Genomic DNA, 115343 nt, shown 5'->3' with positions numbered 1-115343 from the left:
ATCGAAACTGCTGAAAAAAGCCGTCAGGAATCACAACAGATGCTTGATGAGCAACGCAGCCTTTTAAAGGATGCCCGCAACCAAGCACAGGAAATCGTTGAAAACGCCAAGAAACAAGGCGAAGTTTCTCGTGAGGAAATCATTACGACAGCGCGTGCTGAATCTGCTCGCATGAAAGAATCCGCAGTGGCAGAAATTGCCAACGAGCGTGAAAAAGCAATCGCAGCAGTTCGTGAAGAAGTTGTGGCTCTGACTTTGTTGGCAGCTACGAAAGTACTCGACAAGGAAATCTCTGAGGAAGACAACCGTCAGTTGATTAACGAAACGATTGCGAAGGCAGGCGAAGTGCAATGAGCCAAGTCGCTGAGCGCTACGCATCGGCATTATTCCAGGTTGCCAAAGAGCACAATGTGACTTTGGAAATCGAGAAGGATCTTCGTGAAGTACGTAAAGTATTCAAGATGACTCCTGAACTATACCAATTGATCGTTTCTCCGAAAGTTTCAGCGGATAAGCGCACAAACCTCATCAACGAAGTGTTCCAAGGAGCTAACCACTACTTGATCAATACACTACAGATGTTGGGTGAACGCAGACGCATGAACATAATCAGTGATATGGCTCAAAGCTATATCCAGCTTTCCAACGAAGAGCAAGGAATTGAAGATGCAGTCGTTTATTCGACTCGTCCGTTGACAGAAGAAGAAACAGCATCTCTTTCCACCGCTTTCGCGAAAAGCATCGGCAAAAATTCTTTACGGATTGAAAACGTAATCGACCCATCATTGATCGGGGGATTGCGCCTTCAAATCGGGAACCGCATCTACGACAGCAGCGTCAGCACGAAACTTGCTCGCCTGCAGCGTCAATTGATCGGCTAATTTATGAAATTATGAGAGGGTGAAATACATGAGCATCAAAGCTGAAGAAATCAGCAATCTGATTAAGCAACAGATTGAAAACTATCAATCAGAGATGAAAGTTGACGAAGTCGGTACAGTCATCACGATTGGTGACGGTATCGCTCGCGCTCATGGCCTCGACAACATCATGGCTGGAGAACTTGTAGAATTCTCAAATGGTGTAATGGGTATGGCACAAAACTTGGAAGCCAACAACGTTGGTATCATCATCCTTGGACCATTCGCAGACATCAAAGAAGGCGATGAAGTACGTCGAACTGGCCGTATTATGGAAGTACCGGTAGGACCAGAACTTATCGGACGCGTAGTCAATCCACTAGGACAACCGGTTGATGGTCTTGGACCGATCAACACAACGAAATCTCGTCCTATCGAAAGCCCAGCACAAGGCGTTATGGCACGTAAATCCGTGCACGAACCGCTTCAAACGGGTATTAAAGCAATCGATGCTCTTGTGCCAATCGGCCGTGGGCAGCGTGAATTGATCATCGGTGACCGTCAGACAGGTAAAACGTCTGTTGCAATCGATACAATCTTAAACCAAGGCGACCAAGACATGATCTGTATTTACGTAGCAATCGGCCAAAAAGAGTCGACTGTCCGTAACGTAGTTGAAACGTTCCGTAAAAACGGGGCGCTTGATTACACGATCGTTGTTACAGCGTCTGCTTCACAACCAGCTCCACTTCTATACCTAGCTCCTTATGCAGGTATCACAATGGCTGAAGACTTTATGTTCGATGGCAAGCACGTCTTGATCGTCTATGATGATTTGACAAAACAAGCGTCCGCTTACCGTGAACTTTCACTCTTGCTTCGTCGTCCTCCAGGCCGTGAAGCTTACCCAGGTGACGTTTTCTACCTTCACTCACGCCTTCTTGAGCGCGCAGCGAAGTTGAACGAATCACTCGGATCGGGATCAATCACTGCATTGCCGTTCGTTGAAACGCAAGCAGGCGATATCTCTTCTTATATCCCAACAAACGTAATTTCGATTACGGATGGCCAGATCTTCCTTCAATCGGATCTTTTCTTCGCCGGTGTTCGCCCAGCGATCAACGCAGGTCTTTCTGTATCCCGTGTAGGTGGTTCAGCACAGATCAAAGCGATGAAGAAAGTAGCCGGGACTTTGCGTCTTGACTTGGCTGCTTACCGTGAATTGGAGTCATTCTCCCAGTTCGGTTCCGACCTTGACCCAGCGACAGCTGCAAAGCTTGAGCGCGGTAAACGTACAGTTGAAGTTCTCAAGCAGGACTTGAACAGCCCAATTAAAGTTGAAAAACAAGTTGTTATCTTCTACGCATTGACTCGTGGATTCCTCGACGATATTCCTGTACAAGACATCACTCGTTTCGAAGCTGAATTGACTAGCTGGTTGGATATTAACCACACAAACGTTTTGGATACCATCCGCTCAACTAAAGGGTTGCCATCTGACGAAGAATTCGGTGCAGCAATCAACGAATTCAAGCACACATTCGCAAAATCAGAATAAGCTCCCTGGCAGGATCGGAAGAAAAAATAACAAGGTGGTGAAATACCAGTGGCATCTTTACGCGATATAAAAACACGAATTACGTCAACCAAGAAAACAAGCCAAATCACGAAAGCGATGCAGATGGTTTCCGCTTCTAAATTAAACAAAGCGGAAACGAGCGCAAAAGCTTTTGTTCCTTACATGGAAAAGATCCAGGATGTGGTCGCTTCGATCGCAGCCGGTTCTAGCGATGTGTCGAATCCTATGATGATGGCGCGTCCTGTAAAGAAAACGGCATATTTGGTCATTACTTCTGACCGTGGCCTTGTTGGCGGCTATAACAGTAACATCTTGCGTACTGTCATGGCGAAAATCAACGAGCGTCATACGTCAAGCGACGAATTTGTTATTCTCAGCGTTGGGCGGAAAGGCCGTGACTTCTTTGCGAAGAAAGGCTATAACATCATCGAAAGTTCAGTCGGGCTTCCAGACCACCCAGCGTTTGCGGATATCAAGGAAATAACGCGCAAAGCTGTTGGTATGTTCGCAGAAGGTACGTATGACGAAGTGTATATGTACTATAACCATTATGTTTCTGCCATCTCCCAGGAGGTTACCGAAAAGAAAGTGCTGCCGTTGACTGACATTCAGCCAACTGGATCGACTGCTTCTTACGAGTTCGACCCATCAGCAGAAGCGATTCTGGAAGTTCTTCTTCCACAATACGCGGAAAGCTTGATCTTTGGAGCCTTGCTGGACGGCAAAGCAAGTGAGCATGCTGCTTCCATGACAGCAATGAAGAGCGCAACCGACAACGCATCAGAATTGATCGGCGATCTGACGCTTGTCTACAACCGTGCACGCCAAGCTGCGATCACTCAGGAAATCACAGAAATCGTCGGCGGCGCTGCAGCTCTGGAATAGAAAAGCGAAGACGGCCGTATAGGCCCGACAAGCACAAGACGGTTTGCTGAAGCGGCGCTCTATGCCGCACAGGCAAAGTGGCTTGTGACCTCGAGGGGCTGGCCGTCGGAGACTAGACAATAAGAAAAGCGAAGACGGCCGTATAGGCCCGATAAGCTTTAAATAGGTTCAATAAAAGTAAGACAGGAGGGAACAGCATGAACACAGGACACGTTCTTCAGGTTATGGGTCCGGTTGTAGACGTTAAGTTTTCTAACGGACAGCTTCCAGCGATCTACAACGCCCTAACCGTTACAATCGATCGTCCCAACCAGGCGCCAACTACTTTGACTCTTGAAGTAGCTTTGCACCTTGGCGACGACACAGTTCGTACCATCGCAATGGAATCCACTGACGGATTGCAGCGCGGTTCAGCAGTAACCGACTTGGGCAGAGCAATTTCTGTTCCTGTCGGAGATGTTACACTTGGCCGAGTATTTAACGTACTTGGTGAAGTAATCGACTTGGGTGAGGAAATCCCGGCAACAGAACGCCGCGATCCGATTCACCGTTCTGCTCCTACGTTTGAGCACCTTTCCACTGAAGTTGAAATTCTTGAAACTGGTATCAAAGTTGTTGACTTGCTTGCCCCTTACATCAAAGGCGGTAAAATCGGCCTCTTCGGTGGTGCCGGTGTAGGTAAAACTGTTTTGATCCAGGAATTGATCAATAACATCGCACAAGAACACGGCGGTCTTTCTGTATTCGCCGGTGTTGGCGAGCGTACACGCGAAGGAAACGACTTGTTCCACGAGATGAGCGAATCCGGCGTTATCAAGAAAACTTCAATGGTCTTCGGCCAAATGAACGAGCCGCCTGGCGCACGTATGCGTGTTGCTTTGACAGGTTTGACAATGGCTGAATACTTCCGTGATGAGCAAGGCGCAGACGTTCTTTTGTTCATCGATAACATTTTCCGCTTCACGCAAGCTGGTTCTGAAGTATCCGCCCTTCTTGGCCGTATGCCATCAGCGGTTGGTTACCAGCCAACACTTGCAACGGAAATGGGTCAATTGCAAGAGCGTATCACGACAACTAGCGCTGGTTCTGTAACATCGATCCAGGCAATCTATGTTCCAGCCGATGACTACACGGATCCGGCTCCGGCAACAACATTTGCCCACCTTGATGCGACAACAAACCTTGAGCGTAAACTTTCTGAGATGGGTATCTACCCAGCGGTGGATCCACTTGCTTCGACTTCTCGCGCATTGTCTCCTGAAATCGTCGGCACGGAACACTACGGTGTTTCACGCCAGGTTCAAGAAACTTTGCAGCGTTACAGAGAGCTTCAGGATATCATTGCCATCCTTGGTATGGACGAATTGAGCGATGAGGACAAGCTGACGGTTAACCGTGCACGCCGCGTCCAAAACTTCTTGTCTCAAAACTTCCACGTTGCTGAACAGTTCACTGGCCAAAAAGGCTCGTATGTACCAGTTCAGGAAACGATCAAAGGCTTCCAGGAAATCCTTGCAGGCAAATACGATCACCTTCCGGAAGATGCTTTCCGCCTAGTCGGACGCATCGAAGAAGTTATCGAAAAAGCCAAAGGCATGGGCGTACAAGTCTAAAATCAGGGACCAGGAGGGAAAAAAATGAAGACCATTACAGTCAATATTGTCACTCCCGACGGCCCAGTATACGATTCAGAAGTTTCTATGGTGATTGCAGTTACAGCAACCGGTGAGATGGGCGTTTTGCCTGGTCACATCCCGACAGTAGCTCCTCTTGGAATCGGCGCAGTCCGATTAAAGAAAGAAAACTCGACGGAATTGGTCGCTGTAAGCGGTGGGTTCCTTGAAATCCGCCCTGAAAAAGTGACGATTCTTGCTCAATCAGCAGAAACTGCGACTGAGATCGACTTGGCACGTGCGCAGGAATCTGCAAAACGTGCTGAAGCACTTCTTCAGGCAAGAAAAGATGAGATCGACTACAAACGCGCGGAATTGGCGTTAAGACGTGCGACGAATCGTATCAACGTTTATGAGGGTAACATTTAATAAAGTCGGACGGGCGGAAGCGATTGCTTCTGTCCGTCTTTTTTATTGAAATGGGCAATATGATGAGAAATATGCATGAAGTTTTATGGCATGACAAATAATTTCAGCTATACTAACAATAGGAGTTTCAACTAGTAGAATATGAGACAGAAGGAGAGGGTAAAGTGGAGTTGTACATCGGTCAACAAGCATTGATTTCAATCATCAGCCACATTTTTTTCACAGGCGTTTCCTTTTACGCATTGCGGGCTGTGATGTTCGATAAATGGATAGCGAAGCATCATGTACTCCAGGCCCAAATTTTATATATCTTTTTGAGCATTGTGATCGGGACATCTGTCTCTAATTTCTTTTTGGAAATCTCGGCATGGTCTAGACAGTTGCCATACCTGTTTTAATTGCCGATTTGCCATGGTCATACGGATGCATGCCGTTTCTATGGCAAATCGGCAATGTTTTACTATTTCCCGGGAAATATTCACTGTCTGAGGGTTTATTTCTACTGAGTTGGGGAAACAATTAAGTGTAATCATTTTGTAATATTTCTTTTTTCGTTACGGACATAAAAATACCTATGCATACGAACAACTTTGGGGTATATTGACTTTTTGATAAGAAAGCCTTGTAATGCTTGTTTCTTATCAAAAAACAAGGTATTATAGATAAGGTTTTCAATTTGAAACTACTATAACTTATAAAGTCTATTAAATAGGGATATATACGTTAGAACTGTATAAATTAAGGATTATTAAACACATGGAGGGTTTTGCTTTGGATCATATCATCGTTAAAGGCGGAAAAAAATTAACAGGTAAAGTACGTGTAGAAGGCGCGAAGAACGCAGTATTGCCAGTATTGGCAGGCGCGCTCCTTGCAAGTGAAGGGAAAAGCATCATCACGGAAGTGCCGAATCTAGCTGATGTCTATACTATTCAAGAAGTATTGAGAAGCTTGAATGTCGACATCGAATATTTCCCGGAAAAAAATGAGATGCACATCGACGCATCTTCACAATTATCAAGCGAAGCACAGTTCGAATATGTCCGCAAAATGCGCGCATCGATTCTAGTCATGGGGCCGGTACTTGCACGTAACGGATTTGCTCGTGTAGCTTTGCCAGGCGGCTGTGCCATTGGATCACGCCCAATCGACCAGCATTTGAAAGGCTTTGAAGCTATGGGCGCGAGCATCACGTTCGGCAATGGTTTTGTAGAAGCGAAAACAGATGGCCGTTTGCGCGGAGCAAAAATTTACCTCGACTTTCCAAGTGTCGGAGCGACTGAGAACATCATGTCGGCAGCAGCGCTTGCAGACGGTGTCACCATCATTGAAAACGCAGCAAAAGAACCGGAAATTGTTGACCTTGCGAACTACATCAACGAAATGGGCGGAAACGTCAAAGGTGCTGGGACTGACACAATGCGCATCGAAGGTGTCGAAACGCTTCATGGCTCAAACCACTCAATCATTCCTGACCGTGTGGAAGCTGGAACATTCATGGTAGCAGCAGCTATTACTGAAGGTGATGTGATCATCGAGAACGCAGTGCCAGAACACATGGCAGCTTTGATTTCGAAAATGGGCGAAATGGGTGTCGATATTCAAGAAACGGATGAAGGCTTGCGAATCCGCTCGACACGTCCACTCCGTTCGATCGACATCAAGACGATGCCGCATCCTGGATTCCCAACAGACATGCAATCGCAGATGATGTCATTGATGCTGACAGCTAAAGGTAACGGCATCTTGACAGAGACGGTTTTTGAAAACCGCTTTATGCACGTAGAGGAATTCCGCCGCATGAACGCATCCGTTAAGATTGAAGGACGTTCAGTTATCATGGAAGGACCTTCTAAATTACAAGGCGCACAAGTATCAGCGACAGACCTTCGTGCAGCAGCTGCATTGATATTGGCTGGACTTGCTGCTGAAGGCATTACACGTGTACATGAACTCTATCATCTAGATCGCGGTTATGTAGATTTCCATTTGAAACTTGAAGCTCTAGGGGCTGACATTGAACGCGTATCGACAGAAACAATCGAAGTAAAAGAAGAGCAAATGGTTTAAATCATCAGGACTCATACTTCATAAGATCCAAGGCCTGCCGCACAATTGAGCGGTAGGCTTTTTTCGTAGAAACACAAAGTGAAAGTATTTTCGGAGAATTTTGTCAGTCATTGCAGGATTATGATAAAATTTTAACTAGATAAGCTGTATTGAAGGATTAGGAATATGGAAGATTTGCTACATGGAGTTGGTTGAGATAACTGTATTTCAATCAAGCTCGAAAAGTAAAGGAAGGGGACGGCGTCATGTTTTCGAAAGATATCGGCATCGATCTTGGAACAGCTAATGTGCTGATCTATGTAAAAGGCAAGGGCATCATTTTAAATGAGCCGTCCGTTGTAGCAGTAGACAAGAAGTCCAATGAACTTATAGCAGTTGGCACGGAAGCCCAAAAGATGATGGGACGGACACCCCAGCATATTGCAGTCATCCGGCCGTTAAAAGATGGCGTCATCCATGATTTTGACATTACAGAGCTCATGCTCAAGCATTTTATGCAAGTGTTGAAATTGAAAGGCTTTATGATGAAGCCGCGAATCCTCATTTGCTGTCCGGCGAATATCACGAGTATCGAACAAAAGGCCATTCGTGAAGTGGCCGAGAAAGCCGGCGCACGTAAAGTTTATGTGGAAGTGGAACCGAAAGTAGCGGCGATTGGAGCAGGGCTTGATATTTACCAGGCGGATGCGAGTCTCGTAATCGATATTGGCGGTGGCACTTCCGATATTGCCGTCTTATCGATGGGGGAGATTGTCAAAAGCGTCACATTGAAAACTGCAGGGGATCATTTTGATTTGGACATTCTTCATTACATCAAGAGAAAGTACAAACTATTGATTGGGGAACGCACTGCTGAAAAACTAAAAGTTGAGTTTGGCACAGTCAGTGGCGATCAACAAGCGACGATGGAGATTCGTGGACGGGATATGCTGACAGGCTATCCACGGACAATTACGCTTACAGCGCAGGAAATTACAGAAGCTTTGCGCGAGTCTGTTGAGTTGGTGGCAGAAGGCGTGCGCATGGTGCTCGAACAAACACCTCCTGAGCTGGCAGCGGATATTATCGACCGCGGTGGGGTTTTGACCGGTGGAGGCGCATTGCTTGGAGGTCTGGACCGGTTACTGGCAGAACGGCTAGAAATCCCGATTGGCATTGCGGAACATCCGAAAGAATGCGTGGCTCTTGGGACTGGAAAAATGCTTGAAGCGAAGCAGGATGTTTTCCGTGCAAGGAGATAATATTCAAATTATTGTCCCATAAGCTCTACTTTTTAGTATAATGGCAGATAGTGAAAGAACTTGATGAGCATGGGGCATTTAAAGAAGAAAGGTTGACATAGCAATGGCACAATCACCTAAAACTGGCGCCACACAGCCAGATAAACCGAATACACAAACTGATAGACCACAGAAAAAAACGCGCTGGGTCCAAATCCGCTTGTTTCCGATCTGGCTGCGAATCCTTTTGGTTATTGCGTTGCTCGTTGTGATGGCAGCACTCGGTGCGATGATCGGTTATGGCGTCATTGGAGACGGCAACGCTGGAGATGCACTTAAATGGGAAACTTGGCAGCATATTTTGGATATCATGCGCGGCGTCACTTAATCAGTGAGTGATAGCGCTTAAATGAGACAAGCAGAACGTGTAGAAGGGAATGGACTTAATATGTTGACGACAGAACAAGTACAGGCAATTTTGCCTCACCGGTACCCATTTTTGATGGTCGATCGGATTATTGAAATTGATGCAGGAAAGAAAGCGGTCGGATTAAAAAACGTAACCGCCAATGAAGATTTCTTTAACGGCCATTTTCCAGGTTATCCTGTTATGCCAGGTGTTTTGATAGTGGAAGCACTGGCGCAGGTGGGGGCAGCTGCTGTTCTTCAGATGGAAGAAAACAAAGGGCGCTTAGCCTTTTTCACAGGCATTGATAATTGCCGCTTTAAACGCCAAGTGACTCCAGGCGATCAATTGCGCCTAGAAGTGGAATTGACGCGTCTGCGCGGTTCTATGGGCAGAGGCCATGCGATTGCGACTGTAGACGGAGAAATCGCTTGTGAATGCGATATCCTCTTCGCACTTGGGCCAGTCCAAGAAAAATAACCAAAAAACGCCTCCCGCAGCCGCGGGAGGCGTTTTTTTTTTCATGAAGTGGATTTGCTTTCATCTTTGCGCAAAACGGGACGTTCCCTCATGTCCGTTTCAAAACGGTCGAGCAGATCTTGTCCTTCAAGACCGTCTTCTAACAGCTCAGACAATAAAGTCTCGGCGTATTTGCGGCGGGCGCGTTTTAAGGTCCCTTTCATCAAAACAGACACGTGGCCGCCGATTGGTTTGACGGCATGGATAATCACTTCGAACGTCGCTGGCTCGTTTCCAGGATAGGAAATAACGACTTTGACATCATAGACTTTGCCATTTTGCTTCATATCAAGAAAAACGCCTTCGTGTTTCTCGTCCACCAGCAGCTCAAGTACCCACGATCGCTGGGAATTTTCCTGATTGATGATCAGGCCGTCGTGGAGCGGGTAGTTGATGAGTTGTTCACCATCCACTACGGCGAGCGACAGCATTTTAAAGGTTTTCATGCAATTCCCTCCAGATAAAGCTTTGTTTCAGTATAGCATAGCACGAAATTGCCCGGTGAATGTCTAGAGAAAAAACCATATATCTTGAAAGATGTTTTTTTCATTATAGCCAGCGGATTAGGCAATACTTTATTTTTAGCTACAGAAAGGCTAAAAATTTTTTTTGCCTATTTTAGAATCCAGGAAATGATACCCAAAATTCCTGCAAATTCGCGATTTGCCACATTGCCAAGGAAATAGTGAAATGAGTATGCTTTCATTACCGGCAGGACAGTGTATCAACAGCTGAATCGGCCTTACCGGCAAGGAGGTGAAATCAATGAATCAAGTAGGCATTGTTGGGCGGTTAACGAAAGACCCGTCGATGCGGGTGCTGGGAGAAGGGCGTATACATACTACCTTCGTCGTGGCGATTTCCCGCAATTTCAGAAATCAGCGAGGGGAAATCGAAAGCGATTACGTCCTGTGCTCGACTTGGGGGCGGACTGCCCAAAACGTCGCCAAGTATTGCATGAAAGGATCGCAAGTGGCCATCACTGGGAGGATCCAATCCCGCCATTACGACAAGGAAGATGGCTCCCGAATCTATGTAACGGAAGTTATTGGCGACCAAGTACGTTTCCTCGATAAACGAAAGCCCTCAGATGACCTCACCCCCAAGCGGACGGATACGGATCCTAATGCAGAATTCGATTTCCAGCCGCCCGAAACTGAGCAGGTGAACAGTTGATGCATAAGGAGGCAAATGGAATGCCGAAAGAACTTCAGCTCCAGTTGGAAGTCCATATGGAGCAATTGATCAAACTGACCGCTTCGCTTCACCAGCGCATGATTGAAGCGGAGCGGGAGCTGTCAGAACTGAAACGGGTCTTCGCCACAGGCGAAAAAAACTGATAATCGCTGTCCAAAAAAAAATCCAGCCAGGTGGGGTCCTGGCCGGATTTTTTAAAAGCTATAAGTGAACAATTCTTTCAATTCATCATCGGATAGATCGGTCATCCACTGGCTGGATTGAATAAATTGGTCTGACATCGATTGCTTCTGCGTAAGCAATGAATCGATTTTTTCTTCGATTGTCCCGATTGTTACGAACTTATGGACGTGGACAAATTGCGTTTGGCCGATGCGGTATGCTCGGTCGGTCGCTTGATTCTCCACGGCCGGGTTCCACCAGCGGTCTGCATGCAAGACATGCGTAGCCGCCGTTAAATTAAGGCCGGTGCCGCCAGCTTTCAAGGAAAGGATGAATATCGGAAATTCGCCATTTTGGAAAGAAGCGACGAGTGAATCCCGTTGGTTTTTCGGCATATGGCCGGTTAAGAACGGCACTTCATGCCCGTATAATTCATTCAGCGCCTGCTGCAGCAAATGGCCCATTCCAATGTACTGTGTAAAGATCAAGCACTGTTCCCCACGTTCCGCGATTTCCCCCGCAAGTGTCACGATACGCTCGAGTTTTTGAGAGCGGGGCAATAACTCGTCTGCAGTCGTATACGGCTCTTTCAAGTAAAGGGACGGGTGATTGCATAGCTGTTTTAGCTTGCTGAGCATTTTCAGGACGAGGCCTTTTTTCTCGAAGCCTGTGAGCGTCCCCATCTTTTGCACCGTATCCTGTACGAGCCCCTCATATAACGCGGCTTGTTCCGGCGTCAGTGGGCAATATTCCAATTGCTCCAGTTTTTCCGGTAAATTGAGCTGAAGTTCGGGATCTTTTTTCGTGCGGCGCAATAGAAATGGCTGAATGCGCTGCCGCAGCTTTTCCTTGGCCTGCTCGGAATCATCCCGCTCAATCGGCACCATAAAGGCTTCCTGGAACTGCTTGATGCGGTACAGGTAGCCTTTATTGATGAAATCGAATATCGACCATAATTCAGACAAACGGTTTTCAATGGGGGTCCCGGTGAGCGCAATATGATGCTGCCCTTTAAATTTGCGGATCGTCCGCGATTGCTTCGTGTACATATTTTTGATGTTTTGGGCTTCGTCGAGCGTAATACTCGTCCATGTAATCGATTGGATTTCGACGCTGTCGGAAGAAGCGATGCCGTACGTCGACAGCACCACATCGGGTTGTTCCAATGCAAGCGAGTCCAGGAAAGCCTGGCCTTTCGGACGGTTGCTGCCGTAATGCGTCGCGACTTTTAAATCAGGTGCAAAACGTTCCAACTCTTTTTGCCAGTTGCCGAGAACCGAAGTTGGGCAAATGATGAGCGACGGCTGTTTCGGTTTTTCGCTGTGTACATGCAGCAAGTAAGCGATCAATTGAACGGTCTTGCCGAGCCCCATATCGTCGGCCAGACACAAGCCAAATCCTTCCTCGCGCATAAACGTTAAATAATCGAAACCGGTCTTCTGGTAAGGGCGCAGTTCGGTCATCAAGTTCTTCGGTAATGGGGTTTCCGGCAGGTCACGCTTATCCAGCAATTTATCGAGCAATACTTTCAAGGAATTATTCAAATGAAACTCGACAAGCGGATCGTCTTCCTCACCGGGTTCTTCGAGCATGACATCCGGCACATTATGGAACAGCATATCTTTCAGCGTCCAATCAGCATCTTCCGCTTCTTCGATCATTTGGCGCAGCTGCATCAATAAATTGGAGTCGATGCGTACCCACTCGTTGCCGACGCGGATAAATTCACGGTTTTCCGTCACCAACTGCTCAAAATCCTGCATGCTCAATTCATGACCATTGAGTGAGAACTTCCAGTCGAAGTTGATAATTTGATCCAAGCCCACGACAGAAGCTTTTTTCGCCGGTGAAGTCACATTTGCTTTGACGCGGACTTTCGATTCCTGAACAGCTTGCAGCCAGGAAGGGATCGACACTTCCACGCCGAATGCCTGCAATAGATCAGCATCGTTGCGCAGGAAGCTCAGGACTTCCGCATCGGTCCAACGGGCGATATACATCTGATCGGCTTCATAGCGCTCGACAGAAGGGCATAGGCTGAGGATCAAGCTTTGGCGTTCTTGAATGTCACGCGCATGAGCACGCCATTTTTCAGGCAGGACTTTTTCAATCACTTCGTTCTCACGACGTTTTGACGGTGTCCAATATGCGCTGCCGCGTTTCGTACGTAGCGCCGTTCGGAAAGCCCAAAGGCCACTGTCGTCCGGTTCGGTCAATTGCATGGCCAGCACGAAATCATCCGCCGGTTCGAGCCCATCCCAGCCGGCATGCTCGACAAAGTGCAAGAGGTACGGCAATTGTTCGGAAGTGAGCCCTTTTTGGCGCAATTGATGCTCGATCGTATCGGTCAAGAATGAACGGATTTCTGCATCGCCATAGGCCGGGTCGATGGAAATGGTGCCTTCCTCGACATGGACGTGTTGCCACAAAGCAGAATCGTTCAAGGAATCAGAGACGCGGCGCGCAAGTTTCAGCCAAGCTTCATCTTGCAACCGGCGTCCTGAAAATTGGACATAATGGTGCGGGGCCTGCTGGAACAAGCGGACAAAATCTGCTGGTGTCAACAACAGGTCTAAGCCATCCGTCTGGGTATTCATGCCGAAAAAGCTTGCTTTGTCAGCAAAAAACAAGAACGGCGACCAAATTTCCGGAGGAATCCGGTTTCCGCTGTCGTTATAGGCCTGTAGCCGGAACATGTCCGACTGCTCGATTTTTAAATAATAGGTGCGGCTTCCTTCAGTTTGGAATTGATTCATAACAGCTTTCCTTTCTCGATCTCTTCCTGGAGTGCACGCAAGCGTTTATAGCGATGTTGGATCTCTTTCATATAATCATTCCAAAACGGCAATTGCCCGCTTTTTTTGCAGGCGGATTTCATTTTTTTCCATACGCGTACAGCTTGCTTGTAGCTGGTGCGGCTGCGTTCTTCGAGATGTTGCAGCGCATAGCGGTGGTAAAGTGGCAATGCGAAATCAGGAGCGGCATTATGCACTTCTTTCAATCCGCATTCCTCAGCAAAATACAAAGGCGAGTTATGCAGTTGGTGAAGCTCCGCCCATTGTTTATACATGCCTTTTTCGACAAGATAAGCGGAATAGGCCGGCAAGCCGTAATGGCCAAATTGCGTAAACAAATCTTCCCAATCGTCTTCAGTCAAATCAATCAATGAATACAAGCGGCTCAATACACGCACGTAGTGATGGCGGTATTGCGTAAACAATCCGTCAAATAGGAACGTCCGCACGTGCGGCTTGAGGGCCATTAGAATAGCAGAAAGCCCTTGTTGATGGCCCTCTTCTTCCGCAAGCACCGCCAGTTTGACCCAGTCAGCTGCTGCGCCTGGTGCAATATTGCCAGGTGCGACTTCGTCTTCGAGCAGGATGGCGAAAAATGCCTGAACTCGCTCGTCAGGACGCCGGAAATCTTCAAGGCCACTTAACCGTTCGCGCCTGGTGATGAATAATTCAGTCCAAAACAGCTGGTAAATGTCAAAGCGTTCGGAAAAAGAATCGTCGTTCGTTTCCGTAAATTCACGGACCAGTTCCCGTAAATGGGTGAAAAAAGCGTCCGATTCGAAGGTTCGGTGCAGACCGCGCAATTGGCCGAGTAAATCACGAAGTGCATGCAATTCGTCCGCAAACCAGGTTTTGAAGAAAGAGTGGTGCACTTCTTTAGTCCCCGCGCTAAACGTATTCCACACTTCTGTCAATGAAATCAAGTGGGCATAGGTTTTATATAAAGTTTTCCATTCACGCTCGATTGGCATGAAGGACAGGGCATTTTTCAAACGCCCTTCGTATAATTGTTCAAAATAGAAATAATTGCGCGTGACGTAATCGTTGATTGGTTCACGCCACGTGCTGCGGATCAGTGCTTCCCATTGATCGGGTGAGCGTTTATTCGTCAATGTCGACAATTTCTCATTCTCCTTATCACGCCATTTCGCGACCCATTCGGAAAGCGAGTCAATTTTTTGGTAAAGCGAAAAAATGACCGCCAAGCGGTGACGGCAGTTGGTTTCCTGTGGGCAAGCGCATACGGCAGTAAGTTTTCCGAAGTTGAGCACCACTTTTACCGAATGGGCATCTTTCACGCTCGCTTCTAACAATAGCCGCTCTTCATTGAACGAATGAATCTGAACGCCGTCGTGGCGCACTAAAAAGACTGCTTTTCGAACCATTTCCTCATCCAGCGCACGCGTAGGATGAAGCGACTTGTCGATAGCAGCCATATAATTGTGGATCGTGTCTTCGTATTGTTTCGCTAAGGATAAAACCGTAGCCATGTGCATCGCCCCAAATAAAAACATTTCCTTCTATTATACGCATTTGTGGCAATACAGTAAACGAAGAAGGAAAAAGAAGCGTAAATGCCATTGTTTGTCCATATCTTTTTCTATCCGTATCGCCCAATTTATGGTATGATTTATATAAGCAGAATATTCTGAAATATGAGGAGGGAGTCAGATGTTGCATGTAAAATTGATGAAGCCGTTTTATACAAAGAGAGAAGGGCACCGCATCAAGTTTGTGTTCGCCTATCAATATTTTTCGATCTTAAAAGACGATGAAGTGTTTCACTTCATTCCGGTCGAAGGGAAAGAGATCATCGTCAATTTGAATACGTTCCAAGTGGAGAATCTTTCCGAAGTCTTTGTATTTCAAAAAGGGAACCGCTTTATCCGTTTGCCACTCTACCAATTGTTGCTAGTGTCCGATATACACACACACCTTCAGAGCATTTTGAAGGAAGAAAGGGCGGAATTGATCGAAGTGAACGAACAAACCAAGAAAGAAGCGACCGAAGCAATCCAGTTCCTGGAGCAGGAAAACTTCAACCGCATGATTGACCAGGCATTAGCCGCGGGGGATAAGGAACTGTTTGAGAAGCTGCTGTCCCAGCAAAAACAAGTACTCGATGGAGGTCTATGATGAAGCATCTAATAACAGCCTATGGATAAGAAACGCCTGCCCGTAAAATAGAGAGCAGGCGTTTTTATATGGTCGAAAACATGCTAAAAGCCCTCTTCCGTCGATCGGAAAAGGGCTTTTACGTATGTTCGGAAATCATATGGTGCTCCTTTCTACATGAGCATGAAGTAATTAAGGGCTAACATGATAACGGCAGAACCTGTTACGCCCAGCGCAAGATCTCCCCACTGCATCTCGAGTACTTTTTCAAAATTATTCATGATGATCCGCTCCTTCTTGTGATTGTCGGGAAACCCTGTTTGCCAGTTATAGTGTCCAGTTGAACTATTTATAACTTGTTTACAGTCTAAAAGGAATTGGAAGAAAATGCATGAGTCTAAATTACCAAATATTCTAAAAATTAAAATAAATAGAGAAGCTCCTTTCGTTCAAGAGTACCGGTGCAGCTTAAGGCAAGCCAATAAAAGAAAGAAATCAGCTGGTTTTAAACTCGAAAAAATATAGCAGAAGAAATGAACGGCTTGATTTATGCAGAATTTATACAGGAAAACAGCTATTTTCGGTGGAAAATAGACGGGTTAATGAATTTTTTACTAGTAGGATGAATTTTTTAGAATAAAAAATTATATTGAAATATTCTTGCAATATTGCTACATTAATTGATGTGAAGTTTCAAAAATATTCCGAATAAGACAAACAAAGGGGAATTTTAGAACATGGCATGTTATTTGACGATGAACATGGAAGGTGTGACGGCCCACCCGAATCACACCATTGAAGAAGGTGCGACGATCGTCAGTCATAAGGAGCAAAACAAACTGGAAGCTTATCGCGCCAAGTTGGTAACGGCATAACTGGCGAGGCAAGCGAAGTTCTGGTAGGAGGAAGAAACAATGGGCAAATACATACTCAAACGATTTTTAATGATGCTCGTAACGATTTTTATCATTGCGACATTGACGTTTTTCCTGATGCATGCCGTTCCGGGATCACCGCTTGAAAGTGATCGCAACACCAATGAAACGGTACAGGCGAATCTCGAGCGGTTCTACAAACTTGACCAGCCACTACATATTCAATACTTAAGTTATATGCAATCGATCGTCACATTCGATTTCGGGCCGTCGATAAAAGACCCGAACCGTACGGTCAATGAATTACTGGCTAGGGGTTTCCCGATTTCCTTTGAACTCGGAATGATTACCATCCTTGTTGCGGTCGTCTCCGGAATCATTCTCGGGACGATGGCTGCGCTGCGGCATAACAAAATGATCGATTACGCGGCCATGGCTTTTGCCGTTATTGGGATCTCGATTCCGAACTTTGTTCTCGCAACGGTGCTGATCCAACAGCTTGCGGTCAACTGGAATCTTTTCCCTCCCGCTACCTGGACCAGCCCGATGCATATGGTGCTACCGGTACTGGCGCTTGCGACCGGCCCAATGGCCATTATCGCCCGGCTGACACGTTCGAGCATGCTTGAAGTGCTGACGCAGGATTATATCAAAATGGCACGTGCTAAAGGCATTAAGCCGATGCGCATCGTGTTGCGCCATGCACTGCGCAATGCCTTGATGCCAGTCGTGACGATTATGGGCACCTTGCTTGCCGGCATCCTGACCGGAACTTTCGTTATCGAGAAAATCTTCGCAATCCCGGGGATGGGCAAATACTTTGTCGATTCAATCAATAACCGCGATTACCCAGTTATCATGGGCACTACGGTGTTCTACAGTGCATTCTTGATTTTTATGCTGTTTCTGGTCGATATCGTCTACGGCATTTTGGATCCGCGCATCAAGCTCCACAAGAAAGAAGGTGATGTGTGATGACTCAGGTTCGCGATGAATGGTTCCGCCCATCTGGCAACGATACGGATGAAAAAGAAGCGGTCGTGCGCCCGTCGCTTTCCTATTGGAAAGACGCCTGGCGCAGGCTGAAGCAAAACAAATTGGCGATGCTCGGCCTGATTTTCCTCGCATTGCTTGCTGTGATGGCGATATTTGGACCCATTTTCTCTCCACATTCCGTCACAACGCAAGACTTGCCGAATCAAAACCAGTCGCCAAGCGCGACGCATTGGTTTGGGACAGATGAAGCAGGACGCGACGTCTTTACCCGCACCTGGTACGGCGCACGCATCTCACTGTTCGTCGGCTTGATGGCCGCGTTGATCGATTTTGTCATCGGCATTGTTTATGGCGGCATCGCCGGCTATAAAGGCGGCAAAATCGATGCTGTCATGATGCGCATCATCGAAATTCTTTACGGCTTGCCGTACTTGCTTGTGGTCATCTTGCTGCTCGTCGTGATGGGGCCGTCTCTATGGACCATCATTCTTGCACTCACCATTACTGGCTGGGTCGGCATGGCGCGTATTGTCAGGGGACAAGTGCTGCAAGTGAAAAACTACGAATTTGTTACGGCCTCGAAATCGTTCGGGGCGAAGACGCCGCGGATCATTCGCAAAAACTTGATCCCGAACTCAATGGGGCCAATCATCGTTCAAATGACTTTGACGGTACCGAGTGCGATTTTCGCTGAAGCATTCTTGAGCTTCCTCGGTCTCGGAATTCAGGCGCCTTTTGCAAGTTGGGGTGTTATGGCGAATGACGCATTGCCGGTCATTATTACCGGCGACTGGTGGCGTTTGTTCTTCCCGGCATTATTTATTTCATTGACGATGTTCGCATTTAACGTACTTGGAGACGGGCTGCAAGATGCACTCGATCCGAAGATGAGGAAGTGATGAGATGACAGGAAAACAAATAGCTGAGGAACTGGCACGGACCCGACTGGAAGATGGGGCAGATCTTGATGCGGTCGACCATACCGGCAAACGCGGCAAAATAGTTCAAGCAAAAAAACGCAAGACTGTCACGGACGAACGCATCTTGTCCGTGCAGGATTTGCACGTAACGTTCAATACATATGGCGGAACTGTACAAGCCGTGCGCGGCGTCAATTTCGACTTGTATAAAGGAGAGACCTTGGCAATCGTCGGGGAGTCGGGTTGCGGAAAATCAGTCACTTCCAATGCCATCATGGGCTTGATTCAGCAGCCGCCCGGCAAAATCAAATCCAAAGGCGTTCATTTCAAAACACAGGACCTCACCAAATTATCGAAGAAAGAAATGCGCAAAATTCAAGGCGTTGACATCTCGATGATTTTTCAGGATCCGATGACTGCGCTCAATCCGACCTTAACAATCGGTGAACAATTGACGGAAGGTGTCAAACAGCACAAGAACTTGAGCAAAGCAGAAGCGAAAGAGCGGGCAATCGATATGCTCAAGCTGGTCGGCATCCCGAATCCGGATGAGCGGCTCAAGCAGTACCCTCACCAATTTTCAGGAGGCATGCGGCAGCGCATCGTCATCGCAATTGCCTTGATCTGCGAACCGGAACTCTTGATTGCCGATGAGCCGACAACAGCACTCGATGTGACGATCCAAGCGCAGATTCTGGAACTATTCGAAGAAATTCAAGCGAAAACCGGCGTGTCGATTATCTTGATCACACACGACCTCGGTGTGGTTGCAAAAATCGCGGATCGCATCGCAGTCATGTACGCCGGTAAAGTCATTGAGACCGGCGACAAGCGCGAGATTTTCTACAACCCGCAGCATCCGTACACGAAAGGCTTATTGACGTCCGTTCCGCGGTTAGACCTTGCCGGCGGGGAGCTGAAACCGATCGACGGCACGCCGCCCGATTTATTCGCACCGCCAAGCGGCTGTGCATTCGCCGCACGTTGCCCATTTTCAATGGACGTCTGCACGAATGTCTATCCGGAAGTGACGACCTTGTCAGAAACGCATAAAGTGGATTGCTGGCTACAAGATCCAAGGGCTCAAAAATTGATCGATGAACAAGCTTTTGCACGTTAACTAAGGCTGAAAGCGCATAGACGCATTCACATAAAAATAAAGGGGGAAATTACATGAAGAAATGGCTCGTATTGTTTTTAATGGCAGTGTTCGTATTTGTCCTCGCTGCTTGCACAGCTAGCGAAGACGCTGGCACCGACTCAAGCGAAGAAGGCTCCGCTGATTCCGGTGGGGAGAAAACATTGTTTATGAATAACGGTGAAGAACCGACTTCATTCGACCCATCGATCGGCTTTAACGCGGTATCATGGGGTGCCTTGAACAACTTGATGGAAGGCTTGACACGTCTTGATGAATCGTCTCAACCAGTCGAAGCGACAGCCGAGTCGATCGACGTCTCAGAAGACGGTTTGACTTACACGTTCAACATCCGTGAAGAGGCCAATTGGTCGAACGGCGAACCGGTTACAGCCGGTGATTTTGTCTTTGCATGGCAGCATATGCTGGACCCGGAAACAGCTTCTCCAGCCGCATTCCTTGCGTACTTCATTGAAGGCGCAGAAGGGTACAACAACGGAGAAGGCGCAGTAGAAGACGTGGCAATTTCTGCAGAAGACGACAAAACTTTCGTCGTGAAATTGACAGAACCGACAGAAGCATTCTTGAACATCATCACCAACCCAAGCTTCTTCCCGATCCACGAAGCGACCGCTACGGAAAATCCGGACTGGCATACAGAAGCGGACAGCTTTGTAGGAAACGGGCCGTTCAACTTGGCTTCTTGGAGCCATGACGAAGATTTCGTTTTTGAGAAGAACGAAGAGTATTGGGACGCGGAAAACGTGAACTTGGATAAAGTCCACTGGGCAATGGTGAATGATCCGAATACAGAATACCAAATGTACGAAGCAGGCGAACTGGACGTATCGAGTGTGCCAGCAGAAATGTCTGAGCAATTGCAGGATTCCCCTGAACTTGGCACGATGGACCAGGCAGGAACGTATTTCTACCGTTACAATGTAGAAGAAGAACCATTCACGAATAAAAAAGTCCGCCAAGCATTCGCTTACGCGGTGAACCAGGATGATATCGTCCAATACGTGACGAAAAACGGTGAAAAACCGGCATACGGCTTTGTTTCTTACGGATTCGAAGGACCGAACGGCCAGGAATTCCGCGACGAAGCGGGCGAATTGGTGAAATTCGACGCTGACAAAGCGAAGCAATTGCTCGAAGAAGGCATGGAAGAAGAAGGCTGGGATGAACTGCCGCCAGTGACGATTTCCTACTCGACGAGCGAATCTCACCAAAACATCGCTGAAACCTTGCAAGACCAGTTCAAGACCGCTTTGGATGTGGACGTGGAACTTCAAAACGTCGAAGCAAGTGTCTTCCTGACAGAACAAAAAGAATTCAAATACCAATTGTCGCGCAGCTCATTCATCCATGACTACGCAGACCCAGTCAACGCGCTGGAAAGCTTCATCACCGATTCTTCCATGAACCGCACGCAATGGTCCAACGAAGAATTCGACCAATTAATCGCAGAAGCGAAAGCAGAAACAGACTCTGCCGCACGTTGGGAAACATTGATCGAAGCAGAAAAAATCCTGATGGACGAGATGCCGATCTTCCCGATCCATTTCTATAACCAAGTCCAACTGCAAAAAGAAGGCATCGAAGGCATCCTCCGCCATCCGGTAGGGTACATCGACCTTAAGACAGCGGATAAAAACTAAAAGCGACTGCCCCCGTTCAAGGGGCGTAATCGCATGAAAAAACAGAAGCGCGGCCAAGCGCCGCGCTTTTCTGTTTTTCACTGAGGAAAACTGGTAGTTTTATGAGTGAAGAACAGAAAACAAGAGGAGTGAGCAATATGCGCACAATGCCAAAACGATTGCAAAAAGGGGATACGGTGGGGATCATTTCTCCATCCAGCCCGCCGAACTTAGAGAATTTGAAAAAAGCTTTGCCATTTTTAGAAGAAATGGGATTGAACGTGAAAATGGGCAAATCGGTCGAAGCGAAAAATGGTTATTTAGCTGGAAGCGATGCCGAGCGGTTAGCGGATTTACACGCCATGTTCGAAGACCCGGAAGTAAAAGCCATTATCTGTGCTGGCGGAGGGTACGGAGCGGCTCGCTACGCAGACCGAATCGACTACGCCATGATCAAAGAAAACCCAAAGATTTTCTGGGGTTATTCAGATGTGACGTTCTTACATAATGCCATCGGAATGTATGCAGAGTTGGTAACATTCCACGGGCCGATGCTGGCGTCAGACGTTGGAAAGCCAGAATTTCACGAGCGCAGCGGCCGCATGTTCGGACAAATGTTCCAGCCTTTCGAATTGCATTACGATGAAACCATTTCTGAACTGGAAACTTTATCGGGCGGCATGGCTGATGGTGAACTAGTCGGAGGCAATCTCTCCTTGATTCGCGGGACTCTTGGGACGAAATTCGAAATCGACACGAAAGGCAAAATTTTGTTGATTGAAGATACGGGAGAAGAGCCATACCAAGTCGATGAAATGCTCAACCAGCTTAAAATGGCGCGTAAATTCGAACAAGTAGCCGGTATTGTCATCGGTGACTTCAAAAACGCCGAGCCGAAAAAGCCCGAGCAATCGTGGACACTCGATCAAGTATTGAATGATTATTTTAGCGACATGGACATTCCAGTCGTCAAAGGCTTTAAGATCGGCCATTGCGAACCGAATTTCTCTCTGCCGCTTGGCGTAAAAGCGCGGCTCGATGCCGATGCGAAAACTTTGACCATCCTGCCGGGGGTCGAGTGACATGTCCGTTGTAGCGTCTGTCGAGACCTACCGGATAGCTGTTCCTTTAAAAAAGCCGTTCAAGACTGCACTCCGGACCGTAGAAGCAGCTGAGGCGGTCATTGTTCATTTGGCGACACAAGACGGCCGCTCCGGTTTTGGGGAAGCGCCGCCGACACACGTTATTACGGGCGATACGCTAGACGCAATCGAAAGGGCAATCCAGTTGATGGGTGCCGGTTTAATCGGGATGGATTTGCGGCATCGCGAGCAACTTTTTGACAAGCTCCATAAGTCTTTAGTGGGCAACACAAGTGCCAAAGCGGCTGTCGATATGGCACTTTATGATTTAATCGCCCAACAGGCTGGCATGCCCTTGACCCAGTTTCTCGGCGGTTACCGAAAATCGATCGAGACCGATTACACGGTTTCGGTCAATGCCCCGGAAGAAATGGCAGCAGATGCGGCAGACTATGAGCAACAAGGCTTTACAGTGTTGAAAGTAAAAGTCGGCATCGACCAGGCGGAGAATGATTTCAAAAGAATCCAAGCGATTCGCGCGCGTGTCGGAAATAAAGTGACGCTGCGCTTGGATGCCAATCAAGGATGGGACCCAAAATCGGCGGTGCGCATCATCACTCGAATGGAAGATGCCGGATTCAATATCGAATTGATCGAGCAGCCGGTGCCGGCCAATGATATCGAAGGCTTGAAATTCGTCACCGATCGCACCTTAACGCCAATCATGGCGGACGAGAGCGTCTTTTCACCAATTGATGCAAGACGTGTTTTAGAATTGCGCGCAGCTGACTTGATTAATATTAAATTGATGAAAGCGGGCGGCATCCACCAAGCTTTGAAAATCAATGCGCTTGCTGAAACTTACGGAGTCCCGTGCATGACCGGCAGCATGATCGAATCGAAACTCGGCTTGACGGCAGCTGCTCATTTCGCGGCGAGCCAGCCGAATGTCACGCGTTTTGACTTTGATGCGCCGCTCATGTTGAAAGAGGATCTCTTGCCAGGTGGCATCCAATATAGTGGCAAAGCTATCCACTTTTCAGATGAGCCAGGACTTGGCATCGATGCAGGGCGGTTCCTGGAAACTTTACGTGAACGGAGAGGATAATATGCCACAAACACCATCGACGGAATGGGTCTGCCGCGTCCCGGTGACAAGCGTCTGGACCCATCCGGATAAAGTCAGGGAAGTGGATGCATACGCTATTGCCAACACACCGGACATCAATAAATGGCGTGAAGCGATGAACCAGCAGCAAACGAAAGATCTCACGGTCAGCAATCGGCTTCAAACGCAGTTGCTTTACGGGGAGCCTGTAGTAATAGATGAAATTGACGGCACGTGGGCAAAAATCATCGCGCCTTGGCAGCCAAGCCATAAAGATGAACGCGGTTATCCGGGGTGGGTGCCATTAGCACATCTGAAAGAGATCGATTCACTCTCAGGGCGAAGCTATGCGCGTGTGGCCGCAGATAAAGCACAGTTATGGACGCCGGACCGCTTACCGCTTATGTCGATTCCATTCAATAGCTTGTTGCCGGTCCAAGATGCAGATGAAACCCGCGTCCAGGTCCACACGCCGGATGGCGATGCGTATATTGACACAGCGCATATCGAGCTCGTCCCATCGCCCGACCAAATTCCGCTCGGGAGCGGACAGTCGATTGTAAACACGGCAGAACGATTCTTAGGTCTGCAGTATTTCTGGGGCGGCATGTCGAGCTTCGGCTATGACTGCTCTGGGTTTTCCTACCATATGCTAAAAGCGAGCGGCTTGTACATATCACGCGATGCAGGAGACCAGTCCACAGAAGGCGTGGAAATCGACCGTCTGGATGAGGCTGCTTGGCAAATCGGGGACCTGTTGTTCTTCGCCTACGAAGAAGGACTAGGAAAACTTCATCATGTCGGCATTTACTACGGGCAAGGCATGATGATTCATTCACCTACATCCGGAAAAGCGATTGAAATCATCCGTCTCGAAGGCACAGTCTACGACAAAGAATTATGTGCCGTCCGTAGATTTACTCAGGAGGAAACTACATGACGAACGAAACTTTATTGTCCGTACAGGAACTCAAGCGCCATTTCGACCTCGGCAAAGACACGACCTTAAAAGCAGTCGACGGCATTTCTTTTGATATCAAGCGCGGCGAAACTTTCGGGCTTGTAGGAGAATCAGGTTGCGGCAAATCGACGGCCGGCCGCACCATTATGGGCTTATACAGCTCGACAGACGGCAAAGTCGAGTACGAGGGCGTCGATATCCACAAAATGTCCGACAAGGATCGCTTCGATTACTTGCGCAATATGCAAATGATTTTCCAGGATCCATACGCATCTCTTAATCCGCGTTCAACCGTTTTCGAGATTATTGCCGAACCGATGCAAGTACATGGCTTGTATAAGAATAAAAAAGAGTTGCAGGCACGTGTCCATCAATTGCTCGAAGACGTTGGATTGAACCGTGACCATGCCAATCGCTATCCGCATGAATTCTCTGGAGGCCAGCGACAACGCATCGGCATCGCCCGGGCCTTGTCGCTCGATCCAGATTTCATCATTGCCGACGAACCGATCTCAGCGCTCGATGTATCGGTACAAGCGCAAGTCGTCATGCTCTTGCAAAAGCTGCAAAAGGAAAAAGGACTGACGTATTTATTCATCGCACACGACCTCAGTATGGTTAAATACATATCCGATCGCATCGGTGTGATGTACCTAGGGCATATGGTTGAACTGACGACGGCCGACCAATTGTATGACAAGCCCCTTCATCCGTATACGGAAGCTTTGCTGTCAGCGATTCCGATTCCAGATCCGGACATTGAAGAAGCCCGCGAACGCGTGATTTTAGAAGGGGAACTTCCGAGCCCGATCGATCCGCCAAGCGGCTGTGTGTTCCGGACGCGCTGCCCACATGCCATGAGCATTTGCGCAGAGAAAAAGCCGGCATGGCAGGAAAAAGAGCCCGGCCATTACGTTGCTTGTCATTTATATGAATAGTTGAAACAGGTGAAATTACCATAAATTTATGCTATAATAGATAGATAATGTTTTCATTATAGAGAGGCGTGGATAACGATGGCATTTCAACCCCATGAAAAAGAAGTATCTGAATTTGTAGCGGCCCGTAAAATTGGCGAATGGATCTCATTCAACCGCAATGGCGTGGACGTTAACGGAACCATCTTCAAAATTATGGACAATTCGGTGATCGTCGAGATTTCACCAGAAGACGCCAAGGAAATCGGCGCTGCTTCCAACATGACCGTAATTTCACATAAGAAATACAAGATTGTCGCAGATCAATAAACGAAGCCTCCGCAGCCGCGGAGGTTTTTTCATTTCTAAAAAAAGTAATGAAAGTGAGGGTTTTGTTGTGGAGATGTTCTAGTATTTGGTTTCGGCTTCAACTGAGTATTCGCCGCAGGGCTTTGGGTTGGCCTCTTGCAGTAAGCCAGGAAGACCGCCTGTCTTACTGCGTCGGCTCACCCTTGGCGCCGGCGGCTGAGAGATTTCATTGTGTTCAGCTTGTTCAATGGCTGTGCTTCTTTACCTAGTTGCCGGCTAGTGGGGGAATCGCTTCCCGGATTGGGCGTGGAGTAGATAGTAAGGGTTTGCTCGTGCAATTGATTCGATATTCAATTTAGGCTTCTTGTTGGTGATCGCCGCCTTGCTTAGGGTTGGCCTTTAGCAGTAAGCCAGGAAGAACACCTGTCTTACGGTATCGGCTCACCCTTGGCGCTAGGCGGCTGAAATATTACGTTGTGTTCAGCTTGTTTACATGGTTCAGCTTCTTACCCAGTTGCCGGCAAGTGGGGGAATCGCTTCTTCAGATGGTGCATCTGACACACCGCTGCTTGAACAGGTTAAGTTTGTTGTTTTTCAGTAAATGGAGGCATGTGACAGTGCATTCTTCGACCTGTTTGAAGAAAACTATAAAATATGACGCATTTTCACACGTTACTTTTAATGAACTGAAAAAAACGATCTTCCACTCTAAAGTTAAAGACGGAGTGGAAGGGGCCGACTCCGGGAGGATCAGCGAGACAATTGAGACCCTGCAGGAGCGTAGCGACGAAGCGGCTCAATGCGAGCCCTCCGGAAAGCGTGCCCCTGCAACGCAGTCGAAAAGCGGAAGCTTTTCCAATCACTTCTTTTTCATTACTTCACATTCATTCACTTTAAAATTCACCACAATCCTATGCCATTCGTCTCAAAGCCACCAAATATTGAAAATTGTGGCAGGGAATTCGTTTCAAAGCGCTTGGTTTTTTGGTAAAGTAAAATTAAGCAGAACGCCATTTGCCTGAAAGGACTTAAACGCATGATATCTGACTTTAAATTTTGGCATTTTTTCCTGAACCAAGGCCAACTCATACATAATTTGCGACACACCGAAATGAGGCAAATCAATAAGCGATTGGCCGTTATCTTAGTGCTCGGCTTACTTGTTTTCGCTTTGCCTGAAATTTGGGGCATGAACACTGGATCGTTGACGCCATTGCTTGCGGCGGGCATGTTTGACGCCTATACACTGGCACGGTGGACATCGCTTGTCGGTACCTTGCTGTGGGGCGGTTTGTATTTAAGTTTCCACTTGTACATCGCCCCGTATTTGTACGGCCGAATTATTGGCATCCCATGGAAGGCGATGCTTGTGATGCAAGCTTACGTTACGGCATTGTTAGTGCTTGAAAAAGGCTTGATCTTTGGAATATTCGCATGGAATGGCTACACAATGGCCTTTTCGCCATTTTCATTCGGACCGATTGCTGCGACATTTTTGGAAAATAGCTATTTGATTTATTTCTTTAACCAATTGACCTTGTTTACGTCATTGATTATTGCGATTCAATACCGTTTTATCAAGAACTTCTCGCGTGTGTCACCGAAGATTATTTTGCTTTCACTGATCGTGATTCACGTGATTTCCGCATTGATTGTCGCGTTGTTCAGCCAAATTCCGGTGGAAGAAATGCTCCGTGACTTTATGCAAGGGGGGCCAATTCTATGAACCGCTTTTTCTTTATTGGCTTGTCTATCGCCATTGTCGCGTTTTTGACTTCGAACTTCCTGCTATTATTCGGTGAAAAAAGCATCATTTCAAAAGAGCTGTATGTCAGTGAATACGAACAGGCATATACACATACTTATACGGAAACTTTGCCAAAAGAAGCATTAACGGCGCCGCAGGACACGATGGAAATTTACGTGCAAGACCATGAAGCGCTTGAGCAATGGCTCGTCAAAGAAGGTGACGCCGTGACAGCAGGTGCAGAACTGGCTCGCTTGAACGAAAGCGAATCGGAAGACCAGCGTGCCATTTGGCAGTCGGAGCAAAGCGCGCTGCAAGCAGAACGCAGCGAAGTGCAGTCGACTTTGCAGGAATTGACGCAAGCACGGTCGTCTCAAGACAGCAGCGTGAATGAAAATTCCAACACCAGCTCGAGCTATCCAGGGTTTGGCGAAGATATGGAACAAGAGCTGCGCATGGATGTCAACGTTTCAGTCGGCGTTGAAGTGCCGGAAGACGGCGCGTATGCATCCGGCATCGCTCAGGCTCAGCAACGCTTAGCGGCGATTGACTCTGAACTTGCGGTGGTTGAAGCACAACTTGCACAAAGCCAGGAAAATCCAGCGCTCATTAGCCCAGTCGATGGCACGGTCGCTAGCATCAATCGCGATTCTGCGCCGCTCAGCATTGAAATTTATAATACGGAACGGGAATTCGTAACGTATCTGCTTGAAGATGAATGGCACGAAGTCGAACAGGCAGACCGGGTATTGATCCAGGCGCCAGGCATCGAAGGCGCAATTGTTGGAACGGTCCGCAGCGTTTCTGAAATGCCTGCGGAAGAATCGCAATGGTTCGAAGCGTATCGGGATCTCGGGCGCATTGAGCAAAACAACCCCATCGCTTTTTACGAGGTCCGCATTGCGCCTGAAGCACCGTTGCAAGACACCGTGCCTTATGGCAGCAACGTCAACGCTGAAATTACGTTGAATGAAGCACAAGACGCGATTGCCTTGCGCGATAGCTGGATTTATGATGACGACGACACCCAGGGGACTGCTTATACCTTGAATATCGACGGCCGCCCGAATACCGTGCCGGTCGAAATCGCCTTCGCGCAGCATGGCCGCGTCGTTCTCACGAGTGGTATGCAAGCTGGAGAGATTGCGATTAACGAAGAACAGCTACATGATTATCCGGGTAGGCCGAAGCTCTTCATGCCATTCCCAAGTCTTGCGCCAGACTTCACTTACGCCAAAAATACCGAATGGCGCGCTTATGTTGAATATTTATTGGCACGCTAAAAAAACCTCCGGAGCCTTCCGGAGGTTTTCTTATGGACACTCCCATATGGAAACCAATGATTATTTTTGCCCAAAAACAGACGGAGAAACTGGCGCTTAATTTACCACCGCCATTGGTGTACGATAGAGACAATACATTACAGCCATGGATCGGAGAGATACCCATGAAAGAAACAGATTGGCGCTTTCGCGTCGCGCACCGGGAAGCCTGGATTGGCCTCGGCCTTGCGCTCTTCAACTTCGCTTGGTGGTTTGCTTTCGCCTACGGGCTGGGCAGTCGGCCAGTCGAAGAATACACCTATATACTCGGCTTACCTGATTGGTTTTTCTATAGCTGCATCGTCGGTTTCCTGGTCATGGTTGTACTGGTCACAGTTATCGTCAAATTCTTCTTTGTCGATGTGCCGTTTGACGAAGAACAGGAGGAACACCGATGAATTATTCCGTTCTTATCCCCATGCTTGTCTTTTTAATTATGATTTTTTTCATCGGCTATTGGTCGAGCAGAAAACTGGCCGGCTCTTCGAACTTCATCAGTGATTATTTCCTTGGTGGGCGCGAACTCGGCGGATTTGTCCTAGCGATGACGATGGTTGCGACATACGGCAGCGCGTCGAGTTTTCTCGGTGGTCCGGGTACCGCCTATACGATGGGATTTGGCTGGGTGCTATTGGCGATGACGCAAGTGGTCACCGGTTATTTCGTCTTGATGATCCTCGGGAAAAAATACGCCATCATGGCACGCCGCTATAACGCTGTCACGATGATCGATTTTTTAAAAGCCCGCTACAATAGCACAGCAGTCGTTTTATTATCTGCGCTAAGCATCATCATCTTCTTATTTTCCGCAATGGCAGCGCAGTGGATTGGCGGCGCGCGTCTCATCGAATCTTTAACGGGGCTCAGCTATCAATCAGCGTTGTTTTTATTTGCGATCAGTGTCCTTGTTTATGTAACTATCGGCGGCTTCCGGGCAGTTGCTTTAACGGATGCGGTACAAGGGGCGGTCATGCTCGTGGGCACGCTCGTCTTGCTTATCGCCGTTATCATTTCAGGTGGCGGAATTTCGAACATCATGCAAGATCTCATCAACGAAAATCCGAATTTGGTCACGCCGTACGGGGCGGAAGGCAATCTTAGTGCTGCCTATGTTTCGTCGTTTTGGATTCTCGTCGGCGTCGGCGTTGTCGGCTTGCCGCAAATCGCGGTGCGCGCGATGTCTTATAAAAATGCCCGTTCGATGCACCGTGCGCTGATCATCGGGACGATCGTCACCGGGTTCATCATGCTCAATATGCATTTGATTGGCGTGTTCGCCCGCCCGCTTCTTCCAGGCATCGAAGTCGGCGATAAAGTCATTCCGCTCATTGCGCTCGAAACCTTGCCGCCGTGGGTTGCGGGAATTGTCCTCGCTGCTCCGATGGCGGCGATCATGTCGACGGTCGATTCACTGCTGCTTTTGGTCAGTTCTTCGATTGTGAAAGACGTTTACTTAAATTATGTGAAACCAGACGCCAGCCTCAAAACCATCAAGCGCATGTCGTTCGGGGTCACTGGGGTGCTCGGCGCCATTGTCTTCTTGCTGGCGCTCGATCCGCCTGACCTGTTGATTTTTCTCAACTTATTTGCATTTGGCGGCCTGGAAGCAGCATTCATCTGGCCGATTGTGCTTGGGCTTTATTGGAAATGGGGCAATAAATACGGGGCGGTTGCGAGCATGGCGACAGGAATCATTAGCTATATCGCCTTGCATTTCTATAATATCGAAAATGGCAATTTGTTTGGCGTGCATACGGTTACTGTGCCCGTCCTGCTGTCGCTTGTGGCCTTTATCGCCTTCAGCCTGCTGATCAACAGGCAGGCATATGATTACAATGCCATTCTATACAGGAACGAAAAACAAGCGTAAAATGATAGGCTATATCTGGAATAAGGGAAAGAAGGGCTGCACTTTTGACTCCATGGAAAATTTACGGCATCTTAACGTCCGTAATGGTCGTGTGGGGATTCAACCTCGCGGCGGTAAAGTATTTATTGGAATTTGTTGATCCGGTGACGCTGACGGCGTTTCGGATTTTGTTGGCCGGGGTGACGGTATTGATCATTCTGGCGTCGCTCGGCATGATGCGCTGGCCAAAGCGCAGTGATTGGAAATACATTTTGCTGGGCGCTTTGCTCAATGTCGTGACACACCATTACTTCCTGTCTCAGGGCTTGGCGATCACATCCGGAACAAACGCTGGGTTGATTCTCGGAACGGGACCGATGCTCACGGCGGTTTTGGTTTCGCTGATTATGCGCATGGTACCTTCTCGGCTGCAATGGTTGGGTGTCTTCATTGGCTTTACAGGCGTCGCCACAACGGTGATGGTCGGTAGCGACTCAGCTTCAGGCTTAAGCCTTGGCGATGTATTAGTTTTCATTTCGATATTGGCGCAAGTCTTCAGTTATATCGTTATAGCAAATGCGGCCCGTTCACTGGACCCGCGCTTATTGACGGGATACATGCTCGTGACGGGGGCCGTCGTCTTATTCATCATCGCGCTTATCCAAGAGCCGGGAGAAATTGCGGCATTTGCGGAAGTTCCGTCGTCGTTCTGGCTGGCTTTCTTTTTTTCGGGAATGATTGGGACAGCCGTCGGACATATGTTGTATAATTACTCAATTGGTCAAGCCGGCCCAACAAAAGCGGCCATTTTCATGAACTTGAATACCTTGTTTTCGCTTGTAGCTGCAAGCCTCATACTCGGTGAGACGATTACATCCGGCCATTTGATCGGTCTGGTGCTCATCGTCATCGGGGTGATATTCGGGTCAGGGGCTGCGGAGGATATACTTCGGAAACGCAGGAAACGGCTCTCTCTATGAGCCGTTTTTTTCTATAGTAGAATAGCGAAAGGAGACAAAATCATGAGGGGTCTATGGACAACCCCACAACAAGTGCGCGACCTGACAGAACAATTGGTAGGCTGGGAGTCGCAAGGGCTGACAGAAGGGGAAGTGACATTCCCTGAAAAATTACAAGCTAAGTTATTGGAAACAGAGTATTTTCAAGAGAACCCCGAATTCGTATCACTGGGAGAAGTCGATTGGGAACGGCGTTATGTGACCGCTTTGTATAAGCATGAACAAGCCTCACGCACCGTTGTGCTGCTGAGCCATTTCGACACGGTGGCGGTGCACGAATACGGAGATTTGGCGCCGCTCGCTTATCAGCCTGCAAAACTCGAGAAGGCATTCCAAAAAATCAAAAACGAATTCAAGCCGGAAATGCAGGCAGATCTTGCATCCGGGGAGTATTTATTCGGCCGGGGCATCATGGACATGAAGTCGGGACTGGCGATTCATATGTCTTTGATTGAACGGGCCAGTTTGGAACAATGGCCGATTAACATCGTGCTTTTATCGGTTCCAGATGAGGAAGTCAACTCGGCGGGCATGCGCTATGGCGTCTCGAAATTGCTGGATCTCGAACGTCAATACGGTCTCGAATACGTCCTGTTTTTAAACGGCGAACCGGTCTTTGCGAAATCACCAGGAGACGAATCGCAATACATCTACACCGGATCCATCGGAAAAATCATGCCGAGCGCTTTGTTCTACGGAAAAGAAACACACGCAGGAGAGCCGCTTGCGGGCATGACCTCAAGTTTTTTGTCGACGTATTTGACACGTAACATGGAATGGAATCCGGCGTTTTCCGAAACTGTTCACGGGGAAAAAACGCCTCTCCCCGTAACCTTGACGCAAGGGGATATGAAAGAAGAATATTCGGTTCAAACCCCATACCGCACCAAAGCGCTTTATAATGTATTCACGATGGAAAGAAATGCGGAGGACGTCATGGGGATTTTCGAAGGCCTGGCGAAAGAATCCGCCGCAGAATGCCTAGAGGATTATCGTTCTTTATGCCAAAAAGTCGGCATGGCGCCGCGTTTCGATGAAATCCGGGTCCTTCGGTACGAAGAACTGGTTGAGTACGCTAAGGAAAAATTCGGCCTCGATTATGTCAATCGGTTAATACGTGATACTTTAATGGACCCAGACCGCGATGTTCGCGACAAATCGTTCCATATCGCAGACATCTTGCTGCTCAATTGCCAGGAACTGACGCCTGGAATCGTGTTGTTGTTCGCTCCGCCCTATTACCCAGCGGTCAATTCAAGTGAAGACTCGTTCATCAAGGAATGTGTGGCATATGCAACGCAATATGCACGTGAACGTTTCGATTTGGAACTCGAGCAAGTGCATTTTTTCAACGGCATTTCCGATCTCAGCTACGTCAATTACCGAGATACCTCGAGTGGTTGGATCAGCTATGAAAACAACACGCCGGTTTATGGCGATTTATACAATATCCCATTCCAGACGATGCAAGAACTCAATGCACCAGTCTTGAATATCGGCCCATTCGGCAAAGATCCGCATAAGCGTACCGAACGGCTCCATATGAAAAATGCGTTCGAAGAAGTTCCAGAAATCATCGCTAGCTTGATTTTGCACATGGCAGAACGAACAGACTAGGCCATTCAAAGAAAATGATTTTTGAAAATCCAGTTTGTTTTGAAGCAAGAAGACAGGTACAATTCAACAAGATGAATAATGCAAAGGAGCGGATTTTTTATGCAGTTCAAACAGCAGACCGAATCTTATTTTGACCATTTCCACGCACATCCGGAAGTTAGCTTCAAAGAAATCGAAACAACGAAAAAGCTGGCGCAGATTATGGAAGAACTCGGTGTGAAGTACCGGATCTTCGATGACGTGACGGGGTTGATTGCGGAAATCGGTGAAGGGGAGGAAGTGGTTGCGGTCCGTGCGGATATCGATGCCCTCTGGCAGGAAGTAAATGGCCAAGTGCAGGCCAATCATTCCTGTGGCCATGACGCCAATATGTCGATGGTGTTGGGGGCGCTCCTGCGTTTGAAGGATGAAAAATTGACTAAACGCATCCGCTTTATTTTTCAGCCGGCTGAAGAACAAGGCAACGGCTCGCTTGCGATGATTGAGCGCGGCGCTTTGGAAGGAGTGACGCATTTGTTTGGTGTTCATCTGCGTCCTCAAGAAGAGCTGCCTTTTGGAAAAGTGACACCAGCGCTTCATCACGGTTCGGGGATTTTCCTGAAAGGCAAAATCACCGGCGAAGATGCTCATGGAGCTCGGCCGCATCAAGGGAAAAACGCCATCGATGTCATCGCGGCCATCCACCAATTTGTGAAAACGGTTTACTTCTCGCCGTTCGAATCGTATTCAGCTAAGCTGACGAATATCCAGACCGGCGGCGAAAGTTTGAACATCATTCCAGGAAGCGCCACTTTCGCACTCGATGTGCGTTCGCAGTCGAATGCTTTGATGGACACGATGAAAGTTCGCTTAGAAGAAGGCTTGCGGGCGATTGCCGCACTGCACGGTGTGACCATTGACTTGAAATGGGACGATTACACACCGGCTGCTGAAGTGTCGGAAGAAGCGATGGAAATTGCTACGCAAGCGATTCGAAACGTGCTTGGAGACGAGGCGTTCGCAGAAGCAATCCAGACGACTGGAGCCGACGATTTTCATTTTTACACAATCAAAAAGCCCAGCCTAAAAGCGGCAATGGTCGGAATCGGAGCCGATTTAACGCCTGGGCTGCACCATCCGGATATGCATTTCAACCGGGAAGCGCTTGATATTGGAGCGCGTGTTTTAGCGGAAACATTACGCCTTGCTTAAACAGCTTGCCATGGATGTGTCTGGGGATAGTTTTCGGGCACGGCCTTTAGGGTATGGAAACACTGCACAACTATAGAACATTAAAGGGGTCATCGATATGGATGCAATATTTAACGGGTTGACGTGGATCGTCGACGAAGGCAATAACTTATTATGGACATACATATTGATCGGGCTCTTGCTCGGTCTTGGTTTATATTTCACCATCCGTACACGCTTCGTGCAAGTGCGCTTATTTGGCGAGATGTTCCGTGTCATCACGGAAAAGAAAGATGGAACCGGCGGGATTTCCGCTTTCCAGGCCTTTACGATTTCGACCGCTTCACGCGTCGGGACAGGCAATATTACCGGTGTTGCTTTGGCCATAGCCATTGGCGGCCCGGGAGCCGTGTTTTGGATGTGGGTCGTGGCTCTTATCGGAATGGCGACTGCCTTTATCGAAAGTACGCTTGCTCAAGTTTACAAGATTAGAGATGGCGAGCAATTCCGTGGCGGGCCTGCTTATTACATGGAAAAAGCACTTGGTACACGGAAGTTGGGCATCGTTTTTGCCATTCTGTTGACGCTCGCATTCGGCTTTATTTTCAATTCGGTCCAATCAAACACCATTGCCCAATCAGTCGGCGATGTACTAAATATCCCGAATTGGGTTGTCGGCGCAAGCTTAGTTGTGCTGTCTGCCATCGTCATCTTCGGCGGTGTCCGCCGTATCGCACATGTCACGCAAGTGGTCGTGCCGGTCATGGCGGTTGTTTATCTACTTGTTGTAGGATACATATCCATTCTCAACTTTACGGAAATCCCGGCAGTGTTCACCTTGATCATCCAAAACGCATTCGGCCTTGAAGAAGTGGTCGGAGGCGGTATCGGTGCTGCAATCATGCAAGGGATTCGCCGAGGCTTGTTCTCGAACGAAGCCGGCATGGGGTCTGTACCAAACGCTGCAGCTTCTGCGAACGTCTCGCACCCTGCCAAGCAAGGGCTCGTTCAAAGTCTTGGGGTGTTTTTCGATACGATCATCATTTGTTCGGCGACTGCGTTCGTCATCATTTTGGCTGACTTGTACCGCACGAGTGAACAAGAAGGCATCTTACTGACGCAAACTTCCCTTGAGATGCATGTCGGGGCATGGGCGCCTTATTTCTTGGCAATTGCTATTACGTTCTTTGCATTTAGCTCGATTGTCGGGAATTATTATTACGGAGAGACCAATATTGAATTCATCAATGCACATAGCTTATGGCTGACAGCTTACCGCTTCGGCGTTCTTGCGATGGTCATGTTCGGTTCGATCGCGCAAGTCCAACTCGTCTGGAATATGGCCGATCTCTTCATGGGGATGATGGCGGTCATCAACTTGATTGTCATTGCCCTGCTCGGGAAGATCGCGTTCCGCGTGCTCGACGACTATATGGGCCAACGAAAAGCCGGCAAGAATCCGGTATTTTATGCGAAAAACGTACCTGGCCTGAAAAATACGGAATGCTGGGGAGAAGAAGAACATCGTCACGACGAATAACTTCTAGCCTCTTCCGGATTTGCGGAAGAGGCTTTTCTTTGGGAACCCATCGAGTCACCATGCGTCCTGTAACGAAACCGTAATGAAAAATACACCAAAACGATTTCTGCCTAAGGCTTAGCTATGGTAGAATGAACTATTGATATTAGCAAAAATTATTGATATAGAAGCCAGCGCTTGAAGCTGGCAATAAAAATTACTGGCAATTGAGGAGAATTAACGAAATGGAAAAAATCTGTGTAGTGGGATTAGGATATATCGGCTTGCCGACAGCGGTCATGTTTGCAAACCATGGTTATGAAGTTCACGGCGTGGACGTCAATCAAAAAGCGGTGAATATGCTGTCTGATGGACAAATCCACATCGAAGAACCATTCCTTCAGGATTACTTGAACAAAGCATTGGAAAAAGGTACTTTTTCGGTATCAACAAAACCAGCGGAAGCGGACATGTTCATCATCGCTGTGCCGTCTCCAATCGCTGAGGACAAAACAGCGAACATGGATTACATCCGTGCTGCGACAGAATCGATCGTGCCATTCCTGAAAAAAGGCGATTTGGTCGTATTGGAGTCAACGGTGCCACCGCGCACGGTACTCGATGTCATGATGCCAATTCTCGTGAAGAGCAATTTGGAAATCGGGACAGAACTGTTTGTATCGCATTCCCCAGAACGCGTGATTCCTGGCAAAGTTTTTGAAGAACTCGTGAAAAACGACCGTATCATTGGCGGCATCAACGAGGAATCGTCAAAACGCACGCAAGTCTATTACGAATCATTCGTCAAAGGCGAGTTCATTTTAACCGATGCAACTACGGCTGAGATGGTTAAGGTCATGGAAAACACTTACCGCGATGTCAACATCGCTTTCGCGAATGAAATTGCGAAAATCTCGGACAATGTCGGTGTTGATGCTTGGGAAGCGATTCGCCTCGCGAACCACCATCCGCGCGTCAATATCCATTTGCCGGGCCCAGGCGTCGGCGGGCATTGCATCGCTGTCGATCCATGGTTCCTAGTGGAAAAAGAGCAGGACCTTTCAAAAATCATCCATTTGTCCCGGACGACTAATGACGGCATGCCGCAATACACGGCAGATAAAATCGACGACATCTTAAAAGACGTCGCCGATGCGAAAGTTGCTGTATTTGGTTTGGCCTTTAAAGGCAATATCGACGACATCCGTGAGAGCCCGTCTATGGAAGTGCTGGAACATTTGAAAGCGAAAGATCTGCGTATTTCTTCCTTTGACCCGCATGTCAAAGAAAACAAAGCGCCGTTCCAGACGCAAAGCTACGACGAAGCAGTCGATGGTGCAGATTTGATTGTTATTTTGACTGATCATAAAGCATTCAAAGACTACGAGCCATCAAAAATCGGTGGAACAATGCGTCATAAAGCCATTTTCGATACGAAAAATGCCATCAGCCGCGAAACCTACGAACAAGCTGGATTTACGGTTTACCGTCTTGGCGACGGCAAAGGCAATCCCAAAAATTAAAATACACGACCGCATTTTCAAACCATTGGAAATGCGGTTTTGCATGGAGGCACGAACTACATGAAAGAAGAAATTTTAGGCGTTACCGTTAATAAAGAAACCGAACAGCAATTGCTGGATAAAATTCAAACCGATATCGAAATAGGGCGTAAATCGCGTATTGTCGCCATCAACCCGGAAAAAGTCATGATGGCTTCAAAAGACCCGGCGCTTCGCACATTGTTGAATGAATCGACATACCAAATCCCGGATGGCGTGGGCATCAAAATCGCTTCCCGCATGCGCGGAGGCGAAATTCGCGAACGCGTTACAGGCATCGGCATGATGGATGCATTGCTTCAACTTGCTCATAAACACGGCCACCGTATCTTTATGTACGGCGCGAAAAAGGCGACGGTCGAATTGGCTGCACAAAACATTCAAAAGAAATACCCGAATCTCGTCGTTGCCGGAACACTGGATGGCTACGAAAAAGACCCGGCTAAAATCATCGAAACGATCAACGCCGCACAGCCGCAAATTCTGTTTGTCGCACTCGGCAGCCCGAAACAGGAATTATTCATACGCGAAAACATGGAACAGCTGAACGTGAACATCTTTCAAGGTGTTGGCGGCAGTTTTGATGTTTACAGCGGCAATGTCAAACGTGCGCCTAAACTGTTTTTGAACACAGGAACGGAATGGCTCTACCGACTTGCGAGCCAGCCGACGCGCATCAAACGCCAAATGGCGCTCCCGCAATTCCTCATCAAAGCCGTGCGCGACAAAGGCGGCAGCCGCCGATGAAAGTATTGCATGTCATCAGCGGAGGCGAAACTGGAGGCTCGAAAAAGCATTTATTGCAGCTCTTGAAAAACTCTCCTGTAGAAGCAGAGTTGCTGTTACTCACTGAAGGCGCTTTTGCGGAAGACGCACGAAAAGCCGGGATTCCCGTAACGGTCGTCCAGCAAAACAGCCGTCTGGACCGGTCTGCGCCTAGAAAGATTTTGCTGGTCTTGAAAAAAGGCGGATTTTCGATCGTTCATACCCACGGGGCCCGGGCAAATTTCCTTGTGGATTCTGTCTATAAAAAACTCGGCATGCCTTGGTTTATTACGGTCCACAGCGATCCAACACTCGATTTTCTCCACCAGCCGAAACCGCTTGCCAAAGTATTTACCGTTTTGAATCAGCGGGCGATGCGCCGTGCAGACCATTTGTTTGCCGTATCGGAGAAATTCAAGGATATGCTGGTCCAAATGGGCGTTCAACCAAGAAAGATCACGCCGGTCTTCAACGGCATCAATTTCCATGAAACTTTGCCGGATTTTGATAATCGCGCAATTCGTGAGTCGCTTAATACTGAGGAAGACGATTTCGTTTTCGCGATTGTGGCACGGCTCCATCCTGTCAAAGGACATGATATCCTACTCAATGCTTTCGCACAGATCGATCAGCCGTGTAAACTATGGGTAATCGGCGACGGTGACCAAAGTCAAAAATTACGTGATCAAGCAGCGGCGCTCAACATTGAAAATCGTGTCCAATTCTTGGGAGCACGCACGGATGTGGACCAATTATTGTATGCAGCCGACGTCTCCTTATTAACTTCACATAGTGAAAGTTTCCCGCTCGTCCTGTTGGAATCGGCAGATATGGCGACGCCAGTCATCGCGACGAATGTGGGGGGCGTGCCGGCACTTGTCGATCCCGGAAAAACCGGATGGATCGTGGAACCGGGGCGGGCAGACGCGCTCGAACACGTCATGTCAAAAGCGATGCAAGCAAACACACAGGAAATGGGAAGCATGCTGCGAAGCTTTGCTAAAGAAAATTTTTCCAATGAGAAATTACAACGAGAAATTCACCAAATCTATAAAAGCGTCTTGAAGCTAAACTAGGTAATTACTCCTGTTTATTTTAAACTGTAAATTTTATGAAACATATCGTTCAGCCTATATAGGACGCGGTTTCAACAACCCCTTGAGCATTGTCTCAAGGGGTTTTTCTTTATGCCTGTAATATAAATGTAATATTACTCTCATAAATTCAATGATAAACTCTGAATTATTCAGAAATAAAAATTGCCTAATACATACAGAAAAGCAGACTATATAACTCAGGGGGAAACAGAAGCATATGAAAATGACAAAATGGTTTGGAACAATGATCGCCGCAACTGCTTTATCAATCACTGCTTTCGCTTCCACTTCGGAAGCAAGCGTCTTTGAAAACTTTGACCGCATCTCAGGATCGGACCGCTACGAAACATCCATCAAAGTAGCACGCGAAGGCTGGGGCTACCACAGCACGAATCACGTTGTCCTCGTTATCGGCGATAACTATCCGGATGCTCTTGCCGGTGCGCCGCTCGCTAAAAAAATGAACGCGCCGATCCTATTGGTGAAAAAAGATGCTGTACCTGCATCGATCATGTCTGAAATCGGCCGCCTCGGGGCCAAGAACGCTACCATCCTTGGCGGTGAAAGTGTCATTTCCGATAAAGTCGTCAGCCAATTAAAAGAACAGGGCATGACTGTTGAACGCATCGCCGGCAGCAACCGTTCTGAAACCTCTGCGTTGATCGCAGCGAAAGTGGGCGGAACGTCAGCAGTCGTCGCGAGCGGATCCGGTTATGCCGATTCCTTGTCAATCGCTTCGCATGCTGCTGAAACAGGCAAGCCCATCCTCTTAACTTCAGGAAACGGCATGTCAAAAGAAGTCGCAGCAGCCGTGAAAAACTATAAAACTGTCACAGTCGTAGGCGGCGAAAGTGCTGTCAGTTCAGAAGTCTACAAAAAAATCGACGAAACAGCAGCCGTATCACGCATTTCCGGTAAAGACCGCTATGCTACAGCCGCAGCAGTTGTCGCTAAACTCTACCCAACAACTGTCAAAGACTCGCTTGTCGCTTCCGGCCAACAGTTTGCCGATGCCTTGACGGGCTCTGCTCTTGGCGGAAAACAGAAGAAGCCGGTCTTGCTCGTACGTCAAGCCGACCTGCCATCATCGACAAAAGATATCATCAACAATAAAAACGTCAATAATCTAACAGTCATCGGGGGCGAAACGGCTGTTTCTAAAGAAGCCTTGAACCCGAATCCAAAACCCGCAGCCATTCCAGTTGTTAAACCATCTGCAGACATTCGCGACGAGATTATTGAAGAAGCGAGAAAATATATCGGTACGCCGTATCGCTGGGGCGGAACAACGCCATCAGGGTTTGATTGCTCAGGTTATTTGATGTATGTCTTTAATAAAAAGGGAATCACGATTCCAAGAACAACGGCATTGATGGCAGAATCCGGCAAGCCGGTCAGCTATTCAAACGTGAAAGTCGGGGATATTGTTTTACTTGACCTGGTTAGAAGCACGCCAACACGTCCGAGCCACGCTGGGATTTATATTGGGGATGGAAAAATCATCCATGCTGGAACAAGCACAGGAGTTGCGATTACAGCTCTTGATACGTCTTGGGGACATTGGGACAAGAAAATCGTCACGATCCGTTCGTATACAGATTAAAGAAATGGCCTCGGCCATTTTTTTTTGCCCGTAAAGATAGAAAACAAGGCAAAGGACAAGGATTGAGAAATTCATTGGTGGTATTATTTACATAAATTTAGAAAATTTATGTACCTTTTAATAAAAATCTAGAATATACTGTTAAAAAAGAGCGATTTTGCATTTAAAAACATCGTAAATAGGGGGAACCGCATTGAGAATTTTATTAAAAGGTTTGGCCATGCTATTGTTCATTGGCGTTCTTGCTGGAGGAGCGGTAAATGCTTCTGCTGCAGAAGATTTTACCGTGAAAGTTCGTTTAACTAATAGCTTGGGCACTAACAGCAGCTTTGATTTTGTTCCACAAGGCAGTTCACAATTAACAGAAGACAAAACCATCAAGTTGGAAAAAGGTGTCCGTTACCAGGTGCAAGTATCCTCGGGGAAACTGGTACTGAAAAAAGGCAGCCAAACCTTAAAGAGCGGCTTGAACACTGTGACGATTGAGCCGTCCGTCTATTCGAAGGCAAATAATGTCCATCTCTACAAGCCTGGATCTCAGACCATCTATCCTTACCTTGGGACAATCCTCTTCCGCATGTCTGGCACAACAAAAATCCAGCCGGTGAACTCTTTGGAATTTGAAGATTACTTAAAAGGGGTCGTGCCATCTGAAAGCCCAGCAAGTTGGGGGGCAAGCGGCGGAATGGAATCGCTGAAAGCTCAAGCGATTGCCGCCCGTTCCTACGTATTCTCAAAAATGAGCCAAAGCACGCTAGAAATCGATGATACGACAACTTTCCAAGTGTACAAAGGCTTTATGTGGGATCCTTTATCCCCTCATTACAAATCAGCATATGAATATACGAATCGTGCAGTCGATGAAACTGAAGGCCAGATTCTTACCTACAAAAAATCGGGCGGCCAGACAGGCTTTGTCACAGCCTATTTCTCATCAAGTAACGGCGGGCAAACTGAACTGCCTGAACAATACTGGTCGGGCAAACTGCCTTATCTATCTGCTACGCAAAAAGACGAGTTCGACAAGACAAGCGTTTTATGGAAACTCAATTGGCTCAAACAGCAGCTTCCGGCAACTACCGATTTGATGGCTCCGGCTACATGGTGGGATACGACAGCTGAATTGAACTTAAATAGCGCACTAGTCGGAAGTGAAAGCAAAACCGCATTCACCAATTTCAAAAAAGATTTGCTATCAAAAGCAAAAGCACAAGATTCGACAGTCGAATCGATCAAAATCGCTTCCATCAACAATATCCAAACCGAAAACTTCTCGAACACTGGGAAAGTTCAGTCCATCACGCTTGAAATGGATTATTACATTCGCCACAGCGAAAACAATGCCCTGAATTTCGATATGGCCGCGGGTGCTGCCTCTAAAACGCTAGCTGGAGAAAACCGCTACGACACAGCTGTCGAAATTGCCAAAGAGACGGTTGGTACTGAAAAAGCACCTGCCATCGTTCTTGGCCGCGGCGATGTTCCGGCCGATGCGCTAGCAGGAACCGTGCTTGCACATAAACAAAGCGCGCCCGTCTTATTGACCCGAAACGACAGTTTGCCAGCATCGGTTGAAAACTTCCTGGAGCAACAAACCGTCAAAGGTGCGACAGTTTATTTGCTTGGCGGAACTTCAGCCATCTCTGAAAATGTAGAACGAACATTAACGCAAAAAGGATTCCAAACCAAACGTCTGGCGGGTAAAAACCGTTCAGAAACTTCGTTATTGATCGCGGAGGAAATCGGACAGATGCAAACCGTGCTGTTCGCAACAGGCAATAACAACTCTTCCGATGCCCTATCTGCCTCTGCCTATGCAGCCGCGCATCAATTGCCGATCATCATCCATATGGGAGACAAGAGTCCAGAATCGACACTGTCCTTCTTGGAAAATCAGTCTACGGAAAAAGCCATCTTGATTGGGGGCACGACAGTTGTGCCAGAAGCAGTCGAATCGGCATTATTCGAACGTGGCATCATCAGCAACCGCATCAGTGGCAAAGACCGCGTGGCAACCAGTTTGGAAATCAACCGACTGTTGCCAATGAACGGCAAAAACCTGGTTGTCGGCAATGCCCATTCATTCGTCGATGCACTTGCGGGCTCTGTCCTGGCGGCGAAAACAAACTCGCCAATCCTCATGTTGCACCCGGACCCGGATCGTTTGCCGGCTGAACACATGGAACAAATCAGCAAACTGACAAAAGACCAAGCTTATTACCTGGGTGGCGAATCCGTTATTCCATCTGCTTTGAAAACAGCAAGTAACGAATACATCGGTTCGTCATTGAAAAAGCACCAAGCAATCATCACCTACAAAGCAGGCAACTCGCCAAACATAACTGCCTTCCGGACATTGATGGGAGCAGCTAACTTGAAAAGTGTCGACTTTGACATAGTAGACTCAGCAGACCGTTTCGTCATGGACGGCAGTGGCTTTGGCCACGGCATCGGCATGAGCCAGTGGGGCTCCTACTACCGCTCTAAAGCCGGCCACAGTGCCGAACAAATCTTGAACTTCTATTACCAGAACGTATCGATCGAACACACTTCCCAATTTGTGAAATAAATCGTATCGATGATCTGACAAAAGCCGTCCTCAACAGGGCGGCTTTTTTATGTGATGAAATATTGGGAAAGAAGAGAGGGGGAAGGTCATTATTTTTCAGTCCGCCTGAAGTTCCTTTGCTGTGGACAGAAGCTAATGAATCTTGATCATCCAAACAAGCTCAGGCCCCAAGCCACTTTTTCCGATGCCGCACCCAAGAAGCGATTCCCCCACAAGCCGGCAACTACCTAAAAAAGCAGATCGCCCTAAACGCTCTCCGACCAATGAAATCACCAAGCCGCCGAGCGTATAGGGGTGAGCCGACGCCATAAGACAGGCGTTCTTCCTGGCTTGTGGCAAGAGGCCAACCCAAAGCCCGGCGGCGACTAGCACCATGATGCTCAACCAGAACACTAAAACATTTCCGCAAGCAAACCCTCACTATCTTATTTCAACCACATCCCAAGAAGCGATTCCCCCACAAGCCGGCAACTACCTAAAAAAGCAGATCGCCCTAAATACTCTCCGACTAATGAAATCACCAAGCCGCCGAGCGTATAGGGGTGAGCCGACGCCATAAGACAGGCGTTCTTCCTGGCTTGTGGCAAGAGGCCAACCCAAAGCCCGGCGGCGATTAGCACCATGACTCAACCAGAACACTAAAACATTTCCGCAAGCAAACCCTCGCTATCTTATTTCAATCATGACCTGGGAAGCGATTCCCCCACAAGCCGGCAATAAGCTAAAGAAGCAGAACGATTTAAACGAACTCGCCTCAACGAAATCTCACAGCCGCCGAGCGCAAGTGGCCAACCCAAAGCCGGGCGGCGATTAAAAAGCTGAAGCATCGCTAGAAAGTCAAAACGATTCCATACACCTTCGATCCGGAAAACAAGCCCTATTATTAATTTTCCGTAAAATTCCAGACTCTCTTAAAATCGAGAACTCCCTTGCCGCACAAGGAATAACCAGCTTGCAGTTCACCCATTACCATCGCATCTCGCCTTAACACAATATTGGCGCTATTGTAACAATTGTAATAAAAGTGCTATGATAGATTCATTAACTACAAGGGGTTTATTATGAAAAAAACAAAAAAGTTGAACTCTCCGCTGCTGGTTTTGGTGATTTTGTCTCTCATTCTTCTCATCAAGTTGGGGGTATTCCGTACTCTTGTTTACGGCGAAGTTTCCTGGCTGCGCTTAGTGGCCGTCGATTTTCCGGTGTTCATGCTCTTGCCGGTGCTCTTGTTTGTCGTGCTGCGACGAGTCAGTCCGCTCGTTGCGCTAATCTACAACTTATTCGTCTCCGGGCTACTCGTATCGATTGTCTGGTATGAACGCTATTTTCAGACCGTGCCGAGCTATTTTGACTTGCAGCAAGGCGATCAAGCCGGATCTGTCATGGAAACGGTTAGCTTGCTCTATATGCCGCTCGATTTCCTATTCTTTGCAGACATCGTGCTCTATATTGCATTATTTGTGCTGTACTGGAATCGGCCGTTGACAATGAAAAATCGCAAGAAAATCAGTGTGGTTGCCTTGGTGCTCGTCGTATTCAGTGCGGCGACAACGGTGATGGCCTTGCAAAAACCGATTTTGGATATGACTTTATTCTCTAAAGAACAGGGCTTTGTTCAAACACAATTGGTCCAGGCTACACAGCAAAACAGTGCCTCGGCCCAAATGAATTTATTATCGGACGAAGAACTGGCTAAGCTGAAAGGCAACGAATTCGTGCCATATCGCGAACACGACCGCTTCGGTATTGCCCAAGACCGCCACCTATTTGTCATTCAAATCGAATCGCTGCAAAATTTCGCCATCAACCAATCGATCGATGGGCAGGAATTGACGCCAAACTTGAATGAGCTATTAGGGGATAGCTTGTATTTTGATCATATGTTCCAACAGATAGGGGCAGGCAATACATCCGATGCCGAATGGTTATTGCACACCTCGCTCATGACCAGGGGCTTGGATCCGACGGTCAATTATTTGAATGGCGATCCATTGCCGTCGCTAGTTAACCTGCTCAATGCCCGCGATTATTACACGACCACGTACCATGCGGATAAGCTCGAATATTGGAACCGCGAACAATTGTATCCTTCACTCGGGTTTGATTATGCTTATTCGAGCAAAGAAATTCCGAACGAAGACTTGATTGGTTTATGGCCATCCGATCGAACGATGTTCCAATACGCGGAAGGCGAAGTGCGTGAGCAGATTCGATCAGGCCAAAAAGTCTACGCAAACTTGATGACCGTCACGAGCCACACGCCGTTTGAAGTGCGTGAACAAGACAAGTATTTGGAGTTGCCTGAGGAATATGTGGATACCTACACAGGAAATTATCTTCAGTCCATCCGTTATGCTGACGAGGCGGTAGGGGAGTTTATCGACTTTTTGAAAGCAGAGGGCATTTATGAAGAGTCCCTGATCGTCGTCAATGGCGACCATTCAGGGCTTCACGGACGGCCGATGACGGATAAGGACTATGAGTTGATGGCTGAGTTGCTGGGCCATCAATATTCTTTGAAAGACCGGTTCTTGCTGCCGTTCATCATTGCGGCTCCTGGACTAGTCGAATCCGAAGTGAACTCCAACTTTGGCGGGCAAATCGATATGATGCCGACCATCATGAATTTAATGGGCATCGAACCGCAAGCCCCGATGATTGGCCACAATATGCTGCAATATGAGAACAACTTGCTCGCAGTGCGGTATTATTTGCCTGGAGGTTCATACATTACGGGTGATCACATGTACTTGGGAGAAAACGCCAGGTACCCCGAACGCTACTACGACTTCGAAACGATGGAGCGAATCGAGCCGGAAACAGAAATCATCGAACAAAAACAAGAAAACGCTTTGAAAATCTTAAATCATTCTGATGCCTTGCTAAGCAATTTCCTAGATGAAGGCGAAGAAGAAGCAGAGTCCGGAGAAGAGAGTTAACTCTTCTCTGGATTTTTTTGTCAATTCAAATTTCCGGATTATAATGCGAATTAAATGCATAATCAATATAAAGATATTGATTAATAATACCTAAATTTTAAATCGGTCTGCTCACTTTTAAGTAATTTTAATAGGACTATTATCTTTGTGTCCTTAAAATTCAGTTTTAAACGCTGTATAAAGAATCATTTTAAGAAAATATTGTAAAATTCTCTTGTTTCTCCTAATTTTCCCCGGTAGTATTAGGTCAGAAAGAGGGGAATGTAGCATTGAAAAAGAAACTTTTGTTTGTGCTGTTGTTGCTGCTAGCCATTGGAATGGGTGCTGGAACTGCTTCTGCAGCCGGTAAACCAACTGTTATTTTAGATCCGGGTCACGGAGGAACTTATGGCGGGACGGCTGGATACTCAGGAAACCGTACCGGTTATTACGAGAAACACGCCAACCTGGAAGTTTCGTTGAAATTGAAATCCGAGTTGGAAAAAAGAGGCTTCACAGTCTTAATGACTAGAACCAATGACGCCCAATTCTCCCGTATTTCATCTGGCCAAGATTTAGTTGAGCGGATGAAAGTCGCGAACGGAATGATTGCAAGCGGAAATAACGACAATACCGTATTCATTTCCGTGCACCATAATGCGACAAGTTCACCTACATACGGTGGGTACGAAACGTATTATTTCAACAATAATTACGCGAGCTCGTCTTATCCGCCATCTACTTTGCAACGCCACTACTCTCCCGAAAGCAGCCGCTTAGCTATCAAAACACATAATGCCGTCATCAATTCGGGTGTTAAGGAAGGCCGGGGTGTCATTGCGAACAGCCTTTATGTGACGCGTACCGCGAATATGCCTTCAGTCTTACTAGAAGTTGGATATATGTCCAACCCAACAGAGGAAGCCATGATCAAGCAATCCTGGTTCCAACAAAAGATCGCCTCAAATGTGGCAAAAGGCGTCGATGATTTCTTTGATGTGTATGTCGTCAACGATAAAAACGGCAGAGCACTTAAACATTACACCTCGAAAACAGATGCTCAAAATTATTCCAAAACAATCTCAGGTAGTTACGTAACTTACAAAAAAACCGGTGAAGTGGACGGAGCAGCAAAACCTGATCCGGAGCCAGTCGATCGCCCATTAGTTTATGGCATTTATCATCCATCCGTAAAAATGAAAGACAATCTATTCGGCACTGAACAAGAAGCCATCGCTGAAGCGAAAAAATGGAAGAACACACGGGTTGTGCATACGACGACCGGAATCGTCCATTGGTCGAATTACCTCGATGAAAAATTCGTTGTGCTCGATGGCAGCGATAAACCGGTAACACGGTTCTATCAGGAGGAAGCGGCTATCGCTTACGCAGGGAAATTGCCTGAAGCGTCCGTTATCGATGACTCCACACTAGAGGACGACATCGTCTGGTCGAATTTCAAACGCAAAAACTTTATCGTGCGTTCAAAAGACAAAGGCGAGATGGTCCATCTGTATAACCGTGAAGAAGCCCGTGATTACGCGCGCAACTGGCCGAACTCGGAACTTTTTGATGTATGGGCACAAAAAGTCATCTTTACCAATACAGACAAAACGAAGTATTCTTACACACCGCAAAATATCGAAGGCGCTGACCGCTTGAAAACGGCGGTAGCTGTTTCGAAATTGCTGTACCCGAACGGTTTTGAATCTTCAAAATCACAAAAAACAGTCGTTCTCGCAACGTCTGGCCAATATGCTGACGCCTTATCGGCAGGGCCGCTTGCGGCACATTATGGCAATGCGCCAATCCTGTTGAGCAGATCAGAAGCTTTATCAACAGACGTAGAACAAGAATTGAAGCGCTTGAAAGCGAAACATGTCATTTTAGTAGGCGGAACTTCTGCACTATCGGCTTCGGTCGAAAGCAAGCTGAAGAGCTTGGGCATGAGCACAGAGCGCCTTGCCGGTGAAACTCGCTATGAAACCAATGAAAAAATCAATGCGAAATTGCCATCTTCAGACGGCGTCTTCGTTACAGCTGGAGACAATTATCCAGATGCCTTGACTGCAGCGAGCGTAGCCGTTGTGAAAAACTGGCCAATCGTTCTAGTGCGTGATGGACTAGACGTACCGAGCAGCTTGAGAACAGCATTCGGTGACGAGGTTGTCATCATTGGTGGAACATCTGCCGTACCATCTTCTTTGGAGATTGCTGTCAAACGTGAAATCGGAGCTGATAGTGTGACTCGCCTTTCTGGCAAAACTCGCTACGAGACGGGTACGGAAGCTATTGATTATTTCGCAGATGACTTTGTCTCAAACCGCCTAATTGTTTCGACTGGCACAAACTATCCGGATGCATTGGTATCTTCGGCAGTTTCCGCTCGTTACAACGCACCGCTCTTCCTGGTGCCAGACGGTTCAATGCCATCAGCCTTAACAACATCACTCACTCAACACAGCACAGAGAAATTGATCAACCGCACTTACTATATCGGTGGAGCAATCAACTCATCTATCAAAACAACAGTCAACGCAATGCAAAAATAATAAGGTGGTTAGATACATGAAAAAATTCAGTGGTCTTTTGCTCTCAGCCGTACTCCTTGGCGGCTGCGGCACCGCTGTGACTGACTCTGCCGAAGACAATCAAGTCAACGGCACAGGCGGCACAGAAACAACCGAAACCGAAGCCGCGGAAACAGAAACAACTGAAGCAGAAATCGAAGCATCAGAAAATGCGCCAATCGAAGTAACCGATCCAACTGGCATTCAGCTCTATATGCCAGAACTTGGCCTTGTCAAGAACTTCCAAGTGGACGAATTTGAATTAACGCGTGAAGTGCTTGAAGTATCAGGAAACCAAGTGCTCGAAGAAATCACATTTGGCGAAGCGGCATCTATCGAAGTGACTGAGTGGACAGAGTCATCCATGAACATGTTAATCGAAACATCTGAACTCGAAGGCGAGCGCGACATTTCGATTGAAGGCCTAGTGCCGATGAGTGCGCCTGTCGTCATGATCGACGAAGCCAACAGCACAGAAGGCGAATGGATCGTAACATCGCATGATGAAACCCTGGAAACACAAGCAGGTACATTCGAAGACGTATTGGTCGTTGAACAAGTGCTGTCTTCCGAATCATCCGACCAAGTTACAACAATGACGCGTTATTTCGCGCCAGGTCTTGGATTCATCCAAGAAAAAACAGTCGTCGCAAACGGTGACGACAAACAGGAATCTGTTGTTAAATTAGTAAGCTACAAATAAAAATGAAAAACCATCCGCTACTTCACTTGGCGGATGGTTCTTTTTTTGACGCGAATGAAATAACAGCAATTAGTAAAACGATTCACGCTGTAGCTTATAACTTCCAGCTCTCTTTTAACAAGAAGCGATTCCCCCACAAGCCGGCAACTGAATAAAGAAGCAGATCACTTATACAAACCAAAATCAATGAAATCCCACTAGCTTCCTACATGCTCAACTCGGGAAGCGATTTCCCCACAAGCTGGCAACAAACTAAAGAAGCAGATTCGACTAAACACTCAACTCCCAATGAAATCCCTCAGCTGCCCAGCGCAGAGGGGTGAAGCGAAGGAGTAAGACAAGCGTTCTTCTTGGCTTACTACGAAAGCTCAACCCCAAGCCCGGCGGCGACTATACCGCTGAAGCAAAAAGAAAAGAAATGAACAAGCCAACACGGAACATCTCACTATCTGCAGACCCTACCCAACCCAAGAAGCGATTCCCCCATAAGTCGGCAACTGAATAAAGAAGCAGATCCACTTATACAAACCAAAATCAATGAAATCATCCAGCCGCCCAGCGCAGAGGGGTGAAGCGAAGTAGTAAGACAAGCGTTCTTCTTGGCTTACTACGAAAGCTCAACCCCAAGCCCGGCGGCGACTATCCAGCTGAAACAAAAAGAGAAACAACGAACAAGCCGAAAAGCAAACCCTCACTACTTGTTTCGAAAACCCAATAAATGATAACAACAGCTCACTAATTTCATTAAAAAAATCCCAAAATCTGAATCTGTTAGAAAAAAGGTCGTTTATACCTAGTGGGTTTCGAAGTATAAAAAAATAAAGATCAAAATACTCTTTTTATAATTCTAAATACCTAATATGATTCGGAAACCGAAAATTTGTTTCTGCGAAAAGGTTCCTTCAGCACATGCAATTCGCAGGAATATATTGTCCGATTACTCATCTTTTATACTTATGTGATTTCTATTAAATTCCATTAATTCAATTCACAAGAATATTCAAATAACATATTGACATAATTATAAGACTATTGTTACTATTTTATTTGTGAGGAAATACATACAGAAGTTGGAAACATACATATCTTTCGAATTTCCTCGAAAAAACACATTAGGGGAGGCTACATCGTGCAAAACGGTTCAAAGACTTGGAAAAAGTTTGTATCTGTTGCCATGATCGCAGGTTTAGTTGCAAGTAACGGGATGATGACTGCAAGCGCTACATCTGGCGATAAAGAGTCAGCCAATGAAAAGGATTTGCAGGCAATCAACGTTCTTTCCAACGACAAAGCGGAGTTGATCAAGCAGCTTAAGAAAAAAGAAAATACTGAGATGGTTCAAAAAGATGCACTGGATCCGAACAAAGAAGTTCGTGTCATTGTTGAAGTTGAAGGCCAATCAGCAGTTGAAGTGGCATCTGCTCAAGGTGTCCAATACAAAACACTTGCTAAGGCAGAAAAAGAAAAAATTGAAGCTCAACTAGTGAAAGCGCATGCAAATGTGAAGAAAACCATTTCTTCTAAAGGTGTAGAGTTGAACTCTCAATACGAATATACAACGGCCTTTAATGGATTCAGCGGCATGGTGAAATTCAGCGACGTTGAAAAAATCAAAGAATTGCCAAACGTTAAGAATGTTTACATTGCTAACGAATACGAAAGACCAGAAGCGACGCCGGAAATGACAACAAGCCACGACTTTATCCAGTCTCGTCAAGTATGGGCTGACAGCAAATTCCAAGGTGAAGGAATGGTCGTAGCGGTCATCGATACAGGAGTTGACCCAGATCACAAAGACTTCAACATTACGGATGATTCGAAAGTTGACTTGACGAAATCAGACGTTGAAGGGCTTGTATCGAAAGACGGACTAAAAGGCGCTTACCAAAACGTCAAAGTTCCTTATGCATACAACTACTACGATAAAAACAACGAAATTCAAGATGACGGCCCAGGCGCTTCCATGCACGGCATGCACGTTGCAGGTACGGTCGGCGCTAACGGCGACGAAAGCAAAGGCGGCTTGAAGGGCGTAGCACCTGAATCACAAATCTTGGGCATGAAAGTGTTCTCGAATGACGTCAACTTCCCATCGACATTCTCTGATGTCTACTTGGCAGCAATCGACGATGCAGTGAAACTTGGCGCAGACGTTTTGAACATGAGCCTAGGCTCTACTTCTTCGTTCTACGATGCAGATAGCGCAGAAGACAAAGCGATCACAAACGCTGTAAACAACGGGATCGTATCAGCTGTCTCAGCTGGTAACTCTGGCCACATCGGTTATGGCTACGACAACCCGCATTACGACAACCCGGACTACGGTCTAGTCGGATCTCCTGGATTGAACAAAGATACAATCCAAGTAGCAGCTACAGGAAATCTCGTCAATCACTACACACACGAAGTGGAATTCGCTGATTTCTCAGTAGAAGGATTTGGCGTAGATGACTGGTTGGATTTCAAAACAGCTGGCAGCGATTTTGAAGTTGTTTCCTTGAAAGAACTATCTGGCAAGCCAGACGCGTTAGGCGCGGCGGCAGACTATGAAGGCATTGACGTAGAAGGCAAAGTCGTAGTCGTCGAACGTGGCGCTTATGCTTTTGCTGATAAAACGAAATGGGCAGCGGCAGCTGGAGCGATTGGTATTATCGTGTATAACACAGATAATCCAGTATTCTACAAAGACCAAGGCGGCTGGGATATCCCATTCATGAAGATCACTAAACAAGATGGTGCAGCACTTGAAGCGGCGCTTGCTGAAGATGGCGAACTAGATGCTGACGTAGAACAAACGAACGTAGAAGAAGGACCTGAAGTAGGCCGTGCGACAGACTTCACTTCATGGGGCGTAACACCGGACCTTGAGTTCAAACCGGAATTGTCTGCACCAGGCGGAAACATCTTGTCAACGCTTGAAAACGACAAATACGGCGTCATGAGCGGAACGTCGATGGCAGCTCCACACGTTGCAGGCGGCGCGGCACTCGTTCAGCAATATTTGAAAAACCATGACGAGTACAAAAACCTATCTGTTGAAGAACGTACTCGCCTAGCGAAAGTATTGATGCTGAACACAGCAGATATCACGCATGGCAAATCAGGCGATACCATTTCTCCTCGTCGTCAAGGCGCAGGTATGATGCAGTTGAACGGCGCTGTTACAACGCCAGTCATCTTGACTGAGAAATCAACAAACGAAGCGAAAGTGAACGTTAAAGACTTCACGGAAGATTCCTTTACTTTCACATTGACAGCTGAAAACATGTCTGACGAAGCGGCGACGTACTCAGTCGACACATCCGTTCTTGTGGATATGTTCCAAGAAGATGGCGACGTAACATCTAACTTGTTGAAATCAGGCGCACTTCAAGGAGCAAAAGTAACAGCTCCTAAAACAGTGACTGTACCGGCAAATGGTACGACTGATGTGACCGTTACAATCGATATCAGTGCAGGACAAGTGCCTGGACTTGATAAAGATGGCAAAGAAATCACGAAAGCTCTTGAAGAAGATGTCTTCGTTGAAGGCTTTGTGAAATTGATGGCTGAAGAAGGTTCAGCCAACCCTGACCTGGTCTTGCCATACATCAGCTTCTACGGTGAATGGGATCGTCCGGACATCCTTGATTCCTTCGGCGTTGAAGAAAAAGATGAACCGAAATTCTATGAAGACTATCTAGAGTCGGGTGGTATTGAAGAAGCATACGACGGTTTTGGTTTCATGGACTTGGTTGAAGTGGATGGAAAACTGGTTTATCCGGTATCTCCAAACAACGATGGCTTGAACGATTCCATCAATGGTATTCCAACATTGCTGCGTAATGCCGATGAACTTCAGACAAATGTCTGGAATGCAGCAGGCAAAAAACTTCGCACTGTAAACACTGAAAAAGACGTCCGCAAAAACTACTTTGACGGCGGCCGAGGTTCTTACTTCAGCTATAACGGTTCGCGTGCTTGGGACGGTAAAGTCAAAGGCAAAGTAACAGCAGACGGATTGTATGATTACGAATTGAAAGCGAAAGTCGACTATGAAGATGCACAATGGCAGAGCAAGACTTTGCCGGTTTACATCGATACAGTCGCACCAGAAGCTGTTGTGAACGTAAATGAAAAAGATAACACGTTGGAAGTAACTCTTTCTGATGTTGGTGTTGGCGCTGCATTCTTCTCTATCAATGTAGATGACAAGCGCTTGCCTGGTGAAAAAGGGTACTTTGATGCTGATGAAACAGTTATCGACCTTGATGAGTTTGACTTGAATGCTGAAGATGCTGACAAGATTGAAATCATCGTTTATGACCATGCTTATAACGCAGGTTATGCAATGTCGAATGCAGATGACTCAGTGAAACCAGTCATCTATGTAAATGAAGATGGCCCAGAACCGCTTAAGCTATATAACACAAACAAGGTACCGGTCAAAGGGTACGTTGTTGAAGAAAACTTGAAGACTTTGAAAGTGAACGGCAAAGAAATCGCAGTTACGGAATCGGAGAGAGGGTTTGAATTCGATACAACGATCGAACTTGAAACTGGACGCCAAGAAGTGAAATTCGAAGCGACTGATTACAATGGCAACACGTCGTCAATCATCCGCCCAATTTATGTGGATACGGTGAACCCGACACTTGCCATTGATGCTCCAAGCGTAGTGGATCAAGATCAAGATTCTGTCGAATTCGAAATTACGGTGAAAGACAACTTTAACCTAGTGAAACTATCACTTGATGGAGATGTCCTTTACAACCAAGACGTGTTCGATGAAATCAAGATTGCTGACCCAATCAGCAACACGGTAACAGCGAAAGTCGATTTGGTAGATGGCATGAATTCGTTCATGGTGGTCGCTGAAGATGGCGCTGGCAACAAAGTTGAAAAAGAAGTGAAGATTGACCGTTCTGAATCTGAACTTCGCGCAGAGCGCATTTCAGGCGCAGACCGCTACATCACTGCAGTTGAGTTGAGCCAAGAGGGCTGGGAATCTTCCGATACAGTCGTTCTAGCACGTGGCGATAACTATGCAGATGCACTAGCTGGCGTACCGCTTGCGAAGATGCATGATGCACCGCTTCTATTGTCTCGCACGGCGAAATTGCCAGCTGACACATATGAAGAAATCAAACGCCTCGGCGCGAAAAAAGTCCACGTTCTTGGTGGAACTGGCGCAATCTCTGACGCTGTCGTTAAGCAATTGAAATCTGACGGCATCACAGTAGAACGCATCAGCGGCGCAGACCGTTTTGAAACAGCTGCGAAAATTGCTGAGAAATTTGGTAAATCCGAATCAGCAATCGTCGTTAGCGGAACAAACTTCCCGGATGCTCTAAGCGTAGCTAGCTATGCTGGATCTGAAGGAACACCAATCTTGCTTTCCCGTACAGATTCAGTGCCGAACGCAACAAAAGCGGCATTGGTGAAACTAGGCGTGGAAAACAGCTTGATCATCGGTGGAACTGGCGCGATCAGCGAGCAGGCAGCTTCTGAGCTTCCGAACTCGTTCCGTATCAGTGGCGCGGATCGTTACAAAACTTCACTTGAAGTGGCGAAATACTTCGGCAGCCCAACAGATACAGTTTATGTCGCAACAGGCAAGTCTTATGCGGATGCTCTAGCAGGCGGCGCGCTGGCAGCGAAAGACGACACTGGCGTCTACTTGGTAGGTAAATCCGTACCTAAAGAACTTGGCGAACACTTGCAGAAGAATGGCGTTGAGTACGTGAAAGTGATCGGTGGATCACAAGCCGTATCCGATGACATCTTGAAGCAATTGGACGAGTACTTGAACAACAAATAAGATAAGTGAAGACGGGGTGCCTTCGGGCGCTCCGTTTTAATATTTTCGCTCATGAGAAGTAAATCCCATATATATATATATGTAGAAGAAACACCTCCAACTGAGGTAGATATATAACAGACGATCGTCAGTCCGAAGCAGTTTGAAATCCTTATTATGGAATTTTGGCAAGAGATTTCTGACAAAAAAGAAAAAATGTAAGCGTTATCGAAATATTTATCAAAATTTTACTTACCTTCGAAATCTTTTGTAGTATTATGGGTAATAGGGACAAACGTCTTGATACATAGTCTGAAAGATACAGCCCTGAGAGACGTTCGTCAAAAAAATTGATAGGATGGTGTACAAATGCCGAAAAAGATTTTCACTTCTGTAATGGCGACGACACTGGCTTTAACAGTCGTTGGGATTTACGATTCGCAACAAGCGGACGCAGCTGAAGGCGATTTCGAGTTAACGATCATGCACACGAATGACACGCACGCAAACCTTGACAATGCGCCGAAACGCGCAACTTTGGTTAAGCAATTGCGAGCGGAGAATGCGAACAACCTATTGCTTGATGCAGGCGATGTCTTCTCAGGAACACTGTATTTCAACTCGTTCCAGGGGCAAGCAGATTTAGAACTCATGAACTACATGGGCTATGACGCCATGGTATTCGGAAACCACGAATTCGACTTGGGATCTAGTGCAGATGGGCACGGAGCACTTGCTGAGTTTGTTGGAAATGCAGACTTCCCAATGCTTGGGGCTAACGTGGACTTCTCGAAAGATGACAAGATGTCACCGCTTGTAGCTGGAGACGCTTTCACCAAAACAGCTGCCAATGGCCAAATCTATAGCGGTGTCGTACAAGAAGTGAATGGCGAGGAAGTCGGGATCTTCGGTTTGACCACTGCTGAAACAGCAGACATCTCAAGCCCAGTAGATGTAGAATTTACGGATTATCTTGAGGCTGCAGAAGAAGCAGTGACTTGGTTCGAGGACCAAGGCGTCAATAAAATCGTTGCTTTGACACATATCGGCTACGACGATAATGCAGCGATCGACAACGACCGTACACTTGCGACGGAAGTCGATGGCATTGATGTTATCGTCGGTGGACATACACATACGAAGATCTTGCCACCTCAGCAAGTAAAGGATACCATCATTGTTCAAGCAAACGAATATGGCAAATTCCTTGGACAGCTTGATGTAACATTCGATGAAGAAGGGAATGTTACTGAGTTCAACGGAGAATTACATGACACTGGCAATGATTCAGAAGTAGCAGAAGATACTGGAGCAGTTGAAGCCCTAGCGCCATATAAAGAAGAAATTGATGAACTGAAAAAAGAAGAAATTGGCGTTGAAGCGAACGTCTTCCTAAATGGTACGCGTGGAGAGTTCGGTATTCGCTTGAGTGAAACAAATCTTGGAAACTTCATCACTGATGGCATGCTCGCAAAAGCAAAAACAATCAATCCTGAAACGACAATTGCGCTTCAAAATGGCGGCGGCATCCGTGCTTCCATCGACGAAGGGCCAATCACTTATGGTGAAGTATTGACAGTCTTGCCATTCGGCAACGCTCTAGCCATCATGGAAGTCACTGGCCAGGAAATCAAAGATGCACTTGAGCACAGCGTCCGTGAGTATCCGAAAGAAAACGGCGGATTCCTGCACGTATCGGGCATGTTCTTCAACTATGACGGCAAAGCGCCAGTAGGAGAACGCGTCTTATCCGTCTTCGTCGATACAGGTGATGAGAACTACGACGAATTGGATTTGGCAGAAACGTATACAGTCGCTACAAACACATTCACTGCTAAAGGCGGCGACGGCTACGAAATGTTCGGCAAAGCTTATGCCGAAGGCCGTGTAACAGAGCCAGGCTTCACAGACTGGGAAATGTTCGAAGAGCACGCACAATCCTTTGCTGACGAAGGGGTAGAACCATACGAAGAGCGCCGCATCAACCAAGTGCGCTTGTCAGGTGAAAACCGCTACGAAACAGCAATCGCTGTTTCGAAACAAGGTTGGGAATCTGCTGACACGGTCGTCATTGCACGTGGCGACCAATATGCAGACGCGTTGACAGCAGCTCCACTCGCTGATCAATACGATGCGCCAATCCTATTGACGCGCTCTGGCGCACTTGCTTCAGGTGTTGCTGAAGAAATCGCACGCCTTGGTGCAACAAACGCGATCGTTCTTGGCGGCACAAAAGCTGTTTCAGCTGATGTATTTGCTGAACTAGAAGAGCTTGACCTTGATGTAGAACGTATTGGCGGCGATACTCGCTACGATACAGCAGTAGCAATCGCAGCTGAGCTTGATACAGATGGCACTGAAGCAGTCGTTGTAAGCGGCTTGAACTTCCCAGATGCCTTGTCTGCTGGTTCATACGCAGCGGTTAACGACAAACCGATTCTATTGACACGCCCAGACCGCATTCCTGCAGCAACAGCAGACGAACTTGAATTCTACGATACAACAACAATCATCGGTGGATCTCAAGCCGTTTCTGAAGAAGTAGCAGATGAAATGCCGGATGCAACACGTGTCAGCGGTGCAGACCGTTACTTGACGTCTGCAGCAGTAGCTGAGCTATTGTTTGAAGACGCTGTCGAAGGTTTGGCAGCTAACGGCCAAAACTTCCCGGATGCTTTGACTGGAAACGCACTCGCTGCAGCTTATGAAGCACCGATGCTTTTAGTCAAAAAAGATTCCGTGAACGCAACAGTTGAAACACGTGCCCACTACTACGGCACTGTCTTCACTTCAGGCGGTACACAAGTGGTTTCACCAAAAGTCATCAAAGCTTTGCACGACTGATCAAACTAAAAAATCCTCGGCTGCTTCAGCAGTCGGGGATTTTTTGCGTCTTTGCAAAGACTGTGGAAAAGCATGAAGAAAACGCTAAAGGCATATCCACAGGAACCTGCAATATGCTCTTCATTATCATCACCAGAAACGCCCAGACCCAACAAAACTATTCTTCGACTTTTAGCTCACGATACAGATGAACCAATTGCTTGCCATCAGTATCTCCGACAATAGTCGTCATCGGGAGGAGGTTAATCAAGACAGTTAAATAAGAAACGAATATGAAGCTATCCAAGTAATTTCGAAAAACCCCAAGCTCAAAGCCCGTTGCAAGATCCAAAATTACCGCGCTGACCAAATTGAACAAAACGCCGCCCAAGTAGAAAAGACTCCTCTGGAACTTCCCCAGAGCTTCAATATCTTTTGCAACCACGTGCCCTCCTGCAAAATACGCCACCCTCAGGTAGAACAGCTTGTAGTTCCATAAAACTTCGCCCTTCCCAATACTCAATTCAAGTAATTTACCACCCGATAACTTCAAGAAAAAAGCATGCCCCAACTCATGAATAAGCGTGATAAAAGGAAAGATGAACAAAGCGATCACAATAAAATTAGTGAAAAAATCCATACAATAACTCCTCTGCTAGTAGGCTTTGGTACGAAAGTTAAGTGTAATTTTTTACCATAATCATACATACGAAAGAAAACCAAATCAGTTTCACTAAATTCACAAAGCCGAGCAATCTAGCACCTACAAGAGCAGAGAAACACTAAATCTCATCACAACTTCATGACCAAGAATTAGCAATCCCCACAATCACAAGACCAGGGAAGCGGCTACCCAAATGAAACAACCATCAACGCGCAAAACGCCTACCCACTCAAACACTCACCAGCTCGTCCCAGGAAGCGATTCCCCCACAAGCCGGCAACTGTATACAGAAGCAGATCCGCCGGTACATACCACAAGCAATGAAATCTCTAAGCTGCCCAGCGCAGAGGGGTGAAGCGAAGGAGTAAGACAAGCGTTCTTCTTGGCTTACTCTGAAAGCTCAACCCCAAGCCCGGCAGCGACTATTCAAATGAAGCGACCATCAACGCGCAAAACGCCTACCCACTCAAACACTCACCAGCTCGTCCCAGGAAGCGATTCCCCCACAGGCCGGCAACTGAATACAGAAGCAGATCCGCCGGTACATACCACAAGCAATGAAATCTCCAAGCTGCCCAGCGCAGAGGGGTGAAGCGAAGGAGTAAGACAAGCGTTCTTCTTGGCTTACTCTGAAAGCTCAACCCCAAGCCCGGCAGCGACTATTCAAATAAAGCGACCATCAACGCGCAAAACCCCTATCCACTCAAACACCCACAAACTAGTCCCGGGAAGCGATTCCCCCACAAGCCGGCAACTGTATAAAGAAGCAGAACATGCTAAACACTCTACATCCAATAAAATCACCTAGCTGCCCAGCGCAGAGGGGTGAGCCGAAGCAAGAAGACGGGCGCTCTTCCCGGCTTCTTGTGAAAGGCCAACCCCAAGCCCGGCAGCGACTCTCCAAGCGATGCAAAAAGAAAAGCAATGAACAAGTCGACACATAAACTTTCACTATCTACCTACACCCACACCAGTCCCGGGAAGCGATTCCCCACAAACCAAAAAAAGCCCTCCAACCGGAATCCCGGAAGAAGGGCATACATTACTTAATACGAATCCACATCCGACTGCGACAAATGCCAATCAGCCAGTTCATCATAACTGCCAGTGCCAGTGAAATCCTTAATCACAAATGGCATTGGGCTATTGATATGGAAAAATCCAGCTTTCTTCAAAGCACGATAACGCGGGCTATCGGGCACCGCCCAACAATTGAGCGCATCCGCTTTCGTGAAACGGCGAATGGCCTTCAATTGATCCGCAATAATCGCTTCATCGTTCGGACCAAACAAATCAACAATCGTGGTAAAGGTGACGCCGTTCGCTTTCGTTTCGTCGTGCAGAACGCAATATCCTTCAGCATAACCATTTTGCTCCAAGGTATACACCTGATAATCCTTTGTCGGATGATCCAGGAACCGACGCTGCAAATAGCCGCTGCTTCGCTTGGTGTGGAGAGGGTACTGTTTTTCAAAACGGCCGTACAACATTTCAGCTACGGACAAGCGATCGCCAAGCTCGCGCAATTGATGCGTGCTCTTTTTCGGAATGCTGACTGAGAACGCTTTGTCGAGCGGCGACTGAATCGCCTGTAACTTGCCGACCTTGGCCGCAAGCAAAGCTCCAGGTTTGTTGACGGCCAAAAAGCGCGGGACATTCCCGAGGTCTTTGCCGTCGGCGACCTTCAAAAACACTTGTTTCGCTGTCTCAGCAGGGAAGCCGTAAAGAATGTCTATCCCTTCAGCTTTACATTCCTGAATCATGCGAGAAACGATCTGTTTATAAATGCCGCGTCCCTGTGCTTCCGGATCGACCATGATGTCGACCCGTTCACCGAGAACAAGTTCCTGGCCCTGCTGACGCGCCGTCAGCTTCAAAAAAGCCGCATGGCCGTTAATGTGGCCATCTTCTTCAAAAATAACGATTGTGGCGCCCTCAGGAAAGGTTTCGAACTTCCATTGCCATTCAGCAAGCGAGCGTTTTTTACCGAATACTTTTTCGTAAAGCTCATTGATGCCGAGTTCATCTCCGGCTTGATATAGGCGAATCATAAAGTGTCACCGTCATCTTGCAGCCCGAAATCTTCACGGCGAGACGCAGCCGCAAGAAGCGCGAAGAACGCCAGGCCGAAGATATCGGATTCCCATAGGTTATAGACAAGGCCCATGAAATATGCGCCGAGCAAGATGCTGGCAGTAAGAGAGTATAGGTAGCTTTCTTTATGCTTTTTCGCGTAACGCCAAAGCATCAGCAATAAGAAGGCGGCAAAGGCGATGACACCAAGTACGCCGGTTTGGACGATGATTTGAATATACTGGTTATCGGAATAGAATTTATGGCCGATTTCGTATTCACGGTAAATGGGTGAACCGTTCGATAGGGTAGTAGAGTCGCCAAACGTGGCAAACCCGGTCCCGATAATTGGGTTGTCCTTGAAAACTTCAAATCCAGTTTTGACGATAAACAAGCGGCCTGAACTTTGGCTGCCAGTGACCGTGTCTTCGCTAAAAGTACTGCCGATGCGATCGCGGAATCCGGATTCGCCGCCAACATCAAATTGCTGGATATTGGTCACTTTCTTGGAACCGACATCGGTGCTTTCAATGAAGTTCGTCAGCAAGTTAAGTGGCAGTACAACAATTACTAGGGCAATCGCCGTGTACTTCACAAAGTCGATGAGCACGCTCATTTTGCGCGTCATGATTAAGAAAGCGACTGCGGCGATCAAGAATCCTAACCAAGTACCACGCGAATACGTCAATACCAGAATGCCGACCAACAGGACATTCAAAATATCCATATAAAGCGGTTTGAATTCTTTTAGTTTATTTTTCGCATAATAGAAGGCGATAAACGCAAACATCAAGTAGATGCCGAGCACGTTCGGATTGCCGAGCATGCCGTAAATGCGCACGCGGTTTTTGGCGGATAACGCCATAGCTTGCCAAGATTCAGGCAAGAAGAAGTTGCGGATTGATAACTTTTCAGCCATAGCCTGGATGATGACCAAAATCGCAGTCCAAACAAAAATCCAGACAAGGTTGACCAAGTCTTTGCGAGTGATCCCGAGACGGTAGACCACATAATAGACCAAGTAAAAGAGCAGGAACTGACGCAAAGTCATTGCAATGAGAACGGGACTGATGCCCGTGATGAGAGCGGAAATCGAACCGATGGCAAGAAACGCGAAATAAGCATATTCGAAATTCTTGAAGTGGAATAGCTTGCCGACGGTTTTGCGATTCATCCAAAACACTTTGAGCAGCGCACCGAATACGATGGCTTCCGTCAAGTAGCTGAGCGCCGGATTGTATTGCGTCACAAATTCACGTACCGGTATATAGACAAACAGCAACAGGATGCCGTGCTTGGGATTGATGAATGCGTAAGCGAACAACACCAGTGTGACAGCATAGCCGATGATGGCCAGTTCAGAATAAGCGATTAACATGATAGCGATCAAGGCGATGAGCCAAAACCATTTTTCGTTGTCGTTCTTAAAAAAGTTCATAATATCCTCCAAATGCATTTATAATTAGCGGCTTTGATAAATCGCCTTTTTCAATTTCAAGTTCTTGAAAATTGCCCACCATAAGGTAACGGTGCGATTCGCTTGCTTGAAATGGTTTTCGTATTGGCGGTCGCCAGTTTTCAAGCGATCAGCCGCTTCGATGAATCGCTGCGGTGTGTTCTCGATGAAAGTTTCTACATAGCGTGGGCTTTCTTTTGTTTGAGCTGCTTTAATCTCAGCGAGCGCCAGAAATCCATCAAATGCGATGACTTGGCTTTTAAATGCTTCTGTTGCGCGTTGTTTCAGCGGGAATTGATCGCTAATATCCATAATACAATTGATCGCTTCAGGCGGGACAGGGCAATTGATCTCATATTCGCGGACAATGCTTGGTGAATGTTTTGAGTGCTTCAGAGCATCCGCTACCAAATGGGCACTGTACACATGATCCGGGTGGGCATCGATCAAGCTGGTCGTATAGACCGTATCCGGCTGGATTTCGTCGATCAGCTCCACAAAACGTTCGCTTGATGCGACATGCTTGATTTCACTGTCGGGATAATCGAGATAACGAACGTCCGTAAAGCCAAGCAGATCCTGGATTGAACGCAGTTCTTGTTTGCGCGTTTCGGCCAGGGCATCGGCTTCTACAGGAGCGGCATTGCTGTTTTTGCCATCGGTGACGATAGCGATCGTGACTTGTGAGCCGGAATCGGCATAGCGCCGAATCGTTCCGCCGAGACCGATCGTTTCGTCATCAATGTGTGGGGCAAATACGAGCACGCGTTGTGCCGGTTCCAGCGGCGTCAGCGGTTTATCCGCTTTGTAAAAGCGTTTCAAGGATGCTTTGATGGCCGGATTCAGTACCGGCGCGGCATTTTTCATTAATGCTTGTTTCATAATATGAAAAACTCCTTATGATTTTCTAAGCTTGCTGATGAGGAAGCGCGCAATTTCCGTTTTCAAGGCGAGAGCTGCGATGACGTAGACAATGGCGCCGACGATCGCAGTCAGGCCGAAGCGGATATAGATATTGAGATCCTCGAGAATTCCGGAAGCGAGCCATAAAGCCAATAGCATCGCAGCGGTCGCCGCAAAAATCTTCGCCGCGTCTTTTAGGATAAAGCGAGAGTTGAGCTTGCCTTGCGTCCGGTTGAAGACGACCCAGTTAAGCGCAAAATAAACGAGCGCCATGACAGACGAAGCGAGTGGGATCGCTAAATACGAATCAAGCAAGGCGATGAACAGGAAGTTCAATGCGACATTGAGTGCGATGGAGAATAAGGAAATGCGCAAAATGACATGTCCCTGTTTCTTTGAATAGAAAGCTTTGTTTAAAATGTTTTGCAAACTGAAGAACAATACCGATCCCAGATACAGATAGCCGACATTTGCAGTGGCTGTTGTCGCATCCGCTGTAAAGGCGCCGCGTTCGTAAACGATCGTAATAAGATCTTGCATCAGCCACATCATTCCCGCAACAGCAGGCAGCAAAACCAGAAGCGTCAACATCAATCCGTATTCGATGCCTTGCTTGAAGCTTTTCTCATTGGCATTCGCAATGGCTTTCGCCAAAATCGGGAAGATGATCGTCCCAATCGTCACGCCGATGATCGCTTGAGGGAAGTGGACGATGTTTTTGGCGTAGTTTACGTAGTTGACCGCTGAATCGCTGAATGAGCTGGCAAAGATATTATCGATTGTCAGATTGACTTGGCCGACCATCACCGTAATGGCAACCGGGATGAAAATGATCGAAAAGGGCTTAATTTCTTCCCAATCGAGTTTGCCGATGACTTTGTGGCTGTCTTTAGGGACGAACCAGAGCCGTTTGGCAATATACGATAACAACGCACCAGCCAAATAGCCAAACGCCATTGAGTAGGCGCCGATTTGATCTGCAAACAACAGCGTGCTAAGAATGGTGCTGCCGATGACGATGGTCTGTGAGATGACCGACAGAGAGAATTTACTTTCTGCGTCAAGATAAGCCTCATAAACTGCGTTCAATGACACCAGGAACACAGCGATAAAGAAAATGATCGCCAAGGCAACACTCAATTCAATTGCCTCAGCTCGCACATCAGGTTGCAGGTTGGGGAACTGAAACAATAAAGGCAACAGGACGGGAGAGACGAATGCACCGATAACGGCAACAATCAATCCGAAAACCATCGTCCCGCGAATGATCTGTGAAAAATGGTGATGGCCTTTGCCCTCCGCCTGTGCGTGGATAAAGCTTGGCACGAATGCGTTCTTCATGCCGGTAGTGAAAAATAAAATAAAAGTATTTGCCAAAGCGAATGCTGCAAAATACGCAGCTGATTGATAGGAATCGCCAAATTGATAGGCAATCACCATATCCCGGAGAAGCCCGGAAACTTTTAAAAACAATGACGCAATGACAAACAAAATGCCGGTAAGTGCGAGTTTTCTGCCCAAAACAAAATCCTACTTTCTTCAAATGGTTAAGCGGTAAAACAAAACCAATTTCTTTCCTTATATATAGGAGCAATAATCTCCCAATTCCATTTTTCTATCTTATCACGAATCCTCTTGTTTAGACGTCTCTCAATGAATTATGTTGCGGAAAAATTCATAACTGGGTCGTTACGAGAAGTGGATGAAAAAGTATTGAAAAACAATTCAAACAAAAAGAATGATCAGACTATTAAAAAGTTAAAAAAAGTAAATTGTATGAGTATTTTGGGTATTAATAGTTAGAATTTACAAATTATTAATAAAACGCTTACAATTTTTTAGTATAATGGTTTCGTATGACAATAAATTACCTGAGGAGTGAAAGTTAGTGGCAAAAAGCGCGTTCAGCAAAATCTTTTTGAGTCTCCTATTGGCTTTATCCGCTGTGTTGCCTTATGCAGCAACAGCCGATGCGGCCGAAACCATTTCGGTGGCACAAGCCATAGAAAACAATACAGGCACAGCAACGGTGAGAGGCTTTATTGTTGGCACTGCCAGCAGCAAAACGAGCTACGATCAAGAGGCTCCTTTCACGACAGCGAGCAATTTAGGGTTGGCAGATTCACCGGATGAAACCGATCCGACGAAAATCTTGCCAGTTCAATTGCCGTCCGGTTCAATTCGTTCAGGCTTGAACTTGGTCGACAACCCGTCGAATTTCAAAGCCGAAGTCACGATCACGGGTTCACTGGAAGCTTATTTCACGACAGCAGGCTTGAAATCTCCAACGGCTTTCACGATTTTGTCTGAAGGCGAAGAGCCACCGACAGCGACACCTGTAGACAGTGTCCAGGAAGCTCGCGGTTCAGAAGGCTTGATCTCGTTGGAAGCAACCGTCACAACGGAAACTGGTTTGTGGGGCGGCAACGCTTTCTATGTGCAGGATGAAACAGCTGGAATTTATGTTTATACGTCCAGCGCAACAGTTACTGCAGGCGATAAGGTCCGCTTAGTGGGCACTGTGTCTGAGTATGGCGGTGAACTTCAGTTACAGCCAAACACGGTAGAAGTCTTGTCTTCTGGCAATGAATTGCCAAAAGCACAAGTGATTTCACCAGCAGGTGTCAATGAAGACACGCAAGGAGAACGCATTTCGATTGAACGCGTCAAAATCACCAACTTACAATCCGTTAACGCATATGGAACGTTCGAATTTACGGCAGTTGCCGAAAACGACGAGCAAGTCGTCGTTCGCAATGATAACCGCAATGGGGTGACGTTCGAAGACTTTACCAAACGCTACAAAGAAGGCGACTTGATTTACCTATCAGGCATCGCTTCTAAATTCAATTCGACTTACCAAGTGAAGACGCTTGGATTTGAGAGCTTTGAACTTGTCAACAAACCGGCTGTGTATGCAGACATCTTCCCAGGCGTCGTTTCGGAAGGAACTGAAATTACACTTGCCAGCGGATGGGACGATGCTGTAATCCATTACACAACAGACGGTTCAACACCGACTGCAAGCAGCGCGGTTTATACGCAGCCGATCGTTTTAACAAAAGATACGGCCATCAAAGCGATCGCTATCTCAGATGAAACATCGGAAGTATTTTCATTCCGCTACACGGTCCTGAAAACTAAGGACTTGAAAATCCGCGACATTCAAGGGCAAGGGCATTACTCAACTTATGAAAATGCCAATGTGAAAGACGTAACAGGTGTCATTACGCATTTCTATAATGGTGCGAACTTTGTCATTCAAGATACCAATGATGACGGCGACTGGACAACATCAGAAGCGATTATCGTCAACAAATCCTCTGCATCAAGCAGCTTGGCTGTCGGGGATGTAGTATCGGTCGCAGGAACAGTGGAAGAATGGTTCTATAGCGGCTATTCCGATATGAAAGAAAACGATTTGCCTGTCACGCGCATCCGTTCAACAGATGTCGTGAAAACAGGTACGACAGCTCTTCCTGAACCGATCGTGATCGGTGAAGATGTATTCCCGCCTACACAAAATATCGACAACGACGGCTTGACGGAATTCCAGCCAGAAGAAGACGGCATCGATTTCTGGGAATCCCTTGAATTGATGCGTGTCGGCGTAGCGGATGCACAAATCGTTGGCCCGCAAGACTACGGCGAAGTATTTGTCGTATCGAAACATGCAACAAACAACGAATTCCATAAACAAGGCGGAATCTTGCTTGAAGAAGACGACTTCAACCCGGAACGCGTAAAAATCCAAACAAGTGAAGACCTCGTCGCAAAAGCAGGCGATACTTTCGCTGAAATGCCGGTCGGCGTTCTTGGCTACGGATTTGGCAACTACCAGATCTGGACGGATGTAACGAAAGTGCCGGCCATTGTAGACGGCGGCACACGACCGGAAGAAACATGGATTGAGAATGCGGACGATAAATTGACGGTTGCGGCTTATAACGTCGAAAACTTCTCTGCAGACCCGAGCCACACAACGAACGAAAAAGCACAGCGCATTGCAGAATCATTTGTTAATGATTTGAACTCACCAGATGTCATCTCGATGATCGAAGTTCAAGACAGCGATGGCCCGATTGCATCTGGCAACGCTGACGCTACCGCTTCTTATGAGCGTCTTATCAAAGACATCCAAACAGCAGGCGGCCCAACGTACGCTTGGACAGACATCGCACCGGAATACAACCAAGACGGCGGACAGCCAGGCGGGAACATCCGCGTCGGTTTCTTGTACAACCCAGAACGCGTAACACTTGCTGAGGGCACGAAAGGAACAGCTACACAAGACAACTCGTGGACGGAATCAGGCGATCTTGCCTTGAACCCAGGACGCGTCCAGCCAATCCCGATGCCTGGCACACGTAAACCACTCGCAGCACAATTTGAATTCCAAGGCGAAGAAATTGTCGTCATCGCAACGCATTTGAACTCCAAAGGCGGAGATCAAGGATTGATGGGGCAAAACCAGCCACCTGAATTCAAATCGGAAGTTGAACGCATTGAATTGGCACATGCCATCAATGGCTTTATCGAACAAGGGCTCGAAGTGAATCCGGAACTGAATGTCGTCGTTACTGGCGATATGAATGATTTCGAATTCACGCCGGCACTGGAAGCACTTCAAGGTGACATCTTGACGAATAAAGTCAACGATGTGCCAGAAGACGATCGTTTCTCGTATCATTACCAAGGCAATACGCAAGTACTGGATCACTTGCTAGTAACGAATAATTTGGCAGACCATACAGAACTCGACATGGTCCATATCAACTCGATGTTCATGGAAGAGCATGGACGTGCATCAGACCATGACCCGCTTCTGGCACAGATTACGTTCGACAAACCACAAGTACCAGGCCAGCAACAAGCTAAACCGGAATACACGGAGTTTTCAGCGGTCGTTAAAGCAGCTGACTTCGATGAAGAAGGCAAGCTGGATATCCATTTCTCCGACGAGATCTTCACGCAAGTGTTAAACAGCGGCAAGAATTTGCGCGTGGAATTGGAAAACATGATTTTGACTTTGACTCCGAAAAACTTGAAACAATTGGCACAAAAAACGCCTCAAGGCATGACACTCTCATTCGAGGCTGATGATGCTAAGCTGGTTGGGTTCCGCCCGACGTTGACTAGCCAGTTTGATATCGCGGTGTTGAATGCTTCAGGTACGGAACTGGATATGAAATTTGACGACACGGTGCAGTTGAGATTCGCAACTGATGCAAGTGTCCGGGTCCAGTTCGGTTCATACGTTGACAAGCGTGGCAGATGGCAAATCATGAAAGGCAGCAAAAACGGCTCGACCTTCACACTTGAAGTCAAAGAGCTCGGCAATTACACGGTCGTCACGAACAGAGGGCGATTGGTGAAGAACAGAAGATAAGTAAACGGATTAAAGGCTGGGAGAGCATCTGCTCCCCCAGCCTTTTTGTGTGAAAAAATGTTCTTTCCAAAAACTTATCAAAACAAGCGTTGCAAGCCTTTTCTTTTTGAATTGGTGGTTGCTATAATGAACTCACAATAATGGAAGCGGGTTGAGACGATGGAAAAACGGATGATGCAATGGCTGGTAGTTTTCCTGTCAGCGATGATCCTAGCGGCTTGTGGAGGGACGGCTACCGAAGCGCCGCCGGAGGCAGAAACTGAACAGGGAGATTCACCGGTTGATACGGTCGCACAAGAAAAAGGGGCCATGATTGCGAACGCCAAAACACATGTCTACACGATCTATACCGATTTCGAACAAGGTTCTGGTTTCTTGTACAATGACCAGGGCGATATTTTGACGAATGCACATGTCGTCCGTGATGCGACATTTATTTCGCTCGTCAATAGCGATGGGCAGGAGTTTGCTGGAAAAGTCATCGGCATATCGCTTGATGAAGACCTAGCACTGGTCCGCGTCGAAGAACTAGCAGGAAAAGCCCCGCTTGAGCAGGAGCTAGAGCCGGTGGATAGCGGGACGCCGGTCATCGCCATCGGCAGCCCTGAAAATGCGGCGAACACAGCAACGGAAGGCGAAATCACCAACACAGGGGTCGATTTTTCGGAAGTCTTCGTCTACAACGACCTTTACGAAATGAATGCCCTCATCAAAAGAGGCTCAAGTGGTGGGCCGCTACTGGATGCAAGCACCGGAAAGGTACTAGGCATTAATTCGGTCATGCTCGAAGACAATCCGGAAATCGGCTATGCGATTCCGCTGTATTTGAAAAAGGACCTGCTGGATACATGGGCGAACAACCCAGATCCGCTTCCGGCTTCGCAATTGGTGGAACCGTCTGTGAAGGATGCCTATTTTGACGAAGCTTTGCTGTCGAGTTTCATCGAAGCCTATTATGATTTGCTGCCGTATTCCATGAACGAAGAAGAGCTCAATTACTACTCCACGTATTTGGTGCCGGGAAGCCAGGCGGTTGAAGCGGTCGACAGCGTCGTCAAAGAATATTCTTCAGATGGCCGGGTGTTTGATTCGGTCGTGCCGGAAGTCAGTTCCGTCGAAATAGATGGCGACCGTGCCTATGTCGAAGCAGGGGCCGTGTTCAATTATCACGAAGCGGACGGCGAGACGGGCACAATCGATCACCAACGACGTTACACCGTGATAATCGATGAGTACGGGGATTACCAAATTGAATATGTAGAAGAAATGTAAGAGCCTCCGATTGTGGAGGCTCTTTTTTCACAGGGCGCGAAAAGTTTACTGCCAGTATACTTACTTAACCTCACTTTAACCGAAAGTCTTTAAAGTTAGAACGTGAATACAACTTTGAACGCTAGTAACCAAAAAGATGAGGTGAGAACGGTGAGAGATATTTATTTCGGCAAAGAATACGGGAAGCTCTATGAAAAGATGGAAAACGGAAAATGTGTGTCGTTCACTCTCTTTCACAAACTAGGATCAGTCCACTATTTATTTATCAAAAGGGAAATTCCCCTCCATTTACCCGGCAGTGGCCCGTACTATGATTTAATCACCCCCTACGGATATGGAGGGCCAATCGTTGAAGCTGAAGACGCAAGGGATAAGAAGGAATTATGCCAACTGTTTTTTCGTGAATTTCGCAAATATTGCCAAACGGAAAACATCGTCAGTGAATTCGTCCGATTTCATCCTATATTGAAAAACGCCTCAGATTTTAAGGAATGGTACGCCATCGACTTTATGCGGAACACCATTCAGACGAGATTGCATGACACAGAGAATCCACTGATGACTGAATACTCGCCCTCAGTTCGCCGATCTATTCGCAAAGCGTTAGAGCAGGGTGTGGAGTATCGGGTAGTGGTTAGTCCCAACAATCTTGACCGATTCAAGGAATTGTACCTCCAGACGATGAACCGTAACCAAGCGGATGAATACTATTATTTTAGTGATGAATATTTTGAGCAATGTCTTCACTCATTGAGGCGACAATTGGTCGTTGTGGAAGTGATATGGCAAGGGGCAGTTATCGCGATGGGCCTGAATTTTGTTCACAATGGCATAATCCATGTTCATTTAACGGGAAGTTTGGAACGATACCATCATTTGCATGCGCCAATTATTCTTCAATATGCTTTGCTCTGTTGGGGGATGGAAAATGGGATAAGGCTGATTCATCACGGAGGCGGCCGGACGAACGATCCGGATGATAAATTATATCTCTACAAGAAGAAGTATGGTCGGACCCAAGAGCTTGAATACTACACAGGCAAGAAAATATGGAATCTAGAAGTGTATAATTTGTTATGCATGAAAGCAAATGTAGAAGATAATTGTTCCTTTTTCCCAGCATACCGAGAAGGGCCAATAACGAAGGAAAAACGTAAAGCAGATGGCGAAACCGGTAATTGCTAATAAGGTCATCGATGGATCGCTTACGGGCAAGGTCAACAATTCCATTTCAGCGAAGTTCCCTTATCGGACTGGTAACTCCTCCAGTCTCATCTTGACAAGGACATCACACTCTGGCTTTTTTATAGGAGGACAAAACAAATTCAAAAAGTTTTGAATTCGCAGGCTAGCTATGGTATTCTACTACCGACAATAAAAAAATATCGCTATTCCACTAGGGGAGCCACGATGGCTGAGACGGACAAGAGTCCGGACCCTTTGAACCTGATCTGGATTATACCAGCGTAGGGAAGTGGGCGAATTGTGAGCTTTTCTCCAATTTCTTCAGCTGACCTTTATCGCCGCTTCCTTACCTGGGAAGCGGTGTTTTATTTTGCCCAAAAAAGGAGAGAGCGACATGACATTTTGTAAAGAAGTTCGGTTGGAATGCACAGATCTATGGGACGCCAGTTTTGAGCATCCTTTCGTCAAAGGTATTGCGAAAGGGGATTTGCCGCTGGATGTCTTCAAATTTTATGTGATGCAAGACGCTTATTACCTGACGCATTTCGCAAAAGTCCAGGCAATCGGAGCCACCAAAGCGAAAGACCTGAAAACGACGCAATCCTTCGCACATCACGCAGAACAGACCTGCGCCGCAGAACTCGCACTTCATGAATCCTTTATGGAGCTGCTTGGGGTGACAGAGGAAGACTGGAAGCTATTTGAACCTTCCCCGCACGCTTACGCTTACGTTTCGCATATGTATCGCTCCGCAGAAGGCGATTTGGCGGACGTGCTCGCAGCCTTGCTTCCATGCTATTGGCTTTACTACGAAATCGGTGAACGTTTGAAAACGGCGACGCCTGAAGAACCGATTTTCCAGAAATGGATCGGCACTTATGGATCTGAATGGTTCGGGGAACTGGTCAATGAACAAATTGAACGGATGGATCAACTGGCAGACGGCTTATCGGAAGAGCGGCGCAAGGAATTGAAGACGCGCTTTATGAGAAGCAGTTATTACGAATGGCAATTCTGGCAACAGGCTTGGACGATGGAAACTTGGGAACTGCCCGAGAAAAAGGAGCGTGTTCCTCATGCTTAGAGAGTTGCGTGCGCGAAAACCCTTGATTCATTGCATCACCAATCACGTCGTCTCGAACTTCCAAGCGAACGGCTTGCTGGCGCTCGGCGTTTCCCCGGTGATGGGCGACGAAGAGCAAGAAGTCGCAGAACTCACAGGGCATGCCGATGCCTTATCGCTCAATATCGGCACCATTACGGAGCGTTCGTTCAAGAGCATGCTCACGGCTGGTCGTGCTGCAATGAAAAAAGGCATCCCGATCGTATTGGATCCAGTCGGTGCTGGGGCGACCGTCTATCGTTTGCAGGCCGTGAAGCGATTATTGACGGAACTTGATGTGACGCTTTTGCGCTGCAACGCCGGTGAGCTCGCGGCCATTGCGGGAGCCGATTGGCAAGCGCGCGGCGTCGATGCCGGAGAAGGCGAAGGGGATTTGGCAGCTATCGCGAAACAAGTAGCTAATGAATACCAAACAATGGTCGTGGTCACTGGAACACGCGATTTGGTGACAGACGGGGAACGCACCGAGTACATTACAGGCGGCGATTCATTGATGGCATCGGTTACGGGGATGGGTTGTTTGCTTAGTGCGGTGCTTGCCGCATTTTTGACGGATAAAGAGAGTAGTCAGCTTGATGCGGTCGCTTTTGGTTTGCAACTTTATGCCAATGCAGGCAGCCGCGCGGCGAAAATCGCTTTGCACCCGGGAGCATTCCAGATAAGCTTTTTGGATGAACTTTCAAAAAGGCAGGAGGCGCTTGTTCATGGAAACTAAAGCCCAAGTATTGACGATTGCCGGATCTGATTCTGGCGGCGGTGCGGGCATACAGGCAGACTTGAAAACCTTTCAAGAGCTCGGCGTATTTGGCTGTTCGGCCATTACAGCGGTGACTGCCCAAAATACGCAAGGCGTCCACGGCATTTACCCAATGGACCGGCAAGCGGTCAAAGAACAAATCGATGCGATTGGGAGAGATTTCGATATCCGTGCGCTCAAGACCGGCATGCTGTTTGATGCGGGAATTATCGAAGAAACTGCGCAAGGCATCAAACGCTACGGCTTTGAACAGCTAGTCATCGATCCCGTTATGATCGCAAAAGGCGGAGCTTCTCTATTGCAACAAGAAGCGGTCGAAGCCATCACATCGCTGCTCGTGCCGCTCGCTTCTATTATTACACCCAATATTCCGGAAGCAGAAACCTTGAGTGGAATCGATATTACCGATGATGTGTCGCGAAGAAAAGCGGCAGAAGCGATATTATCGCTTGGCGCGTCCTCAGTCATTATCAAGGGAGGTCATAGCGCAGACCCTGACGTAGCGGAAGACTTTTATATAGACCAACAAGGCAGGGTGATTTTGCTGCGTTCGGAACGCCTCCAGACAAAACAGACGCACGGCACGGGCTGCACATTTTCAGCAGCGCTGACGGCTGAACTCGGCAAAGGCAAACCAGTGGAAGAAGCATTATTCACAGCCAAGGAATTTATCCAATCGGCGCTCGCGCATCCGCTGGGCATTGGCCATGGACACGGCCCGACGCATCATGCGGCATACAAAGAATCAAAGGAAAAGGAAGTGGTTCATCTTGTTCGGGAATCCAGCGATTTATTTTCTCATGGGTACGACAAACGCCGGTACTAAAGAGCCGCTCGCACTTCTCAAAGAAGCGCTTCAAGGAGGCATCACCCATTTTCAACTGCGCGAAAAAGGGCATGGCGCACTGACAGGGGAGGCACTAGTGGAATTTGCCGCCAACTGCCAAAAACTGTGCAGCGAATACGGGGTTCCGATGTTCATCAATGATGATGTTGAACTGGCTTGTGCAATCGAAGCGGACGGCATCCATATCGGACAGGATGATATGGGATGCGGCGAGGTAAGGCAGCGAATCGGTGCATCGATGGCTCTTGGGGTCTCGGTGCATTCTGTCAAAGAGGCAAACGAAGCGCTGACATGTGGCGCGACGTATCTTGGCATGGGGCCGGTATTTGGCACGCGCACGAAAAGCGATGCCAAACCGCCTGCGGGTGTCGCGGAAATCATCAAAGTGAAAACGCAATATCCGAATGTGCCCGTTATTGGCATCGGCGGCATCGAACCTGGCAATGCTGAAATGGTATGGCGGGCAGGCGTGTCCGGGATCGCCGTGATTTCATCGATCGCGCAAGCAGAGGATGTTGCAGGGCAAATCGAGCGATTCAAGCAATCGATTCCGGGGAGGCGCATCGGATGAATACGAAAAAACTGGTACTGATGGCAATGTTCGTCGCACTCGCTGTCGCCGGATCTGCGTTCGTGTGGTTTCCAGCAGGCATCGCGCGTGCATATCCAGTCCAGCATGCCATCAACGTCATCGCAGCGGTCATCTTCGGCCCCGGTCCAGCGGTAGTCATTGCGTTATTGACCGGTACGGTTCGCGTGTTGACCGGGACGGGCTCCTTGCTCGCATTTCCAGGCGGCATGATCGGCGCCTTGCTTGCCGGAATCTTCTATCGTTACAGCGGGCGGATCGGGTTTGCAGCAGCTGGGGAAATTCTCGGCACAGGCATCATCGCCTCGCTGGTTGCGGTGCCGTATGCGCGCGTATTGATGGGAACGGAAGTCGGCGCCTTGTTCTTTATGCCGCCGTTTCTCGTCTCCAGCATCAGCGGTGCCGTGCTTGGTGTCGTACTGGTCTACCGTTTAGAGAAAACGAAAAGCAGTAAATTATTGGCGTGACAAACAAGGATCGGCTTTATGAGCCGGTCCTTATTTACATCTATAAATCCTTCTGCTTGAACTAAGAAAACGATTATAGTATTATTAGTTTTCATAAAGGGGGTTCGGCTGTGAAAAACCGGATAATCCAAGCATTTATTGAAGAAACCCGAAACAACGGCATTAAATTCACCATGGACAATTTGGCGAAACGTCTTGGCATCAGCAAGCGCACCTTATATGAAAACTTTTCGTCCAAATTGGAAATCCTGGAAACGATCATCGACCAGGCATTTACCGAGTACAATAGCCGGGCGCAAGCTATCCGCGAAGACGATGCTCTTGATTTGCAGGAGAAAATCCATCAGCTCATCGTCTTGATCCCAAATCATAACGACTTTTTTGATTTGCGTGTCTTGGAGCAATTAAAGCGGTACTATCCTGAACAATGGCAACGCGTCGACCGGGAAATGAATCAATGGGAAGACTTAAAGCAATTGCTTGAACAAGGCATGGAGACCGGATTGATCAAGCAACAGAACATCGACCTATTGATGAAGATGATTTTGAACGTCGTCAATATTTCTTTGGATCAGCAATTTTTCTCGGAACAAAGCATCTCCATCAAGGAAGCAGTCGAAGCGATGAGCGAATTATTAGTAGACGGATTCGTCAAAAGCGAATAAGAAAAATGCTGGCTAATCAAAGCCAGTATTTCTTCGGAGTAAAAAAACTTAAAAAACAAAAATAGTTTTCGGTGTTTTGAAAGCTAGGAGGTAGTTCTATATGAAACCAGCATCTATTCATCGTCTGGATACAGAGCCAGTCGGCAAGGCATTTGTCCGTTATTTGGTGCCTTCGACTGTCGGCATGTTGCTCATGGCGATCAATATTGTCGCGGATGGCATCATGGTCGGCAACCGCTTAGGGCCGGTCGCATTGGCCGGTGTCGGCATCGCAGCCCCCGTCTATACTTTATTTGTCGCGATGTCGCTGTGGCTAGGCATCGGCGGCGCCACGAGGTTTTCAGCTCTTATGGGCGCAAAGCGGGAAGGCGAAGCACGTATTGTGTTTTCACATGCGATGGCGGCGATTTTTGCAGTGACGCTAATCATCGGGCTAGTGGCCTTTCCGTTTCGAACGGAACTGGCTTATATGCTCGGGGCGAATGCAGAAACTTTTCCGTACGTCTCCGATTATCTATATTTGATGCTGCTTTTTGGCTTCATCTTTACGATGGAAAACGCGCTCAGCATCATGGTGCGCAATGACGGCAGCCCAAATCTTGCGATGGTGTCGCTCATCACGACTTCTTTATTGAACATCAGCTTGAATTACCTGTTCTTGTTCGTTCTGGATTTTGGCGTCAAAGGGGCGGCAGCTGCGACATTGCTTGCCGCATTTGTCGGCATGCTCGTCTTGTGTACGCATTTTTTCAAACAGGACAATCGATTGCGCTTTGTTCGTTTCAAGCCGAACCGCAAATTGCTGTTGTTGATTCTCGTCATCGGCTTCCCAAGCTTCTTGGCGGAAATCGGCATGTCGGTGTTCACCATTTCGCATAACAATGTCTTCGAACGCCTGAAAGGAACGGAAGGCGTTGCGGCGTTCGCCATCCTCAATTACGTCCATAGCGTCATGCTGCTCGCATTTCTCGGCATGGGCTCAGCTATCCAGCCACTGGTCAGTTACTATAGCGGGGCGAAAGACCAGGCAAAGATCAAGAAGACGCTGCAATTGGCGATCGGGACGGCATTCGTGGCAGGCTTGCTGTTTTTCATCTTCGGGCAATTCTTTGCAGCAAGTATCGTCAGCGTGTTCGGGGATTTCCCGGGCGCCGTCGTGGAGCTCGCGACTTCCGGCATCCGGCTGTTCTTTATTGCGTATTTGTTCATGGGAACGAATTTTGTGATGATGACGTATTATCAATCGACCGGTGAAATCCGCATGGCGACTTGGATCACCGCAGCACGCGAAATCATCGTGCTGCTGATTTTACTGAGCATCTTGCCGCTCGTCTTCGGCGTCACAGGTGCATGGCTTGCGATTCCGCTTTCGGAATTGATGGTGTTGTTGACGATTGTGTATTATCAAATGAAGCAGAAAAATAAATCGCAATTCACTGTGGACAAGTCGCCACAGCATAAATGAACGATTCCGAAATAATAGGGAGGCATGGGAATGCAATTAGCAAAACAGCTGTTTCAAGTGAAAGGCTTGGATTATTGCATTCGAAGTGCGGAAATTCAAGACGCAGCCCAATTGGAGAAAGTGCGGTTGCAGGTTGATGGCGAGACGGAAAATATGGACCGTGAACGCGGAGAAGCTTACCTGGACGAAGCGGCGTTCAAACGGCTTATCCAAGAGGATGCCAAAAGCAGCCGGAACTTGTTTCTAGTGGCCGAAGCTAATGGCCAGATTGCCGGGTTTTCTAGGTGCGAAGGCAGTCCATTAAAACGAAGCGCCCATCAAGTGGAGTTCGGCGTCGGGGTGCTCAAGCAGTATTGGGGCCATCGTATCGGCCGCAAACTCTTGGAGTCATCGATCGAGTGGGCGGATGGCCAAGGGATCAAGAAGATAAGCTTAAAAGTGCTTGAAAGCAATGAAAAAGCGGTAGAGCTGTATAAACAGTGCGGCTTTAAAGTGGAGGGCACGCTGAAAATGGACAAGCGCTTAGCGGATGGGAACTATTACGATACTGTAGTGATGGGGCGTATCCCCAAATTATAGGCCCATAAGAAAAGACCGTGTTTACGCGAAGGCGCAAATACGGTCTTTCTTTATTTCCGTGCTTTAATAATAAAAGTCGTGGGGAATTTCTGTGCTTTATAAAGCGAGTAATAGCGGTCTGATACTTCCGTGTTTGTTTCCTTCAAGTCATGCGGAACATCTGGCTCGACCACTTGCTCGATGGAAAACCCAGCTTTCACCAGGGCATTCAAATACGTGCTGAATTTGCGCTTCGGAATCGTCATCGGTGCGTCTTCACCTTTGAAGTTGGCGTAATGGATGCTGCCTTCGTCCTGATAGGAGCCTTCTAGTGATAGGTACCCATCCTCGCTTTTCAAATGGGCATAGAGCGGGTGGTCCCAACTGAAGATAAAGGTTCCGCCAGGCCGCAAATAGGAATAGATCAATTCAAACGTCCGGTCGAGATCCACCGTCCAACCAATCGCATAAATCGAGTAGACGATGTCGAAATAGGCTTCCGGGAGCCCAATATCTTCTTCCATTGCGGCGCAATAGAGCTGTGCATCGAGCCCAGCCAGTGTTTCATGTGCGCGTTTGACTTGATTATCGGACAAATCGACGCCCCATAAATCCTTTGCGCCTTGTTCGCTCACATAAAGCAATGAATGGCCGCTGCCACAGCCGATGTCCAATACGTTTTTACCGTCAATCGAATCGAAAAGACGCAGTTCCTCCTCACTCTGGGCGAAAGGTCCATAGCGGGGCAGCGCATCGACACCGTTAAAATGGCCGGCGACCGCGTTCCAACTCGTACGGTTTTGTTGCAGAATTTCTGTCTTCATCTATACTCCCCCTGTCTCTTTAGTCTTCTTGAAATGGCTGGATAATTCCTGCATGTGTCGGTGCCCGCGAGGAATATTCTCTTTGTGTAAAGGGTATTGAAAGCTAACAAGCTGTAAGCAGCAAGGAAAAGAGGAAACTCCATGCCGAAGATAGTCCATGAAACGTATATTGAAGCACCGATCGAGCGCTGTTTCGATTTGGCCAGGAGCATTGAAGTGCACATGGAAACCGTCTCGAAAACGAACGAGCGCGCCATTGCCGGGACCACGAGCGGCATGATGGAACTCGGGGACTGGGTGACGTGGAAAGCGACGCATCTCGGTGTCCGCCAAAAGCTCACCTCCAGAATCACGGAAATGGAGCGGCCGTACCGTTTCAGCGACGAAATGGTCAAAGGCGCTTTTCATTCTTTCCATCATACCCATGAGTTCACAGAGAGCGGCAGCGGCACCTTGATGGTAGATTGGTTTGTCTACCGCGCGCCGCTGGGATTCATCGGAAAGCTTGCCGACAAATTATTTCTTGAACGCCATATGGAGAAATTTTTGTCGACACGCGCTGCCGAATTGAAGCGCATCGCAGAAAATCGCTAACCGTAAATAAAACCAAAAGAACATCCACCTGCCGCGTGTGCAAGTGGATGTTCTTTTAGGTTTTTCAGTTTTGGTTAAATTCGAGTTTATGATAGCGCAAAGCCTGATCCAATTTATTGTAGACATCGATTTCGCCGAAATTGACACCTAATTGAATGGCAGTCTGGGCGATTTCTGGGCTGATGCCCGCAATGGCCGTACGCACGCCGATGATTTTCAATCCTTCGATCAGCTGGAAAATCTGGTGGGCAACCATCGTATCGATGATCGGCACACCGGACAAGTCGATGAACAGGCGCTCAATCGATTTTTCGTGGCATTGCTGCAACACTTTTTCGAAGACGATTTTGGCGCGGTATGTATTGATCTCGCCGATCAATGGAAGCAATCCGCTATCTTTGGAAAGCAAGATGACCGGTGCGCTCATCTCGACGATCATTTCCTGTTGTGCATTCAACCGGCGTTCTGCGGCTTTCGTGTTTTGGTCGATGAACTCGAGGATAATGGTGTTGGTCGTATCGACAATGGCCTGATTCCAGGCATTCAATTGTGCATGGGAAATGGTTTCTTCCTGCAAAGTGGCGAACTCTTCAATGAGCTCCAAATACTGCTTTTGCGTACGGAAAAATTCCTTGATGACAGAATTGAAAGGCGTGGCCAGATGCGCTTCGTCGTTCGCGACACTGAGCACCCATTCCCGGAAAATGTCGATGCACTCGGCTTCTTCTTTGCCAAATGCCGAACAGAACAATTGATGGAAATCCTGATTTTGCTGCTTTAGTTTGTCAATAGCTTGGGGTTCGGTTTCAGCGTAAACACCGCCTGCTGATTTATCCAAAGTGGAATACCATTGTTCGGTCAGCCCTTTTGACTTTTCGCGCAAAAATGTTTGCAACTCGCTATTTTTAAACATGCTCTTTTCTCCTCGCTTAATGGGCATTATAAGTTATCCTGAAATACGTTTACCGCTTTATCATATAATAAGTGAAAAAAATATGCACGATTCAGACATAAAGAAAGCCGGCAGCCTGTCCTAGGCTGCCGGTTATTAAAGTATATAATTACGCAATAGAGTGCGCCTGTTCATTTTATTGTGCTGGGACTGTGTCATCCATTGGGCGCATCGGCACTTCAATGCCAAGTTCCGCCATGGCGGCTTGCGCTTGTTCTTCCGTCAAGGTGCCTGCTTCAAGTTGCGCGAGGATTTCTTCGACTTGAAGGGCAGTCTCTTCATCTAACTGCTCCATCGGATTGGCGCCTTGAGGCGGTCCGCCTTGGCGGTCGCCACCAACACCAGCCCCGCCAGCGCCACCGCCAGCATGTTCAGGGGCAGCTTCTGTGATGCCGTCTTCGTTGAGCCAAGTAGCTGTTTCTTCCTGGACGAAGCTCAAGACCTCGGTGCCGCCTTCGTAGCTGCCGCCCGTATACAAGCCTTCCGTTTCTTCGCCGCTAGAAGACCCGCCGACTGACAAGGTATAACTTGAGCCGACTTGCAAATCAGGTGAACTGATGTAGATGGCCTGATAATCTTTTTCCGGCGCAAAGCTTGCGACTGTATTGCCTGCACTGTCTTCAAGATGGGTCAATGTACCGGCTTCTTGAATATCCGGGAACGTCATCACCACAGCAGATTGAGTAGAATCCTCAGACGTGCTCTGAACCATGCCGGAGCTGCCTGCGGCGATCAAAAGTCCGCCTTCTTGCGTGAACGTATTGTCGTAGTCGATCGAGCCTTCCATGTCAGTGACGGGCCCGTTGACCAGCACCGTGCCGCCGGTCATGTGAATCGAGCCATTGGCATCGAGCCCATCTCCGCCTGCATCGACGGACATGAAGCCGCCTGTAATGGTCAATAACGGTTCCTCTTGTGTCGACGTAGTGGTATCTTCATCTGCAGTGGCCGTGCCATTGCTGACATTGATGCCGTCATCGCTGGCCCATAAGGTATATTCGCCGCCGTTAATGGACAGTTGGGCCGCCTCTAGCGCCTCATAGCTCTTCGCGATGTCAAAAGTGCCGTCATCTAGGACCATCATTTGGTCGGCGTGTATGCCGTCTTCCCCTGTGGATAAAGTCCACTCGCCACCGCTGATCGCTACGTCGCCATTGCTATGGACCGCATCATCTGCTGAATCGACCGTGAAGCTGCCGCCGGTAACAAAAAGGGCGCCTTCTGTTTTCAGCCCCTTGCCGCTTTCCATATCCGCCTCTTCAGTCGCAGTTCCCTGAGCTGGGCCCGGGGAATTTGTTTTGACGGTTTCCGGGCTTCCGCCACCGGACGTGATGGAATACGTGCCGCCGGTAATATACGCATCGGCAGAAGATTGAATGCCGTCTCCTCCCGCTACGATCGAATATGTGCCGCCTTCAAGGGCGATCGTTCCGGTGTTTTCTTCATCATTGGTCGTTTTGATGCCATCGTCACCGGCTTCGATGGTGAGCGTTCCGTCTTTAGCGGCTACGAGATCGCGTCCCATCAAGGCGTCGTCTACAGCGAAGATGGTCACATCGCCGCCTGTGATTTTCAAGGCGTCTTTACTTGTAATCCCGTTATTATAATTGCCTTCTACGACCAATTGCCCCGTGCCGTTGATTGTCAAATCACTTTTGCTGAAAATAGCGGCGTTCGGTTCGTCGGCATCATCGGTGTCCGAATAGTTGGCTGCATCGGCGACGCGGTTTTCACTGCCTTCTTCAAGCGAAATGATGGTTTTTTCCGCTTTTTCGACGAAAATCGCTGAGGTTTCAGAAGACTGGATGCTCACGCCGTCGAGGACGATGCGTACTGGATTATCGTCTTCCGAATCGACGACTACTTGGCCATCCAAACTGCCGCTCAGCACGTAGGTGCCGCCAGCCTTGATCGTTAAGGTGCCTTCTTCAAACAAGACGGCTGCAGAGGAGGCGTAGTCCGCTTCCGTCCCGGTTAGTTCAATCGTCTCTGCATTTTCAAGGTCTTCGTATTCGTCTCCTGCTGTGTAAGTAAGCACGGAGTCGATTTCTGACTGGACGATTTCCTGTGCCGGTGAACTTGCCTCTGCTGTTTCTTCTAGTTCTGTATTGCTGCAGGCAAACAATAAGCTTGCCGATAAAGCGACCGAGGCCATTTTGAACATATTTTTATGGATCATTTTTTTCACTCCTTCTGGATTAAGAGGAAAGCTTGTCTCTTGTTGCTTTCAGTATGGGAGGCTTAGCTTAAGCAAACCTTAAAAATGGCAGGCATTTGCAATTTTCTTTTTTCGTTCTATAATCAAGTCTATTATTCAAGTGGGAAACGGGGCATGCACGATGAAGCTGTTAATTATAGAAGACGACAAGCAATTATCCGATACGATCAAGCAAACAACAGAAGAGTTATTTGAAACCGAGCAAGCTTTTAATGGGGAGGAAGGGCTGTATCTAGCTGAACAGAATATTTTCGACGGCATCATCCTCGACATCATGATGCCGGAAATGGACGGCTATGAAGTACTGAAAGAATTGCGCGCCCAAGGAAATACGACACCGGTTATCATGCTGACGGCCAAAGACGGCATTGCCGATAAAATTGAAGGATTCAAGTCCGGGGCGGATGACTATTTGGTGAAGCCATTTCACAGAGAAGAGCTTTTATTGAGGCTCGAAGCGATCATCAGAAGAGCCGGCGGGGAACTAAAGGAGAATATCTTAAGCTTTAAGCAATTGAAACTCAATATTAAAACCAAAACGGCCACCATCGATGGGGAAGCGGTCAAGCTCAACGGCAAGCAATTCGATCTCTTGGAATACTTATTGACCAACCAAAACATCATCCTGACAAAAGAGCAGATCTTTGACCGCATTTGGGGATTCGAATCCGATACCTCGACAACGGTGGTCGAGGTCTACGCCAGCAATTTGCGAAAAAACTTAAAGCCTTTCCACTATGATGGATACATAAAAACTTTCCGTGGCCTTGGATATATGCTCGCGGACGTTGGAGCCAGCCATGAATAGAAACGCGATCGTCAAAAAACAGCAAACGCGCTTTATGCTTTTGAACCTGCTGGCGTTTACGGTCATTTTTACGCTATTTGGCATTATCATCTTTAACCAAGTGCAAACGACTTTGTTTTCGCAGACAGATGAGGAATTAATGCAGGTGCGCAAAGTTGTGGAAGAGGCGCCTCAAGAACGCATTCGGCCGGCTGGGGCTGATCCGCAAAACACTAATTTTGCCAGCCGCGGCGCGAATCCGAACCCGCGTATCACCATTCTTTTTTGGAACGAACAAGGTGAAATCGCCAATGAAGAACAAATCGGCACGCTGCTCTTTGAAAACTTTTTTGAAGATCTCACGCTCGACACTGAAAGTGAAGGTGTCATCACCAATACGACTTTCGACGAGACTTTCGACTACCGCTCCTTGCTATTTGAAGATGAGGACCCGACAGACGACATCGCTTATACCCAATTGCTCGTCAATATCGATCCCGAACAAACCATTATCGAAAATTTCGGCCGGCTATTGGCCATCTGCTCATTGATTTTCATTGTGCTATCGATTTCGGCCAGTTATGTGTTGTCGAAGAAGATGGTCAAGCCGATTGTCCAGTCCTGGAACAGGCAGGCTGAGTTTGTGGAAAACGCCTCCCATGAACTGCGTACGCCTTTGACGGTCATTCAAAACAAATTGGAATTGCTGCTCACGGCGCCGCAAGCGAAAATTATGGATCGTTTTGAGAACATTGCGATGAGCTTGTCCGAGACCCGGCGTCTGTCGAAACTTACGACCGACCTATTGACGCTGGCACGAGCAGATTCTTCGGAAATCCAATTGCAAAAAGAAAGCATAGATTTGGATCCGTTCATCCGCCAAGCACTGGCGCCGTATGAAGAAATTGCCGAATCGCAAGACAAGGAATTCTGGCTTGATCTCCAAGCCGACGTCAGCATGGAAGCAGATCGCAGCCGGCTGCATCAATTATTGGTGATCTTGCTCGACAACGCCCTCAAATACACCGATACAGGAGAGCGGATCGGCATCCGAAGCTATATGGAAGAGCGCAACACGGTCATCGAAGTGAGTGATGAAGGCGCGGGCATCAAGGAAGACAATCTGCCCTACATTTTTGACCGGTTCTACAGGGAGGACAAAGCGCGCTCCCGCGAGACCGGGGGCATTGGGCTTGGCCTATCGATCGCCCAGTGGATTGTCGAAAGCCACGGCGGCACGATTACAGCTTTCGCCAATAAGCCCTCAGGCACCACATTCCAAGTGAAATTACCGAAATAAAGATCGCCAACTGGCGGTCTTTTTTTATTTTAAGGTTAGTTTAAGGAAAGCGGCCCATACTCAAGCTTAAGAACTTCACACATCACAGGCAACAGCAAAAAGGAGAGAGAACGATGAAAGCGATGAGTTTAAACGGGGTTCAAGGCCGACGGGAAATCAAACACGAAATGACGCAATTGGAATGCTACCTATTACGCAATAAGCTGAAGCATTATATGGAAATAGATGGCCATGCCAAAGCAAACGGCACATATCAGATTCGCAGCGTCTATTTCGACAACTTTGATAACAAAGTCATGAACCAGAAAAAAGAGGGCAACTTCGAACGCGATAAATTCCGCGTCCGTTATTATGACGGCGACACAAGCTTCATGAACTTGGAGAAAAAAAGCAAGCGCAATAATTTAACCTATAAACAGAAATGCCCCATCGATGCACAGGAATACGAGCGCATCCGCTCAGGTGACATCGACTGGATGGAAACGGACAGCCGGCCGTTAATGCAGGACTTGTATTGGCAAATGGTCATGCTTCAACTCAAACCGCTGACGGTCGTCGATTACGAGCGGGAAGTGTTCATTTATAAATATGGCAACGTCCGTGTCACATTTGACAGCAAGATCCGCACGAGCTTGCGCAATAACGATGTATTGAACCCGAACATCACCATGGTCGATACAGAACCGGGCGTCGTGTTGCTGGAAGTCAAATACGATGAATTTTTGCCAGGAGTCATCCGCCAGTTGCTGCAAGTCAGCGATCTGCGGGCGGGAGCGTATTCGAAATACCAAATCAGCCGGATGTACGGATAACACCGAGCGGCATGAACTAATTGGAGGAATTACAAATGGAAAGCATCAATTTCAATGACATTTTTAAATCAAGTTTTCTGGAAAACACCAGCAGTTTCTCGCTCGTCGATTCACTGATCGGGCTGGTGGTCGCGTTTATCATCGGACTGTTTATCTACACCATTTACAAGAAAACCTTTTCCGGCGTCATTTATTCGCACAGCTTCAACATTTCCTTGATCGTCATGTCGATGGCGACTGCTTTGATCATCATGGGGATCTCGACCAATGTCTTGTTGTCGCTCGGGATGGTCGGCGCGTTATCGATCGTTCGCTTCCGGACACCGATCAAGGACCCGATGGACTTGGTGTATCTGTTCTGGACGATCATTTCCGGAATCTTGTGCGGTGCCGGATTTGTCTTGCTGGCCATCTTGGGATCGCTGTTAATCGGTCTAGTCTTAATCGTCTTTGTGAATAAAATCAAAATCGAGAACCCGTATTTGCTGATTGTGAAATACGAAGACAACGCCATCGAAAATTCCCTTGATCAACTGGTGTCGGCAAGTGTCCGCAAACACCTGATCAAATCCAAATCCGTACAAGGCGGCAGAGATTACGAGGTGACTTATGAAGTACGTGTGAAAGATACCGATATGGGCTTCATCACCCGCATTTCAGAGCTCACCGGCGTTCAGTCCGCTATCATGCTCAGCTACGACGGCAACTTTACTGCATAAAAAAAGCGTTATCCGGCCATGGCGACTGGATAACGCTTTTGATTATTGAGAAACTTAGAAAACTGTATTTTCCGAAGCTTATTGCACGACTCCGTGGGCTCGCGCCCAAGCCTCCTCAGCCGCTTCGAAACCCTTGTGCTCAACTCTCACTGCGCTCGAGCATCGCAGTAAAAGAGTTGCTCCCACATCTGCGTAGCAGATGCGTCGCAAATGAATGTGTTCAGCTAAGCTTCACTCATTCATTTCTTCCGGGGTCTCGGTCGTCTCGCTGGTCCACCGGAGTCGAGCGAACGCTTCTCCAAATACTCAGCTAGAACATTGTATTTTAATAATACAAAGTGAATCTGCTTTGCTCATAGCAAGTTACTCACTTCTTGAATACTTAAAAGCTCTATCCGACCATGATGGCTGGATAGAGCTTTTTTTCGTCAATTCATGTGCTAGAGGCTGTGTTGGGTTTTGCGTTTTCGGACGAACGATTTGCCTTCAAGAGCGGGTCCAAGCTGGAATAAGACGATGCCCGCACTGATCAAAACGATGCCTGCGAGCGATTGCCACGTGAACGGCACTTGTTCGAGGCCGAACCAGCCGGCGGTATCCCACATCAACCCGAAGAAAATCTGCGAGACCATGACGATGGAAATCGCACGGCTCGGGCCCATTGACTGCACGCCTTGTGTGACACAGACGACGACGCCAACGCCGAGTATGCCGCTAAACCAAAACCACGGCTCGGCCTGAAAGCGGAACAAGTCCATCCCGTTCACCGCAAGCCCTGCCACAAAGGATCCGAAAAAGCCGAGAAATAACACAAGTGCGGTTGTTGTCCAGACGCTGACATGCTGCTTGACGTTGGCGTTAAAGATATTTTGCAGACAGACGAGTACGCCGCCTGAAAGTGCCAGTAAAATGCCGATAGCCATTGAACGGTCCTCCTATTCGTAGATATTATGCCCTGCTTGATTGAATAATGCGTCGCGGTCGAGTAAATCGATTTTGCCATTATTGCGCTGGATCCAGCCGGCCTGCTCGAACTTCTGGAGCACCCGGTTTAAATGGCGGTAGCTTGTGCCGATCAAATCCGCCATGTCAACGAGTGACGGCGATTCGAGTCGCGATTTGTCCGGTGTCATCGACAGCAAATAACTGGCTACCCGGACATCGACCGCATACAGTAAATTGAAATTCAATTCCTGTGCTTTCGTTACGAACTTGCGCGTGATGGTCTCGAGTAAGAATTGCTGGAACAAGGAATTTCCGCTCATTTCGTGATCCAATGCGTGATGGGGGATGCGCAGCAACACCAGCTCTGTCACGGCTTCCACCGTATTAATGAACGGGCATTTCTGCACGTATTCGATATCGCCGACCAAATCGAAAGGCGTCTTAAATGCTAGAATCAGCCGCTTGCCTTCCGGAGACAACATGGAAATCTTTAATTTGCCTTTAACCAATAAGTATAAATGCTCTGCCGCATCGCCTTGCGAAAATAAGCGGCTCCCTGCCGCGTGATGCTCGATATGCATCGCCTCGATGACGGCAGGGGGGAACAAATCTGCCAATTCGTATTGATGGAGATAGTCCTCAATTGTCTGCATGAATGTTCCTCCTTACCATTTCAAGACGAGAATGCCTGCAATCATCAATGCCACACCGGCAATTTGTGTTTTCCCGACATGTTTCTTCGCCATGTGAAACCAGCCTTTGCCATCGATCACGATCGCTGCCACCAATTGCGCAATCAAAAATACACTAATCGTTAGTGTCACGCCCATGCGATGGATGGCCGTCATATTGCTGAACAGGATGAACGCAGCAAGCAAGCCACCCGCCGCATATAAAGGGGACACTTGCTTGATTTGTTTAATCGATGTGTCTTTCAATGCCAAAACGATGAAAATCGCCAGCACAAATCCGGTCAGCTGGGTCATTGCCGCAGCCTGCCAGGTGCCGATTTGGTCGCTAATGGTCGCATTCGCTACACTTTGGAAGGTCAGAAAAAATCCGCCAGCGAGCGCAAAAAGAATTCCTTTCATCCGGTCCACCGCCTTTCGTTATTATAAGGATAATCGTCCATTCAATCGGATGGAAGGACATATGTCCCTGCGCCAAGAATTTTACAAGCAATAAAAGATAAAGTGAGGAGAATGAAAAGTTTGAAGTATTTCCAAAATTATGTAGAAATCAATTTTCTTTACTAGTATATTGGAAGTGTAAGAAACTATATGAATTTGGAAAAAGAGGGAACTTCGTGAAGGTTTATAAAAAGATGCTTGTTTCTTTAATGAATGCACTTCAACAAAAGCATTTACCCGAAATAGTAGTCAAAAGTTTCCTGGCCATTCTAAAGGCCATCTCCTATCTTGCTGGAGCCAATCCGATTAAACGGATAAAAAAGTAATATTAGTTTGCCAAATGGATGTGTAGTCACGAAAAGGATTAACGTAAAATGAAACCGATAAATATCCTAGTTTCCATTGAGAAATAGAGTAATTGAATGGTAACGCTTAAAAGAGCATTGTGACTTTAACTTGCGGAAGGGGAATTGCATGAAATTCAAACACATCGTTTACTTGATCGGCGCATTTCTCGTATTGATTTTCTCGACACTCGCTAGCTGGTATGAGGGTGGACAACTGCGTGATATTTCATGGGAGTGGAAGTATTCGGCGGTCTTTTCGACCTGGTTGAACGGGCCAGTGACCGAGGCGAGCGATATTTTGATGATCGACCATTTCGTTTACGCGGCAAAGTTTGAACCGCTGTTTCCGCTCCTGATGGCGGCATCATTTCTATTCATCGTCCTTCAGTTATTGGGATGGCTATTGAGAGAGCGCAGAACGCTGCATATCATTTTTCTGTCGCTGATGTCAGTAGGTTTATTGTTGATGAGTGCCATGCTGCTCAATTCACTGACTGTCGGGCTCACCTTGTTTTCGGCGTTCTTCGGCCTGTCTGGCGTCTTAACGCTGCTCATCATTTTGTGCCGCAACAATGCAAAGTGGATGTGCCGCGCAGCCGAACGGACGAATTCATAATTTTTAACTCGGAGGTGTTCAAATGGATTCGTGGATTAATATCGTTCCAGTCCTAATTATCGGAGCGTTTGCTTACGGAGCATTTAAGCAAATCAAAGAATCCATATCTGTCGTAAAATCGGTGACATGGGATTCGGCCAACCATAAACGACTCATCGTTGGACGTTATTTGTTTTCGTTGTCATATGTCGGATTTGTCGTGGCGCTAATCGTGAATTTGATTGTCTATAATTACTCGTTTCCACAACCTTATAGCACGGCCAATGCCGCCAGTATGACCGCATTCTACTGCTTGTTGATGATGTTCGTTGCCGAGCTTGGCGTGATGCCAAAGCGACAAGGCCCTAAAGAATCAATCTGAACTAAAAAAGCCTCCGGATCGAGCCCAAGAAAGGGAGCGACCGGAGGCTTTTTCGATGGCATTAAAGAAGAAACAGCAAGAGACATAGGCTGACGACAGTGGCACCAAAGGAGATTTCGATTTTCGTTTCTTTTGCGCTGCTCCGCTTCACTTTATGTACGACAGACAACACGAAGAGGCTGTAAAGAAACATAAAGAAGTAAAAGATTCCGTACAAAATCCAGCGATTGTCCGTAATCCAGTCGTTCAAGGAAGTGAAGACGGAAATGGCAATGAACACCGCAATAGAAAAGGTGAGCAACAGCCCCGACAATACGTTCATCTTGTTCCATAAAGGGTGCGACAAGAAGCGCTCGCTTTTTTTGCTGTGGAAGACGAAAAACAAATGAATCATGCTGGTGCTCAGCAAAATGAAAGTCAACACGACAAGCATTCCGCTGGTGGTGCCAGAAGCAAGTACGTGCCCAATGCTGAGCGAATAATATTCAGCCAGAAATGCCAGTGCGACTAAACCTGCAAAAGCGGCCACTTGAAACGCCGTCCATTTTAGAAAAGTCATCCAATTCTCCTTTTCTACAAAGTAATGATGATCAATTCAAGAAGTACTCGCGGTACATGAAAAACGTTAGCCCGACCATTACGACTAAGTACAAAATCGAGCCGATTAAAATATACGAACGTTCATTGACAGGAGCGGCCTGTTCCATCCGAATGCCCGTTGACCCTTGAATCGACATATCCAAATGACGGCTCGCCATGCCGCCTTTCGATTTAAAGAAAAACACGAGAACGACAGCGAGTCCGGCAAAAGGAATGGCGATATCCAAAAACCCGAGCGGTGTGAAAAAGGCCGCAAGCCAATTGCCAAGCGTCAGCACGAGCATGGTAAGTGAGACAATAAGTATGTTTTTCATCTATACCTCCAGTTGGATTTTTTGGAAAAAATGTTAATCCATTAATATACTGTACGGTATAATGGGGAGATAGTTTCAAGAATGTGAAAGTTATGTATCATTTGACATTGCATGACAGCAAGCGAACGATTTAGATCAAGAGAATAGTCAGCGGAGGAGAAGAGGAAGCGTGTCAGTATGGATACTAATTGCGCTATCCGGTCTATTGGGTGGCGTTGGGATTCAATATATATATGTGGCCATCAAGCCAATGAAGGACGGCGAGAAACGAGAGTTGGGTGAAGTGTTTTCATACGGAGAGGGGCCATTTTTGATCCTTGCGCTGCTATTTGCTTTCTTAGCCTGGTGCAGCGAGAAGTTTTTCCCGAAAAGATGCCAACTCGCAGCTTTCCGGTTGATTAGCTTATTGATGGCGGTTTCGCTCATCGCATTGATCTTTTTGATGTGGAATCTCGATATTGTGGCAGATTTTCTAAAAAGCTTGTGAACAGAGGCACGATTCTCCGTCTTTGGTGGCATTTGCCCCTAGAAAGAGCTATCATAAAAACAACTGATATACACCGCATGATGAGATTTTTTCATGGGAAACAGTCAGCTATTCATTTACGAACTTATACTTTGCTGAAAGGGGAGTTGAACGGTGGCTTATCAACTAAGAGACAATTTCAAGCTATTTTCGTTGAATTCAAATCAGGAACTAGCGCAGGAAATCGCAGAGCATTTGGGCTGTGAACTGGGCAAAAACTCCATCACCCATTTTAGCGATGGGGAAATCCAAATCCATATCGAGGAAAGCGTACGCGGGGCAGAAGTTTATATCGTCCAATCGACGTCGCAGCCAGGGCATGAGCATGTTATGGAATTATTGATCATGATCGACGCCTTGAAGCGGGCATCGGCCGACTCCATCACAGCGGTCATCCCGTATTACGGCTATGCGCGCCAAGACCGAAAAGCGAGCTCGCGTGAACCAATCACGGCAAAACTCGTCGCGAACATGCTGGTGAAAGCGGGTGTCGACCACATCATCACGATGGATTTCCACGCACCGCAAGTTCAAGGATTCTTCAATATCCCGGTCGACCAATTGCTCGGCATCACCGAACTATCCGAGCATTTTATCAATAAAAATCTCGAAGATGCCATCGTCGTCGCTCCGGATAACGGTGGATTGAGCAGAGCCCGCAGACTTGCAGACCGCTTAGACGTACCGATCGGCTTTATCGACAAGCGTAAAATGCAGCCGGGTGAAGCCGACACGATGAACATCGTCGGGGACATCCAAGGCAAAAATGCCGTCATCATCGTCGACATCGTGGATACAGCCGCAACCATTGCCGATGCAGCCGATTTGCTTGTAGAAAACGGCGCCAAAGCCGTCTACGCATGCTGCACGCATGCCGTATTGTCCGGCGATTCCGTCCAGCGCATCCAAGACTCTGCGTTGACAGAACTCGTGGTCACCAACACGATCGATGTACCGAAAGAAAAACGCATCCCGAAAATCACCATCCTATCGATCGCGCCACTGCTCGCAGAAGCAATCGAGCACGTGCACAACGAAAAACCGGTTAGTCCTTTGTTTGAAGGATGACCAGATAGAAATGCCATGAACCCCAAATGAGTGCCAGAGAAATGGCGCGCGTTTGGGGTTTGTTTTGTTTAAAGAAGTATATCGATTTTGGAAGAAAACTGTTAAAGTTAAATTATGGAATAAGATAAGTAGGAGATCCTCATTTTTATTAAGGTGGGAGACACGACTGCATACTGGAAATTTTAAACTAGTAATTGAAAGCTGGGGAAAAAAACGAAACGCTTTTCTGTATTTAAAGTATAGATTAGTACGAATAAAAACTAAGGAGGAAAACGAATGAAACGATTTTTCTATTATTTTGCCTGGAGCATCGCTATTGCATTGATTGTGTATCTTGGTTTGCAACTGCAAGAATTATTGAAAGAAAGAATGCAGACAACGTTCAATCTGGTTCCTTATTGGATTTACGTCACGCTTTTCCCAATCGTTATCGGCATTCTGTTACGTACACCTAAATTCATGCTAGAACGAAAAGAGAAACGGATCAGTGGGTTTGATTGGAGCAAGTTTTTGGCAGTCGGTCTTCTGTCCTTTGTAGTAATCGTGTTGTCACTTATGCCTTTTCTTCCACTTGAAAATCTACCCTATCCAGAATTCTACAATCAAATCAGTTTAATCCTGTTCAGTAGCACCACCGCCCAAACAATCGCCGGACTCGTCTTCGGCTATACATTACTCGACAGCTTCAAGAGCGAGGAGAGAAGATTCCAGGAATCGACGTCCGACCTGTTCAACGCCGTAATGAAGTTTACGCCGAAAGGGTGATGGGATGATGATCAGGAGAGCAAGAGCTTCCGACGCGAAAGACATTGCCAAGGTACATGTAGACAGTTGGCTCAGCACTTACCGTGATATTGTTCCAGACGATTATTTAGAGGGACTGAAATACGAAGAAAGAGAAAGACTTTGGGCTCGTAACTTGCAACACTCCACTGCATTTGTAGCAGAAAATCAATTCGGAGAAATCGTTGGGTTTGCAGATGTCGGCAAGGAGCGCTCTGGCGACTATCCGGATATCGGTGGAGAAGTGTATTCGATCTATATCCTGGAAGCTTATCAAGGACAAGGGATTGGAAAAATGTTGATGCAGGCAATAAGCAATGAATTATTGTCACGTAATATCCAGTCCATGCTTGTGTGGGTGTTGAAGGAAAATCAATCCAGCGGGTTTTATGGAAACTTAGGCGGCACAGTCATCGACGAAAAATACATAACGATCGCCGGGAAGCAAATACCCGAACTTGCCTACAAATGGTCAGACGTAAGCAGCCTATTGGAATAAAACTGAACGGCTTTTCGCAAGGCCGTCACGAAGTGGGAGTGTCTGAATATGAAAAGGTTTTTGATGCGGCTTTCAGCTTTGCTAAGTTTGCTCGTGCTGACAGGGTGTCTTGCTGAGGACTATGACGTAGGGGTTCCACGTGCATATTTGCACGCGGATGATCGTTTACGCAGCGGGCCCATGCAATTAACAGAAGCTAATGTCACTTGGAGTTCCTCTAGTGGGCATGTAACGGAAACAATACAGGACATCGAAGAGTTTGGTTTGTCACAGGAAACCACGACAGTTTCTTTAAATCAGCCTGCCTATTTGGAGTTTGAAGAGAATGAAGAAAACGGTGGAGACATTTGGACAAATCCAGAAATTACCGCTTCTTTATGGAAAGACGGGGAAGAAACCAAGCTTGAACTCACGGACGCGAGAGAATTTCGCTTTCCGCAATCGGAAGGGAATTATGCATTGGCGGTAGAATTTATTGATCGTGACAATACAGCCCAATATGCAGGAAATATCGTAATCGAAGAAACTCCAGCTCAAAAGGCCGGAGAGCTTCCGAAGTACACCTTTATGGAAATGCCCTCGATTACGAAAGTGAACTCCGAGGATCCGAGCGGTGTGGTGTTCGATCATATTTATTCCGAAGCATGCTGGAACGATTGTTCTTTCAATAGCGGCTATGATATCTCCGATGTACACGCTGGAGATGTAGAGGAGGGCGACAGTATTGTAGTTGACTGGGGAATGATGGAGCCACAGCCGAGCGAAGTTGTGTTGATTGAGATAGACAACGACGGCGAAGAAGTAAGCGAAGAAATTGGCTTGTCTGACAATTCTTCAATTACCATTGATATTGTGGAACAAGATTTGGGGAAACAATACGCAATTCAATATTTATGGCAGGACGGGGAAAAACTGATCGGCCAAAGCAGCTTGAATTTTAAGCTGAAATAATTGCTAGTGTGATGGGAAGTGAATTTATTTGTTCAAAGCTTACATCAAGTTTATAGAAAAGTATGGGTCTCTGCTTATCGCAGCTTACAGTTTAATTTATTTGCTTACTTCGTGGGGCGATAATTGGATACTTACTCGGATTTTATTAGCTGCACTGATTATTTCTCCAATTATCGGCATTTCGGACATAAGAGAATCAAAATCGTCTGACTCTTAGTTCATAGAGTATCTTCTCTAATCAATGACGAGGTAAAAAACTATTATCTACTAAAGGAGCAACACCGTCATGAAAATAATTAGAATCATCCTGCAACTAGTCGCACTTGGCTTTAGTGCTTACGTGTTATGGACGCAGAACTTTACGTTAATGCCGTACGTCATGCTGATGCTTGGAGTGTTTATGTTGGTCGCAGGATTCGAGAAAATTCAAAGCGATCGAAAAGAATTTTGGGGCTATATGTTTGTCCTGATTTCTCTGTTTATCTTCTTCGTTTCAGCGCAAGGATTCATCGTAAATGCTTGAGGTTCGAGCTATCTTATAGCTGGAGAAATGAAAGTAGAGGTTCACTAATAGGAAAGGAGAAGTACATGAAATTTGTAAAAGGAATGTATGCAGTTCTAATCCTGTTCATGGCAGTCAATTTTCTAAGCGTCTTTGTGTTTGACGATGAGTATTCAGGCATCGCTTCCTGGATGAATGTGTTGCTCTTTTTACTTGGCAGCGTCTGTTACATAAATGCTCGACATATTTTTAGACGAGATTCTCAGTAAAACTATCAAAGCACTTGATAAGAACGTATACCAGTGAATAAAGAAGCAGCAATGGTCATCGGCAGATCCAATCAAATTTGGACACACAAAAAAAAGACCCTATAAAATATAGGGTCTTTTTTCAAGCTATTATTAAGCTTTAGTGACGTTTGTAGCTTGTAGGCCACGTTGTCCTTCTTCGATATCAAATGTTACAGTTTGACCTTCGTCTAAAGATTTGAAACCGTCGCTTTGGATAGCTGAGAAATGTACGAATACGTCATCTCCTGCTTCACGCTCGATAAAACCAAAACCTTTTTCTGCATTAAACCATTTCACTGTACCTTGTTCCATAATTGTTGCCTCCTAGTGTGGATCTCCACACAATGTGTTACTATCCTTGCTCAAATACCTTAGACGAAAAACAAAATATATTCTCGATCTGAAACCGAACAAAAATAACTCTTCCTAAAGGTAACACGGATGTGTTGAAAAAGATAGCAAAAGGATTCGATCTTATTTATTAAGGAAATTAGAAACACTGATTTCGTCAATGAAATCATCCATTAACGCTTATAGATTGCGCGGTCTACGGATCTAGCGCTTAAACATTAGGATGAGCTTTGAAAACGACGGGATGACTAAGAAAAAACAGACACATTTTCAACATAAATTTACAGAAAAATCTGACTAATTAGTAGTAGAGCATTGATTACACATCCTGAAAATCATATAATTTAATAAATAAACTGCCTTCTGTAGCATCGTGCTGGAGTCATTGCATCTACATGGGGATCAAGGGAGTGGGGCTTACAAAATTTTAAAGAATGGCGCAACAAAAATTCTGCTTTCACAAAAGGAGAATGATGACAATGGAATTACCAAGGGGGAAAAGTTACATTCGGCTCGACCAGATCAATCAAGAAGATATAGATAACTTGATTTCACGGGTGAATAGTTGTTCCTGGCGACAAACTTATCACATCCAACCGGTTTCCGGACTGCTCAATGACCCGAACGGATTTTGTTTTTATAAAGGTGAATACCATTTGTATTATCAATGGCATCCGCTCGGGCCTTTTCATGGCTTGAAGTATTGGTATCATACGAAATCGACAGATCTGGTGAACTGGGAGAATGTCGGGATCGCTATTAAACCGGATGAGTATTTTGATAGCCACGGGGCGTATTCAGGCAGTGCGGTGGAACATGAAGGGAAATTGTATTTGCTTTATACCGGCAATACACGGGATGAGAATCTCGTAAGACGTCCTTATCTATGCATCGCTTTGATGGATGATGAGGGAAATATCATCAAATCGAAAAAATCGGTTCTCGACAAAGTGCCGGATGGTTACACTGAGCATTTCCGCGATCCGAAATTATGGAAAGTGGACGACCGGTATTATGCGGTCATTGGCGCGCAGCGAACCGATCAAACGGGAACTGTGTGTTTATTGAGTTCGACTGATTTATTGGAATGGAAGTTTGAAGGGGAGCTAGCTACCAATTTGGATAATTTTGGGTTCATGTGGGAATGCCCGGATTATTTCGAAATGGATGATCGGGGCATCTTGTTTTTTTCTCCTCAAGGACTGGAGGCAAAGGGGGATCTTTACCAGAACATTTACCAGGCTGGTTATGTGCTGGGCGAAAAAATCGATTTAGAGCGGCGGCAATTGATTCATGGTGATTTTGTCGAACTCGACCGGGGGTTTGATTTTTATGCGCCCCATACGATGAAGGACCCGAGCGGCAGGCGGTTGATGGTCGCTTGGATGGGGCTGCCGGAAATCGAGTATCCAACCGATAGCAGCGGATGGGCGAATTGCTTGACCATCCTCCGGGAGTTGTCGCTCCGAGACGGCAAAATCATCCAACAGCCGATTCCAGAACTGAAGTCTCTTCGTAAAAATAAAGTCGAAGCACAGGATAAACTGGGCGACGAAAAGAAATCATACGAGGGATTTTCAGGTGTCACATATGAGCTGATTTGTGAGTTCGAACCGGGGGATGCCTTGGAATATGGCATCGAATTCCGCGTTAGTGAGGAAGAACAAACCGTGATCAAATACGATGCAGCCCAAGGGAAATTGATACTCGACCGCACATCCTCGGGTAAAGTAATTGGCAGCAAGCATGGCACCGAACGGAAATGCCGGATGGATGCGGACGTGTACAAATTCCAAATGTTTGTCGATTCCTCGTCCGTGGAGATTTTTGTGAACGACGGAGAAGAAGTGTTTACCGCCCGGATTTTCCCGGATATTAGAAGCCAGGACATCCGATTTTTTGCAAAAGGCGGCAGTGCTGCGTTTAAAGCCGTGAAATGGGATTATTGACGATTATAGCTAGATAAGGGAGAGGTGCTCAATGGGAGAGTTGTTCTCGATTGGTGAAGTATTGATCGATTTTATTCCCGACCAAAAAGGCATCGCTTTAAAGGATGTATCATCTTTTACGCGAGTGCCGGGCGGAGCGCCTGCCAATGTAGCAGCGGCGGTTGCGAAGTTAGGCGGAACAGCTTCCCTGATCACCAAAGTAGGGCAAGATGCCTTTGGCGATTTTCTATTGGAGCGGCTTGCTAAGGCGGGAGTGAAAATCGATAAGATTCCACGGACAAAAGAAGCGAATACCGGACTTGCCTTTGTGTCGCTCCGCGAAGACGGCGAACGGGACTTTTCCTTTTACCGGAACCCTTCCGCGGACTTGCTTCTGAAAGCTTCAGAAGTGAACGAAGACTGGTTCGGTCAAGGGGACGTTTTGCATTTTGGTTCAGTAGACTTAATCGACAGTCCGATGAAAAAAGCCCATATCAAAGCCATCGGAGCCGCTAATAAGAATGGCGCGATTATCAGTTTTGACCCCAATGTACGCTTGCCGCTCTGGGAAACCCCGAAGCAATGCCGGGAGACTATTCAAGAGTTCATTTCAACGGCGCATCTCATCAAAGTTTCCGACGACGAACTGGAGTTTATCACCGGCATCGCAGATGAGTCAACAGCGATAGCCTCTTTGTTTGCAGGGAATGTCTTGGCAGTCGTGTTGACGAAAGGCGCAAAAGGTGCGGATCTGTACGTGGAGAATCATAAGTATTCAGCCGCGGGATATTCGGTGGCAGTCGAAGACACGACCGGGGCAGGAGATGCCTTTACCGGCGCGTTTTTGTACCAATTGCTGAATTGGGGAGCGGCACCAGACAATTTGGAGGCCCTACTTATTGAGCATCACGAAGAATTGCTGGCGTTCGCCAATGCGGGCGGTGCGCTCGCCACTACTGGGAAAGGCGCTATTTCGGCTCTTCCCACCAAAAACCAAGTGCGGGAGTTGATAAAGTCCACCACAGCGAGCTAATCGTAATGAGTGGAATTATGCACACGCTAGTTCTTTGATTGAGAAAAACAAAAAAGCAAAATGGCTGCACTTCGTAAATTAGCGTTTAAACGCTGGTTTGTGAGGTGCTTTGTTTTGAAGAAAGGGTTCACATTACACTTTCAGATATTCGAAAAGAGGCGCAATAGCTGAGTGTGCAAGCATCGGGCATCTGTCAACAGGAAGGGCCGGGTTCATTAAGTCGTACGAATTCAGCCAATAAAACATAAATGGAATTTGATATAGTAAGGAGGAGAGGAGAGGTTAGATGAAAATGCCATTGGTTTTTGTCATGTTCATATTCGCCGGCCTATTGGCAGGATGTGCAGATGAATCTGCGATGAGCCAGACTGATGTAAAAGAGTTGGTAGCTGACATGAGCGGAAGTGATAAGGTCAGTGCTGCGTCGATTGATGATCAGAACCTGACCGTAGAAGATGAAGGAGAAAAATCGGTCTATCCATTACCGGAGGACGAGTTTTTTATCTCGATTGCCCCTTACGAAACATTCACGCATCCTTGTGAAATCCATAGCTTGACGGGGTGCCAAGGAGAACTGGCCGAAAAAGAAATGAATGTCGTTATTACCGATGAAACCGGAGAAGTTCACGTGGATGAAGTAATGACAACGCCACAAAATGGATTTATCGATCTGTGGCTGCCTCGGGACCGAACGTATACGGTGGAAATTGAAGCAGCAGGGAAAACAGGTGAGGTTCAGTTTTCCACATTTGCGGGGGACCCGACATGTTTAACGGATTTACTGCTGAGCTAAAGCACTAACGCTGGAAAAATCTCAGGAGACTACTGTTGTCTTTCAGAAGGAGTGAACTGGATGTCGAATATTCGCCTGCATGCAGGATACAACGAAGAAGAAGCGGGATTTATCCGCTATCATTTAGTAAGGCATAACAAAGAAAAAGTCGCTTATACCGAAGAAGAAAAAATGAGTTTTGTGTTAAAGAATGAAGAAGAGAACATTGTCGGCGGCCTGGTAGGACATACGGATTGGGAGTGTTTTTTCGTAGACCTTCTATGGGTAGACGATTCTTTACGAGGGATGGGAAAAGGCCAAGAATTATTGGCAACGGCAGAGTCATACGCGCGAGAACAAGGATGTCGCCTGATGAGGCTGGAAACCTTCAGTTTTCAAGCGCCGGATTTCTATCAGAAATTAGGATTTAAAGTGCTGGGGAAATTAGACGATTTTCCAAAAGGATTTACCCATTATTATATGTACAAAGATCTCTAAGAAGTAAAATCAATTGGATCGCAGAATAAAACGGAAAACCCGCAACGCCACGTGCTCACTTGCACATGGCCATGCGGGTTTTCTAATTTATTCCTTCAAAAAGTCCTTATCCAGATAACGCGGGTTCGGGTAGTCATAGAAGCCTTTGCCGTTCTGTATCCCCATGCGGCCTTTGTCGAGAAATTCCGTTTTCAAGTACTCGGCGACTTTTGCAGCTTCCGCATCACCAGCGTTAGCTTTCGCAACAGACAAATGATACGGCGTATTGATGCCGATGACATCCAAAATCGCGAAAGGCCCTTTCGGCGCACCGGTTGCGATCATCCAAGTCTTGTCGACCGTATGCGGGTCTGAAATGCCGTTGACGACCAAATACTGGGCGGAATTCAAAAACGGCACGAGCAAAGTATTCAAAATATAGCCCGGCTGTTCTTTGTGGAGCGGAAGCGCGACCATGCCGATTGCTTGAGCAAAGTCGACGACATCGTTAAAGACCGCTTCGTCGGTACCGCCATGTCCCATGATTTCCGCGGTATTGCTGCGCCAAATATCGTTGGCGAAATGAAGCGCCAAGAATTTCTCAGGGCGTCCTGTGTATTCAGCGAACGTGCTCGGCAGCATCGTCGAAGTATTCGTCGCAAAAACTGTCTGCTCCGGTGCGACTTTCGCTAAAGAAGTGTAAAATTCCTTTTTAATATCGAGCACTTCAGGCACCGCTTCAATCATTAAATCGGCATTTTTTACAGATTCCCCTAAATCGGTATAGAAAGACAGCCGGTTATAAGCGGCATCCAAGTCTTCATCCGTCGCTTTCAAATCTTTCCGGAAATGCTTTTGGAGCACTTCGAAACGCACCTTTGCACGAGTCAACGCTTCCTCATTGATATCGTATACTGCGACTTCGAATCCGTGATACGCCGATTGGAAAGCGATTTGGCTCCCCAACACGCCGCTTCCCGCGACCGTGACATACTTGAAATCCATTCCATCCCACTCCCTTTGAATAGATGATGCGGATCTTGGTGTATTGGCAAAAAAGGATGTTTCTGCCAGTGTTCTCTACTTCTCATAGTAGGGGAAGCGGGGGTGTTTTGCCATCATTAATTAAGAAACGAGCTTCAATCCGACGGCAGAGCCGAGCACCATTGCGATAAACAGGATGCGCCGCCAATCTTTCGATTCATTGTAAAACAGCATGCCAATGATCGCGCCGCCAGAAGCGCCGATGCCGGTCCAAATCGCATAAGCCGTTCCCATCGGCAGAGATTCCATCGCGATGGATAAGAATAAAAAGCTCGCAACAAATCCGCCGATGAGCATAGCGAGTGACTGCCATTTGCGGTCGTGATGCCATTTATTGATCATGGCAACGCCCGTCATTTCAAAAATCCCTGCGAATATAAGTGAAATCCAAGCCATTACGCTTCACTCCTTTCCGGTGTAGCATCTGCGGTCACCAGTTTCAACCCGATAACACCGAGCAGTAAAATGCCGACCAGTATCAGTTTTGCAGTACTGACGGGCTCATTGAAAAAGACGATTTCGGACAACACGGTCCCAGCCGTCCCAAGTCCGACAAAGACTGCATAGACGGTGCCGACCGGCAGTTTGTTTCCGGCATCGATCAGCAAAGTGAAGCTGACGGCGATCGCGACGACCGTAATCAGCCATTCACCGAGTGAATCCGCATGCTTTAATCCGACGACCCACGCGACTTCAAATAACGCCGCGATTAATACTTTTCCCCATTGAAGATTCATTGGAATTCCTCCTAATAATAAATAAAGTAATAAAATGAAAAGTAGATCAGTTGATGGAGTCGCTGCAGGTGGACGCTTTCCGCGGGCATGGCTTGAGCCTCCTCGGTCGCTTCGCTCCCTGTGGGGTCTCAAGACTCATGCTATTCCCGCAGGAGTCGCCACCTTCCGCTTTTTCATCCAGATTAATAAAATTCATAAAACGAAGCTAACACGAATCCAAGCAAGCTGTTCTTAGCAGTTTTGTGAAACTTTTACTGTTACAACTTTTGATTTCATGCAACACTTTTCAAAAATAAAAAGCCCGGGAGAACTGTAAAAACAGTTTCTCCCAGGCTTTTGTCCCTCCGTGTCACAGCGATGGCTGTGTGTTTTCTCTCGGACCAGGCCAGCTATGCTGCGGAACCCTAGAAAACTTTTTTTGGTCATTCAATTACTTCTAGTTATATAAGAAATGCCGATGGACTTCAAGCAATAAGGGTTCTAAGGCTACGGGCGTCTTTTGTCCATAACGTCCGCAACTTCTTCAGCCAAAGGGTCCTGTTCCGTTCGCAAGCCATCAATCACATGTTGATAGTCTCGAGCTGATTGGTTTTGGCTTAATTTGAACGCAGCTTGGATATCAGTAATGCGGAGCTCGAACCCGACGATGCCTTTGATATCTTTTTCGAGAAGCGCGCTGGGGAGTGTGTCCCACAGAACCGGCTCGTCGCGATGCTGTTCGTGCTTTTGGAGCAAGGTCACCAAATCCTCCCGCAGTTCCTCTTCTGACAACAAGCGGCCAGTGCCATACACATGCGCCGCTTGGTAATTCCAAGTCGGGATTTCCTTTTCCTCGTACCAAGAAGACGTCACGTAGGCGTGTGGCCCTTGGAAGGTCACCAATATTTCACCCGGGTCTTCAATCGTATGCCATTGCGGATTGCCGCGTGCAAAATGGCCACGCAAGACAAAGCCGTCGTGTTCTTTTTTTAACTGGAGGGGGAGGTGGGTCGCAAGCGGGCGGCCTTTTCCTGAGGTGATGATGGTCCCGAATGAATGAGCTTCGATAAATTCACGAATCTCTTCCGGGTCAGTCACTTGATAGTATTTTGGGATATACATAGCGCACCACCTTATCTAATTAATACTCTCTTCGATACAAAATAATGAGGAGTAAATTAATATATCTTCTAATAAAGTATGGAGTAAAACTGCGTAGACTCCCGCGGGACAGCGAGACAGCCGAGACCCCGCAAGAAATGAATGAGCGAAGCTTAGCTGAGTGCATTCATTTGCGACGCATCTGCGTTAAGCAGATGTGGGAGCACAAGGGTTTCAGAGCGGCTGAGGAGGCTTGGCGCTCGCCCGCAGGAAAGCGTAGCGATTTTACGGAATCCCCATGCTCATCTACTCTACAAAGTCTTCGTCAAAATCAAATCTGTCTGCTCATCGTCGCCCATGAAAAACGAATGGCTGCCGGTTTCGACAAAGCCTTTCTTGTCGTAGAACGCACGCGCGTTGTCATTGTGCTCCCAGACGCCGAGCCAGATTTTTTCTTTTCCTAATTCATTCGCCATTTCAAACGCTCGGTTCATGAGCACTTTCCCGGCGCCGTTTTTCTGGAATTTTTTCTTGATGTAAATGCGTTCCACCTCCAACGCTTCCTCACCCATCGGCTCGGTTTGAGCATCACCGGTGTTGATCTTCAAGTAACCCGCAACTTCGCCGTCGACCATGGCAAAATAGAAATGGGACTCTGGGGTGGCGAGTTCTTTGCCGAGTTTCGGCAAGTTATAGGCCGCTTCGAGATAAATATTCATATTTTCTTCGCTATTGTGTTCATCGAAGGTCTCTTTATAAGTGAGGATGCTGATGTCCTGCAATTTCTGAAGGTCTTCTTTTGTACATTTACGTAGGCTTGCCATGGAAATTCGCTCCTTTTCATCGTTAATATTCGCGCTTATGTCCTTTTTTGACCGCTTCAAAATCGACTTCGATGTTTTGGCGGATGCGGCGCAAATAGCGTTCGACTTCTACCGCTTCTTGCTCTGTAAAACCATCGAGTGCGACCGCGTTGGAATGGTCATTTTCCCGGAGGATGAAAGGGTAGGCCTGGCGTGCTTTTTCAGTCGGATAAATTTTTCGGATTTTCTTATTATCGGGATCATTGCGTTTTTCAATAAAGCCATTGCTCTCCAACTTTTGGAGGGCGCGCGTTGCGGTGGAGCGGTCGACTTTGATTAGGTCGAGCAATTGCTCCTGGATGATACCCGGGTTTTCGCAAATGCGGACGACATATAAGTATTGCCCTTTTGTCAGCTCGAGCTCTTTAAATTCGATATTGCTGATGGAATCCAAGGCGCGGGCAATCATGCCAACTTCACGCAGAATTTCGATCATAAATTGGCTCCTTTTATTATGTTGCATTTGCAACAATAATGAATTATATTGAGTGTACAAAAATCATTCGGCCAATGCAAGAAGGGAGAGCGGAAAATGAAATATTTCTTCTATGTCTCAGGTCTATTATTATTGTCACTTGGCATTGCGCTGACCATTTTATCGGATCTCGGCACGTCTCCGTTCGATGCTTTGCTTGTTGGGCTCAGCTTCAATGTCGGATTGACGGTCGGGAGCTGGGAAATCATCATCGCCGCCATCATGATTGTCGGAAACGCCATGCTCGGCCGTCAAAGACCAGAGCTCCTCGGCATCATGACCGCCATTATCGTCGGGATCGGCATTGACCTATGGCTTCACATATTGAGCGCTATCGTTGTCCCTGAAAATGTCACCAGCCAGACGCTTTATTTTACAGCGGGCTTGTTGGCGGTAGGGGTGGGCTCAGCGATCTACCTTCACACCAATTTTGCACCGATTCCAGTGGATCGCCTGACGCTTCTTGTAAAAGAACTCGCAAAGACCAACCTGTTCGTCTCGAGAACTGCCATCTACTTGATGTTTCTCGTTTTAGCGATAGTGTTCAGCGGCCCCATCGGCATCGGGACCGTGCTGACAGTTTGCTTTGGCGGATTGATTTTGAATGCGATCATGCCTGTGACGGCGAAAACTTTGGACCGGGTATTGTTGCCTAATCATCATTAAAGAAACACCGCAAGCAATATAAATTCCCGAAGTATCGGGATTTTGTTGCTTGCGGTGTTTTAATATTTTTAACTCTGTATTGTGAGAAAGTACTTAAATGAGTATCACTCTATTACCTTGTCTTGAACTTTTCATAATAAAATCTCCACATACTTTCTCAAAGATGAAGATATCCGGAACGTTTCCGCATACCGTAGTAACTGAGGAACATTTTTCTCTTTCTTGGCTATGTCACGCTTCATGCTTTCGTTTTTGCTTTTATACTACAATGATAAAAGAATTACGTATGAACGAAAAATAATTCCTGTAGATGATGTACTAAAATTCTTTAGCTCATAATGGTTTTTATTGGTATATTTAAAGGTATAAAGGAGTTTTAATAAAACTGGAGGGGTATCTTATGGAGGGTTTTTTTAGTGGGTTTCGATTAGGTTTGGATTTGATGTGGAGTATCGCCACAGCGGATCCTCAATTGACAGGGTTTCTGGTTGTTTTTATTTTAGCTGCATTTACGCTTACATTCATCGCTAATATTCTTAAAGACCGCAAATTGAAGCGATCAGGCATATTGCAAGTAGATCAGATGAAGGGGAAAGAATTCGAAGACTATCTTCGCGTATTGTTTTTAGAAAGAGGCTATCACGTACAGATGACACCGGCCACTGGAGATTACGGCGCAGACCTCATCTTGTCGAAAGGCGGGCGGAGAATAGTTGTCCAAGCAAAACGCTATAAAAAGAAAGTCGGATTGAAAGCCGTTCAAGAAGTTTCCACGGCGAAATTGCATTATAAAGCGGATGAATGTTGGGTGGTTACGAATAGTGGCTATACGGAGCCGGCAAAGAAACTGGCAGCATCCAATGGCGTGAAATTAGTAGACCGCATAGTGCTTATGAGGTGGATGCTGGTAATGAACAAAGACAGCGCACTCAGCTATGGAGAAAGGTAGAGGAGAAATTATCAATAAAGAGAAACTATAACTAACGGGGGAAATAACCATGAATTACATTCAAGACATGCGCCAGTTGATCGGTTCGAATTTATTGATGACGGTTGGCTGTGGAATCATTATTGAACAAAATGGCCTGATTTTGCTTCAGCATCGAAAAGACCGCGACGTTTGGGGAATCCCGGGTGGGGTCATGGAGCCTGGCGAAACATTTCTCGAGACCGCCGTTCGGGAAACCTATGAAGAAACCGGGCTGCGGGCAGAAAACCTCCAGCTATTTGGCCTGTATTCCGGGGAAGAGGGCTATGCCGAATACCAAAATGGCGACCAAGTCTATAGCGTGCAAATTATTTTTCATACACAAGAGTTTTCAGGCGAGCTCATGCAAGAAGGAGCGGAAAGCCACGAGCACCGTTTCTTCAAGCCGAACGAGCTGCCGAAAATCAATTCGCATCAAGAGCGTTTTATCCAAGATTGGGTGGACAAGGCGGGCTTGCCGATAGTCAAATAAGTGCGCGTTCGTTGGGAGTGAAGCGGATGAGAGAATTTTTGAAGGATAACAGGGCCTATTATCTCTCGTTTCTTGGAGGTGCCTTCATAGCGATTATCGTCTCGGGCATTTGGGCGGATGGCGCGGGCTATGAATTTATTCCGTGGGTGCTCGGCGCCTTTTTTATTGCCGAGGTGGTTAAATTCATCGCCTGGCGGATCGAGCAGAAAGAGGAATAACAATCGACTAAGATTGTCTTATCTTTCTGAATAGAACCACCAACGCGATCACTAACACGATTAGTAAAAGCCAAGTGAACACTCCGGTCAGGAATACAGAAGTCATGACACAAGCTCCTTTCAATAATGGCGTTAAGCAGGGTGTTGCCAATTAATTGTAATTAACTCAAGCATAGCATAAGAAAGAACAGGGGATGGCGCAGATGGAAAAGGGATTTCTTGAAGAATACCAAGAATATATACGTAAAACAGGAGATAGGAAAGCCTTGTACAAAGCTGTCGCGAAGGAATACGGCGTGCAAAAAGCGATTTACCCGGGCTCTTTTATTGATATCTCTCCGTCTCTCGTCATTCCTGAAGTAACGTATATCGATAATTTCAAAGGAGCCATTCGGTTTTTTAAACAAATGGACGGCATCCAGGATTACATAGAGCAACACAAAGAGTATCCGGAGGCCTGCAAGATTTCCTTTATCGGCCAGGATTATACCGAGCCGCTTGAAATCGGGCAAGTGGATTTAATCATTTCCCAATACGCCGGGTTTGTCGGGCAGGAAACCAAGCAATACTTAAAACCGGGCGGCATTTTATTATGCAATGACAGCCATGGCGATGCCACTTTAGCCAGGTTCGATGACGACTTTGAGTTGATCGGCATCGTGAGCGACAACGATAACATAGAGCGGGACAATTTGGAGGAATACTTCAAGCTCCCGAAGGAAAAGCCGGTTGACTTTGCGCTAGTCAAAGAGAAGATGAAGGGATTGAAGTACAGCGTTGCTGCTGAGAACTATCTGTTTCGGAAAAAACCTTAACAAAACGTACAGGTTCAATGGAGGCATACAAAAACGACACAGCCAGATGCAGCTGTGTCGTTTTCTAGTTTTATGAGGAAGATACCTCCACTTGTTCATATAAAGTGATTCCAAAATAACTGTATTTGATATGAACGGTATGAATTTTTTTGTCATGTTTAACTGTGAGCGCATACGCTTCATCATCTTCAGAAGCGGTCCCGTTGTTCACTTTTTCCAAAAGGCCAGTGGGGGAAGTGCCGGTTTTAATCGTCACCTCATCAAGATCTGTAAAATCATAAGCCTGGGCTTCCGCAGATTCAAAATCATCTGTAACGACAAAGCCTTTCAGCGGATTGCTCAGTTGGATTTTCCTTTCTAGCGGCTCTTCAAAATTATTGACCGCCACTTCGGTTAATTGGAAATCGCCCCATCCTTGATTGCCAAACCCGACTGTCACAGCATGGCCGCTCTCAGTATAGGCCAAGCTGTTCGTTTCAAGCGGCGGATTGCTTTTCAAAAACATCACCGTTCCGCCGACTAGAACTACGAATACCATTAAAGTGACTACGGTGACTAAAATCTTCTTATTCAAATTCCCACTCCTTTTTGACCATCCAGTTTCTTAACCGAAAAACATTTGGTAGAAAGTATAGGCAATCAACAAAATCACCAGCAGCAAAATCACGCCGCCGATGTCTTTCCAACCCATGCCGCGTGTATCCGGCATGCCGCTCTGTGCGCGGTTGGTGGAGTCGTTGACATTGCTGCCTGCATGTTCTTTCTGGTCTTTCAGCTGAAGGCGATCGCGCTGGTCTTCGGATTTGTTGTTTTTGGCCATAGTAATTCCTCCTAAAAGTGAGTGTCCTATTGAAAATGGCAGAAGATATGAACCCAAATTCAGTTCGCTATGTCAATTTCTCTATCGTTGTTGTCATAGAGACGCAATTCCATTGGAAAAGCTGTCTGGATTGAAGCAGGCAGTTTCTCATATTTTATAACATACAATTCATTCGATACGTCTGCTGAAAAGCCGAATGATACTTCCAAGGAATCGGCGCGTATCGAATCAATTTCTAGGTCCGAATTGTCGCCATAGATGACGCCATAGCCCCCGCTTTTGGTTTGGATATCGCGATACGTAATCGCAGGTCCCCATCCGGATTCGACGATCTTGAATTTTCCGTTCCAGCCTTGCATCATGTGCGCAAAAGCGATTTCTCCACTTTTCAGTTCGAAAAGGACAACATGGGACGAAGTATGATCCACTTGGGTGGTCCTTAAAATTTCAATACTCTTTAAGGCCGCTTGTTCTTTATAGACCCATTCTGTTAAGTCTTGTTGGAGTGTTACATTATCGATCTGGTATGGGAGATAAGTCGCTGTAGCATAAGATAGAAAGAATAGGAAAACGAATACAAAAACGATGAACCACCTTTTCTTCACTTGCATCCGCTCCCTCAATAAATAGCTGTCACAGAAATGAACTTAATTGAATTATACGCAAATCATTCCAAAAAGTTCCATAGACCTATTCATTTTATTATGTGAAATTGCTCATGATTGACTATATTCTACCTAGATTATATATGATAGGATTTATTTATCAATATTTTCCATAAAATCCATATTCATCAGAACAAATGACTAGCGTCGAAACGATGAAGTCAATTGTCATGCCGGTTGTGATGATTCTGGCGAGAGGAGTGGGGAAGATGAAAAAGCTGCTTGGTTTAGTCGTCATGGCATCCATGTTGTTGGCAGGTTGCGGAAGTTTACAAGGCACCGTATCGGAAATGACCGAGGCGAGCTTTATCTTGGAAGTCGAGTCCGATGACGCACGGCAAGCCCCGACCGAAGAAATCTTCATGACCGACCATACCGAATTCATCGGCGCGGTAAGTTCGTTCGAGGAACTCAAAGAAGGCGACCGCGTCAAAGTGGCACCGTTCGACACGACACCGGACATTCCTTATTTTCTTGCCTCTCGGGTTACGGTTGAATGAATCGTGATGAAACCGGCAGAAACTTGTTATGTACCGATGGGACTGTCTCGTGGTAATCTAGTAAAAATCAAAATCAGTGCGATGAAGAGAACAGTAGCTGGCGAATCCTTTTTCTAGAGAGCTCCGGGGTGGTGGAACGGGGCAAAAGGGCGCGAGTGAAGCAAGCCTCTGAGCACCGCGTCGGAACCTAGGGGATGATGCGGCGGGAGCTCCCGTTACAGAGCTCAGGTATAGATCGAATGTACCGAATGAGGCGCATATGGCGACATATGCGCGAACAGGGGTGGCACCACGACCGGAATCTCGTCCCCAAGACAATTGTCTTGGGGGCGGGATTTTTTTCTTTGCCTCGAAGAAACAGAGAGTGGTGGCGGAGATGAAAGGGATGTGGAAAGATAAAGAGTGGCGGGAGCCGATAGTTTTACTCACAGGCATCGGCATCGCAAACTTCGGGGCGTGGGTGTATTTGATCGCCTTGAACTTAATCGTACTGGATATGACCGGATCCGCGCTTGCGGTCGCAGGACTGTATATCGTCAAACCGCTTGCTACGGTCTTGACGAACTTCTGGTCGGGCAGCGTCATCGACCGGGTCAATCAGCGCAACCTGATGATCACACTCGATCTCCTGCGTGCTGTGCTCATCGCCTGCCTGCCATTCGCTGCGTCGTTATGGCTTATCTATGCATTTGTGCTGTTAATCAATATGGCGGGATCGATGTTCGAGCCGGCATCCATGACCTATATCACCAAATTGATTCCAGAGAAAAATCGCCAGCGTTTCAATGCGCTTCGCAGTCTCATCGACTCTGGGGCGTTTCTGATCGGGCCGGCTGTCGCTGGCGTGTTATTCATGATGGGGATACCGGAAACCGCGATTTATTTAAACGCAGCCGCGCTAGTTTTTTCCGCGTTCATCCTTCGTTCCATGCCAAAACTCGAAGAAGCGGCAATCGCGATAGAAACGGCTCATCGTATGTCCTGGGAAATAATTCGGACTGACTGGCGACTCGTCCTGAATTTCAGCAAAAGCGCTCGGCTCGTTATGACGGTATTCTTTTTGTTTAGCTGCATGATGGTCATGGCGACGGCCATCGATTCGCAGGAAGCGACGTTCTCGAAACGCGTGCTCGGCCTGTCAGACGGGGAATATGGATTTCTTGTCAGTGTTGCGGGAGCGGGCATCATTTTCGGCGCGATCGTTAATACGATCTTCACAAAAAAACTAAGGCTTGTCGCATTGATCGGCGGCGGTTCGGTAATGATGTCGCTTGGCTATCTTGTCTACGCATTATCGGACTCATTCGCCGGGGCAGCGGCTGGATTTTTTATCTTGGCGTTTTCGCTCGCTTTCGCCAATATGGGCTTCCATACTTTCACGCAAAACCATATTCCAGTCGACATCATGGGGAGAACCGTCAGTGCCTTCAGCCTGGTGGAAGCGGTGCTTGTGATTGTGGCGACGGCGATCATCGGGGTGGCATCGGAACTGGTCACCGTTCAGCCGGTGGTAATTGTCTCGGTCCTCGTCATGTGCAGCATCTCGCTAGTGCTATGGGCCATGAGTTTTAAGCAATCCAAGGAAACCGGCGCAAGCCAATTTACACTTACAGGCGAAAAACCATCTACCTAAAAAAGAAAGACATGCCGAAACCCGGCATGTCTTTCTCAGGGTGTTGAAAAATTTTATGGTTTGCAATCAATATACGAGAGAGGTCTCCTATATTTATACTAAACAATCAATGACCTCGCTAAGTATTTGGAGAAGCGTTCGCTCGACTCCGGTGGATCAGCGAGACGACCGAGACCCCGCAAGACGCGAAGCGGCTGAGGAGGCTTGGGCGCGAGCCCACGGAAAGCGAGCGATAAGCTTCGGAAAATACGATTACCCGAGGTTTTCTTTGTATGTTGCTTGCTCACTCTTCCTCTTCCAAGTCTTCAATCAATTGCTTCATTTCATCGATTTCCTTGCGCTGTGCTTCGATGATTTCATCCGCCAGTTGTCTCACGCGAGGGTCTGAAATGTTCGCGCGTTCGCTCGTCAAGATCGCGATCGAGTGGTGGGGGATCATCGCTTTCATCCAGCCGGTATCTTCAATAAGCACTTGGCTGCGCACGAGATACAGCGAGAGGGCAAAAACCAAGGCGCTGCCGGCAAGAATCCCGGCATTCGCTTTCTTGTTCTTGTACATCGGCCACATGAACAACAGCATGACAATCGCCATCACCGAGCCCATGATCAGCGCCATATAAAGCCGTGTTTCACTATAAAAAATATGGTCCAGCTGGAACACATTCAAATACATCAGCCAATACATAATGAAGGTAGAAGTTCCGATCATGATGCCAAATTTTAAGTACTTGTTCATCACACTCTCTCCTTTTTTATGGTTTGTTGGAAATTATTCGACAGGCGCCAACTCATCTTCTGTCACCCATTTATGGTTCGTCACTTGTTCGCCGCTATCGGTGGCCGTGAAGTCAACCATATAAACTGTTGTTTGTTGTGCAGAATCGATCGTCGCCGTTACGCCGTCCATGCCTTGCATATGCTCCGCATCGAGTACGGCTTCATCGCCTTCTTGGAATGGCTCACCGCCGGCATTCTCTAACTCTTCATGGATGACCCATTTATGGTCCTCGACCGGCTCTCCACCGCCCTCTGGTGTATAGCTGACCGCATAAACGGTGGTATCATAAGCGCCAGCAATCGTTGCTTCGGCATCTTTCATGCCGCTCATGTGATCGGTCGTGATAATGGCCTGAGATCCGGTGGGGTATGTTGGATCTTGGGCTTCCTGTAAACCATCCGGGACTTCACCGGAGCTGGAGTGGTCCATCATATGGCCGTCTTCATCCCCCATCTGCTCGTCCATCTGTTCTTCCATATTCTCGTGGTTCTCTTCCATGTTTTCATCCATTTGCTCATCCATATCCATTGGAGTAGGATCAGCTTGGCATGCGCTTAGTGCCAGGGCAGCAAAAACAGAAGCTGCAGCCATTGTCATTTTGTTCTTTGCCATTGTAAATTCCTCATTTCTTTTATCTCTTCTTAAGTAAGCTACCCCGAATGTTTGCATAAACTGTGCACAAACCGTGACAATTTGATTCAGTTGCCGACAGTGGGGAAATTCTTTTCTTTCTTTGTTTCCTGCACAAAAAATCGAGAACTTTCCCGTATAGTAAAGATAATAGGCACACCAAAGAATGCGCACGTCTACCGCTATAATTGAAAGAGGGAGTCTATGTTAAATAAACTGGCATTAAAAATCGGCTTATTGTTTTTCGTGTTCATCGTCAGTATTGAATTATTCTTGTTCTCAACACTGTACTTCACCTTCGTCAATGAACGCGTTGATGAAGTGATGTCGAATTTATTGGCGCGGGGCAATACGCATAGTGAGGTGCTCGAGGACAGTTTCAATGACACCACGTTGTCGCACGTGGCAATGATGGAATCGTCATCGGATTTTATCGTCATCATCACGGACGAAGCGGGCGAGGAACTGACCCATTCCGATCAGATCGAACCGGAGATGCGTGAAGTGCTCGGCCATACCGATATCGAAGAAGTTCCGGAACAAGGAGAAATCCTCGAAGACAATTGGCAGGACGAACGCTTTATCGCTACCGACAGTCCCATCACCATCGGGGGTGAGCACCAGGGGCATGTGCTGATGTTCGCGGAAACGAGTCAAATCAAGGAAATGGTCGAGCGTATGAGAAACCAATTCATTCTCGGCGGCCTTATTTCGATCGTTCTGACGGTCATCACCATTTTCCTCTTGTCGCGTTTGATCACTTTGCCGCTTATTCGCATCAAAAAAGCGACCGAACAACTCGGCAAAGGGCAAGGCGGAGTGGCGCTCGATATCGAACGCAACGACGAACTGGGAGAACTCGCGAACGCCATCACCCGGCTGTCGACTGACCTGGACCGCTTAAAGCAAGAACGCAACGATTTTCTGGCAAGCATCTCGCATGAACTTCGTACGCCGCTCACCTATATGAAAGGCTATGCCGATATCGCAAGCCGGCCGGGGCTATCAGAACAAGAACGCCAGGAATACCTTGCCATCATCCGAGAAGAAACCGGCCATTTAACGGTGCTCATCAAGCAATTGTTCGAACTCGCTCAGCTGGACCATAACCAATTTTCCATCCAACGAGAGCTTGTGCCAATTGATGCCCTGTGCCATACCGTGGCATCGCTTGTGCGGCCGGCATTTGATGAAAAAAACATTTCATTCACGGTCGAATGCGAACCAGACCTTACCGCTTGGATCGACCCGGCACGTTTCCAGCAAGTGCTGCTCAATATTCTCGACAATGCGCGCAAGCACTCGGAGCCGAACACGACAGTGACGTTAGAAGCGAGACAAGACGAAACTTCTATTCTCATCAGCGTAATAGACGAGGGCGAAGGCATTCCGCAACAAGACGTGCCGTTTGTCTTCGACCGCTTGTACCGCGTCGACAAATCCAGATCCCGGCAGTCCGGCGGCAGTGGGCTTGGCCTCGCCATCGCCAAGGAACTGGTCGAATCCCACGGCGGGCGCATCAGCATCGATTCCGAGCCGGATGCTGGAACAACGGTGACGATTCAATTGGAAAGAGGGGAGAACGATGCAGAAAATCCTATTGGTTGATGATGAACGGCGCATGCTCGATTTATTGTCGCTGTATTTAACGCCTCATCAATATTCTTGCACCAAAGCTCAAGGGGCGCAGGAAGCGCTACGCTATTTGGACTCACAGGCGTTTGACTTGGTGCTGCTCGATATCATGATGCCGGACATGAGCGGCTTTGAGCTATGTGCGAAAATCCGGGACTTTTCCGATGTGCCGATTATTATGCTGACAGCGCGCGAACAGCAGGAAGACATCGTCAAAGGCCTCAAGCTTGGGGCGGATGATTACATCACCAAGCCGTTCAATGAAGAAGAATTGCTCGCCCGCATCGAAGCGCTGCTCAGGCGGCAGGCGCCGAAAAATATTATTGAAGTGGGCGGCTTGAAATGGAATGAAGAACGATTTGAGCTGAGCTATTTGGGCGCGCCCATCAAACTGACGCCGAAAGAATTTTTCATGGTCGGGCAGTTAGTGAAGAACCCCGGCAAAGTATTTTCACGCGACCAATTGATTTTGCTCATCTGGGGTTATGACTCGGAAACAGAAGGGCGCACGATCGACTCCCACGTCCGCAACGTCCGGGAGAAAATCCGTCAATCTGGCTTTCCGGTCGACAAGCATTTCCTCACCGTATGGGGCGTCGGCTATAAATGGTTGAACGAAACAGAATAACTACACAAAGAAATCCATCCGGAATATTTCCGGATGGATTTCTTTGTCTTATGCGATTGAACGGCATGCTTCTGCGCATCTGTGGCACGCTTCCGCACAGTGGTTGCAATGATCGTGCATATCGGCGTGTTTCTGGCACTCGTCTCCACATGTCTGGCAGATCTCTGCACACACTTTGGCCAGTTGTGAGACGAAAGGTGAATTGCGGGTAATTGCTTGTTCGAGATAAGCGCACATATCTGCACATTCCCGGTCAAGCCGGATGCATTCCGCCATCATCTTAACCTCGTCTTCCTTTAGGCAAGCGTCGAAGCAATGGTTGCACGCTGCCATACACTCGTGCAGCGTTTCGAGCAATTGTTGGGGTTGTTCGTGAGCCATTTCAAAAACCTCCTTAGTAGATTTAACTTGTCAGTAAGGAGATTTCCCGCTCGACCTGAAAGTAAACGGAATGTGTCAAACTCCATGGAAATTCCATAGAAACTGCACAAACCCCCGAATAAGGCATATTTGGCTATTCTCGACAATTTCTCGATAGTTAACGCTTATAATGAACAGCAAGAGAACCGAAAAATGATTCAAGAGGTGAAGGCTAATGGCAAAACATGACGAAACCAAAACGCATACAGCTGATCAATCATCAGGTACAGATCATCACGGCATGCATCAAGACAATTCAGCCGTCCAAAAAGAGCATGTGCACACTGATCATAAGCACAAAGAACATGAAGGTCACGGAAGCGGACATGGCCATCATGGGCACGGGGGACACGAGGACATGGTGGAGGATTTCAAGAAGCGCTTTTTCATTTCGCTGATTTTGACTCTCCCCGTACTTGCGATTTCGCCAATGATTCAGCATTTTCTCGGCGTTGATTGGCGCTTCGATAACGACATGTATGTGTTGTTCGCCTTATCGACCATCGTCTTTTTCTACGGCGGCTGGCCATTTCTCACAGGCGGCATCGCAGAGTTGAAAGATAAAAATCCAGGCATGATGACCTTGATTGCGCTCGCGATCACCATCGCCTACAGCTATAGCACGCTCGTCGTGTTCGGGTGGGACGGCAATCAGCTGTACTGGGAGCTCGCGACGCTCGTCGTCATCATGTTGCTAGGGCATTGGATTGAAATGCGTTCCATTATGGGGGCGTCG

General features: G+C 47.3%; 112 protein-coding genes, 2 riboswitches and 1 other annotated feature (2 of these 115 cut by a window edge). Of the genes, 83 read left to right on the top strand and 29 right to left on the bottom strand.

What is annotated here, in order from left to right:
• The 11 genes from atpF to fabZ all read left to right on the top strand — a co-directional run.
• Window positions 1–354, top strand: partial view of a F0F1 ATP synthase subunit B gene (gene atpF / locus AY633_RS04815; protein WP_068486987.1) — the 3' portion only. The gene continues 168 nt to the left of window position 1, outside the view; only the last 354 of its 522 coding nucleotides appear in the window; its start codon lies off the left edge, out of view; it ends in the stop codon at window positions 352–354.
• A complete protein-coding gene (locus AY633_RS04810; RefSeq protein ID WP_068486984.1) occupies window positions 351–881 on the top strand; it encodes a F0F1 ATP synthase subunit delta in 531 nt (176 codons plus the stop codon). Before atpF ends, AY633_RS04810 begins: the two co-directional genes overlap by 4 nt.
• A 28-nt stretch (window positions 882–909) precedes the next feature.
• A complete protein-coding gene (gene atpA, locus AY633_RS04805) occupies window positions 910–2418 on the top strand; it encodes a F0F1 ATP synthase subunit alpha (RefSeq protein WP_068464138.1) in 1509 nt (502 codons plus the stop codon).
• A 48-nt stretch (window positions 2419–2466) separates the two neighbouring features.
• Window positions 2467–3324, top strand: a complete 858-nt coding sequence (gene atpG / locus AY633_RS04800; protein WP_068464136.1) for an ATP synthase F1 subunit gamma — start codon at window positions 2467–2469, stop codon at window positions 3322–3324.
• Between the two features lie 197 nt (window positions 3325–3521).
• Window positions 3522–4937, top strand: coding sequence for a F0F1 ATP synthase subunit beta (gene atpD, locus AY633_RS04795; protein WP_068464133.1), 1416 nt, complete (start codon window positions 3522–3524; stop codon window positions 4935–4937).
• Window positions 4938–4961: 24 nt separating this feature from the next.
• Window positions 4962–5366, top strand: coding sequence for a F0F1 ATP synthase subunit epsilon (locus tag AY633_RS04790; RefSeq protein WP_068464131.1), 405 nt, complete (start codon window positions 4962–4964; stop codon window positions 5364–5366).
• Between the two features lie 164 nt (window positions 5367–5530).
• The gene (locus tag AY633_RS04785) at window positions 5531–5764 is read left to right on the top strand and encodes a DUF1146 family protein (protein ID WP_058382972.1); all 234 of its coding nucleotides are present in this window, start codon (window positions 5531–5533) and stop codon (window positions 5762–5764) included.
• Window positions 5765–6137: 373 nt separating this feature from the next.
• Window positions 6138–7436, top strand: a complete 1299-nt coding sequence (gene murA, locus AY633_RS04780; protein ID WP_068486982.1) for a UDP-N-acetylglucosamine 1-carboxyvinyltransferase — start codon at window positions 6138–6140, stop codon at window positions 7434–7436.
• Between the two features lie 245 nt (window positions 7437–7681).
• A complete protein-coding gene (gene mreB / locus AY633_RS04775) occupies window positions 7682–8677 on the top strand; it encodes a rod shape-determining protein MreB (RefSeq protein ID WP_068486980.1) in 996 nt (331 codons plus the stop codon).
• 103 nt (window positions 8678–8780) lie between these two features.
• Window positions 8781–9044, top strand: a complete 264-nt coding sequence (locus AY633_RS04770) for a DNA-directed RNA polymerase subunit beta (protein WP_068486978.1) — start codon at window positions 8781–8783, stop codon at window positions 9042–9044.
• A 60-nt stretch (window positions 9045–9104) separates the two neighbouring features.
• Complete coding sequence (gene fabZ / locus AY633_RS04765; RefSeq protein ID WP_068486976.1) at window positions 9105–9542, top strand: 3-hydroxyacyl-ACP dehydratase FabZ; 438 nt, start codon at window positions 9105–9107, stop codon at window positions 9540–9542.
• Window positions 9543–9583: 41 nt separating this feature from the next.
• Here fabZ and AY633_RS04760 read toward each other — a convergent pair whose 3' ends face one another.
• Window positions 9584–10027 (bottom strand): YwpF family protein, encoded by a 444-nt coding sequence (locus AY633_RS04760; RefSeq protein WP_068486974.1) that lies wholly within the window; start codon window positions 10025–10027, stop codon window positions 9584–9586.
• 319 nt (window positions 10028–10346) lie between these two features.
• Between AY633_RS04760 and AY633_RS04755 the strand changes: the two genes are divergently transcribed.
• Window positions 10347–10757, top strand: coding sequence for a single-stranded DNA-binding protein (locus tag AY633_RS04755; protein ID WP_069576493.1), 411 nt, complete (start codon window positions 10347–10349; stop codon window positions 10755–10757).
• Window positions 10758–10777: 20 nt separating this feature from the next.
• On the top strand, window positions 10778–10921 hold the full coding sequence (locus AY633_RS16565; protein WP_167358041.1) for a hypothetical protein: 144 nt from the start codon (window positions 10778–10780) through the stop codon (window positions 10919–10921).
• A gap of 51 nt (window positions 10922–10972) precedes the next feature.
• Here AY633_RS16565 and AY633_RS04750 read toward each other — a convergent pair whose 3' ends face one another.
• Both AY633_RS04750 and AY633_RS04745 read right to left on the bottom strand, forming a co-directional pair.
• On the bottom strand, window positions 10973–13696 hold the full coding sequence (locus AY633_RS04750; protein WP_068486972.1) for a DEAD/DEAH box helicase: 2724 nt from the start codon (window positions 13694–13696) through the stop codon (window positions 10973–10975).
• A complete protein-coding gene (locus AY633_RS04745) occupies window positions 13693–15225 on the bottom strand; it encodes a hypothetical protein (protein ID WP_068487870.1) in 1533 nt (510 codons plus the stop codon). Before AY633_RS04745 ends, AY633_RS04750 begins: the two co-directional genes overlap by 4 nt.
• Window positions 15226–15406: 181 nt before the next feature.
• On the opposite strand from AY633_RS04745, the gene AY633_RS04740 reads away from it, so the two are divergent.
• The 31 genes from AY633_RS04740 to AY633_RS04600 all read left to right on the top strand — a co-directional run bounded on the left by AY633_RS04740 (window position 15407) and on the right by AY633_RS04600 (window position 58449).
• Complete coding sequence (locus tag AY633_RS04740) at window positions 15407–15871, top strand: transcriptional regulator (protein ID WP_068486970.1); 465 nt, start codon at window positions 15407–15409, stop codon at window positions 15869–15871.
• Between the two features lie 716 nt (window positions 15872–16587).
• A complete protein-coding gene (locus tag AY633_RS16560; RefSeq protein WP_171900906.1) occupies window positions 16588–16725 on the top strand; it encodes a hypothetical protein in 138 nt (45 codons plus the stop codon).
• A 39-nt stretch (window positions 16726–16764) separates the two neighbouring features.
• A complete protein-coding gene (locus AY633_RS04735) occupies window positions 16765–17700 on the top strand; it encodes an ABC transporter permease (RefSeq protein WP_068486968.1) in 936 nt (311 codons plus the stop codon).
• Window positions 17700–18620, top strand: coding sequence for an ABC transporter permease (locus AY633_RS04730; protein WP_068486966.1), 921 nt, complete (start codon window positions 17700–17702; stop codon window positions 18618–18620). Before AY633_RS04735 ends, AY633_RS04730 begins: the two co-directional genes overlap by 1 nt.
• A gap of 4 nt (window positions 18621–18624) precedes the next feature.
• Window positions 18625–19761 (top strand): ABC transporter ATP-binding protein, encoded by a 1137-nt coding sequence (locus AY633_RS04725; RefSeq protein WP_082799183.1) that lies wholly within the window; start codon window positions 18625–18627, stop codon window positions 19759–19761.
• A 53-nt stretch (window positions 19762–19814) separates the two neighbouring features.
• Window positions 19815–21440 carry a peptide ABC transporter substrate-binding protein gene (locus tag AY633_RS04720; protein ID WP_068486965.1) on the top strand — a complete coding sequence of 542 codons (1626 nt, stop codon included), beginning with the start codon at window positions 19815–19817 and terminating at the stop codon, window positions 21438–21440.
• A gap of 137 nt (window positions 21441–21577) precedes the next feature.
• Complete coding sequence (locus tag AY633_RS04715; protein WP_068486963.1) at window positions 21578–22501, top strand: S66 peptidase family protein; 924 nt, start codon at window positions 21578–21580, stop codon at window positions 22499–22501.
• Between the two features lies 1 nt (window position 22502).
• Window positions 22503–23609 carry a dipeptide epimerase gene (locus tag AY633_RS04710; RefSeq protein WP_068486962.1) on the top strand — a complete coding sequence of 369 codons (1107 nt, stop codon included), beginning with the start codon at window positions 22503–22505 and terminating at the stop codon, window positions 23607–23609.
• A gap of 1 nt (window position 23610) precedes the next feature.
• On the top strand, window positions 23611–24549 hold the full coding sequence (locus AY633_RS04705; RefSeq protein ID WP_068486960.1) for a C40 family peptidase: 939 nt from the start codon (window positions 23611–23613) through the stop codon (window positions 24547–24549).
• Complete coding sequence (locus AY633_RS04700) at window positions 24546–25508, top strand: ABC transporter ATP-binding protein (protein ID WP_068486958.1); 963 nt, start codon at window positions 24546–24548, stop codon at window positions 25506–25508. Before AY633_RS04705 ends, AY633_RS04700 begins: the two co-directional genes overlap by 4 nt.
• A gap of 78 nt (window positions 25509–25586) precedes the next feature.
• Entirely contained in the window at window positions 25587–25817 is a 231-nt protein-coding gene (locus AY633_RS04695; protein ID WP_068464082.1) for a DUF2187 family protein, read from the top strand.
• A 596-nt stretch (window positions 25818–26413) separates the two neighbouring features.
• A complete protein-coding gene (locus tag AY633_RS04690; RefSeq protein ID WP_068486956.1) occupies window positions 26414–26818 on the top strand; it encodes a hypothetical protein in 405 nt (134 codons plus the stop codon).
• A gap of 89 nt (window positions 26819–26907) precedes the next feature.
• Window positions 26908–27522 (top strand): hypothetical protein, encoded by a 615-nt coding sequence (locus AY633_RS04685; protein WP_068487868.1) that lies wholly within the window; start codon window positions 26908–26910, stop codon window positions 27520–27522.
• A complete protein-coding gene (locus tag AY633_RS04680; protein ID WP_068486954.1) occupies window positions 27519–28826 on the top strand; it encodes an efflux RND transporter periplasmic adaptor subunit in 1308 nt (435 codons plus the stop codon). The genes AY633_RS04685 and AY633_RS04680 overlap by 4 nt, the downstream gene beginning before the upstream one ends.
• 164 nt (window positions 28827–28990) lie before the next feature.
• A complete protein-coding gene (locus tag AY633_RS04675; protein ID WP_068487867.1) occupies window positions 28991–29263 on the top strand; it encodes a YhdT family protein in 273 nt (90 codons plus the stop codon).
• Window positions 29260–30735 carry a sodium/pantothenate symporter gene (gene panF / locus AY633_RS04670; protein WP_068486952.1) on the top strand — a complete coding sequence of 492 codons (1476 nt, stop codon included), beginning with the start codon at window positions 29260–29262 and terminating at the stop codon, window positions 30733–30735. Before AY633_RS04675 ends, panF begins: the two co-directional genes overlap by 4 nt.
• A 44-nt stretch (window positions 30736–30779) precedes the next feature.
• Window positions 30780–31694, top strand: coding sequence for a DMT family transporter (locus AY633_RS04665; protein WP_145915650.1), 915 nt, complete (start codon window positions 30780–30782; stop codon window positions 31692–31694).
• Window positions 31695–31736: 42 nt separating this feature from the next.
• Window positions 31737–33350, top strand: a complete 1614-nt coding sequence (locus AY633_RS04660) for a M20/M25/M40 family metallo-hydrolase (RefSeq protein WP_068486950.1) — start codon at window positions 31737–31739, stop codon at window positions 33348–33350.
• 99 nt (window positions 33351–33449) lie between these two features.
• On the top strand, window positions 33450–34541 hold the full coding sequence (locus AY633_RS04655) for an amidohydrolase (RefSeq protein ID WP_082799182.1): 1092 nt from the start codon (window positions 33450–33452) through the stop codon (window positions 34539–34541).
• Between the two features lie 97 nt (window positions 34542–34638).
• Window positions 34639–36060 (top strand): alanine/glycine:cation symporter family protein, encoded by a 1422-nt coding sequence (locus AY633_RS04650; protein ID WP_068486946.1) that lies wholly within the window; start codon window positions 34639–34641, stop codon window positions 36058–36060.
• Between the two features lie 224 nt (window positions 36061–36284).
• On the top strand, window positions 36285–37562 hold the full coding sequence (locus AY633_RS04645) for a nucleotide sugar dehydrogenase (protein ID WP_068486945.1): 1278 nt from the start codon (window positions 36285–36287) through the stop codon (window positions 37560–37562).
• Between the two features lie 60 nt (window positions 37563–37622).
• Window positions 37623–38348 (top strand): WecB/TagA/CpsF family glycosyltransferase, encoded by a 726-nt coding sequence (locus tag AY633_RS04640; protein WP_068486943.1) that lies wholly within the window; start codon window positions 37623–37625, stop codon window positions 38346–38348.
• On the top strand, window positions 38345–39442 hold the full coding sequence (locus AY633_RS04635) for a glycosyltransferase (RefSeq protein WP_068486941.1): 1098 nt from the start codon (window positions 38345–38347) through the stop codon (window positions 39440–39442). Before AY633_RS04640 ends, AY633_RS04635 begins: the two co-directional genes overlap by 4 nt.
• A gap of 238 nt (window positions 39443–39680) precedes the next feature.
• The gene (locus AY633_RS04630) at window positions 39681–41066 is read left to right on the top strand and encodes a cell wall-binding repeat-containing protein (protein WP_068486939.1); all 1386 of its coding nucleotides are present in this window, start codon (window positions 39681–39683) and stop codon (window positions 41064–41066) included.
• Window positions 41067–41259: 193 nt separating this feature from the next.
• Window positions 41260–43635, top strand: coding sequence for a SpoIID/LytB domain-containing protein (locus AY633_RS04625; protein ID WP_068486937.1), 2376 nt, complete (start codon window positions 41260–41262; stop codon window positions 43633–43635).
• Between the two features lie 682 nt (window positions 43636–44317).
• Window positions 44318–44449, top strand: coding sequence for a hypothetical protein (locus tag AY633_RS16795; protein WP_260804510.1), 132 nt, complete (start codon window positions 44318–44320; stop codon window positions 44447–44449).
• Between the two features lie 247 nt (window positions 44450–44696).
• Window positions 44697–46574, top strand: a complete 1878-nt coding sequence (locus AY633_RS04620) for an LTA synthase family protein (RefSeq protein WP_068486935.1) — start codon at window positions 44697–44699, stop codon at window positions 46572–46574.
• 269 nt (window positions 46575–46843) lie between these two features.
• Window positions 46844–49105, top strand: coding sequence for a cell wall-binding repeat-containing protein (locus tag AY633_RS04615; RefSeq protein ID WP_068486933.1), 2262 nt, complete (start codon window positions 46844–46846; stop codon window positions 49103–49105).
• Window positions 49106–49121: 16 nt separating this feature from the next.
• The gene (locus tag AY633_RS04610; protein WP_068486931.1) at window positions 49122–49826 is read left to right on the top strand and encodes a hypothetical protein; all 705 of its coding nucleotides are present in this window, start codon (window positions 49122–49124) and stop codon (window positions 49824–49826) included.
• Window positions 49827–50955: 1129 nt separating this feature from the next.
• Window positions 50956–55626 (top strand): cell wall-binding repeat-containing protein, encoded by a 4671-nt coding sequence (locus AY633_RS16860; RefSeq protein WP_068486924.1) that lies wholly within the window; start codon window positions 50956–50958, stop codon window positions 55624–55626.
• A 348-nt stretch (window positions 55627–55974) separates the two neighbouring features.
• Window positions 55975–58449 carry a cell wall-binding repeat-containing protein gene (locus AY633_RS04600; protein WP_068486922.1) on the top strand — a complete coding sequence of 825 codons (2475 nt, stop codon included), beginning with the start codon at window positions 55975–55977 and terminating at the stop codon, window positions 58447–58449.
• Window positions 58450–58606: 157 nt separating this feature from the next.
• Here the strand turns inward: AY633_RS04600 and AY633_RS04595 are convergent, their stop codons facing one another.
• The 5 genes from AY633_RS04595 to murJ all read right to left on the bottom strand — a co-directional run bounded on the left by AY633_RS04595 (window position 58607) and on the right by murJ (window position 65045).
• Window positions 58607–59068 (bottom strand): site-2 protease family protein, encoded by a 462-nt coding sequence (locus AY633_RS04595; protein WP_068486920.1) that lies wholly within the window; start codon window positions 59066–59068, stop codon window positions 58607–58609.
• 1070 nt (window positions 59069–60138) lie between these two features.
• Window positions 60139–61143: a GNAT family N-acetyltransferase gene (locus tag AY633_RS04590; RefSeq protein WP_068486918.1), complete on the bottom strand. Its 1005-nt coding sequence runs from the start codon at window positions 61141–61143 to the stop codon at window positions 60139–60141.
• Complete coding sequence (locus AY633_RS04585) at window positions 61140–62603, bottom strand: O-antigen ligase family protein (protein ID WP_068486917.1); 1464 nt, start codon at window positions 62601–62603, stop codon at window positions 61140–61142. Before AY633_RS04585 ends, AY633_RS04590 begins: the two co-directional genes overlap by 4 nt.
• 24 nt (window positions 62604–62627) lie before the next feature.
• Complete coding sequence (locus AY633_RS04580) at window positions 62628–63503, bottom strand: PIG-L deacetylase family protein (RefSeq protein ID WP_068486915.1); 876 nt, start codon at window positions 63501–63503, stop codon at window positions 62628–62630.
• A 15-nt stretch (window positions 63504–63518) separates the two neighbouring features.
• Entirely contained in the window at window positions 63519–65045 is a 1527-nt protein-coding gene (gene murJ / locus AY633_RS04575; protein ID WP_068486913.1) for a murein biosynthesis integral membrane protein MurJ, read from the bottom strand.
• 367 nt (window positions 65046–65412) lie between these two features.
• Here murJ and AY633_RS04570 point away from each other — a divergent pair, with 367 nt between their 5' ends.
• The 11 genes from AY633_RS04570 to AY633_RS04520 all read left to right on the top strand — a co-directional run bounded on the left by AY633_RS04570 (window position 65413) and on the right by AY633_RS04520 (window position 77862).
• The gene (locus AY633_RS04570) at window positions 65413–68913 is read left to right on the top strand and encodes a DUF6359 domain-containing protein (RefSeq protein WP_068486910.1); all 3501 of its coding nucleotides are present in this window, start codon (window positions 65413–65415) and stop codon (window positions 68911–68913) included.
• Between the two features lie 159 nt (window positions 68914–69072).
• Window positions 69073–70185, top strand: coding sequence for a S1C family serine protease (locus AY633_RS04565; protein ID WP_068486908.1), 1113 nt, complete (start codon window positions 69073–69075; stop codon window positions 70183–70185).
• Between the two features lie 150 nt (window positions 70186–70335).
• On the top strand, window positions 70336–71370 hold the full coding sequence (locus AY633_RS04560) for a GNAT family N-acetyltransferase (protein WP_068486906.1): 1035 nt from the start codon (window positions 70336–70338) through the stop codon (window positions 71368–71370).
• Window positions 71371–71573: 203 nt separating this feature from the next.
• Window positions 71574–71675, top strand: a riboswitch (TPP riboswitch).
• Window positions 71676–71764: 89 nt separating this feature from the next.
• On the top strand, window positions 71765–72454 hold the full coding sequence (tenA, locus tag AY633_RS04555) for a thiaminase II (protein WP_068486904.1): 690 nt from the start codon (window positions 71765–71767) through the stop codon (window positions 72452–72454).
• On the top strand, window positions 72447–73208 hold the full coding sequence (gene thiM, locus AY633_RS04550; RefSeq protein WP_068486902.1) for a hydroxyethylthiazole kinase: 762 nt from the start codon (window positions 72447–72449) through the stop codon (window positions 73206–73208). Before tenA ends, thiM begins: the two co-directional genes overlap by 8 nt.
• Entirely contained in the window at window positions 73198–74076 is an 879-nt protein-coding gene (gene thiD, locus AY633_RS04545; protein WP_068486900.1) for a bifunctional hydroxymethylpyrimidine kinase/phosphomethylpyrimidine kinase, read from the top strand. The genes thiM and thiD overlap by 11 nt, the downstream gene beginning before the upstream one ends.
• On the top strand, window positions 74051–74668 hold the full coding sequence (gene thiE, locus AY633_RS04540; RefSeq protein WP_260804508.1) for a thiamine phosphate synthase: 618 nt from the start codon (window positions 74051–74053) through the stop codon (window positions 74666–74668). Before thiD ends, thiE begins: the two co-directional genes overlap by 26 nt.
• The gene (thiW, locus tag AY633_RS04535) at window positions 74665–75153 is read left to right on the top strand and encodes an energy coupling factor transporter S component ThiW (protein WP_068486896.1); all 489 of its coding nucleotides are present in this window, start codon (window positions 74665–74667) and stop codon (window positions 75151–75153) included. Before thiE ends, thiW begins: the two co-directional genes overlap by 4 nt.
• Before the next feature lie 110 nt (window positions 75154–75263).
• Window positions 75264–75818, top strand: coding sequence for a TetR/AcrR family transcriptional regulator (locus AY633_RS04530; protein WP_068486894.1), 555 nt, complete (start codon window positions 75264–75266; stop codon window positions 75816–75818).
• A gap of 100 nt (window positions 75819–75918) precedes the next feature.
• A complete protein-coding gene (locus AY633_RS04525) occupies window positions 75919–77283 on the top strand; it encodes an MATE family efflux transporter (protein WP_068486892.1) in 1365 nt (454 codons plus the stop codon).
• 30 nt (window positions 77284–77313) lie between these two features.
• Window positions 77314–77862, top strand: coding sequence for a GNAT family N-acetyltransferase (locus AY633_RS04520; protein WP_068486890.1), 549 nt, complete (start codon window positions 77314–77316; stop codon window positions 77860–77862).
• A 50-nt stretch (window positions 77863–77912) separates the two neighbouring features.
• Here the strand turns inward: AY633_RS04520 and AY633_RS04515 are convergent, their stop codons facing one another.
• Window positions 77913–78665 (bottom strand): class I SAM-dependent methyltransferase, encoded by a 753-nt coding sequence (locus tag AY633_RS04515; RefSeq protein WP_068486888.1) that lies wholly within the window; start codon window positions 78663–78665, stop codon window positions 77913–77915.
• A 141-nt stretch (window positions 78666–78806) separates the two neighbouring features.
• Here AY633_RS04515 and AY633_RS04510 point away from each other — a divergent pair, with 141 nt between their 5' ends.
• Window positions 78807–79259, top strand: coding sequence for an SRPBCC family protein (locus tag AY633_RS04510; RefSeq protein WP_068486886.1), 453 nt, complete (start codon window positions 78807–78809; stop codon window positions 79257–79259).
• A 64-nt stretch (window positions 79260–79323) separates the two neighbouring features.
• On the opposite strand, the gene AY633_RS04505 is transcribed toward AY633_RS04510, so the two are convergent.
• Entirely contained in the window at window positions 79324–80172 is an 849-nt protein-coding gene (locus tag AY633_RS04505; RefSeq protein WP_068486884.1) for an STAS domain-containing protein, read from the bottom strand.
• A gap of 175 nt (window positions 80173–80347) precedes the next feature.
• On the bottom strand, window positions 80348–82390 hold the full coding sequence (locus tag AY633_RS04500) for a carbohydrate-binding domain-containing protein (RefSeq protein ID WP_068486882.1): 2043 nt from the start codon (window positions 82388–82390) through the stop codon (window positions 80348–80350).
• 160 nt (window positions 82391–82550) lie between these two features.
• Here AY633_RS04500 and AY633_RS04495 point away from each other — a divergent pair, with 160 nt between their 5' ends.
• From AY633_RS04495 to AY633_RS04480, 4 genes are all read left to right on the top strand, one after another.
• On the top strand, window positions 82551–83237 hold the full coding sequence (locus AY633_RS04495; protein ID WP_068486880.1) for a response regulator transcription factor: 687 nt from the start codon (window positions 82551–82553) through the stop codon (window positions 83235–83237).
• Window positions 83230–84516, top strand: a complete 1287-nt coding sequence (locus tag AY633_RS04490) for a sensor histidine kinase (protein WP_068486878.1) — start codon at window positions 83230–83232, stop codon at window positions 84514–84516. Before AY633_RS04495 ends, AY633_RS04490 begins: the two co-directional genes overlap by 8 nt.
• A gap of 113 nt (window positions 84517–84629) precedes the next feature.
• Window positions 84630–85328: a polyphosphate polymerase domain-containing protein gene (locus AY633_RS04485; protein ID WP_068486876.1), complete on the top strand. Its 699-nt coding sequence runs from the start codon at window positions 84630–84632 to the stop codon at window positions 85326–85328.
• A gap of 35 nt (window positions 85329–85363) precedes the next feature.
• Window positions 85364–86047, top strand: a complete 684-nt coding sequence (locus AY633_RS04480; protein ID WP_068486874.1) for a DUF4956 domain-containing protein — start codon at window positions 85364–85366, stop codon at window positions 86045–86047.
• A 440-nt stretch (window positions 86048–86487) separates the two neighbouring features.
• Here the strand turns inward: AY633_RS04480 and AY633_RS04475 are convergent, their stop codons facing one another.
• Genes AY633_RS04475 through AY633_RS04465 form a run of 3 tightly spaced genes read right to left on the bottom strand, consistent with a single transcriptional unit; the run spans window position 86488 to window position 88083 of the window.
• Window positions 86488–86970, bottom strand: coding sequence for a DMT family transporter (locus AY633_RS04475; RefSeq protein WP_068463966.1), 483 nt, complete (start codon window positions 86968–86970; stop codon window positions 86488–86490).
• A 12-nt stretch (window positions 86971–86982) separates the two neighbouring features.
• Window positions 86983–87645 carry a Crp/Fnr family transcriptional regulator gene (locus AY633_RS04470; protein WP_068486872.1) on the bottom strand — a complete coding sequence of 221 codons (663 nt, stop codon included), beginning with the start codon at window positions 87643–87645 and terminating at the stop codon, window positions 86983–86985.
• 12 nt (window positions 87646–87657) lie between these two features.
• A complete protein-coding gene (locus AY633_RS04465) occupies window positions 87658–88083 on the bottom strand; it encodes a DMT family transporter (protein ID WP_068486870.1) in 426 nt (141 codons plus the stop codon).
• A 215-nt stretch (window positions 88084–88298) separates the two neighbouring features.
• Between AY633_RS04465 and AY633_RS16555 the strand changes: the two genes are divergently transcribed.
• From AY633_RS16555 to AY633_RS04455, 3 genes are all read left to right on the top strand, one after another.
• Window positions 88299–88448: a hypothetical protein gene (locus AY633_RS16555; RefSeq protein ID WP_186008747.1), complete on the top strand. Its 150-nt coding sequence runs from the start codon at window positions 88299–88301 to the stop codon at window positions 88446–88448.
• Window positions 88449–88596: 148 nt separating this feature from the next.
• Window positions 88597–89085, top strand: coding sequence for a DUF4306 domain-containing protein (locus AY633_RS04460; protein ID WP_068486868.1), 489 nt, complete (start codon window positions 88597–88599; stop codon window positions 89083–89085).
• Between the two features lie 22 nt (window positions 89086–89107).
• A complete protein-coding gene (locus AY633_RS04455) occupies window positions 89108–89446 on the top strand; it encodes a hypothetical protein (RefSeq protein ID WP_068486866.1) in 339 nt (112 codons plus the stop codon).
• Between the two features lie 61 nt (window positions 89447–89507).
• On the opposite strand, the gene AY633_RS04450 is transcribed toward AY633_RS04455, so the two are convergent.
• Both AY633_RS04450 and AY633_RS04445 read right to left on the bottom strand, forming a co-directional pair.
• On the bottom strand, window positions 89508–90005 hold the full coding sequence (locus AY633_RS04450) for a hypothetical protein (RefSeq protein WP_068486865.1): 498 nt from the start codon (window positions 90003–90005) through the stop codon (window positions 89508–89510).
• 31 nt (window positions 90006–90036) lie between these two features.
• Entirely contained in the window at window positions 90037–90360 is a 324-nt protein-coding gene (locus AY633_RS04445; protein WP_068486862.1) for a hypothetical protein, read from the bottom strand.
• A gap of 169 nt (window positions 90361–90529) precedes the next feature.
• Between AY633_RS04445 and AY633_RS04440 the strand changes: the two genes are divergently transcribed.
• From AY633_RS04440 to AY633_RS04415, 6 genes are all read left to right on the top strand, one after another.
• Entirely contained in the window at window positions 90530–90847 is a 318-nt protein-coding gene (locus AY633_RS04440) for a hypothetical protein (RefSeq protein WP_068486860.1), read from the top strand.
• A gap of 153 nt (window positions 90848–91000) precedes the next feature.
• The gene (locus AY633_RS04435) at window positions 91001–91954 is read left to right on the top strand and encodes a ribose-phosphate diphosphokinase (protein ID WP_068486858.1); all 954 of its coding nucleotides are present in this window, start codon (window positions 91001–91003) and stop codon (window positions 91952–91954) included.
• A gap of 276 nt (window positions 91955–92230) precedes the next feature.
• Entirely contained in the window at window positions 92231–92719 is a 489-nt protein-coding gene (locus AY633_RS04430) for a hypothetical protein (protein WP_068486856.1), read from the top strand.
• A gap of 4 nt (window positions 92720–92723) precedes the next feature.
• On the top strand, window positions 92724–93236 hold the full coding sequence (locus AY633_RS04425) for a GNAT family N-acetyltransferase (protein WP_068486854.1): 513 nt from the start codon (window positions 92724–92726) through the stop codon (window positions 93234–93236).
• Between the two features lie 48 nt (window positions 93237–93284).
• The gene (locus AY633_RS16550) at window positions 93285–94187 is read left to right on the top strand and encodes a hypothetical protein (protein ID WP_186008746.1); all 903 of its coding nucleotides are present in this window, start codon (window positions 93285–93287) and stop codon (window positions 94185–94187) included.
• A gap of 286 nt (window positions 94188–94473) precedes the next feature.
• On the top strand, window positions 94474–94710 hold the full coding sequence (locus tag AY633_RS04415) for a DUF3953 domain-containing protein (RefSeq protein ID WP_068486852.1): 237 nt from the start codon (window positions 94474–94476) through the stop codon (window positions 94708–94710).
• 380 nt (window positions 94711–95090) lie between these two features.
• Here the strand turns inward: AY633_RS04415 and AY633_RS04405 are convergent, their stop codons facing one another.
• Window positions 95091–95291, bottom strand: a complete 201-nt coding sequence (locus AY633_RS04405) for a cold-shock protein (protein ID WP_058383049.1) — start codon at window positions 95289–95291, stop codon at window positions 95091–95093.
• A 518-nt stretch (window positions 95292–95809) separates the two neighbouring features.
• Between AY633_RS04405 and AY633_RS04400 the strand changes: the two genes are divergently transcribed.
• The 4 genes from AY633_RS04400 to AY633_RS04385 all read left to right on the top strand — a co-directional run bounded on the left by AY633_RS04400 (window position 95810) and on the right by AY633_RS04385 (window position 99561).
• The gene (locus tag AY633_RS04400; protein WP_068486846.1) at window positions 95810–97279 is read left to right on the top strand and encodes a glycoside hydrolase family 32 protein; all 1470 of its coding nucleotides are present in this window, start codon (window positions 95810–95812) and stop codon (window positions 97277–97279) included.
• Between the two features lie 31 nt (window positions 97280–97310).
• Complete coding sequence (locus AY633_RS04395) at window positions 97311–98291, top strand: carbohydrate kinase family protein (protein WP_068486843.1); 981 nt, start codon at window positions 97311–97313, stop codon at window positions 98289–98291.
• Window positions 98292–98577: 286 nt separating this feature from the next.
• Window positions 98578–99084: a CueP family metal-binding protein gene (locus AY633_RS04390; RefSeq protein WP_068486841.1), complete on the top strand. Its 507-nt coding sequence runs from the start codon at window positions 98578–98580 to the stop codon at window positions 99082–99084.
• 60 nt (window positions 99085–99144) lie between these two features.
• Window positions 99145–99561: a GNAT family N-acetyltransferase gene (locus AY633_RS04385; RefSeq protein ID WP_068486837.1), complete on the top strand. Its 417-nt coding sequence runs from the start codon at window positions 99145–99147 to the stop codon at window positions 99559–99561.
• A gap of 87 nt (window positions 99562–99648) precedes the next feature.
• On the opposite strand, the gene AY633_RS04380 is transcribed toward AY633_RS04385, so the two are convergent.
• The 6 genes from AY633_RS04380 to AY633_RS04355 form a co-directional block, all read right to left on the bottom strand.
• The gene (locus AY633_RS04380; protein ID WP_068486835.1) at window positions 99649–100545 is read right to left on the bottom strand and encodes a 3-hydroxyacyl-CoA dehydrogenase; all 897 of its coding nucleotides are present in this window, start codon (window positions 100543–100545) and stop codon (window positions 99649–99651) included.
• A 120-nt stretch (window positions 100546–100665) separates the two neighbouring features.
• A complete protein-coding gene (locus AY633_RS04375) occupies window positions 100666–100980 on the bottom strand; it encodes a DMT family transporter (RefSeq protein WP_068463905.1) in 315 nt (104 codons plus the stop codon).
• Window positions 100980–101321 carry a DMT family transporter gene (locus tag AY633_RS04370; protein ID WP_068486832.1) on the bottom strand — a complete coding sequence of 114 codons (342 nt, stop codon included), beginning with the start codon at window positions 101319–101321 and terminating at the stop codon, window positions 100980–100982. The genes AY633_RS04375 and AY633_RS04370 overlap by 1 nt, the downstream gene beginning before the upstream one ends.
• A gap of 323 nt (window positions 101322–101644) precedes the next feature.
• Window positions 101645–101740, bottom strand: a riboswitch (guanidine-I (ykkC/yxkD leader).
• Window positions 101741–101807: 67 nt separating this feature from the next.
• Window positions 101808–102422 (bottom strand): FMN-binding negative transcriptional regulator, encoded by a 615-nt coding sequence (locus tag AY633_RS04365; RefSeq protein WP_068486826.1) that lies wholly within the window; start codon window positions 102420–102422, stop codon window positions 101808–101810.
• A 290-nt stretch (window positions 102423–102712) separates the two neighbouring features.
• Window positions 102713–103225 (bottom strand): GNAT family N-acetyltransferase, encoded by a 513-nt coding sequence (locus AY633_RS04360; RefSeq protein WP_068486823.1) that lies wholly within the window; start codon window positions 103223–103225, stop codon window positions 102713–102715.
• A 22-nt stretch (window positions 103226–103247) separates the two neighbouring features.
• Window positions 103248–103700 (bottom strand): MarR family winged helix-turn-helix transcriptional regulator, encoded by a 453-nt coding sequence (locus AY633_RS04355; protein ID WP_068486821.1) that lies wholly within the window; start codon window positions 103698–103700, stop codon window positions 103248–103250.
• A 96-nt stretch (window positions 103701–103796) separates the two neighbouring features.
• Between AY633_RS04355 and AY633_RS04350 the strand changes: the two genes are divergently transcribed.
• The 5 genes from AY633_RS04350 (at window position 103797) to AY633_RS04330 (ending at window position 106898) form a co-directional block, all read left to right on the top strand.
• On the top strand, window positions 103797–104405 hold the full coding sequence (locus AY633_RS04350) for a YczE/YyaS/YitT family protein (RefSeq protein ID WP_068486819.1): 609 nt from the start codon (window positions 103797–103799) through the stop codon (window positions 104403–104405).
• A 400-nt stretch (window positions 104406–104805) separates the two neighbouring features.
• A complete protein-coding gene (locus AY633_RS04345; protein WP_186008745.1) occupies window positions 104806–105354 on the top strand; it encodes a restriction endonuclease in 549 nt (182 codons plus the stop codon).
• A 49-nt stretch (window positions 105355–105403) separates the two neighbouring features.
• Window positions 105404–105865: an NUDIX hydrolase gene (locus tag AY633_RS04340; RefSeq protein WP_068486816.1), complete on the top strand. Its 462-nt coding sequence runs from the start codon at window positions 105404–105406 to the stop codon at window positions 105863–105865.
• Window positions 105866–105891: 26 nt separating this feature from the next.
• Window positions 105892–106083: a hypothetical protein gene (locus AY633_RS04335; RefSeq protein ID WP_068486814.1), complete on the top strand. Its 192-nt coding sequence runs from the start codon at window positions 105892–105894 to the stop codon at window positions 106081–106083.
• A gap of 203 nt (window positions 106084–106286) precedes the next feature.
• Window positions 106287–106898 carry a hypothetical protein gene (locus AY633_RS04330; protein ID WP_068486813.1) on the top strand — a complete coding sequence of 204 codons (612 nt, stop codon included), beginning with the start codon at window positions 106287–106289 and terminating at the stop codon, window positions 106896–106898.
• Between the two features lie 70 nt (window positions 106899–106968).
• Here the strand turns inward: AY633_RS04330 and AY633_RS04325 are convergent, their stop codons facing one another.
• From AY633_RS04325 to AY633_RS04315, 3 genes are read right to left on the bottom strand one after another with little or no spacing between them, the layout of a single operon-like run.
• Window positions 106969–107472, bottom strand: a complete 504-nt coding sequence (locus tag AY633_RS04325) for a hypothetical protein (RefSeq protein ID WP_068486810.1) — start codon at window positions 107470–107472, stop codon at window positions 106969–106971.
• A gap of 30 nt (window positions 107473–107502) precedes the next feature.
• A complete protein-coding gene (locus AY633_RS04320; protein WP_068486808.1) occupies window positions 107503–107718 on the bottom strand; it encodes a DUF6366 family protein in 216 nt (71 codons plus the stop codon).
• A gap of 59 nt (window positions 107719–107777) precedes the next feature.
• On the bottom strand, window positions 107778–108323 hold the full coding sequence (locus AY633_RS04315; protein ID WP_145915649.1) for a hypothetical protein: 546 nt from the start codon (window positions 108321–108323) through the stop codon (window positions 107778–107780).
• Window positions 108324–108520: 197 nt separating this feature from the next.
• On the opposite strand from AY633_RS04315, the gene AY633_RS04310 reads away from it, so the two are divergent.
• Both AY633_RS04310 and AY633_RS04305 read left to right on the top strand, forming a co-directional pair.
• Complete coding sequence (locus AY633_RS04310) at window positions 108521–108883, top strand: hypothetical protein (RefSeq protein ID WP_186008744.1); 363 nt, start codon at window positions 108521–108523, stop codon at window positions 108881–108883.
• A gap of 72 nt (window positions 108884–108955) precedes the next feature.
• Window positions 108956–109197 (top strand) — a binding site (T-box leader).
• Between the two features lie 62 nt (window positions 109198–109259).
• Window positions 109260–110516, top strand: coding sequence for an MFS transporter (locus AY633_RS04305; RefSeq protein ID WP_068486803.1), 1257 nt, complete (start codon window positions 109260–109262; stop codon window positions 110514–110516).
• Window positions 110517–110799: 283 nt separating this feature from the next.
• Here AY633_RS04305 and AY633_RS04300 read toward each other — a convergent pair whose 3' ends face one another.
• On the bottom strand, window positions 110800–111252 hold the full coding sequence (locus AY633_RS04300; protein WP_068486801.1) for a DUF305 domain-containing protein: 453 nt from the start codon (window positions 111250–111252) through the stop codon (window positions 110800–110802).
• A gap of 33 nt (window positions 111253–111285) precedes the next feature.
• Complete coding sequence (locus tag AY633_RS04295) at window positions 111286–111906, bottom strand: YdhK family protein (RefSeq protein WP_068486799.1); 621 nt, start codon at window positions 111904–111906, stop codon at window positions 111286–111288.
• A 222-nt stretch (window positions 111907–112128) separates the two neighbouring features.
• Here AY633_RS04295 and AY633_RS04290 point away from each other — a divergent pair, with 222 nt between their 5' ends.
• Both AY633_RS04290 and AY633_RS04285 read left to right on the top strand, forming a co-directional pair.
• The gene (locus AY633_RS04290; RefSeq protein ID WP_068486796.1) at window positions 112129–113532 is read left to right on the top strand and encodes a sensor histidine kinase; all 1404 of its coding nucleotides are present in this window, start codon (window positions 112129–112131) and stop codon (window positions 113530–113532) included.
• Window positions 113510–114187, top strand: coding sequence for a response regulator transcription factor (locus AY633_RS04285; RefSeq protein ID WP_068486794.1), 678 nt, complete (start codon window positions 113510–113512; stop codon window positions 114185–114187). The genes AY633_RS04290 and AY633_RS04285 overlap by 23 nt, the downstream gene beginning before the upstream one ends.
• 48 nt (window positions 114188–114235) lie before the next feature.
• Here AY633_RS04285 and AY633_RS04280 read toward each other — a convergent pair whose 3' ends face one another.
• The gene (locus AY633_RS04280) at window positions 114236–114568 is read right to left on the bottom strand and encodes a four-helix bundle copper-binding protein (protein WP_068486792.1); all 333 of its coding nucleotides are present in this window, start codon (window positions 114566–114568) and stop codon (window positions 114236–114238) included.
• Between the two features lie 214 nt (window positions 114569–114782).
• Between AY633_RS04280 and AY633_RS04275 the strand changes: the two genes are divergently transcribed.
• Window positions 114783–115343, top strand: partial view of a heavy metal translocating P-type ATPase gene (locus AY633_RS04275; RefSeq protein WP_068486790.1) — the beginning only. It continues 1551 nt past the right edge of the window; 561 of the gene's 2112 nt are visible here — the first part of the coding sequence; its start codon is at window positions 114783–114785; its stop codon lies beyond the right edge, outside the window.

The organism is Planococcus maritimus, assembly GCF_001592825.1.
Taxonomy (GTDB): Bacteria; Bacillota; Bacilli; order Bacillales_A; family Planococcaceae; genus Planococcus; species Planococcus maritimus_C.
This window is presented reverse-complemented; position numbering and strand designations above follow the sequence as displayed.

Excerpts from the sequence above, each read along its gene's own strand:
- AY633_RS04630 (WP_068486939.1), top strand. The coding sequence starts at position 39,681 with ATGAAAATGACAAAATGGTTTGGAACAATGATCGCCGCAACTGCTTTA.
- AY633_RS04735 (WP_068486968.1), top strand. The coding sequence starts at position 16,765 with ATGGGCAAATACATACTCAAACGATTTTTAATGATGCTCGTAACGATT.
- AY633_RS04280 (WP_068486792.1), bottom strand. The coding sequence starts at position 114,568 with ATGGCTCACGAACAACCCCAACAATTGCTCGAAACGCTGCACGAGTGT.
- AY633_RS04380 (WP_068486835.1), bottom strand. The coding sequence starts at position 100,545 with ATGGATTTCAAGTATGTCACGGTCGCGGGAAGCGGCGTGTTGGGGAGC.
- AY633_RS04310 (WP_186008744.1), top strand. The coding sequence starts at position 108,521 with ATGACTAGCGTCGAAACGATGAAGTCAATTGTCATGCCGGTTGTGATG.
- AY633_RS04430 (WP_068486856.1), top strand. The coding sequence starts at position 92,231 with ATGAAACGATTTTTCTATTATTTTGCCTGGAGCATCGCTATTGCATTG.
- AY633_RS04455 (WP_068486866.1), top strand. The coding sequence starts at position 89,108 with ATGGATTCGTGGATTAATATCGTTCCAGTCCTAATTATCGGAGCGTTT.
- AY633_RS04790 (WP_068464131.1), top strand. The coding sequence starts at position 4,962 with ATGAAGACCATTACAGTCAATATTGTCACTCCCGACGGCCCAGTATAC.
- AY633_RS04320 (WP_068486808.1), bottom strand. The coding sequence starts at position 107,718 with ATGGCCAAAAACAACAAATCCGAAGACCAGCGCGATCGCCTTCAGCTG.
- AY633_RS04500 (WP_068486882.1), bottom strand. The coding sequence starts at position 82,390 with ATGATCCATAAAAATATGTTCAAAATGGCCTCGGTCGCTTTATCGGCA.
- mreB (WP_068486980.1), top strand. The coding sequence starts at position 7,682 with ATGTTTTCGAAAGATATCGGCATCGATCTTGGAACAGCTAATGTGCTG.
- AY633_RS04490 (WP_068486878.1), top strand. The coding sequence starts at position 83,230 with ATGAATAGAAACGCGATCGTCAAAAAACAGCAAACGCGCTTTATGCTT.
- AY633_RS04495 (WP_068486880.1), top strand. The coding sequence starts at position 82,551 with ATGAAGCTGTTAATTATAGAAGACGACAAGCAATTATCCGATACGATC.
- AY633_RS04505 (WP_068486884.1), bottom strand. The coding sequence starts at position 80,172 with ATGTTTAAAAATAGCGAGTTGCAAACATTTTTGCGCGAAAAGTCAAAA.
- AY633_RS04340 (WP_068486816.1), top strand. The coding sequence starts at position 105,404 with ATGAATTACATTCAAGACATGCGCCAGTTGATCGGTTCGAATTTATTG.
- AY633_RS04660 (WP_068486950.1), top strand. The coding sequence starts at position 31,737 with ATGAGGGGTCTATGGACAACCCCACAACAAGTGCGCGACCTGACAGAA.
- AY633_RS04510 (WP_068486886.1), top strand. The coding sequence starts at position 78,807 with ATGCCGAAGATAGTCCATGAAACGTATATTGAAGCACCGATCGAGCGC.
- AY633_RS04680 (WP_068486954.1), top strand. The coding sequence starts at position 27,519 with ATGAACCGCTTTTTCTTTATTGGCTTGTCTATCGCCATTGTCGCGTTT.
- AY633_RS16550 (WP_186008746.1), top strand. The coding sequence starts at position 93,285 with ATGAAAAGGTTTTTGATGCGGCTTTCAGCTTTGCTAAGTTTGCTCGTG.
- AY633_RS04515 (WP_068486888.1), bottom strand. The coding sequence starts at position 78,665 with ATGAAGACAGAAATTCTGCAACAAAACCGTACGAGTTGGAACGCGGTC.
- AY633_RS04405 (WP_058383049.1), bottom strand. The coding sequence starts at position 95,291 with ATGGAACAAGGTACAGTGAAATGGTTTAATGCAGAAAAAGGTTTTGGT.
- thiM (WP_068486902.1), top strand. The coding sequence starts at position 72,447 with ATGCTTAGAGAGTTGCGTGCGCGAAAACCCTTGATTCATTGCATCACC.
- AY633_RS04395 (WP_068486843.1), top strand. The coding sequence starts at position 97,311 with ATGGGAGAGTTGTTCTCGATTGGTGAAGTATTGATCGATTTTATTCCC.
- thiD (WP_068486900.1), top strand. The coding sequence starts at position 73,198 with ATGGAAACTAAAGCCCAAGTATTGACGATTGCCGGATCTGATTCTGGC.
- AY633_RS04620 (WP_068486935.1), top strand. The coding sequence starts at position 44,697 with ATGAAAAAAACAAAAAAGTTGAACTCTCCGCTGCTGGTTTTGGTGATT.
- AY633_RS04335 (WP_068486814.1), top strand. The coding sequence starts at position 105,892 with ATGAGAGAATTTTTGAAGGATAACAGGGCCTATTATCTCTCGTTTCTT.
- AY633_RS04590 (WP_068486918.1), bottom strand. The coding sequence starts at position 61,143 with ATGATTCGCCTATATCAAGCCGGAGATGAACTCGGCATCAATGAGCTT.
- AY633_RS04810 (WP_068486984.1), top strand. The coding sequence starts at position 351 with ATGAGCCAAGTCGCTGAGCGCTACGCATCGGCATTATTCCAGGTTGCC.
- thiW (WP_068486896.1), top strand. The coding sequence starts at position 74,665 with ATGAATACGAAAAAACTGGTACTGATGGCAATGTTCGTCGCACTCGCT.
- AY633_RS04595 (WP_068486920.1), bottom strand. The coding sequence starts at position 59,068 with ATGGATTTTTTCACTAATTTTATTGTGATCGCTTTGTTCATCTTTCCT.
- AY633_RS04400 (WP_068486846.1), top strand. The coding sequence starts at position 95,810 with ATGGAATTACCAAGGGGGAAAAGTTACATTCGGCTCGACCAGATCAAT.
- AY633_RS04370 (WP_068486832.1), bottom strand. The coding sequence starts at position 101,321 with ATGAATCTTCAATGGGGAAAAGTATTAATCGCGGCGTTATTTGAAGTC.
- AY633_RS04685 (WP_068487868.1), top strand. The coding sequence starts at position 26,908 with ATGAGGCAAATCAATAAGCGATTGGCCGTTATCTTAGTGCTCGGCTTA.
- AY633_RS04485 (WP_068486876.1), top strand. The coding sequence starts at position 84,630 with ATGAAAGCGATGAGTTTAAACGGGGTTCAAGGCCGACGGGAAATCAAA.
- AY633_RS04645 (WP_068486945.1), top strand. The coding sequence starts at position 36,285 with ATGGAAAAAATCTGTGTAGTGGGATTAGGATATATCGGCTTGCCGACA.
- atpD (WP_068464133.1), top strand. The coding sequence starts at position 3,522 with ATGAACACAGGACACGTTCTTCAGGTTATGGGTCCGGTTGTAGACGTT.
- AY633_RS04705 (WP_068486960.1), top strand. The coding sequence starts at position 23,611 with ATGCCACAAACACCATCGACGGAATGGGTCTGCCGCGTCCCGGTGACA.
- AY633_RS04695 (WP_068464082.1), top strand. The coding sequence starts at position 25,587 with ATGGCATTTCAACCCCATGAAAAAGAAGTATCTGAATTTGTAGCGGCC.
- AY633_RS04715 (WP_068486963.1), top strand. The coding sequence starts at position 21,578 with ATGCGCACAATGCCAAAACGATTGCAAAAAGGGGATACGGTGGGGATC.
- thiE (WP_260804508.1), top strand. The coding sequence starts at position 74,051 with ATGGGTACGACAAACGCCGGTACTAAAGAGCCGCTCGCACTTCTCAAA.
- AY633_RS04445 (WP_068486862.1), bottom strand. The coding sequence starts at position 90,360 with ATGAAAAACATACTTATTGTCTCACTTACCATGCTCGTGCTGACGCTT.
- AY633_RS04640 (WP_068486943.1), top strand. The coding sequence starts at position 37,623 with ATGAAAGAAGAAATTTTAGGCGTTACCGTTAATAAAGAAACCGAACAG.
- AY633_RS04650 (WP_068486946.1), top strand. The coding sequence starts at position 34,639 with ATGGATGCAATATTTAACGGGTTGACGTGGATCGTCGACGAAGGCAAT.
- AY633_RS04750 (WP_068486972.1), bottom strand. The coding sequence starts at position 13,696 with ATGAATCAATTCCAAACTGAAGGAAGCCGCACCTATTATTTAAAAATC.
- AY633_RS04360 (WP_068486823.1), bottom strand. The coding sequence starts at position 103,225 with ATGGCAAGCCTACGTAAATGTACAAAAGAAGACCTTCAGAAATTGCAG.
- AY633_RS04600 (WP_068486922.1), top strand. The coding sequence starts at position 55,975 with ATGCCGAAAAAGATTTTCACTTCTGTAATGGCGACGACACTGGCTTTA.
- AY633_RS04755 (WP_069576493.1), top strand. The coding sequence starts at position 10,347 with ATGAATCAAGTAGGCATTGTTGGGCGGTTAACGAAAGACCCGTCGATG.
- AY633_RS04390 (WP_068486841.1), top strand. The coding sequence starts at position 98,578 with ATGAAAATGCCATTGGTTTTTGTCATGTTCATATTCGCCGGCCTATTG.
- AY633_RS04345 (WP_186008745.1), top strand. The coding sequence starts at position 104,806 with ATGGAGGGTTTTTTTAGTGGGTTTCGATTAGGTTTGGATTTGATGTGG.
- AY633_RS04725 (WP_082799183.1), top strand. The coding sequence starts at position 18,625 with ATGACAGGAAAACAAATAGCTGAGGAACTGGCACGGACCCGACTGGAA.
- AY633_RS16795 (WP_260804510.1), top strand. The coding sequence starts at position 44,318 with ATGACCTGGGAAGCGATTCCCCCACAAGCCGGCAATAAGCTAAAGAAG.
- AY633_RS04375 (WP_068463905.1), bottom strand. The coding sequence starts at position 100,980 with ATGGCTTGGATTTCACTTATATTCGCAGGGATTTTTGAAATGACGGGC.
- AY633_RS04470 (WP_068486872.1), bottom strand. The coding sequence starts at position 87,645 with ATGCAGACAATTGAGGACTATCTCCATCAATACGAATTGGCAGATTTG.
- AY633_RS04730 (WP_068486966.1), top strand. The coding sequence starts at position 17,700 with ATGACTCAGGTTCGCGATGAATGGTTCCGCCCATCTGGCAACGATACG.
- tenA (WP_068486904.1), top strand. The coding sequence starts at position 71,765 with ATGACATTTTGTAAAGAAGTTCGGTTGGAATGCACAGATCTATGGGAC.
- AY633_RS04355 (WP_068486821.1), bottom strand. The coding sequence starts at position 103,700 with ATGATCGAAATTCTGCGTGAAGTTGGCATGATTGCCCGCGCCTTGGAT.
- AY633_RS04745 (WP_068487870.1), bottom strand. The coding sequence starts at position 15,225 with ATGGCTACGGTTTTATCCTTAGCGAAACAATACGAAGACACGATCCAC.
- AY633_RS04585 (WP_068486917.1), bottom strand. The coding sequence starts at position 62,603 with ATGAACTTTTTTAAGAACGACAACGAAAAATGGTTTTGGCTCATCGCC.
- AY633_RS04565 (WP_068486908.1), top strand. The coding sequence starts at position 69,073 with ATGGAAAAACGGATGATGCAATGGCTGGTAGTTTTCCTGTCAGCGATG.
- AY633_RS04285 (WP_068486794.1), top strand. The coding sequence starts at position 113,510 with ATGCAGAAAATCCTATTGGTTGATGATGAACGGCGCATGCTCGATTTA.
- AY633_RS04295 (WP_068486799.1), bottom strand. The coding sequence starts at position 111,906 with ATGGCAAAGAACAAAATGACAATGGCTGCAGCTTCTGTTTTTGCTGCC.
- AY633_RS04655 (WP_082799182.1), top strand. The coding sequence starts at position 33,450 with ATGCAGTTCAAACAGCAGACCGAATCTTATTTTGACCATTTCCACGCA.
- AY633_RS04525 (WP_068486892.1), top strand. The coding sequence starts at position 75,919 with ATGAAACCAGCATCTATTCATCGTCTGGATACAGAGCCAGTCGGCAAG.
- AY633_RS16565 (WP_167358041.1), top strand. The coding sequence starts at position 10,778 with ATGCCGAAAGAACTTCAGCTCCAGTTGGAAGTCCATATGGAGCAATTG.
- AY633_RS04365 (WP_068486826.1), bottom strand. The coding sequence starts at position 102,422 with ATGTATATCCCAAAATACTATCAAGTGACTGACCCGGAAGAGATTCGT.
- AY633_RS04425 (WP_068486854.1), top strand. The coding sequence starts at position 92,724 with ATGATGATCAGGAGAGCAAGAGCTTCCGACGCGAAAGACATTGCCAAG.
- AY633_RS04675 (WP_068487867.1), top strand. The coding sequence starts at position 28,991 with ATGAAAGAAACAGATTGGCGCTTTCGCGTCGCGCACCGGGAAGCCTGG.
- AY633_RS04480 (WP_068486874.1), top strand. The coding sequence starts at position 85,364 with ATGGAAAGCATCAATTTCAATGACATTTTTAAATCAAGTTTTCTGGAA.
- AY633_RS04290 (WP_068486796.1), top strand. The coding sequence starts at position 112,129 with ATGTTAAATAAACTGGCATTAAAAATCGGCTTATTGTTTTTCGTGTTC.
- fabZ (WP_068486976.1), top strand. The coding sequence starts at position 9,105 with ATGTTGACGACAGAACAAGTACAGGCAATTTTGCCTCACCGGTACCCA.
- AY633_RS04300 (WP_068486801.1), bottom strand. The coding sequence starts at position 111,252 with ATGAACAAGTACTTAAAATTTGGCATCATGATCGGAACTTCTACCTTC.
- AY633_RS04385 (WP_068486837.1), top strand. The coding sequence starts at position 99,145 with ATGTCGAATATTCGCCTGCATGCAGGATACAACGAAGAAGAAGCGGGA.
- atpA (WP_068464138.1), top strand. The coding sequence starts at position 910 with ATGAGCATCAAAGCTGAAGAAATCAGCAATCTGATTAAGCAACAGATT.
- AY633_RS04770 (WP_068486978.1), top strand. The coding sequence starts at position 8,781 with ATGGCACAATCACCTAAAACTGGCGCCACACAGCCAGATAAACCGAAT.
- AY633_RS04610 (WP_068486931.1), top strand. The coding sequence starts at position 49,122 with ATGAAAAAATTCAGTGGTCTTTTGCTCTCAGCCGTACTCCTTGGCGGC.
- panF (WP_068486952.1), top strand. The coding sequence starts at position 29,260 with ATGAATTATTCCGTTCTTATCCCCATGCTTGTCTTTTTAATTATGATT.
- AY633_RS04710 (WP_068486962.1), top strand. The coding sequence starts at position 22,503 with ATGTCCGTTGTAGCGTCTGTCGAGACCTACCGGATAGCTGTTCCTTTA.
- AY633_RS04580 (WP_068486915.1), bottom strand. The coding sequence starts at position 63,503 with ATGAAACAAGCATTAATGAAAAATGCCGCGCCGGTACTGAATCCGGCC.
- AY633_RS04305 (WP_068486803.1), top strand. The coding sequence starts at position 109,260 with ATGAAAGGGATGTGGAAAGATAAAGAGTGGCGGGAGCCGATAGTTTTA.
- AY633_RS16560 (WP_171900906.1), top strand. The coding sequence starts at position 16,588 with ATGGCATGTTATTTGACGATGAACATGGAAGGTGTGACGGCCCACCCG.
- AY633_RS04520 (WP_068486890.1), top strand. The coding sequence starts at position 77,314 with ATGCAATTAGCAAAACAGCTGTTTCAAGTGAAAGGCTTGGATTATTGC.
- AY633_RS04415 (WP_068486852.1), top strand. The coding sequence starts at position 94,474 with ATGAAAATAATTAGAATCATCCTGCAACTAGTCGCACTTGGCTTTAGT.
- AY633_RS04465 (WP_068486870.1), bottom strand. The coding sequence starts at position 88,083 with ATGAAAGGAATTCTTTTTGCGCTCGCTGGCGGATTTTTTCTGACCTTC.
- AY633_RS04330 (WP_068486813.1), top strand. The coding sequence starts at position 106,287 with ATGGAAAAGGGATTTCTTGAAGAATACCAAGAATATATACGTAAAACA.
- AY633_RS04450 (WP_068486865.1), bottom strand. The coding sequence starts at position 90,005 with ATGACTTTTCTAAAATGGACGGCGTTTCAAGTGGCCGCTTTTGCAGGT.
- AY633_RS04350 (WP_068486819.1), top strand. The coding sequence starts at position 103,797 with ATGAAATATTTCTTCTATGTCTCAGGTCTATTATTATTGTCACTTGGC.
- AY633_RS04720 (WP_068486965.1), top strand. The coding sequence starts at position 19,815 with ATGAAGAAATGGCTCGTATTGTTTTTAATGGCAGTGTTCGTATTTGTC.
- AY633_RS04460 (WP_068486868.1), top strand. The coding sequence starts at position 88,597 with ATGAAATTCAAACACATCGTTTACTTGATCGGCGCATTTCTCGTATTG.
- AY633_RS04475 (WP_068463966.1), bottom strand. The coding sequence starts at position 86,970 with ATGGCTATCGGCATTTTACTGGCACTTTCAGGCGGCGTACTCGTCTGT.
- AY633_RS04740 (WP_068486970.1), top strand. The coding sequence starts at position 15,407 with ATGTTGCATGTAAAATTGATGAAGCCGTTTTATACAAAGAGAGAAGGG.
- AY633_RS04760 (WP_068486974.1), bottom strand. The coding sequence starts at position 10,027 with ATGAAAACCTTTAAAATGCTGTCGCTCGCCGTAGTGGATGGTGAACAA.
- AY633_RS04700 (WP_068486958.1), top strand. The coding sequence starts at position 24,546 with ATGACGAACGAAACTTTATTGTCCGTACAGGAACTCAAGCGCCATTTC.
- AY633_RS04635 (WP_068486941.1), top strand. The coding sequence starts at position 38,345 with ATGAAAGTATTGCATGTCATCAGCGGAGGCGAAACTGGAGGCTCGAAA.